The organism is Bacillus sp. FAU20 (genome assembly GCF_056033865.1).
The window spans coordinates 800880-916222 of record NZ_JBVYHY010000003.1; the positions used below are offsets into that span (position 1 = coordinate 800880).

General features: G+C 36.4%; 120 protein-coding genes and 3 pseudogenes (2 of these 123 cut by a window edge). 111 read left to right on the forward strand and 12 right to left on the reverse strand.

The window, feature by feature from the left end:
• The 14 genes from gmk to spoVM all read left to right on the forward strand — a co-directional run.
• Positions 1-274: the 3' portion of a guanylate kinase gene (gene gmk, locus AC0OM3_RS04645; RefSeq protein WP_001257741.1), read on the forward strand. It extends 344 nt beyond the left edge of the window; 274 of the gene's 618 nt are visible here — the last part of the coding sequence; its start codon lies off the left edge, out of view; it ends in the stop codon at positions 272-274.
• A 2-nt stretch (positions 275-276) separates the two neighbouring features.
• The gene (gene rpoZ, locus AC0OM3_RS04650; protein WP_000933960.1) at positions 277-489 is read left to right on the forward strand and encodes a DNA-directed RNA polymerase subunit omega; all 213 of its coding nucleotides are present in this window, start codon (positions 277-279) and stop codon (positions 487-489) included.
• 172 nt (positions 490-661) lie between these two features.
• Positions 662-1867, forward strand: coding sequence for a bifunctional phosphopantothenoylcysteine decarboxylase/phosphopantothenate--cysteine ligase CoaBC (gene coaBC, locus AC0OM3_RS04655; protein ID WP_000911760.1), 1206 nt, complete (start codon positions 662-664; stop codon positions 1865-1867).
• The gene (gene priA, locus AC0OM3_RS04660) at positions 1864-4269 is read left to right on the forward strand and encodes a primosomal protein N' (RefSeq protein ID WP_000666710.1); all 2406 of its coding nucleotides are present in this window, start codon (positions 1864-1866) and stop codon (positions 4267-4269) included. Before coaBC ends, priA begins: the two co-directional genes overlap by 4 nt.
• An 11-nt stretch (positions 4270-4280) precedes the next feature.
• Complete coding sequence (gene def / locus AC0OM3_RS04665; RefSeq protein ID WP_000279463.1) at positions 4281-4751, forward strand: peptide deformylase; 471 nt, start codon at positions 4281-4283, stop codon at positions 4749-4751.
• A 23-nt stretch (positions 4752-4774) separates the two neighbouring features.
• Positions 4775-5719 (forward strand): methionyl-tRNA formyltransferase, encoded by a 945-nt coding sequence (gene fmt, locus AC0OM3_RS04670; protein WP_000598806.1) that lies wholly within the window; start codon positions 4775-4777, stop codon positions 5717-5719.
• Positions 5716-7050 (forward strand): 16S rRNA (cytosine(967)-C(5))-methyltransferase RsmB, encoded by a 1335-nt coding sequence (gene rsmB, locus AC0OM3_RS04675; RefSeq protein ID WP_001249684.1) that lies wholly within the window; start codon positions 5716-5718, stop codon positions 7048-7050. The genes fmt and rsmB overlap by 4 nt, the downstream gene beginning before the upstream one ends.
• Positions 7051-7054: 4 nt before the next feature.
• Positions 7055-8143: a dual-specificity RNA methyltransferase RlmN gene (gene rlmN, locus AC0OM3_RS04680; protein ID WP_000450541.1), complete on the forward strand. Its 1089-nt coding sequence runs from the start codon at positions 7055-7057 to the stop codon at positions 8141-8143.
• Positions 8144-8147: 4 nt separating this feature from the next.
• On the forward strand, positions 8148-8900 hold the full coding sequence (locus tag AC0OM3_RS04685; protein WP_474211126.1) for a Stp1/IreP family PP2C-type Ser/Thr phosphatase: 753 nt from the start codon (positions 8148-8150) through the stop codon (positions 8898-8900).
• An 8-nt stretch (positions 8901-8908) separates the two neighbouring features.
• On the forward strand, positions 8909-10882 hold the full coding sequence (gene pknB / locus AC0OM3_RS04690) for a Stk1 family PASTA domain-containing Ser/Thr kinase (RefSeq protein ID WP_000904754.1): 1974 nt from the start codon (positions 8909-8911) through the stop codon (positions 10880-10882).
• Positions 10883-11141: 259 nt separating this feature from the next.
• Positions 11142-12023, forward strand: coding sequence for a ribosome small subunit-dependent GTPase A (rsgA, locus tag AC0OM3_RS04695; RefSeq protein WP_001113932.1), 882 nt, complete (start codon positions 11142-11144; stop codon positions 12021-12023).
• Between the two features lie 2 nt (positions 12024-12025).
• The gene (gene rpe / locus AC0OM3_RS04700) at positions 12026-12670 is read left to right on the forward strand and encodes a ribulose-phosphate 3-epimerase (protein WP_000589974.1); all 645 of its coding nucleotides are present in this window, start codon (positions 12026-12028) and stop codon (positions 12668-12670) included.
• Positions 12671-12739: 69 nt separating this feature from the next.
• Positions 12740-13420 (forward strand): thiamine diphosphokinase, encoded by a 681-nt coding sequence (locus tag AC0OM3_RS04705; protein ID WP_000752664.1) that lies wholly within the window; start codon positions 12740-12742, stop codon positions 13418-13420.
• Positions 13421-13486: 66 nt separating this feature from the next.
• On the forward strand, positions 13487-13567 hold the full coding sequence (spoVM, locus tag AC0OM3_RS04710) for a stage V sporulation protein SpoVM (RefSeq protein WP_001213599.1): 81 nt from the start codon (positions 13487-13489) through the stop codon (positions 13565-13567).
• 73 nt (positions 13568-13640) lie between these two features.
• Here the strand turns inward: spoVM and rpmB are convergent, their stop codons facing one another.
• Positions 13641-13829 (reverse strand): 50S ribosomal protein L28, encoded by a 189-nt coding sequence (gene rpmB, locus AC0OM3_RS04715; protein ID WP_000124776.1) that lies wholly within the window; start codon positions 13827-13829, stop codon positions 13641-13643.
• Between the two features lie 376 nt (positions 13830-14205).
• On the opposite strand from rpmB, the gene AC0OM3_RS04720 reads away from it, so the two are divergent.
• From AC0OM3_RS04720 to dpaB, 56 genes and pseudogenes are all read left to right on the forward strand, one after another.
• Positions 14206-14568: an Asp23/Gls24 family envelope stress response protein gene (locus AC0OM3_RS04720; protein ID WP_000021109.1), complete on the forward strand. Its 363-nt coding sequence runs from the start codon at positions 14206-14208 to the stop codon at positions 14566-14568.
• Positions 14569-14590: 22 nt separating this feature from the next.
• A complete protein-coding gene (locus AC0OM3_RS04725; RefSeq protein ID WP_000027129.1) occupies positions 14591-16267 on the forward strand; it encodes a DAK2 domain-containing protein in 1677 nt (558 codons plus the stop codon).
• 290 nt (positions 16268-16557) lie between these two features.
• Entirely contained in the window at positions 16558-18606 is a 2049-nt protein-coding gene (gene recG / locus AC0OM3_RS04730) for an ATP-dependent DNA helicase RecG (protein WP_001000812.1), read from the forward strand.
• Positions 18607-18694: 88 nt separating this feature from the next.
• Entirely contained in the window at positions 18695-19288 is a 594-nt protein-coding gene (fapR, locus tag AC0OM3_RS04735; RefSeq protein ID WP_000747349.1) for a transcription factor FapR, read from the forward strand.
• Positions 19285-20277: a phosphate acyltransferase PlsX gene (gene plsX / locus AC0OM3_RS04740; protein WP_000684100.1), complete on the forward strand. Its 993-nt coding sequence runs from the start codon at positions 19285-19287 to the stop codon at positions 20275-20277. Before fapR ends, plsX begins: the two co-directional genes overlap by 4 nt.
• A 14-nt stretch (positions 20278-20291) precedes the next feature.
• Complete coding sequence (gene fabD / locus AC0OM3_RS04745; RefSeq protein ID WP_000515904.1) at positions 20292-21236, forward strand: ACP S-malonyltransferase; 945 nt, start codon at positions 20292-20294, stop codon at positions 21234-21236.
• Positions 21236-21976, forward strand: coding sequence for a 3-oxoacyl-[acyl-carrier-protein] reductase (gene fabG / locus AC0OM3_RS04750; RefSeq protein WP_000911771.1), 741 nt, complete (start codon positions 21236-21238; stop codon positions 21974-21976). The genes fabD and fabG overlap by 1 nt, the downstream gene beginning before the upstream one ends.
• Positions 21977-22045: 69 nt before the next feature.
• Positions 22046-22279, forward strand: a complete 234-nt coding sequence (gene acpP, locus AC0OM3_RS04755; RefSeq protein WP_000786062.1) for an acyl carrier protein — start codon at positions 22046-22048, stop codon at positions 22277-22279.
• 75 nt (positions 22280-22354) lie between these two features.
• On the forward strand, positions 22355-23077 hold the full coding sequence (gene rncS / locus AC0OM3_RS04760; protein WP_474211221.1) for a ribonuclease III: 723 nt from the start codon (positions 22355-22357) through the stop codon (positions 23075-23077).
• A 146-nt stretch (positions 23078-23223) separates the two neighbouring features.
• Positions 23224-26793: a chromosome segregation protein SMC gene (gene smc / locus AC0OM3_RS04765; RefSeq protein WP_000478969.1), complete on the forward strand. Its 3570-nt coding sequence runs from the start codon at positions 23224-23226 to the stop codon at positions 26791-26793.
• A gap of 15 nt (positions 26794-26808) precedes the next feature.
• The gene (ftsY, locus tag AC0OM3_RS04770; protein ID WP_000007655.1) at positions 26809-27798 is read left to right on the forward strand and encodes a signal recognition particle-docking protein FtsY; all 990 of its coding nucleotides are present in this window, start codon (positions 26809-26811) and stop codon (positions 27796-27798) included.
• A gap of 133 nt (positions 27799-27931) precedes the next feature.
• A complete protein-coding gene (locus tag AC0OM3_RS04775) occupies positions 27932-28264 on the forward strand; it encodes a putative DNA-binding protein (RefSeq protein WP_000891062.1) in 333 nt (110 codons plus the stop codon).
• A 12-nt stretch (positions 28265-28276) separates the two neighbouring features.
• Positions 28277-29626 (forward strand): signal recognition particle protein, encoded by a 1350-nt coding sequence (ffh, locus tag AC0OM3_RS04780; RefSeq protein WP_000863460.1) that lies wholly within the window; start codon positions 28277-28279, stop codon positions 29624-29626.
• Positions 29627-29727: 101 nt separating this feature from the next.
• Positions 29728-30000 (forward strand): 30S ribosomal protein S16, encoded by a 273-nt coding sequence (gene rpsP / locus AC0OM3_RS04785; protein ID WP_000268750.1) that lies wholly within the window; start codon positions 29728-29730, stop codon positions 29998-30000.
• 14 nt (positions 30001-30014) lie between these two features.
• On the forward strand, positions 30015-30242 hold the full coding sequence (locus tag AC0OM3_RS04790; RefSeq protein ID WP_000737401.1) for a KH domain-containing protein: 228 nt from the start codon (positions 30015-30017) through the stop codon (positions 30240-30242).
• Positions 30243-30362: 120 nt separating this feature from the next.
• Complete coding sequence (gene rimM / locus AC0OM3_RS04795) at positions 30363-30878, forward strand: ribosome maturation factor RimM (RefSeq protein WP_000170278.1); 516 nt, start codon at positions 30363-30365, stop codon at positions 30876-30878.
• Entirely contained in the window at positions 30878-31612 is a 735-nt protein-coding gene (gene trmD / locus AC0OM3_RS04800) for a tRNA (guanosine(37)-N1)-methyltransferase TrmD (protein ID WP_000686903.1), read from the forward strand. Before rimM ends, trmD begins: the two co-directional genes overlap by 1 nt.
• A gap of 146 nt (positions 31613-31758) precedes the next feature.
• Positions 31759-32103 (forward strand): 50S ribosomal protein L19, encoded by a 345-nt coding sequence (rplS, locus tag AC0OM3_RS04805; RefSeq protein ID WP_001186516.1) that lies wholly within the window; start codon positions 31759-31761, stop codon positions 32101-32103.
• Positions 32104-32204: 101 nt separating this feature from the next.
• On the forward strand, positions 32205-32756 hold the full coding sequence (gene lepB / locus AC0OM3_RS04810) for a signal peptidase I (protein ID WP_474211127.1): 552 nt from the start codon (positions 32205-32207) through the stop codon (positions 32754-32756).
• 20 nt (positions 32757-32776) lie between these two features.
• Positions 32777-33667 (forward strand): ribosome biogenesis GTPase YlqF, encoded by an 891-nt coding sequence (ylqF, locus tag AC0OM3_RS04815; RefSeq protein ID WP_000236702.1) that lies wholly within the window; start codon positions 32777-32779, stop codon positions 33665-33667.
• A 56-nt stretch (positions 33668-33723) separates the two neighbouring features.
• Positions 33724-34497 (forward strand): ribonuclease HII, encoded by a 774-nt coding sequence (locus tag AC0OM3_RS04820; protein WP_001194261.1) that lies wholly within the window; start codon positions 33724-33726, stop codon positions 34495-34497.
• 194 nt (positions 34498-34691) lie between these two features.
• Positions 34692-35852: an ADP-forming succinate--CoA ligase subunit beta gene (sucC, locus tag AC0OM3_RS04825; RefSeq protein ID WP_001020791.1), complete on the forward strand. Its 1161-nt coding sequence runs from the start codon at positions 34692-34694 to the stop codon at positions 35850-35852.
• 19 nt (positions 35853-35871) lie between these two features.
• Entirely contained in the window at positions 35872-36774 is a 903-nt protein-coding gene (gene sucD / locus AC0OM3_RS04830) for a succinate--CoA ligase subunit alpha (RefSeq protein WP_000115178.1), read from the forward strand.
• Between the two features lie 87 nt (positions 36775-36861).
• On the forward strand, positions 36862-37731 hold the full coding sequence (gene dprA, locus AC0OM3_RS04835) for a DNA-processing protein DprA (protein WP_000818040.1): 870 nt from the start codon (positions 36862-36864) through the stop codon (positions 37729-37731).
• Positions 37732-37875: 144 nt separating this feature from the next.
• The gene (gene topA / locus AC0OM3_RS04840) at positions 37876-39954 is read left to right on the forward strand and encodes a type I DNA topoisomerase (RefSeq protein ID WP_001286963.1); all 2079 of its coding nucleotides are present in this window, start codon (positions 37876-37878) and stop codon (positions 39952-39954) included.
• A gap of 48 nt (positions 39955-40002) precedes the next feature.
• Positions 40003-41307: an FADH(2)-oxidizing methylenetetrahydrofolate--tRNA-(uracil(54)-C(5))-methyltransferase TrmFO gene (gene trmFO / locus AC0OM3_RS04845; protein ID WP_000213002.1), complete on the forward strand. Its 1305-nt coding sequence runs from the start codon at positions 40003-40005 to the stop codon at positions 41305-41307.
• A 65-nt stretch (positions 41308-41372) separates the two neighbouring features.
• Positions 41373-42272, forward strand: a complete 900-nt coding sequence (xerC, locus tag AC0OM3_RS04850; protein ID WP_474211128.1) for a tyrosine recombinase XerC — start codon at positions 41373-41375, stop codon at positions 42270-42272.
• Between the two features lie 42 nt (positions 42273-42314).
• On the forward strand, positions 42315-42857 hold the full coding sequence (hslV, locus tag AC0OM3_RS04855) for an ATP-dependent protease proteolytic subunit HslV (protein WP_000526272.1): 543 nt from the start codon (positions 42315-42317) through the stop codon (positions 42855-42857).
• Positions 42858-42879: 22 nt separating this feature from the next.
• Positions 42880-44271 carry an ATP-dependent protease ATPase subunit HslU gene (gene hslU, locus AC0OM3_RS04860; protein ID WP_000550078.1) on the forward strand — a complete coding sequence of 464 codons (1392 nt, stop codon included), beginning with the start codon at positions 42880-42882 and terminating at the stop codon, positions 44269-44271.
• A gap of 77 nt (positions 44272-44348) precedes the next feature.
• Complete coding sequence (gene codY, locus AC0OM3_RS04865) at positions 44349-45128, forward strand: GTP-sensing pleiotropic transcriptional regulator CodY (RefSeq protein WP_000421290.1); 780 nt, start codon at positions 44349-44351, stop codon at positions 45126-45128.
• A gap of 347 nt (positions 45129-45475) precedes the next feature.
• Positions 45476-46177, forward strand: coding sequence for a 30S ribosomal protein S2 (gene rpsB / locus AC0OM3_RS04870; protein ID WP_000111485.1), 702 nt, complete (start codon positions 45476-45478; stop codon positions 46175-46177).
• Between the two features lie 103 nt (positions 46178-46280).
• Positions 46281-47168, forward strand: a complete 888-nt coding sequence (gene tsf / locus AC0OM3_RS04875) for a translation elongation factor Ts (RefSeq protein WP_001018578.1) — start codon at positions 46281-46283, stop codon at positions 47166-47168.
• A 66-nt stretch (positions 47169-47234) separates the two neighbouring features.
• Entirely contained in the window at positions 47235-47957 is a 723-nt protein-coding gene (gene pyrH / locus AC0OM3_RS04880) for a UMP kinase (protein ID WP_000042668.1), read from the forward strand.
• Positions 47958-47959: 2 nt separating this feature from the next.
• Positions 47960-48517, forward strand: coding sequence for a ribosome recycling factor (gene frr / locus AC0OM3_RS04885; protein WP_000531501.1), 558 nt, complete (start codon positions 47960-47962; stop codon positions 48515-48517).
• 85 nt (positions 48518-48602) lie between these two features.
• Positions 48603-49379: an isoprenyl transferase gene (gene uppS, locus AC0OM3_RS04890; RefSeq protein ID WP_000971296.1), complete on the forward strand. Its 777-nt coding sequence runs from the start codon at positions 48603-48605 to the stop codon at positions 49377-49379.
• A 17-nt stretch (positions 49380-49396) separates the two neighbouring features.
• Positions 49397-50188, forward strand: coding sequence for a phosphatidate cytidylyltransferase (gene cdsA, locus AC0OM3_RS04895; protein WP_000813592.1), 792 nt, complete (start codon positions 49397-49399; stop codon positions 50186-50188).
• A gap of 23 nt (positions 50189-50211) precedes the next feature.
• A complete protein-coding gene (gene dxr, locus AC0OM3_RS04900) occupies positions 50212-51354 on the forward strand; it encodes a 1-deoxy-D-xylulose-5-phosphate reductoisomerase (RefSeq protein WP_000790373.1) in 1143 nt (380 codons plus the stop codon).
• Between the two features lie 17 nt (positions 51355-51371).
• Positions 51372-52628 carry an RIP metalloprotease RseP gene (rseP, locus tag AC0OM3_RS04905; protein ID WP_001090243.1) on the forward strand — a complete coding sequence of 419 codons (1257 nt, stop codon included), beginning with the start codon at positions 51372-51374 and terminating at the stop codon, positions 52626-52628.
• A 109-nt stretch (positions 52629-52737) separates the two neighbouring features.
• Positions 52738-54438: a proline--tRNA ligase gene (locus AC0OM3_RS04910; RefSeq protein ID WP_046946444.1), complete on the forward strand. Its 1701-nt coding sequence runs from the start codon at positions 52738-52740 to the stop codon at positions 54436-54438.
• A 124-nt stretch (positions 54439-54562) separates the two neighbouring features.
• Positions 54563-58864, forward strand: a complete 4302-nt coding sequence (locus tag AC0OM3_RS04915) for a PolC-type DNA polymerase III (protein WP_000060003.1) — start codon at positions 54563-54565, stop codon at positions 58862-58864.
• A gap of 336 nt (positions 58865-59200) precedes the next feature.
• The gene (gene rimP / locus AC0OM3_RS04920; protein ID WP_000359096.1) at positions 59201-59671 is read left to right on the forward strand and encodes a ribosome maturation factor RimP; all 471 of its coding nucleotides are present in this window, start codon (positions 59201-59203) and stop codon (positions 59669-59671) included.
• Positions 59672-59688: 17 nt separating this feature from the next.
• On the forward strand, positions 59689-60795 hold the full coding sequence (gene nusA / locus AC0OM3_RS04925) for a transcription termination factor NusA (RefSeq protein WP_000102604.1): 1107 nt from the start codon (positions 59689-59691) through the stop codon (positions 60793-60795).
• Between the two features lie 11 nt (positions 60796-60806).
• On the forward strand, positions 60807-61079 hold the full coding sequence (rnpM, locus tag AC0OM3_RS04930) for an RNase P modulator RnpM (protein WP_000071127.1): 273 nt from the start codon (positions 60807-60809) through the stop codon (positions 61077-61079).
• Entirely contained in the window at positions 61080-61391 is a 312-nt protein-coding gene (locus AC0OM3_RS04935) for a YlxQ family RNA-binding protein (protein ID WP_001286524.1), read from the forward strand. It abuts the gene before it with no gap.
• A gap of 4 nt (positions 61392-61395) precedes the next feature.
• A complete protein-coding gene (gene infB / locus AC0OM3_RS04940; RefSeq protein ID WP_000036343.1) occupies positions 61396-63456 on the forward strand; it encodes a translation initiation factor IF-2 in 2061 nt (686 codons plus the stop codon).
• Positions 63453-63734: a DUF503 domain-containing protein gene (locus tag AC0OM3_RS04945; protein ID WP_000582363.1), complete on the forward strand. Its 282-nt coding sequence runs from the start codon at positions 63453-63455 to the stop codon at positions 63732-63734. The genes infB and AC0OM3_RS04945 overlap by 4 nt, the downstream gene beginning before the upstream one ends.
• A 15-nt stretch (positions 63735-63749) precedes the next feature.
• Positions 63750-64106 carry a 30S ribosome-binding factor RbfA gene (rbfA, locus tag AC0OM3_RS04950; RefSeq protein ID WP_000776437.1) on the forward strand — a complete coding sequence of 119 codons (357 nt, stop codon included), beginning with the start codon at positions 63750-63752 and terminating at the stop codon, positions 64104-64106.
• A gap of 86 nt (positions 64107-64192) precedes the next feature.
• Complete coding sequence (gene truB / locus AC0OM3_RS04955) at positions 64193-65116, forward strand: tRNA pseudouridine(55) synthase TruB (RefSeq protein ID WP_474211130.1); 924 nt, start codon at positions 64193-64195, stop codon at positions 65114-65116.
• Between the two features lie 43 nt (positions 65117-65159).
• Positions 65160-66131 (forward strand): bifunctional riboflavin kinase/FAD synthetase, encoded by a 972-nt coding sequence (gene ribF / locus AC0OM3_RS04960; protein WP_000766706.1) that lies wholly within the window; start codon positions 65160-65162, stop codon positions 66129-66131.
• A 100-nt stretch (positions 66132-66231) separates the two neighbouring features.
• Entirely contained in the window at positions 66232-66501 is a 270-nt protein-coding gene (gene rpsO / locus AC0OM3_RS04965) for a 30S ribosomal protein S15 (RefSeq protein ID WP_001229392.1), read from the forward strand.
• Between the two features lie 160 nt (positions 66502-66661).
• Positions 66662-68800, forward strand: a complete 2139-nt coding sequence (gene pnp, locus AC0OM3_RS04970; protein WP_000076737.1) for a polyribonucleotide nucleotidyltransferase — start codon at positions 66662-66664, stop codon at positions 68798-68800.
• A gap of 153 nt (positions 68801-68953) precedes the next feature.
• A complete protein-coding gene (locus AC0OM3_RS04975; protein ID WP_046946446.1) occupies positions 68954-69853 on the forward strand; it encodes a polysaccharide deacetylase family protein in 900 nt (299 codons plus the stop codon).
• A gap of 86 nt (positions 69854-69939) precedes the next feature.
• Positions 69940-71181: a M16 family metallopeptidase gene (locus AC0OM3_RS04980; RefSeq protein WP_000593000.1), complete on the forward strand. Its 1242-nt coding sequence runs from the start codon at positions 69940-69942 to the stop codon at positions 71179-71181.
• Between the two features lie 135 nt (positions 71182-71316).
• Positions 71317-71568: a YlmC/YmxH family sporulation protein gene (locus tag AC0OM3_RS04985; RefSeq protein WP_001239758.1), complete on the forward strand. Its 252-nt coding sequence runs from the start codon at positions 71317-71319 to the stop codon at positions 71566-71568.
• A 170-nt stretch (positions 71569-71738) separates the two neighbouring features.
• Positions 71739-72641 carry a dipicolinic acid synthetase subunit A gene (dpaA, locus tag AC0OM3_RS04990; protein WP_000954738.1) on the forward strand — a complete coding sequence of 301 codons (903 nt, stop codon included), beginning with the start codon at positions 71739-71741 and terminating at the stop codon, positions 72639-72641.
• Positions 72638-73063: pseudogene (dpaB, locus tag AC0OM3_RS04995) on the forward strand (dipicolinate synthase subunit B); the annotation flags it as partial. The gene dpaA and the pseudogene dpaB, both read left to right, overlap by 4 nt.
• Before the next feature lie 32 nt (positions 73064-73095).
• On the opposite strand, the gene AC0OM3_RS05000 reads toward dpaB, so the two are convergent.
• The 6 genes and pseudogenes from AC0OM3_RS05000 to AC0OM3_RS05025 form a co-directional block, all read right to left on the reverse strand.
• A complete protein-coding gene (locus tag AC0OM3_RS05000) occupies positions 73096-74643 on the reverse strand; it encodes a recombinase family protein (protein ID WP_098977946.1) in 1548 nt (515 codons plus the stop codon).
• A gap of 142 nt (positions 74644-74785) precedes the next feature.
• Positions 74786-75535 carry a hypothetical protein gene (locus tag AC0OM3_RS05005; RefSeq protein ID WP_076774729.1) on the reverse strand — a complete coding sequence of 250 codons (750 nt, stop codon included), beginning with the start codon at positions 75533-75535 and terminating at the stop codon, positions 74786-74788.
• A gap of 75 nt (positions 75536-75610) precedes the next feature.
• Positions 75611-75772: pseudogene (locus AC0OM3_RS05010) on the reverse strand (ImmA/IrrE family metallo-endopeptidase); the annotation flags it as partial.
• A 61-nt stretch (positions 75773-75833) separates the two neighbouring features.
• The gene (locus tag AC0OM3_RS05015; RefSeq protein WP_095021585.1) at positions 75834-76406 is read right to left on the reverse strand and encodes a hypothetical protein; all 573 of its coding nucleotides are present in this window, start codon (positions 76404-76406) and stop codon (positions 75834-75836) included.
• A gap of 40 nt (positions 76407-76446) precedes the next feature.
• Entirely contained in the window at positions 76447-76881 is a 435-nt protein-coding gene (locus AC0OM3_RS05020) for an ImmA/IrrE family metallo-endopeptidase (RefSeq protein WP_095021586.1), read from the reverse strand.
• Between the two features lie 12 nt (positions 76882-76893).
• Positions 76894-77328, reverse strand: coding sequence for a helix-turn-helix domain-containing protein (locus AC0OM3_RS05025; RefSeq protein WP_063548461.1), 435 nt, complete (start codon positions 77326-77328; stop codon positions 76894-76896).
• A 155-nt stretch (positions 77329-77483) separates the two neighbouring features.
• Here AC0OM3_RS05025 and AC0OM3_RS05030 point away from each other — a divergent pair, with 155 nt between their 5' ends.
• The 11 genes from AC0OM3_RS05030 to AC0OM3_RS05080 all read left to right on the forward strand — a co-directional run bounded on the left by AC0OM3_RS05030 (position 77484) and on the right by AC0OM3_RS05080 (position 82948).
• Positions 77484-77672: a helix-turn-helix transcriptional regulator gene (locus AC0OM3_RS05030; RefSeq protein WP_076774734.1), complete on the forward strand. Its 189-nt coding sequence runs from the start codon at positions 77484-77486 to the stop codon at positions 77670-77672.
• A gap of 52 nt (positions 77673-77724) precedes the next feature.
• Positions 77725-77973, forward strand: a complete 249-nt coding sequence (locus AC0OM3_RS05035; RefSeq protein ID WP_098598934.1) for a hypothetical protein — start codon at positions 77725-77727, stop codon at positions 77971-77973.
• Positions 77974-78063: 90 nt separating this feature from the next.
• A complete protein-coding gene (locus AC0OM3_RS05040; protein ID WP_000537277.1) occupies positions 78064-78651 on the forward strand; it encodes a hypothetical protein in 588 nt (195 codons plus the stop codon).
• Between the two features lie 13 nt (positions 78652-78664).
• Complete coding sequence (locus AC0OM3_RS05045) at positions 78665-78886, forward strand: hypothetical protein (protein WP_000215318.1); 222 nt, start codon at positions 78665-78667, stop codon at positions 78884-78886.
• Between the two features lie 180 nt (positions 78887-79066).
• Positions 79067-79351 carry a hypothetical protein gene (locus tag AC0OM3_RS05050; protein ID WP_043937853.1) on the forward strand — a complete coding sequence of 95 codons (285 nt, stop codon included), beginning with the start codon at positions 79067-79069 and terminating at the stop codon, positions 79349-79351.
• A gap of 279 nt (positions 79352-79630) precedes the next feature.
• Positions 79631-80575 carry a DnaD domain-containing protein gene (locus AC0OM3_RS05055; RefSeq protein WP_474211132.1) on the forward strand — a complete coding sequence of 315 codons (945 nt, stop codon included), beginning with the start codon at positions 79631-79633 and terminating at the stop codon, positions 80573-80575.
• Entirely contained in the window at positions 80572-81894 is a 1323-nt protein-coding gene (gene dnaB, locus AC0OM3_RS05060; RefSeq protein WP_474211133.1) for a replicative DNA helicase, read from the forward strand. The genes AC0OM3_RS05055 and dnaB overlap by 4 nt, the downstream gene beginning before the upstream one ends.
• A 7-nt stretch (positions 81895-81901) precedes the next feature.
• A complete protein-coding gene (locus tag AC0OM3_RS05065) occupies positions 81902-82090 on the forward strand; it encodes a hypothetical protein (RefSeq protein WP_060488440.1) in 189 nt (62 codons plus the stop codon).
• The gene (locus AC0OM3_RS05070; protein ID WP_474211134.1) at positions 82065-82427 is read left to right on the forward strand and encodes a cell division protein SepF; all 363 of its coding nucleotides are present in this window, start codon (positions 82065-82067) and stop codon (positions 82425-82427) included. Before AC0OM3_RS05065 ends, AC0OM3_RS05070 begins: the two co-directional genes overlap by 26 nt.
• Positions 82428-82499: 72 nt before the next feature.
• Entirely contained in the window at positions 82500-82691 is a 192-nt protein-coding gene (locus AC0OM3_RS05075) for a DUF3954 domain-containing protein (RefSeq protein WP_000512858.1), read from the forward strand.
• Between the two features lie 35 nt (positions 82692-82726).
• Positions 82727-82948 (forward strand): hypothetical protein, encoded by a 222-nt coding sequence (locus tag AC0OM3_RS05080; RefSeq protein ID WP_474211136.1) that lies wholly within the window; start codon positions 82727-82729, stop codon positions 82946-82948.
• Between the two features lie 141 nt (positions 82949-83089).
• Here the strand turns inward: AC0OM3_RS05080 and AC0OM3_RS05085 are convergent, their stop codons facing one another.
• Both AC0OM3_RS05085 and AC0OM3_RS05090 read right to left on the reverse strand, forming a co-directional pair.
• Positions 83090-83467, reverse strand: a complete 378-nt coding sequence (locus AC0OM3_RS05085) for a YxeA family protein (RefSeq protein ID WP_474211137.1) — start codon at positions 83465-83467, stop codon at positions 83090-83092.
• 208 nt (positions 83468-83675) lie between these two features.
• The gene (locus AC0OM3_RS05090; protein WP_474211139.1) at positions 83676-84035 is read right to left on the reverse strand and encodes an FtsB family cell division protein; all 360 of its coding nucleotides are present in this window, start codon (positions 84033-84035) and stop codon (positions 83676-83678) included.
• Positions 84036-84300: 265 nt separating this feature from the next.
• Here AC0OM3_RS05090 and AC0OM3_RS05095 point away from each other — a divergent pair, with 265 nt between their 5' ends.
• From AC0OM3_RS05095 to AC0OM3_RS05110, 4 genes are all read left to right on the forward strand, one after another.
• Entirely contained in the window at positions 84301-84612 is a 312-nt protein-coding gene (locus tag AC0OM3_RS05095) for a hypothetical protein (RefSeq protein WP_474211140.1), read from the forward strand.
• Positions 84613-86131: 1519 nt separating this feature from the next.
• Positions 86132-86278, forward strand: a complete 147-nt coding sequence (locus tag AC0OM3_RS05100) for a hypothetical protein (protein ID WP_474211227.1) — start codon at positions 86132-86134, stop codon at positions 86276-86278.
• Positions 86279-86306: 28 nt separating this feature from the next.
• Complete coding sequence (locus AC0OM3_RS05105) at positions 86307-86789, forward strand: ArpU family phage packaging/lysis transcriptional regulator (protein WP_474211141.1); 483 nt, start codon at positions 86307-86309, stop codon at positions 86787-86789.
• A complete protein-coding gene (locus AC0OM3_RS05110; protein ID WP_001012164.1) occupies positions 86789-87331 on the forward strand; it encodes a site-specific integrase in 543 nt (180 codons plus the stop codon). Before AC0OM3_RS05105 ends, AC0OM3_RS05110 begins: the two co-directional genes overlap by 1 nt.
• A 362-nt stretch (positions 87332-87693) precedes the next feature.
• Here AC0OM3_RS05110 and AC0OM3_RS05115 read toward each other — a convergent pair whose 3' ends face one another.
• Positions 87694-88002 carry a WGxxGxxG family protein gene (locus AC0OM3_RS05115; RefSeq protein WP_000726422.1) on the reverse strand — a complete coding sequence of 103 codons (309 nt, stop codon included), beginning with the start codon at positions 88000-88002 and terminating at the stop codon, positions 87694-87696.
• A gap of 345 nt (positions 88003-88347) precedes the next feature.
• Here AC0OM3_RS05115 and AC0OM3_RS05120 point away from each other — a divergent pair, with 345 nt between their 5' ends.
• The 23 genes from AC0OM3_RS05120 to AC0OM3_RS05230 all read left to right on the forward strand — a co-directional run bounded on the left by AC0OM3_RS05120 (position 88348) and on the right by AC0OM3_RS05230 (position 110583).
• On the forward strand, positions 88348-88863 hold the full coding sequence (locus tag AC0OM3_RS05120; RefSeq protein ID WP_000512145.1) for a DUF3231 family protein: 516 nt from the start codon (positions 88348-88350) through the stop codon (positions 88861-88863).
• Between the two features lie 564 nt (positions 88864-89427).
• Entirely contained in the window at positions 89428-89598 is a 171-nt protein-coding gene (locus AC0OM3_RS05125; protein ID WP_001293573.1) for a hypothetical protein, read from the forward strand.
• A gap of 56 nt (positions 89599-89654) precedes the next feature.
• Complete coding sequence (locus tag AC0OM3_RS05130; protein ID WP_000376830.1) at positions 89655-89918, forward strand: hypothetical protein; 264 nt, start codon at positions 89655-89657, stop codon at positions 89916-89918.
• Positions 89905-90240: an HNH endonuclease gene (locus AC0OM3_RS05135; RefSeq protein WP_046946470.1), complete on the forward strand. Its 336-nt coding sequence runs from the start codon at positions 89905-89907 to the stop codon at positions 90238-90240. The genes AC0OM3_RS05130 and AC0OM3_RS05135 overlap by 14 nt, the downstream gene beginning before the upstream one ends.
• 123 nt (positions 90241-90363) lie before the next feature.
• The gene (locus AC0OM3_RS05140; protein ID WP_000301142.1) at positions 90364-90675 is read left to right on the forward strand and encodes a P27 family phage terminase small subunit; all 312 of its coding nucleotides are present in this window, start codon (positions 90364-90366) and stop codon (positions 90673-90675) included.
• Positions 90672-92339 carry a terminase TerL endonuclease subunit gene (locus AC0OM3_RS05145; RefSeq protein ID WP_474211143.1) on the forward strand — a complete coding sequence of 556 codons (1668 nt, stop codon included), beginning with the start codon at positions 90672-90674 and terminating at the stop codon, positions 92337-92339. The genes AC0OM3_RS05140 and AC0OM3_RS05145 overlap by 4 nt, the downstream gene beginning before the upstream one ends.
• A gap of 8 nt (positions 92340-92347) precedes the next feature.
• Positions 92348-93493, forward strand: a complete 1146-nt coding sequence (locus AC0OM3_RS05150; protein ID WP_474211145.1) for a phage portal protein — start codon at positions 92348-92350, stop codon at positions 93491-93493.
• Positions 93493-94236 (forward strand): head maturation protease, ClpP-related, encoded by a 744-nt coding sequence (locus AC0OM3_RS05155; protein ID WP_474211146.1) that lies wholly within the window; start codon positions 93493-93495, stop codon positions 94234-94236. The genes AC0OM3_RS05150 and AC0OM3_RS05155 overlap by 1 nt, the downstream gene beginning before the upstream one ends.
• A gap of 3 nt (positions 94237-94239) precedes the next feature.
• Entirely contained in the window at positions 94240-95391 is a 1152-nt protein-coding gene (locus tag AC0OM3_RS05160; protein ID WP_044798067.1) for a phage major capsid protein, read from the forward strand.
• Between the two features lie 5 nt (positions 95392-95396).
• On the forward strand, positions 95397-95690 hold the full coding sequence (locus AC0OM3_RS05165; protein ID WP_000450783.1) for a hypothetical protein: 294 nt from the start codon (positions 95397-95399) through the stop codon (positions 95688-95690).
• 1 nt (position 95691) lies between these two features.
• The gene (locus AC0OM3_RS05170) at positions 95692-96045 is read left to right on the forward strand and encodes a phage head closure protein (RefSeq protein ID WP_001247293.1); all 354 of its coding nucleotides are present in this window, start codon (positions 95692-95694) and stop codon (positions 96043-96045) included.
• 1 nt (position 96046) lies between these two features.
• Positions 96047-96391 carry an HK97 gp10 family phage protein gene (locus AC0OM3_RS05175; protein ID WP_474211147.1) on the forward strand — a complete coding sequence of 115 codons (345 nt, stop codon included), beginning with the start codon at positions 96047-96049 and terminating at the stop codon, positions 96389-96391.
• Positions 96388-96723 (forward strand): hypothetical protein, encoded by a 336-nt coding sequence (locus tag AC0OM3_RS05180; protein WP_000176452.1) that lies wholly within the window; start codon positions 96388-96390, stop codon positions 96721-96723. Before AC0OM3_RS05175 ends, AC0OM3_RS05180 begins: the two co-directional genes overlap by 4 nt.
• A complete protein-coding gene (locus tag AC0OM3_RS05185; RefSeq protein ID WP_001004907.1) occupies positions 96724-97311 on the forward strand; it encodes a major tail protein in 588 nt (195 codons plus the stop codon). It begins immediately after the preceding gene.
• A 4-nt stretch (positions 97312-97315) separates the two neighbouring features.
• Positions 97316-97678 carry a hypothetical protein gene (locus AC0OM3_RS05190; RefSeq protein ID WP_000415912.1) on the forward strand — a complete coding sequence of 121 codons (363 nt, stop codon included), beginning with the start codon at positions 97316-97318 and terminating at the stop codon, positions 97676-97678.
• Between the two features lie 53 nt (positions 97679-97731).
• Positions 97732-97893, forward strand: a complete 162-nt coding sequence (locus AC0OM3_RS05195; protein WP_000477703.1) for a hypothetical protein — start codon at positions 97732-97734, stop codon at positions 97891-97893.
• Between the two features lie 17 nt (positions 97894-97910).
• Positions 97911-101537, forward strand: coding sequence for a phage tail tape measure protein (locus AC0OM3_RS05200; protein WP_474211149.1), 3627 nt, complete (start codon positions 97911-97913; stop codon positions 101535-101537).
• Between the two features lie 41 nt (positions 101538-101578).
• Positions 101579-103054: a distal tail protein Dit gene (locus AC0OM3_RS05205; RefSeq protein ID WP_474211151.1), complete on the forward strand. Its 1476-nt coding sequence runs from the start codon at positions 101579-101581 to the stop codon at positions 103052-103054.
• A complete protein-coding gene (locus tag AC0OM3_RS05210) occupies positions 103051-107370 on the forward strand; it encodes a phage tail spike protein (RefSeq protein WP_474211152.1) in 4320 nt (1439 codons plus the stop codon). The genes AC0OM3_RS05205 and AC0OM3_RS05210 overlap by 4 nt, the downstream gene beginning before the upstream one ends.
• Before the next feature lie 21 nt (positions 107371-107391).
• Complete coding sequence (locus AC0OM3_RS05215) at positions 107392-107769, forward strand: hypothetical protein (RefSeq protein WP_458901851.1); 378 nt, start codon at positions 107392-107394, stop codon at positions 107767-107769.
• A 118-nt stretch (positions 107770-107887) separates the two neighbouring features.
• Positions 107888-109261 (forward strand): outer membrane protein assembly factor BamB family protein, encoded by a 1374-nt coding sequence (locus AC0OM3_RS05220; protein ID WP_474211153.1) that lies wholly within the window; start codon positions 107888-107890, stop codon positions 109259-109261.
• Positions 109262-109348: 87 nt separating this feature from the next.
• Positions 109349-109774 (forward strand): phage holin family protein, encoded by a 426-nt coding sequence (locus tag AC0OM3_RS05225; RefSeq protein ID WP_065703361.1) that lies wholly within the window; start codon positions 109349-109351, stop codon positions 109772-109774.
• Positions 109774-110583, forward strand: a complete 810-nt coding sequence (locus AC0OM3_RS05230; protein WP_474211154.1) for a GH25 family lysozyme — start codon at positions 109774-109776, stop codon at positions 110581-110583. The genes AC0OM3_RS05225 and AC0OM3_RS05230 overlap by 1 nt, the downstream gene beginning before the upstream one ends.
• A 493-nt stretch (positions 110584-111076) precedes the next feature.
• Here the strand turns inward: AC0OM3_RS05230 and AC0OM3_RS05235 are convergent, their stop codons facing one another.
• Together AC0OM3_RS05235 and AC0OM3_RS05240 are read right to left on the reverse strand one after the other, a co-directional pair.
• A complete protein-coding gene (locus AC0OM3_RS05235; RefSeq protein WP_048558696.1) occupies positions 111077-111565 on the reverse strand; it encodes a hypothetical protein in 489 nt (162 codons plus the stop codon).
• Between the two features lie 14 nt (positions 111566-111579).
• On the reverse strand, positions 111580-113298 hold the full coding sequence (locus AC0OM3_RS05240) for a zincin-like metallopeptidase toxin domain-containing protein (protein WP_474211155.1): 1719 nt from the start codon (positions 113296-113298) through the stop codon (positions 111580-111582).
• 237 nt (positions 113299-113535) lie between these two features.
• On the opposite strand from AC0OM3_RS05240, the pseudogene spoVFB reads away from it, so the two are divergent.
• The 3 genes and pseudogenes from spoVFB to dapG all read left to right on the forward strand — a co-directional run.
• Positions 113536-113724 (forward strand): annotated as a pseudogene (spoVFB, locus tag AC0OM3_RS05245) (dipicolinate synthase subunit B); the annotation flags it as partial.
• A gap of 150 nt (positions 113725-113874) precedes the next feature.
• Positions 113875-114921, forward strand: a complete 1047-nt coding sequence (gene asd / locus AC0OM3_RS05250) for an aspartate-semialdehyde dehydrogenase (RefSeq protein WP_000414846.1) — start codon at positions 113875-113877, stop codon at positions 114919-114921.
• A 23-nt stretch (positions 114922-114944) separates the two neighbouring features.
• Positions 114945-115343, forward strand: partial view of an aspartate kinase gene (gene dapG, locus AC0OM3_RS05255; protein ID WP_474211156.1) — the 5' end (the start) only. It continues 834 nt past the right edge of the window; the window shows 399 of its 1233 coding nt (coding positions 1-399); its start codon is at positions 114945-114947; its stop codon lies beyond the right edge, outside the window.

The window sequence follows — 115343 nt, forward strand, 5'->3', positions numbered from 1 at the left end:
TTTCCCAGAAGGTGTATTTATTTTCTTAGCACCTCCAAGTTTATCTGAACTAAAGAGCCGTATTGTCGGACGTGGTACAGAGACTGAAGATGTTATTGAAAATCGTTTAACTGTAGCGAAAGAAGAAATCGAGATGATGGACGCTTACGACTATGTAGTAGAAAACGATCAAGTTGAATTAGCTTGTGATAGAATTAAAGCCATTGTGGTTGGCGAACATTGCCGCCGCGAAAGGGTAGCAAAATATTATAAAGAAATGACGGAGGGTCTATAATTATGTTAAATCCATCAATTGACTCATTACTACAAAAAATCGATTCTAAGTACACATTAGTAACAGTAGCTGCAAAACGCGCACGTGAAATGCAACTTGCTAATAACTGTGTTGTAGAAAAACCTGTTTCTCATAAATGTGTAGGTAAAGCATTAGAAGAAATCGATGCAGAAGCATTAAGCTACGTACCAAGTGAAGATAAAGTAGCTGAATAAGCCTTTGCCTTCGACAAAATAAAACATAGACTTTATAATTTTCTATGTAACGGTAACAACCTATTTACAAGTAGGTTGTTATTTTTTTACGAAAGGAATGAAATATTGGTACTGACGAGCTGAGAATTCTATTTCAGTATTATAAGTTTGAAAAAGAAAGAGGACGAGTCATATGCTAAAAGGGAAAAAGATACTTCTATGTGTAACAGGAGGCATTGCGGTTTTTAAAGCAGCTGCGTTAACAAGTAAATTGACACAATCTGGCGCGATTGTAAAAGTAATGATGAGTGAGTCGGCAATGAAGTTTGTTACGCCTCTTACATTCCAAGCGCTTTCTCGCCATGATGTATATACGGATACATTTGATGAGAAAGACTCAGCTGTTATCGCTCATATTGATTTAGCAGATTGGGCGGATGTTGTACTTGTCGCACCTGCTACTGCCAATTGTATTGGAAAGTTAGCTAGTGGTATTGCAGATGATATGATTACAACTACTTTGTTAGCTACTACAGCTCCGGTATGGATTGCGCCTGCTATGAATGTGCATATGTATGAAAATAAAATTGTTCAAAAAAATATGATGACATTGAAAACGCTAGGATATACATTTATTGAGCCTGGGGAAGGCTTTTTAGCATGTGGATATGTAGCGAAGGGACGACTAGAAGAACCTGAAGCAATTATTGCACGTTTAGAGGAAGCTTTCTCAGAACACAAACCATTGCAGGGAAAAAGAATATTAATAACTGCTGGCCCGACACGTGAAAAGGTTGATCCAGTTCGCTTTATGACGAATTTTTCTTCTGGAAAAATGGGGTATGCGATTGCGGAAGTGGCAGCGAATTTAGGCGCTGATGTTATACTCATTTCAGGACCGACAGCATTAAATCCACCGTTACATGTAACGACAGTGCAAGTGGAATCTGCACAAGATATGTTAGAAGCAGTTCTTCAACATTATCAAAACGTAGACGTTGTCATTAAAACAGCAGCAGTTGCAGATTATCGGCCGAAATATGTTCATGATAATAAAATGAAAAAGCAAAATGGTGATGCTGTCATTGAACTCGAAAGAACGGTGGATATTTTAAAAACGTTAGGTCAGAAAAAGAATAAACAGTTACTTATCGGTTTTGCTGCTGAAACGACAAATGTAGAGGAATATGCAACGAAAAAATTACGTGAGAAGAATGCAGATATGATTGTCGCGAATGATGTAAAAGCACAAGGAGCAGGATTTGGCACGGATACGAATATTGTAACAATGTATAGAAAAGATGGAAAAGTTATTGAGTTGCCACTTTTAATGAAAAAAGAGGTAGCTCGTGAAATATTGAAGCAAATTGAAATGATGTTAGAAGATGATCGTTTATGAAATTTGCAAGTGTAATTGTTGATGTACCTGCCCGTCAGACAGATCGACCATTTGATTACATTATCCCTAAAAAATGGGAAGATATTGTACAGACAGGAATGCGTGTAGTAGTTCCGTTTGGGCCAAGGAAATTGCAAGGTTTTATTATTGGGATTAAAGATTCGGTGGATGTAGAAAGTAAGAAGTTAAAGACAATCCATGAAATATTAGATGTAACACCGGTTTTAAATGATGAATTATTAAAGCTTGGATATTGGCTTACAAGTGAAACGTTATGCTACATGATTTCAGCTTTTCAAGTGATGCTTCCAACTGCGATAAAAGCAACATATAAAAAACGTCTACAACTTTGTAAACAGGCAGAACTAGCACCTGAAATACTATATTTATTTCAGGATAAAGAAGCAATTGATTTTGAAGTAATCGAGCAACAGCCACATTTATACCGGACTATTCAACAAGAAATTAAAAATGGTACGGTTGAAGTCGTTTATCAAGTGAAAGATAAGGTACAAAAGAAGAAGCAAAGAGTCGTACAACCGGAGTTGCCAGAAGATAAATTAGAATTAGCAGCATTTGAACTAAAAAGTAAAAAACAACAAGATGTACTTTATTATTTTGTGGAAAATTATAAAAGTGCACCGTTGAAAGTAATTACAGAAGAGTTACAAATAACAGATGCTCCAATAAAAGCACTTGTTAAAAAGGGATTCATTTCAGAAAAGTATGTGGAAGTATACCGAAATCCGTATGACGATGATGATTTTGAACAAACGAAACCATTTCCACTTACGGAGGAACAAAAACAAGTTATTACACCGATTTTATCATCAATTACAAATGAAACTTATAATCCATTTTTACTATATGGTGTTACAGGAAGTGGAAAGACAGAAGTATATTTACAATCTATAGCAGCAGTGCTAGAGAAAGGAAAAGAAGCTATCGTTCTTGTTCCTGAAATTGCACTAACGCCCCAAATGGTGGATCGTTTTAAAGGTAGGTTTGGCTCGCAAGTTGCAGTTCTTCATAGTGCGTTGTCTGTTGGAGAAAAGTATGACGAGTGGCGTAAGATTTTAAGAAAAGAAGTGAAAGTTGTAGTTGGTGCGCGTTCAGCTGTTTTTGCGCCTTTTGAGAATTTAGGGATTATTATTATTGATGAAGAGCATGAATCAAGCTACAAACAAGAAGATAATCCGAGGTATCATGCAAGAGATGTAGCTGTCTGGAGAGGGCAATATCATAAATGTCCTATCGTTCTCGGTAGTGCGACACCAACACTTGAATCGTTTGCAAGGGCGAAAAAGGGTGTTTATGAACTATTAACAATGGAAAAACGTATGAATGAACAAGCTTTACCAACGGTAGAGATTGTTGACATGCGAGAAGAACTTCGTGACGGGAATCGATCAATGTTTTCTAAGGCGCTGCATGAAAAAATAGCAGATCGATTAGAAAAGAAAGAACAAATGGTACTCTTTTTAAATAGAAGAGGTCATTCAACATTTGTAATGTGCCGTGATTGTGGATATGTTGTCCAATGTCCGCATTGTGATATTTCATTGACATATCATAAAATGAATCATCGTTTAAAATGTCATTACTGTAGTTACGAAGAGAATATGCCAACTGAGTGTCCAGCTTGTCAAAGTACATACATTCGTTTCTTTGGTACAGGTACACAAAAGGTAGAAGAAGAAATTACAAAACTATTTCCAGAGGCACGAGTCATTCGAATGGATGTAGATACGACAAGTCGAAAAGGAATGCATGAAAAATTATTAAAGGCGTTCGGGGAAGAAAAAGCAGATATATTACTCGGAACACAAATGATTGCTAAAGGATTAGATTTTCCGAAAGTAACGCTCGTTGGGGTTTTAACTGCAGATACGATGCTTCACTTACCTGATTTTCGGGCGAGTGAAAAGACATACCAGTTATTGACTCAAGTAAGCGGACGAGCGGGTAGACATGAATTGCCAGGGGAAGTTGTGATTCAAACGTATACGCCAGAACATTACAGTATAGAGTTAGCGAAGAACCAACAATATGATGTGTTTTTTGATCAAGAAATGCAAATGAGACGAACAAGACAATATCCCCCATATTACTATGTTGTACTCGTAACTGTATCTCATCCTGAATTATTAAAAGCGGTACAAGTGACGGAAAAAATTGCCTCGTATTTACGAACGCATTGCTCACAGCAAACAATGGTGCTAGGACCAGTTGCTTCAGCAATTCCAAGGATAAAAGATAGATATCGTTATCAATGCATGATAAAATACAAACGGGAACCAAACTTAAAGAACGTGCTCAAAATGGTAAATGAACATTATCAAGCAGAAATGCAAAAAGAGCTACAAATCTCAATTGATTTTAATCCAACAATGTTAATGTAGCGGAGGGAAATATGGCAGTTTTAGAAATAGTAAAGCATCCAAATGAAGTGTTAGAAACACCATGCGAAAGAGTAATTAACTTTGATAAAAAGTTAGTGAAATTGTTGAAAGATATGCATGAAACAATGTTAATTGCGGACGGAGTCGGTTTAGCTGCGCCTCAAGTAGGTGTAAGCTTGCAAGTAGCGATTGTTGATGTCGATGATGATACTGGGAAAATCGAGTTAATCAATCCATCAATATTAGAAAAACGTGGTGAACAAGTAGGTCCCGAAGGCTGTTTAAGCTTCCCGGGACTTTATGGTGAAGTAGAACGTGCCGATTATATTAAAGTAAGAGCGCAAAATCGCCGTGGGAAAGTATTCTTATTAGAAGCGGAAGGATTTTTAGCGCGTGCAATTCAACATGAAATCGATCATTTACACGGTGTTTTATTTACATCGAAAGTGACAAGATATTATGAAGAAAACGAACTAGAATAGGTGTTAAAAGGAGCGGTTTTTAAATGATAAAAGTAGTATTTATGGGAACACCGGACTTTTCAGTGCCGGTGCTTCGTCGTCTTATTGAAGATGGCTATGAGGTAGTAGGTGTTGTGACGCAACCTGATCGTCCAGTAGGTAGAAAAAAAGTATTAACCCCTACACCTGTTAAAGTTGAAGCGGAAAAACATGGTATCCCTGTGTTACAGCCGTTAAAAATTCGTGAAAAAGATGAATATGAAAAAGTATTGGCGTTAGAGCCAGATTTAATTGTAACAGCTGCATTTGGTCAGATTGTACCAAATGAAATTTTAGAAGCACCGAAGTATGGATGTATTAATGTCCACGCTTCTTTACTTCCTGAACTTCGTGGTGGTGCACCAATTCATTATGCAATTATGGAAGGTAAAGAAAAAACAGGTATTACAATTATGTATATGGTAGAAAAATTGGATGCTGGTGATATCTTAACGCAAGTGGAAGTGGAAATTGAAGAGCGTGAAACGACAGGCTCATTATTTGATAAATTAAGTGAAGCAGGAGCACACCTTCTATCTAAAACAGTGCCTTTATTAATTCAAGGTAAGTTAGAACCGATTAAACAAAACGAAGAAGAAGTAACGTTTGCGTACAATATAAAACGTGAGCAAGAGAAAATTGATTGGACAAAAACAGGTGAAGAAGTATACAATCACATTCGCGGATTGAATCCATGGCCAGTTGCTTATACAACTTTAGCAGGACAAGTTGTTAAAGTATGGTGGGGAGAAAAAGTACCTGTAACGAAATCAGCTGAAGCAGGTACGATTGTTGCAATCGAAGAAGATGGTTTTGTTGTAGCAACAGGTAATGAAACAGGTGTTAAAATTACCGAATTGCAACCTTCTGGTAAAAAGCGTATGAGTTGTTCACAATTTTTACGTGGAACAAAACCTGAAATTGGAACGAAGTTAGGAGAAAATGCATGAGACAAAATGTTCGTGAATTAGCTCTTGATGGTTTAATTCAAGTAGAAAAAAGTGGTGCATACAGTAACTTACTTTTAAATAATCTAATTGAAAAGAGTACAATTGATAGAAAAGATATTGGTTTATTAACTGAAATTGTATATGGAACGATTCAACGTCGTGACACATTAGATTATTATTTACAGCCTTTTTTAAAAAAGAAGGTTGAGGCGTGGGTAAGAGTATTGCTTCGCTTATCTTTATATCAAATGATTTATTTAGACCGAGTGCCAGAAAGAGCGGCTATTCATGAAGCGGTTGAGATTGCAAAGCGTCGCGGGCATAAGGGGATTGCTGGTATGGTGAACGGTGTATTACGTTCGATTCAGAGAGAAGGTGTACCTTCTGTAGATGAAATCAAGGATCCAGTAGAACGTCTTGCAATTACAACAAGTCATCCAGTTTGGCTTGTCCAAGAGTGGACTTCAGAATATGGTTTAGAAACTGCAGAAAAAATGTGCGAAGTAAACATGTTACCACCTGTACCAACAGCACGTGTGAATGTTGATAAGGTAACGGTAGAAGAAGCGATTGAGTTGTTGGCAAGTGAAGGTATAGAAGCAAAACGTGGTGACTTGTCAGATGATGCAATTCAGATTGAAAGAGGTAATGTAGCACATACAGAAGCATTTAAAAAAGGATTTCTTTCTATTCAAGATGAAAGTTCTATGCTTGTAGCACGTGCTTTAGAACCGAATACGGGAGATGCAGTTCTTGATAGTTGTGCTGCTCCAGGCGGAAAAACAACGCATATCGCCGAACGATTAAAGGGAACTGGTAAGGTCATGTCCCTTGATTTACATGCACACAAAGTACGTTTAATTAAACAGCAAGCAGAGCGACTGGGTCTAGAAAATGTCGAAACTAAAGCGCTAGATGCTAGAAAAGTGCAAGAGCACTTTGCAAATGAAACGTTTGATAAAATATTGGTAGATGCACCGTGTTCTGGATTTGGTGTAATTAGACGTAAACCTGATATTAAGTTAGGAAAAGATAAAGGCGATAGTGAAAGATTATCGACGATTCAAATTGCAATACTAGAAAAAATAGCACCATTATTAAAGCAAGGCGGTCGTCTTGTTTATAGTACGTGTACAATTGAGAAAATAGAAAATGAACAAGTAATAGAGAAGTTTTTACAAGAACATCCTGAATTTGAATGGGATACTACGCTAAAAGAGCGTATGCCAGAAAAATTAACTCCGTATATTGATGAAGGTCAAGTACAAATTTTGCCGCATTATTTTGCAACGGATGGCTTTTATATTGCTTGTTTAAGGAAGAAGGTGTAGCATCATGGAAACGACTGTAAGAAAACAAAAGAAAAATTTAGAAACGAAGAAACCATCAATTTACTCTTTACAACTTCATGAAATGCAAGATTGGTTAAAGGAACAAGGAGAACCGAAGTTCCGTGCTGGACAAATTTTTGACTGGTTATATAAAAAACGTGTAAAAAATTATGAGGATATGTCAAACCTTTCTAAAGGATTGCGTGATAAATTGTCGAATTCCTTTGATATTACTACTTTAAACACGTTAGTAAAACAAACGTCTTCGGATGGAACAATTAAATTCTTATTCCAATTATATGACGGATATTCTATTGAAACGGTATTAATGCGACACGAATATGGAAATTCCATTTGTGTAACAACGCAAGTTGGTTGTCGTATTGGGTGTACGTTCTGTGCTTCGACACTTGGTGGATTAAAGCGAAACCTAGAAGCTGGAGAAATTGTAGCGCAAGTAGTAGAAGTTCAGCGTGCGCTTGATGAAACAGAAGAACGTGTAAGTTCTCTTGTTGTTATGGGAATTGGAGAACCATTTGATAACTACGATAATTTAATGGGATTCTTACGCATCATTAACCATGAAAAAGGACTTCATATTGGTGCGAGACATATGACTGTTTCGACGAGTGGAATTATCCCGAAAATTTATAAGTTTGCTGAAGAAGATCTACAAATTAATTTTGCGATTTCATTGCATGCTCCAAACTCAGAATTACGTTCAAAATTAATGCCGATTAACCGTGCTTATAAATTACCAGATTTAATGGAAGCTATTAAATACTATGTAAATAGAACAGGGCGTCGTATTACTTTTGAATATGGATTATTTGGAGGAGAAAATGACCAAGTAGAGCATGCTGAAGAGCTTGCTGCGCTCTTAAAAGGTGTAAAATGTCATGTGAACTTGATTCCGGTAAACTACGTACCTGAACGTGATTATGTACGTACGCCACGTGAACAAATTTTCTTGTTCGAGAAAACGTTAAAAGATCGTGGAGTGAATGTAACGATTCGCCGTGAACAAGGTCATGATATTGATGCAGCCTGCGGTCAGTTGCGTGCGAAGGAGCGCAAAGAAGAGACGAGGTGACGAGATGAAAGCCGTATTTCTATCGGATAAAGGAAAAGTTCGTCAACATAATGAAGATAGTGCAGGAGTTTTTCACAATTTAGATGGAAATGTATTAGCGGTAGTAGCAGATGGAATGGGAGGTCATCGAGCTGGTGATGTAGCTAGCTCGATGGCCATTCAATTATTCCATGATTATTGGAAGCAAACACATAATATGAATGAGCCGAAAAAAGTAGAACAATGGTTACATACTAGTGTTGGGATTATTAATGAGCGTATATATGAATACGCTCAGCAAAATGCGGAATGTAATGGTATGGGAACAACGCTTATAATAGCTGTTTGTACACCAAACTTTGTGACAATAGGGCATATAGGAGATAGTCGTTGCTATATGGTATCAGAAGGAGAAATGACTCTAGTAACGGAAGATCATTCACTTGTAAATGAGCTTGTGAAACATGGTGAAATTTCGAAGGAAGACGCAGAGTATCATCCGAAAAAGAATGTGTTATTAAGAGCATTAGGAACAGAAGAAAAAGTTGGGTTAGATGTTAAAACGTTGGTGATTGAGGAAGATGATCAATTACTTCTTTGCTCTGATGGGTTATCAAACAAAGTTTCTATTGATGATATGCGACAAATTTTACAGTTAAATGAACAGCTTGAAGGTAAAGGGCAGCAACTCATTCAATTGGCAAATGATCGCGGTGGAGAAGATAATATCACACTTGTTCTTATTGATTATGCGGGTTCGACAAACGAAAGTAGGTGAAGTGCAACGTGCTGATTGGAAAACGCTTAAATGACCGTTATAAGCTGCTGAAAATGATTGGTGGTGGCGGAATGGCCAATGTATATTTAGCTCATGATGATATACTTGGCCGAGATGTAGCGGTAAAAATATTAAGACTCGACTACTCAAATAACGAAGAGTTTATTAAACGTTTCCATCGAGAAGCGCAGTCTGTTACAACGTTGTCGCATCCAAATATTGTGAATATGTATGATGTCGGAGAAGAAGATGGTATATACTATCTTGTCATGGAATATGTACCAGGGCAAACATTGAAGCAATACATAATTGAGCGAGGGATGTTACCTATAGGAGAAGCTCTTGATATTATGGAGCAGTTAACATCCGCTATGGCACATGCCCATCATTTTGAAATTGTGCATCGTGATATAAAGCCGCACAATATTTTAATTCGAGCTGATGGAATAATAAAAGTAACAGATTTTGGAATTGCGACAGCTACAAGTGCGACAACAATTACACATACAAATTCAGTGCTCGGTTCAGTCCATTATTTATCACCAGAACAGGCACGTGGCGGGATAGCAAATAAACAATCAGATATCTATTCTCTGGGGATAGTTATGTTTGAATTGTTAACAGGAAGACAACCGTTTTCTGGCGAATCTGCTGTTGCTATAGCTTTAAAACATTTACAAAGTGAAATCCCATCACCAAAAAGATGGAATGAAAATATTCCGCAAAGTGTTGAAAATATTATATTAAAAGCAACTGCAAAAGATCCGTTCCATCGATATCAATCTGCCAATGCGATGAAGCGAGATATTGAAACTGCGCTATATCCAGAGAGGATAAATGAGCAACCATTTTACATACCAGAAGATATGGAAGCGACGAAAGCGATTCCGATTATTCAACAAGAACAATTATTTGAAAATGTAAGTGATGAAACAATTGTTTTAAAAGGGAGTAAGGTGGAAGAACCGGTAAGAGCAGAAGCAGCTAAGTTAGATAAGAAGAAAAAACGGAGTAACAAGTGGCTTAAAGTTTTAATTTCAACATTTTTATTTTTAGCAATAGGAATAACATTAGCGCTTACGGTTATTCCAGGATTATTTATTCCGAAAGATGTGAAAGTTCCTGATGTGGCTGGTATGAAATACACGACAGCTGTAAATACATTAGTAGAAAAGGGCTTTGAGGTGACGGAGCCTAATATTGTATATACAGATGATGTTGAAGTTGGGGATGTAATAAAAACGGACCCTGTAGCAGGAAGAGTCGTAAAAGAAAACGCTAAAATTACTATCTATCAATCAGGTGGAAAAAAGAAAAGTAAGATGGCGAATTTCACAGGGCAAAACTTTGAGAGTGTAAAAGCTGAGTTAGAAGAAAAATATAAACAAGTTACAGTAAATTATATTGAAAATGATAAGCCGAAAGGTGAAATTGTAGAGCAAATTCCGACGCCTGATCAAATGGTTATAGAAGCGGAGCAAGAACTGAAAATCTGGGTAAGTAAAGGTCCTTATCAAATTAGACCAGGTGACTTTTCGGGGTGGACTGAAAATAGTGTAACTGGTTATTTGAATGAGAGAAAACTAACGTCAGATATAAAACGAGAGTATTCAGATACAGTCGAAAAAGGACTTGTAATTTCGCAATTTCCAAAACCAGGTACACCATTAAAAGAGGGAGATAAAGTAACTATTATTATCTCTGATGGTCAAAAACCTAAAGTGACTAAAACGGTAAAAGTGGACAATATCTCTATCCTATATGAGCCTGCTGTAACAGGTGAAAAAAAACCGCAAACAATAGAAATTTATAAAGAAGACATGCAGCAAAAAATGGATAGACCGGTTGAAACGAGAACAATTACTGAATCAGCGACTATTTCTTTAGAATTTGTAATTCAAGAAGGTTCAAAGGGACACTATAAAATTGTACGAGATGGAATAACGATTATTGATAAAGAAGTACCATATCCAACTCAATAATAGTGAAAGTCTACTTATTATTATTATTATTATTATTGCCTGTTATGCTGTCTACAAAGTGGACGGTATAGCAGGCAAAAATATATGATTCAAAAAGCTAGTAAAGTGATGCAGCTGTAAATATTTTTTTGCATTTAATGGGAAATTTAATGTATATTAGCGAAAGTATATATGGTAGGTTTTGAAATCTTTATTTGGAAAAATTAAATCCATTCATTTTTAAATTCAGCATCACCTTATACAAAAAAAGGAGAATTCTATGCCAGAAGGAAAAATTATAAAAGCTTTAAGTGGGTTTTATTACGTGCAGCATGAAGAAGGGGTTACGCAATGTCGTGGGCGAGGTGTATTTAGAAAAAATAAAATTACACCACTTGTAGGAGACCAAGTTGTTTTTCAGGCAGATAATCCAACTGAAGGTTATGTGCTTGAAGTGTTTGATCGGAAAAATGAACTTGTTAGACCTCCTATTGCTAATGTCGATCAAGCGATCCTTGTGTTCTCTGCAGTAGAACCAGATTTTAACCCTGGACTGTTAGATCGATTTTTAGTGCTGATTGAATATCATAACATTAAGCCAATTATTTGTATTAGCAAGATGGATTTAGTAGATGAAAAGATGAAAGCAACTGTTGAAGCTTATGCGAATGATTATCGTGAGATGGGTTATGATGTTTTATTTACTTCTATTAATACGTCAGAAAGTATTGATATATTAAAACCATACTTAGAAAATTGTGTTTCTGTCGTTGCGGGTCAATCTGGTGTCGGGAAATCTTCAATGCTTAATGTGCTACGTCCAGAATTAGAGCTGAAAACAAATGATATTTCCTCCCATTTAGGACGCGGGAAGCATACGACAAGACACGTAGAATTAATTGCAATTGGGAGTGGGCTAGTAGCAGATACACCGGGTTTTAGTTCACTAGATTTCATTGATATAGAAGTAGAAGATCTTACATATTGTTTTCCAGAGTTGAAAGAAGCGAGCCAATACTGTAAATTTAGAGGGTGTACACATCTTTCTGAACCGAAATGTGCGGTGAAAGCTGCGGTTGAAGAAGGGAAGATTACAGAATATCGCTATAAGAACTATAAACAATTCGTAGAAGAAATTAGAGAGAGAAAGCCGAGGTATTAGTTATGATTAAAATTGCACCATCGATTTTATCAGCAGATTTTTCAAAATTAGGGGAAGAGATTAAAGATGTAGAAAAGGGCGGAGCGGATTACATTCACGTTGACGTAATGGATGGACATTTCGTACCAAATATTACGATTGGACCGTTAATTGTAGAAGCAATCCGTCCGATTACATCATTACCATTAGATGTACATTTAATGATTGAAAATCCTGATAACTATATCCCGACTTTCGCACAAGCGGGAGCGGATATTATTACTGTTCACGTAGAGGCGTGTCCGCATCTACATCGTACAATTCAGTTAATTAAATCTCATGGCATTAAAGCAGGTGTTGTATTAAATCCACATACGCCAGTTTCAGTGATTGAGCATGTATTAGAAGATATAGATATGGTATTACTTATGACAGTAAACCCTGGATTTGGTGGACAGAAGTTTATCCATTCTGTATTACCGAAAATTAAACAAGTTGCAGACATGGTGAAAGAGCGCAATCTAGAAGTAGAAATTGAAGTTGATGGTGGTGTAAATGCTGAAACAGCAAGACTTTGTGTGGAAGCGGGAGCAAATGTACTTGTAGCTGGGTCAGCAGTATACAATCAAAAAGACCGCGGTGAAGCAATTCGCGTAATTCGTGGGTAGTGATGAACTTTTATCCTAGTAAGGTATTTATAGGATAGGGTAAAAATACGTAAAAAGGCAATCTACCGAATGGCAGATTGCCTTTTTACAATGGAAGGGGAAGAAAAAATGATTATTCATATTTTGGCAGGAGGACCTTCGGAATATTGCGCAGATTTTGCTCGATATGAGAATGAGGAAGTAGTATGGGCAGCGGTTGATAGGGGAGTATACCGTCTATTAAAGAAAGGGATTACACCGGCTGTTGCGTTTGGAGATTACGATTCAGTTACTGAAGAAGAATTAGTATGGATGGGACAGCAAACGAACGAATTACATATTGTTCCGCGAGAAAAAGATCAAACGGATTTAGAAATTGCAATCAACTGGGCATTAGAACAGAAGCCGGCACTAATTCGTATTTTTGGTGCTACCGGTGGAAGGCTTGATCACGGTTTGGCAAATATACAGATGCTTTTAAAAGGATTAGAAGTAGAGATAGAAATGTGTATTGTGGACAATAAAAATGAAATAACAGTTAAAAAAGTGGGTACACATATAATTGAAGAAAATAAAAATTTTCCTTATGTATCTTTTGTACCAGTTACTGAAATAGTGGAAGGGATTACATTGTTTGGTTTTAAGTACCCTCTTACTAATAAAACAATAGAGTGGGGATCAACACTTTGTATTAGTAACGAACTCGTTGAGGAAAAAGGTACTTTTTCATTTACTTCTGGCATATTAATGTTGATAAGAAGCACTGATTGAAGAAACAATTTTGCTCCTTACATCATATAGTGACCAAGTGGAGTAATGGGGATTAGGAGGGAAACCATGAGATTTTATACAATTAAGTTACCTAAATTTCTTGGTGGAATAGTTCGTGCAATGTTAAATACCTTTAAAAAAGATTAAAAAAAGCACCTATCACCGGTGCTTTTTCCATTGTTATAGTAAAAAAAGAGCCTATTGGCTCTTTTTTTTATTATTAAACACGTTCGATTTTGCCAGATTTTAATGCTCTAGCAGAAACGTAAACACGTTGAACTTTTCCGTCGATGCGTACGCGAACTTTTTGAAGGTTAGCGCCCCACTTACGTTTTGTAGCGTTCATTGCGTGAGAACGAGAGTTACCAGAACGAGCTTTTCTTCCAGTAATAGCACAAACACGAGCCATTTATATTTCCCTCCCTTGATACCTTACCATACGTAATTTTTCAATGTTAGTCTTTTATGCGATGCTAAAAACACTACTATAATTTAACACAACTAAAAAGAGAATGCAACACCGTAGAAAAAAGAAATCAAGAAAATTTACTTGACACTATATGTCAATGAAGAAAAGTTGAAATCCATAAAAATTGCTTGACATATTATAGTGGTACATGTTGTATAATAACAATGGACTATTTTGCTCATCATAAAAAAGTGTAATTTAAAACATAAAATATGAGAGTGAAAAGAAAGAACGATGGAATTTTCTTTAAAAAGATTATATGATAGTAACTAAAGTAGTCTAGCTCACTTTCACCATTTATGAAGGGGGAAACGAGATGTCAATTGAAATTAAAACGAAGTACGGTCAAATTGATATTAGTACAGATGTAATTGCAACAATTGCTGGAGGTGCCGCGGTAGATTGCTACGGTATCGTAGGTATGGCATCAAAAAATCAGTTAAAAGATGGATTAACAGACATTTTACGAAAAGAAAACTTTACTAGAGGTGTTATTGTTCGTAAAGATGAAGATGAAGTACATATTGATATGTATATTATTGTGAGCTATGGTACGAAAATTTCAGAAGTGGCACATAATGTGCAGACGAAAGTGAAATATACATTAGATCAAACTGTAGGACTAGCAGTAGATTCTGTAAACATCTACGTACAAGGAGTTAAAGTAATAAACTTGTAATGTGCATTAAGGAGGAAAATCTGTGTCAATTCAAAAAATTGATGGAAAACGTTTATCACAAATGATCATGCAAGGAGCGAATAATTTAACAAACAATGTTCAGCTTGTTGATGCATTAAACGTATTTCCAGTTCCAGATGGCGATACCGGTACAAACATGAACTTATCTATGACTTCAGGTGCGCGTGAAGTGAAAGCAAACCCTTCACAGCATGCTGGTAAAGTCGGCGTAAGTTTAGCCAAAGGATTATTAATGGGAGCTCGTGGTAACTCTGGAGTTATTTTATCTCAGTTGTTCCGTGGTTTCTCTAAATCCATTGAACAAAAAGAAGAATTAACAACAGTTGATTTTGCTGCAGCACTAGAAGCTGGAGTAGAGGCGGCTTATAAAGCGGTTATGAAACCGATTGAAGGAACGATTTTAACGGTTGCAAGAGAAACGGGTAAATATGCAGTAACAGTTGCGAAAAAACAGCGCGACTTTGTTTTGTTTATGGAAGACGTTGTGAAAGAAGCAAACGCATCGTTAAATCGTACGCCAGATTTATTACCTGTATTAAAACAAGTTGGCGTTGTAGATAGCGGTGGTAAAGGTCTTGTAGTGGTATACGAAGGATTTTTAGCTGACTTAAAAGGAGAAACGATTTCTTCTGATGCACCGACGCAACCATCTATGAATGAAATGGTACGCGCAGAACATCACCGTAGTGTACAAAGCCAATTGAGTACAGAAGATATTAAGTATGGATATTGTACGGAGTTCATGGTGAAATTAGAGGCTGAAAAGGTGAAAGAGCATAATTTCTCTGAACAAAAATTCCGTGAAGATATTAGTGTATATGGTGATTCTCTACTAGTTGTGTCTGATGATGAAATTGTAAAAGTTCATATCCATGCAGAACATCCTGGAGACGCTATGAACTACGGACAAAAATACGGTAGTTTAATTAAGATTAAAGTAGAAAATATGCGTGAACAGCATACTGCTTTATTAGATGAACCTACTATGGTTCCTGAACAACCAGCTCAATCGAAAGAAAAACAACCATATGGTATCGTAACTGTAGCTATGGGGTCTGGTATTAAAACTTTATTTGAGAGCATCGGTGCAACGAAAGTTATCGAAGGTGGTCAAACGATGAATCCAAGTACGGAGGATATCGTGAAGGCAATTGAAGAAGCAAATGCTGAAAAAATCATTATTTTACCGAATAACGGAAATATTGTAATGGCAGCAGAACAAGCGGCATCAGTTGTAGATCAAGAAGTTATTGTTGTTCGTTCGAAAACAGTTCCTCAAGGTATGGCAGCAATGTTAGCATTTAACCCAGTTGGAACGTTAGAAGAGAATGAAGAAAATATGCAAGAAGCTTTATCTCATGTGAAAACAGGTCAAATTACGTATGCTGTACGTGATACGGAAATTGATGGTGTAGCAATTCAAAAAGATGACTTCATGTGTATTGCAGATGGGAAAATTGTATCTACAAATGCTGAAAAAGTAGGAGCTGCGAAGCAATTACTAGAAGCGCTTATTGATGAAGATTCTGAAATCGTAACGATTCTACAAGGTGAGGATGCAACTGACGAAGAAGTAGCAGAGTTAGTTGAATTTGTAGAAGAGAAATTTGAAGATGCAGAAGTAGAAGTGCATGCTGGAAACCAACCAGTGTATTCTTTCATCTTCTCTGTAGAATAAGATAAGATTCGTTTTGAAAATAAATGGATTACTTACTTGCTAATGGATAAGAAGTAGTAATATGAAGTTTATTACTAGTTTTTATTCAAAAGGCTAGCATATTGAAGAGAGAAAAGAGCCTTGCTGCTAATAGTGAGGCTCTTTTTTACTTGTTTTATATAAGGGATTTGAGTAGTTTCTCTTAGAATGCCTATGATAGAATATATAAGGTGAAAGAGAGCGATTACAGATGCTAATTGGTACTCAAATAAAATGCAATAAAGAAAATAATGTGACGGGGTGTGAGAATCTTGAATGATGTTGTACAAGTTCCTGTTACGGATGTAAAGGGGATCGGAGGAGAAACATCTGAGTTACTACATGAGATGGGTATTTATACAGTTTCTCATCTATTAGAACATTTTCCGTACCGTTATGAAGATTATGCGATGAAAGATCTTGCTGAAGTAAAGCATGATGAACGTGTAACGGTTGAAGGAAAGATTCATAGTGCTCCTTTGCTGCAATATTATGGTAAGAAGAAATCGCGTTTAACAGTTCGTGTTCTCGTCGGTCGTTATTTAATTACGGCGGTATGTTTTAATAGGCCTTACTATAAGCAAAAATTAAAGTTAGATGAAACGGTAACGATTACTGGTAAATGGGATCAACATCGTCAAACAATTGCTGTATCAGAACTTCATTTTGGGCCGGTTGTACGTCAACAAGAAGTGGAACCTGTTTATTCAGTAAAGGGGAAACTTACAGTAAAACAGATGCGTCGTTTTATTGCTCAAGCGTTAAAGGAATATGGAGATTCTATAGTCGAAGTGTTACCGGATGGTTTGTTAGGGCGATATAAATTATTACCAAGATATGAAGCGCTTAGGGCATTGCATTTTCCGGTAGGACAGGAAGATTTGAAGCAAGCGCGTCGCCGTTTTGTATATGAAGAATTTTTCTTATTTCAGCTGAAAATGCAAACGCTCCGGAAAATGGAGAGGGAAAATTCAAAAGGGACCAAGAAAGAGATTCCGTCAGTAGAATTACAAGAATTTATCGATGCACTGCCGTTTCCATTAACGGGTGCACAGCGCCGAGTTGTAGATGAAATTTTGAAAGATATGACATCTCCTTATCGGATGAACCGACTATTGCAAGGTGACGTTGGTTCTGGGAAAACGGTTGTTGCTGCGATTGGCCTTTATGCATCGAAATTAGCTCATTATCAAGGTGCTTTAATGGTTCCTACAGAAATTTTAGCTGAGCAACATTATCAGTCGCTTGCTGAAACGTTTTCGCATTTTGGTATTAAGGTGGAACTGTTAACAAGTTCTGTTAAAGGTGCGAGACGTCGAGAAATTTTAGCGAAGTTAGAACAAGGAGAAATAGATATTCTTGTTGGAACGCATGCCTTAATTCAAGATGAAGTTATATTTCATAGGTTGGGTCTCGTTATTACAGATGAACAGCATCGATTTGGTGTAGCGCAGCGCCGAGTTTTACGGGAGAAAGGTGAAAGTCCAGATGTATTATTTATGACAGCGACACCAATTCCGCGTACGCTTGCGATTACTGCATTTGGAGAGATGGATGTTTCGATAATCGATGAGATGCCAGCAGGTAGAAAGGTGATTGAAACATATTGGGCAAAACATGATATGTTAGATCGCGTTCTCGGTTTTGTTGAAAAGGAGATAAAAAAAGGAAGACAGGCATACGTTATTTGTCCTCTAATTGAAGAATCTGAGAAACTTGATGTGCAAAATGCTATCGACTTACATAGTATGCTGACGCATCATTACCAAGGGAAATGCCAAGTTGGATTGATGCATGGGAGATTATCGTCTCAGGAAAAAGAAGAGATAATGGGACAGTTTAGTGAAAATAAAGTGCAAATTCTTGTATCGACAACAGTTGTTGAAGTAGGTGTGAACGTACCGAATGCGACTGTAATGGTTATTTATGATGCAGAACGTTTCGGTTTATCGCAGCTTCATCAGCTTAGAGGGCGTGTCGGCCGTGGTAGTGAACAATCATATTGTTTATTAATAGCAGACCCTAAATCAGAAACAGGGAAAGAAAGAATGCGCATAATGACTGAAACAAATGATGGATTTGTATTGTCAGAAAAAGATTTAGAATTACGAGGTCCTGGAGATTTCTTTGGGAGTAAGCAAAGTGGCTTACCAGAATTTAAGGTTGCTGACATGGTACATGATTATCGAGCGTTAGAAACAGCAAGGCAAGATGCGGCGATACTAGTAGATTCAGAAGCGTTTTGGCACAATGATCAGTACGCTGCCTTGCGTACGTATCTTGATGGGACAGGTGTGTTCCAAGGAGAGAAGCTCGATTAAAGGGAGTCAACAAAAGTTTTTGTTGCATTCTACTTTTAATGATTATATACTACTGTTAGTACCTAGTCATAAAAATGGATGGTGCGGTATGAAAAAAAGAAGAAGTAAAAAAGAAAGACAAGAGTTATTACAACAAACAATCGAATCAAATCCTTTTATTACGGATGAAGATTTAGCGGAAAAATTTCAAGTGAGTATACAAACAGTACGACTTGATCGTATGGAATTGTCTATTCCTGAATTAAGAGAGAGAATTAAACATGTAGCTACAAAGCAACATGAAGAAGATGTGAAATCTTTACCGTTAGAAGAGGTTGTTGGAGAAATTATTGATATTGAATTAGATAGACATGCAATCTCTATCTTTGAAGTAAAGGTAGAACATGTATTTAAAAGAAATCAAATTGCCCGTGGGCATCATCTGTTTGCGCAAGCAAACTCACTAGCTGTTGCGGTTATTGATGAAGAATTAGCTTTAACTGCAAAGTCTACCATTCGATACATTCGCCCTGTAAAATTAGGGGAGCGTGTTGTTGCAAAAGCGCGCGTTGAAGATGTAGAGAATGATAAGGGACGGACGGTTGTCAAAGTGCGTAGCTTCGTTGGAGAAGAACTTGTTTTTACAGGCACTTTTGAAATGTATCGATCTAGTAATTATAGTGAGGAAGGTAACAACTTATGAAAATCGCAATAGATGCAATGGGCGGAGATCACGCTCCAAAGGCTGTAGTATTAGGGGCAATGAAAGCTATTAAGGAATATTCTGATTTACATATTACGTTAGTAGGGAAAGAAGAGGAAATTCGTCAATACTTAACGAGTGATGAACGAATTACTATTCTTCATACAGACGAAAAAATAGAATCAACGGAGGAACCGGTAAGAGCGGTTCGTCGAAAAAAACAAGCTTCAATGGTGCTTGCGGCACAACAAGTAAAGGATGGAGAAGCAGACGCTTGTATATCCGCAGGTAGTACAGGAGCTTTAATGGCAGCTGGATTATTTGTAGTCGGTCGTATGGAAGGAATTGAGCGACCAGCTTTATCGCCTACAATGCCAACTGTAGATGGAAAAGGTTTTGTTATGTTAGATGTTGGAGCAAATGTTGATGCAAAACCAATTCATTTATATCAATATGCAGTAATGGGATCTGTTTATGCTGAGAAGGTAAGAGGAATTGAAAATCCTCGCGTTGGACTATTAAACGTTGGAACAGAGGATGGAAAAGGAAACGAGCTTTCAAAGCAAGTGTTTGCAATGCTTAAAGATGCGCCAATTAATTTCGTTGGGAACGTTGAATCAAGAGATTTATTGCAAGGTGTAGCAGATGTTGTTGTATGTGATGGTTTTACAGGGAATGTAGCGTTGAAATCATTAGAGGGAACAGCACTTGCGCTATTCTCTATGTTGAAAGAACAACTAATGAGTTCGTTTACGAGTAAATTAGCAGCGGCGGTATTAAAACCAAAACTTATGGTATTAAAAGATAAAATGGATTATTCGGAGTATGGAGGAGCTGCATTATTTGGATTGAAAGCACCTGTCATTAAGGCTCACGGTTCTTCTAATGACCAGTCGATATTTAGTGCGATTCGTCAAACGAGAGAAATGGTAGCGAAAGAAGTAATTCCTACGATTTCAAGCGTAATGGAGAAAGAGTCACTCCAATAAGAGGAGGATTTGAAATGGGAAAAATAGCATTTCTTTTTCCGGGCCAAGGTTCACAGGCAGTTGGAATGGGTAAACAATTAGCAGAGAATAATAAAGAGGTTGCAAAAGTGTTTGCAAAAGCAGATGAGGTGTTGCAAGATTCACTTTCAGAAGTGATTTTTGAAGGACCGCAGGAAAAGCTTACATTAACAACAAATGCGCAGCCTGCATTATTAACAACGAGTTTTGCTATTTTGACAGCTTTGAAAGAGTATGACATTACACCTGACTTTGTCGCTGGTCATAGTTTAGGCGAATATAGCGCTCTTGTAGCAGCTGGTGCATTAACTTTTGAAGATGCTGTATATGCTGTAAGGAAACGCGGGGAATATATGGAAGAAGCTGTTCCGGGTGGGGAAGGCGCAATGGCAGCTATATTAGGTGCTGATCCACATATGCTGAAACAAGTTACAGAAGAAGTAACAAGTGAAGGATATGCAGTGCAAATCGCTAATATGAATAGTACGAAGCAAATTGTAATTTCTGGAACGAAGCAAGGCGTAGAGGTTGCCTCTCAAAGAGCGAAAGAAAATGGTGCAAAGAGAGCGATTCCACTAAAAGTAAGTGGGCCATTCCATTCTTCACTTATGAAGCCGGCAGCTGAGAAGTTCCAAAGTGTTTTAAATGAAATTACAATTCATGACACGAATATTCCTGTTATTGCAAATGTTACGGCGGAAGTTATTACACGTGGTGCAGACATTCAAGAAAAGTTAATCGAACAGCTTTATTCGCCTGTATTATGGTACCCGTCTATTGAATATATGGTGAACCAGGGAGTAGATATATTTATTGAAATTGGACCTGGAAAAGTACTTGCTGGACTTATGAAGTCAATTGATTCATCAGTAAAAGCATATGCGATATACGATGAAGAGACATTAAAAGATACCATTTCAAATTTGAGAGGAGAAAACTGATGTTAAAAGGGAAGGTAGCATTAGTAACTGGCGCTTCACGTGGAATTGGTCGCGCGATTGCGATCGATTTAGCGAAACAAGGGGCAAATGTAGTAGTAAATTATGCTGGTAATGAACAAAAAGCAAATGAAGTAGTAGATGAAATTAAAAAATTAGGTTCTGATGCAATTGCGGTAAGAGCAGATGTTGCAAATGCTGATGATGTTACAGATATGGTGAAACAAACAGTAGATACATTTGGACAAGTTGATATTCTTGTAAATAATGCTGGTGTAACGAAAGATAATTTATTAATGCGTATGAAAGAAGAAGAATGGGATACAGTTATTAATACAAACTTAAAAGGTGTATTCTTATGTACAAAAGCAGTATCTCGTTATATGATGCGTCAACGTCATGGTAGAATTATAAATATCGCTTCTGTTGTTGGTGTTATAGGAAACCCAGGACAAGCTAACTATGTTGCTGCTAAAGCGGGTGTTATTGGATTAACAAAAACATCTGCAAAAGAGTTAGCAAGTCGAAATATTACAGTGAATGCAATTGCGCCGGGCTTTATTGCGACTGATATGACGGATGTACTAGATGAGAATATTAAAGCCGAAATGTTAAAAGTTATTCCAGCTGCTCAATTTGGTGAAGCGAAAGATATAGCGAATGCTGTAACGTTTTTTGCTTCTGATCAAAGCAAATATGTTACAGGTCAAACGTTAAATGTTGATGGCGGTATGGTAATGTAATAAAAGAATTGATTTCACCTAGTTTTTTTGGTCAATATTTAATATAATATTTGAGGGGAGGTGAATGGAATGGCAGATGTTTTAGAGCGCGTAACAAAAATCATCGTTGATCGTTTAGGAGTAGAAGAGACTGAGGTAGTACCAGCTGCAAGCTTCAAGGAAGATTTAGGAGCAGACTCCCTAGATGTAGTAGAACTTGTAATGCAATTAGAAGATGAATTCGAAATGGAAATTTCTGATGAAGATGCTGAAAAGATTGCTACTGTTGGCGATGCTGTGACTTACATAGAGAGTCATCTATAATGCTTAAGTGAAGTCCCGTTTTTTAGCGGGGCTTTCTCGGCTTATATCTGGAGGGACCTATGCCGTACCGAAAATATAGAGAAAAAAAAATACGAAACAAAATATCGTGAAGCATTTAAAGTGTTTCAAGAAAAGATAGGTATTACGTTTACGGATGAAAAATTATTGATTCAAGCATTTACGCATTCATCGTATGTGAATGAGCATCGAAAAAAACCGCATGAAGATAATGAGCGTCTTGAATTTCTTGGAGATGCAGTATTGGAACTGACTGTATCGCAGTATCTGTTTCAAAAATATCCGACAATGAGCGAAGGAGAGTTAACAAAACTACGTGCAGCTATTGTATGTGAGCCATCTCTTGTTCGTTTTGCGAACGAATTGTCATTTGGTAGCCTTGTTTTATTAGGAAAAGGTGAAGAAATGACAGGTGGACGTGAACGACCAGCTTTATTAGCGGATGTCTTTGAAGCGTTTATTGGTGCCCTTTATCTTGATCAAGGGCTAGAAACAGTTTGGGAATTCTTAAAAGAAATTGTATATCCGAAAATTAATGAGGGTGCTTTTTCTCATGTGATGGATTATAAGAGTCAGTTGCAAGAATTGATTCAGCGTGATGGCAGTGGCAATGTTGAGTATCAAATTTTGCAAGAAAAAGGACCAGCTCACAATCGAGAATTTGTGTCACGTGTTACGTTAAATAACGTAGCTTTAGGTCTTGGTAGTGGTAAGTCAAAAAAAGAAGCAGAGCAACAAGCTGCTGCAGAAGCATTGAAAAAATTAAAAGAACAACTATAAGGAATCCCCCTTTGAATGAGGGGGATTCCTTGTGCATAGAATGAAACTTTCTTTTTGTTTGTAAAGAAAAAGAAGGTAAATCCGTATAATACTTGTTTTTGTATAGAGAACATTTATAAAGACGGAGAATAGGAGGAAGGCCTTTCGTGTTTTTAAAAAGATTAGAAATAGCAGGGTTTAAGTCTTTTGCTGAGCGTGTATCTGTTGATTTTGTCCCAGGTGTAACTTCTGTAGTAGGACCTAATGGAAGCGGGAAAAGTAATATTACTGATGCAATTCGCTGGGTACTTGGTGAACAATCTGCAAAATCATTACGTGGTGCAAAGATGGAGGATATTATTTTTGCAGGCAGTGATACGAGGAGAGCGGTTAATGTTGCTGAAGTAACAATAACTTTAAATAATGAAGATCAACGTTTACCAATTGAATACAATGAGGTGTGTGTAACACGTCGTGTATCTCGTTCAGGTGATAGTGATTTTTATATTAATAAACAATCATGTAGATTGAAAGATATTATTGATTTATTTATGGACTCTGGTATGGGAAGAGAAGCTTTTTCGATTATTAGCCAGGGGAAAGTTGAAGAGATTTTAAGTAGTAAGTCAGAAGAGCGTCGAGGTGTATTTGAAGAAGCGGCAGGCGTACTAAAATACAAACTTCGCAAAAAGAAAGCTGAAGGTAAATTAGCAGAGACACAAGAAAACTTAAATCGTGTACAAGATATAATTCATGAATTAAGTAGTCAAGTAGAACCTTTAGAAAGACAAGCTTCTATTGCGAAAGATTATCTTGAGAATAAAGAAGAATTAGAGAAAGTAGAAGCTGCGCTTATTGTCCATGAAATTGAAGAATTGCATGAGAAATGGGAAGCGCTTCGAAATCAGTTTGGGCATAATAAAAACGAAGAAGCTAAAATGTCAACGAATTTACAAAAAAGTGAAGAAGAGCTTGAGGAATTACGAGGACAATTACAAGCGGTAGATGAGTCTGTAGACTCGTTACAAGAAGTACTTCTTCTTTCTAGTAAAGAGCTAGAAAAACTTGAAGGACAGCGCGAGTTGTTAAAAGAGAGAAAGCAAAATGCTACGACGCATTGTGCGCAACTTGAGCAGTTAATTGTTGAATTAACAGAGAAAGCTAAAAGTTACGATGGTGAGATTGATTCAAGTACAGAAGCTTTAATGCAATTTGTGAATGAAGTAAAAGAGTTGGAGCAAAAATTGCATGATAATGAGCAATTACTTGCTACTTTTGCTGACAATTTAGAGGAACAGATTGAGAATTTAAAAGGTGACTATATTGAGCTTTTAAATCAACAAGCTAGTCATCGTAATGAATTATCTATGATTGAAGAACAATCTAAACAACAAAACTCTAAAAATGAACGCCTTGATGAAGAAAATGCGAAATATGTAGAAATGCGTATGGAAATTACAGCGAAAAAGACGAAACTTGTAGAAAGTTACGAACAAGCGAAAGAAAAAGTAGCTGGCATTCTCTCAAACATACAGAAGACAGAGGCGGCGCTTGGGAAATGTAAGACGCAGTATAGTGAAAATGAAACAAAACTGTATCAAGCATATCAATTTGTGCAACAGGCACGTTCTCGAAAAGAAATGCTTGAAGAAATGCAAGAAGATTATTCTGGATTCTATCAAGGTGTACGTGAAGTATTGAAAGCTAGAGAAAATAGGTTGCAAGGTATCGAGGGGGCTGTTGCGGAACTGTTAACGGTACCGAAAGAATACGAAGTTGCAATGGAAATCGCTCTAGGTGCAGCGATGCAGCATATTGTTGTACAAACAGAGGAGCATGCTCGTAATGCGATTGCATTTTTAAAGCAAAATAAACATGGACGTGCAACGTTTTTACCGCAAGCTGTTATTAAAAGCAGATCATTATCATTTGAGCAATTACGCATTGCAAATCAACACCCATCGTTTGTAGGTGTGGCGGCAGAACTTGTGCAGTACAATAATAAATATGAAAATGTAGTTTCAAATTTATTAGGTACTGTTATTGTTGCAAAAGATTTACGCGGGGCGAATGAGTTGGCGAAACAACTACAATACCGTTATCGCATTGTAACAATCGAAGGTGATGTAGTGAACCCTGGCGGTTCTATGACAGGTGGAGCGGTAAAACAGGCGAAATCTTCTTTATTAGGACGTCAACGTGAGCTAGAAGAGTGGACGAACAAGTTAACTGATATGGAAGAAAAAACGACGAAGTTAGAAAACTTTGTTAAAGCAGTAAAGCAAGAAATTCAAGAAAAAGAAGTACAAATACGTGAACTGAGACAAAGTGTAGAGGTAGAGCGTGTAGAAGAACAGAAATTAAGAGAAGAAATTAGTCGCTTAGAATTAGAAGAACATCGTATTAATGATCGTTTATCAATTTATGATTTAGAGATTGAAGGGTTCTTACAAGATCAAGTGAAAATGCAAGGGCGTAAAGAAGAGCTAGAAAAGATTTTAGCGACCCTTCAAGTGGAGATTACGGAATTAGATAGTAACATTGCAGCTTTAACGAAACAAAAAAGTGAGCAGCATTCTTCGAAAGAAAAAGTTCAAAAAGAAATGACAGAGTTAAAAGTGTTAGCAGCTGAAAAGCAACAACGCTTATCTAACCAAAAAGAAAAAGTTGAACGATTGACGAAGGAAAAAGAAGAAACAGATGCAACGCTTGTTAAAACGAAAGAGGACTTAGCATTCTTAAAACAAGAAATGACATCGAACTCAAGTGGTGAAGAGCAAATTACGAATATGATTGAGAAGAAAGCATACGATCGTAATCAAACTTCAGAGTTAATTCGCTCTCGTCGTGAACAACGTGTATCGTTACAAGAGAGAGTAGAACAGTTAGAGCGTAATCTGAAAGAGACCACAGGTAAACATAAATACATTCTTGAGATGTTGAAAGATCAAGAGGTGAAAATTAACCGACTTGATGTAGAGTTAGAAAATAGATTACAACATTTACGTGAAACATATACAATTTCATTTGAAGCGGCAAAACTAAAATATACAATGACAATGCCTGCAGAAGATGCGCGTAAGAAAGTAAAATTAATCAAATTATCCATAGAAGAGTTAGGTACAGTGAACCTAGGGGCAATTGATGAATATGAACGTGTAGCGGAGCGTCATACATTCTTACTAGAGCAGAGAGACGACCTAGAAGAAGCGAAAGCGACATTGCACCAGCTTATTACCGAAATGGATGAAGAAATGAAAAAACGCTTTTCTACTACGTTTGAAGGCATTAGAATGGAGTTTCAATCGGTATTCTCTGAATTATTTGGAGGCGGTAGAGCGGATTTAGTAATGACTAATCCAGAGGATTTACTAAATACGGGTATTGATATTGTAGCACAACCGCCAGGGAAGAAACTGCAGAACTTAGGTTTACTTTCAGGTGGAGAGCGTGCTTTAACAGCAATTGCGCTTTTATTTGGTATTTTAAAAGTACGCCCAGTACCGTTCTGTGTACTAGATGAGGTAGAGGCAGCCCTTGATGAGGCGAATGTAGCTCGTTTTGCACAGTATTTAAAGAAATTCAGTGATGAGACGCAGTTTATTGTAATTACACATAGAAAAGGTACAATGGAAGAGTCTGATGTGTTGTACGGTGTAACAATGCAAGAATCGGGGGTATCTAAACTTGTTTCGGTTCGTTTAGACGCCGGAGAAGAACTTATTGCAAGTGAATAGGAAGGATGGGAAAGTATGAGTTTTTTTAAAAAACTAAAAGAAAAAATTTCAAAACAAACGGATACAGTTACAGAGAAATTTAAACAAGGATTAGAAAAAACGAGAAATTCATTTGCGGATAAAGTGAATGATTTAGTGTATCGTTACCGTAAAGTGGACGAAGATTTCTTCGAAGAGTTAGAAGAAATCTTAATCGGTGCAGACGTTGGCGTTGCGACGGTAATGGAATTAATTGACCAATTGAAAGAAGAAGTACAACGTCGTAACATTCAAGATCCAAAAGAAGTACAAGCTGTTATTTCAGAAAAACTAGTAGGAATTTACAAAGGTGACAGCGATTTTAGTAACGAAATTAATATGCAAGAGGACCAATTAACGGTTGTTTTATTTGTTGGTGTTAATGGTGTAGGAAAAACGACGACAATTGGTAAACTGGCGCATAAGTTTAAATCAGAAGGTAAGTCAGTCCTATTGGCGGCAGGAGACACATTCCGTGCTGGAGCGATTGAACAATTAGAAGTATGGGGCGATCGCGTTGGTGTAGAAGTGATTAAACAAGGATCTGGATCTGATCCAGCGGCGGTTATGTATGACGCTGTACAAGCAGCGAAAGCACGTAAGGTAGATGTATTACTATGTGACACAGCAGGACGCTTGCAAAATAAAGTGAACTTAATGAAAGAGTTAGAGAAGGTAAAGCGTGTAATTGAGCGTGAAGTACCAGGTGCTCCTCATGAAGTATTGCTTGTTATTGATGCAACAACAGGACAAAACGGTTTAAGCCAAGCGAAAACATTTCGTGAAGCAACGAATGTAACTGGTATTGTTTTAACGAAGTTAGATGGAACTGCTAAAGGTGGTATTGTATTAGCGATTCGTAACGAAATGGATGTACCGGTGAAGTTTGTTGGATTAGGAGAGCAGATGGATGACTTGCAGCAGTTTGATCCAGAACAATATGTGTATGGTTTATTTGCGAACTTAGTAGAAACAGAAGAAGTATAAGCGAAAGAAGCGGTATTTCCGCTTCTTTTTCTACAAAAAATATATGATGTTAAGAAAAAAACTTGACACTCTTTTGGACTACATGTAAACTAATTCATGTAAAGGGAAATCACTTAACAAAGGATGATCCAACATGCTCGAAAAAACAACGAGAATGAACTATTTATTTGATTTTTATCAATCGTTGTTAACGCAAAAACAAAGAAGTTATATGTCGCTTTATTATCTAGATGATTTATCTCTTGGTGAAATTGCGGAAGAATTTGATGTAAGTCGCCAAGCCGTGTATGATAACATTAAACGGACTGAAGCGATGCTTGAAGAATATGAAGAAAAATTAGTATTACTTCAAAAGTTTCAAGAGCGACAGCGACTTGTTGCAAAGCTAAAACAGCTAATCAGCGAAGAAGAGCATGTGAATGAAGAAATGAAACAAGTTGTTGAAGCTATCGAAAAATTAGATTAGGAGGGCGGCAATATGGCATTTGAAGGATTAGCCGACCGACTTCAACAGACAATGCAAAAAATCCGCGGCAAAGGAAAAGTTTCTGAAGCCGATGTGAAAGAAATGATGAGAGAAGTTCGTCTAGCTCTTTTAGAAGCGGATGTTAACTTTAAAGTAGTAAAAGATTTTGTGAAGCGTGTGTCTGAACGTGCTGTCGGACAAGATGTAATGAAAAGTTTGACACCTGGACAACAAGTAATTAAAGTTGTACAGGAAGAACTTACAGAACTTATGGGCGGAGAGCAAAGCAAAATTGCTGTTGCTAATAAGCCACCGACTGTTATTATGATGGTTGGTCTGCAAGGTGCGGGTAAAACAACGACGACAGGTAAGCTTGCGAATTTGCTTCGTAAAAAGCATAATCGTAAACCGATGCTTGTTGCAGCGGATATTTACCGTCCAGCAGCGATTAAACAGCTTGAAACATTAGGGAAGCAATTGGACATGCCTGTATTTTCTTTAGGAGATCAAGTAAGTCCTGTTGAAATTGCGAAACAAGCGATTGCAAAAGCAAAAGAAGATCATCACGATTATGTTTTAATCGATACAGCGGGTCGCCTGCATATTGATGAAGAATTAATGGATGAATTAGCGAAAGTGAAAGAAGTTGCGAAACCGGATGAAATTTTCCTTGTTGTCGATGCGATGACCGGGCAAGACGCGGTAAATGTTGCACAAAGTTTCCATGAACAGTTAGGTTTAACAGGTGTTGTATTAACGAAATTAGATGGTGATACGCGCGGTGGTGCTGCATTATCTATTAAGGCTGTAACAAACACGCCGATTAAATTTGCTGGTATGGGTGAAAAACTAGATGCAATTGAAGCGTTCCATCCAGAGCGTATGGCATCCCGTATTTTAGGGATGGGCGATGTCTTAACGTTAATTGAAAAAGCGCAAGCTACAGTTGATGAAGAGAAAGCAAAAGAACTTGAGCAAAAAATGCGTACGCTTTCGTTTACGCTTGACGATTTCCTAGAACAACTTGGACAAGTGCGCCAACTTGGGCCGCTTGATGAATTGTTAGGAATGCTTCCTGGTGCAAATAAAATTAAAGGGCTGAAAAATGCGCAAGTTGATGAAAAACAAATTGGGCATATTGAGGCAATTATTCGTTCTATGACTAAATTAGAACGAGAACAACCGGAAATAATCAATGCTAGTCGCAAAAAGCGCATTGCCAAAGGTAGCGGTACAACTGTACAAGAAATCAATCGTCTAATTAAGCAATTCGATGACATGAAAAAAATGATGAAGACGATGACGGGAATGCAAAAAGGTAAGAAAAAAGGACTAGGTGGATTGAAGTTTCCATTCATGTAAGGAAAAAAAGATGGCTCTGTTAAGAAAAAATACTTTACAAAGCAATAGTCTTTTTGCTAATATAATTATCTGTGTGAAATAAATTCGGAGGTGCTTTATAAATGGCAGTTAAAATTCGTTTAAAACGTATGGGAGCTAAAAAAACTCCTTTCTATCGTGTAGTTGTTGCAGATTCTCGTTCTCCTCGTGACGGACGTTTCATTGAGGAAATCGGAACTTACAATCCAGTTGCTCAACCAGCTGAAGTTAAGATCAACGAAGAAGCAGCATTAAAATGGTTAGGAAATGGTGCTAAACCATCTGATACAGTTCGTAACTTATTCTCTAACCAAGGTATCATGGAGAAATTCCACTTATCTAAACAAGGTAAGTAATTGAGGCAATGACTATGAAGAAGTTAGTCGAGACGATTGTCAAGCCTCTTGTCGATTATCCTGAAGATGTAAAAGTTACACAGGAACTTTGCAACGGAGAGATAAAGTATCGATTAACTGTACATCCTGAGGATGTTGGAAAAGTCATTGGAAAGCAAGGGAGAGTTGCGAAGGCGATTCGAATGCTCTTGTATTCAGTGGGACATCATAATGATGAAAAAGTAACACTGGAAATTCAATAAACGTAAAAAGGGCGAGGAGTTATTCCTCTCCCTTTTTTAACATTTAAATAGAGATTGCATGTTCCATCTGTGAAATGGAGATGCTTAATTTATATAGAAACCAGGGGTGACATACTATTTATGACAAAATGGTTTAACGTAGGGAAAATTGTAAATACTCATGGCGTAAGAGGAGAAATCCGTGTTATTTCTCGTACTGATTTTCCAGAAGAGCGATATAAAGTAGGAAATACGCTATACATATCGAATGAGAAAGGCACAGACTATCTTCCGGTGAAGGTAACTTCTCATCGCCAACATAAGACATTCGATTTATTAACATTTGAAGGATATAACAATGTAGATGAAGTAGAGAAGTTTAAAGGTTCTTTAATAAAAGTACCAGAAGAGCAGTTAGGCGAACTTGCTGAAGGTGAATACTACTATCATGAAATTATTGGTTGCAGTGTTGTAACGGAAGAAGGAGAAGCGCTAGGGACAATCAAAGAGATTCTATCTCCTGGTGCAAATGATGTTTGGGTAATTAAACGCCCGAAGGGTCAAGATCTTTTAATTCCTTATATCGATGACGTTGTACTTCAAGTTAATATTGAAAATAAATTAGTAACCATTCATGTAATGGAAGGGCTGCTATAATGAAAATTGATATTTTAACGTTGTTCCCAGACATGTTTACCGGTGTATTTGGATCTTCTATATTAAAGAAGGCGCAAGAAAAAGAAGCGGTAAACCTTCGTGTTGTTAACTTTCGTGATTATACAACAAGTAAGCATAATAGCGTAGACGATTATCCTTACGGCGGAGGAGCTGGTATGGTGCTTACTCCTCAGCCTATTTTTGATGCTGTAGAAGATTTGACGAAAGAGACAGAGCGTAAGCCGAGAGTTGTCTTAATGTGTCCGCAGGGCGAAAGATTTACGCAGAAGAAAGCGGAAGAGCTTGCAGGGGAAGAACATTTAATCTTCGTATGTGGGCATTATGAAGGATATGACGAACGAATTCGTGAGCATCTTGTAACGGATGAGATTTCTATTGGTGACTATGTATTAACGGGCGGAGAATTAGCCTCTATGGTTATTACTGATAGTGTGGTACGTCTCTTGCCGGGTGTGCTAGGAAATCATGCTTCACAAGTAGAGGATTCGTTTAGTACAGGTTTATTAGAGCATCCTCATTATACACGTCCAGCTGATTTTCGTGGTATGAAGGTACCGGATGTATTAATGTCAGGGAATCATAAAAACATTGATGAATGGCGACATAAGGAATCTTTGCGCCGAACGTATACGCGTAGACCTGATTTATTAGATGAGAGAGAGTTATCTAAACAAGAGAAAAAATGGCTTGAGGAAATAAAGCGAGAGCAGTAATAACTTCATATATTTGCTATTGCAACAGGCTTAGTAATATGCTATTATAACATTTGTGCTACTGAAATCAGTAGCCGTATTAACGATGTTCCGCTGTAATTTATTAAGACTTTATAAGAGCATCTGTTTAAAGGAGAGAATTTAATATGCAACAATTAATCGCAGAAATTACAAAAGGCCAATTAAAAACTGACCTTCCTTCATTCCGTCCTGGTGACACTTTACGTGTACACGTAAAAGTTGTTGAGGGAACTCGTGAAAGAATTCAGCTTTTCGAAGGTGTTGTAATTAAACGTCGTGGTGGCGGAATCAGTGAAACATTCACAGTTCGTAAGATTTCTTACGGTGTAGGTGTTGAGCGTACATTCCCAGTTCACACGCCAAGAATCGCGAAAATCGAAGTACTTCGCCGTGGTAAAGTACGTCGTGCTAAGTTATACTACTTACGTAACCTTCGCGGTAAAAAAGCACGTATTAAAGAAATTCGATAAGACATGTATGGGAGCTTGTAAATGCACAAGCTCCCTTTTTCCAATCTATATGAAATTTTGGTATAATACGAGCAGTTTACATAACCGTGGAGGGGAAATGCATGAAAAAAGAGAAGAGTTCACTTTGGGAATGGATTAAAGCAATTTTGATTGCTGTTGTATTAGCTGGTGTTATTAGACAGTTTTTCTTTGCGCCAATTCTCGTAGACGGGGTATCGATGGCACCTACTTTACATGATCGTGATCGAATGATTGTGAATAAAATTGGTTATCACATTGGAGATCCAAAACGCTTTGATATTATCGTATTTCGAGCAACAGAAGATAAAGATTACATTAAGCGTATTATAGGCCTGCCAGGCGATGAAATAGAGTATCGTAATGATAAACTGTATGTTAACGGAAAGGCTTATGAGGAGCCGTATTTAGACAAGCAGAAAAAGCAAATTGCTGACGGACCGCTTACATATGATTTTAATCTTGAAGAAATGACAGGCAAGAAAACCGTTCAAAAAGATCAATTATTTGTTTTAGGTGATAATCGTCGTTTTAGTAAAGATAGCCGTTCAATCGGTACGATTTCAATGGATCAAGTAATTGGTAAAGCTAATATGTTATATTGGCCGTTAGAAGACGCACGTATTGTGAAATAAATGAAAAAGAAGGTGGCAACATGGTAATTCAATGGTTTCCAGGGCATATGGCGAAGGCTAGACGCCAAGTAACGGAGAAATTAAAATTAATTGATGTTGTAATTGAACTTGTAGATGCTCGATTACCATTATCATCTCGAAACCCAATGATTGATGAAATCATTACACATAAGCCAAGGCTTGTTGTTTTAAATAAAGCGGATATGGCGGATGATCGTTTAACAAAACAATGGATCGCATATTTTAAAGAAAAAGGCCATATGGCAATTTCGATTAACGCGCAAGCTGGACAAGGTATGAAGGAAATTGCAGCAGCTTGTAAAGTGCTTGTTAAAGAAAAATTTGATAAAATGGTTGCAAAAGGTATTAGACCGAGAGCGATTCGTGCATTAATTGTAGGTATACCAAATGTTGGTAAATCTACATTGATTAATAAATTGGCAAAGAAAAATATTGCTAAAACAGGAGATCGTCCAGGTGTGACAACAGCTCAACAATGGATTAAAGTTGGGAAGGAAATGGAATTGTTAGATACACCAGGTATTCTGTGGCCTAAATTTGAAGATCAATTAGTGGGTCTTCGTTTAGCGACAACGGGTGCAATTAAAGATTCAATTTTAAATTTACAAGATGTAGCTGTTTACGCATTACGTTTTATGGAGAAACATTATCCAGAACGCTTGAAAGAACGCTATAATTTAAATGAGATTCCAGAAGATATCGTGGAATTATTCGATGCAATTGGAAAAAATAGAGGCTGCTTAATGGGCGGCGGAATGATTGATTATGATAAGACATCTGAGCTTGTGCTTCGTGAGCTTCGTGGTGGCAAACTTGGAAAAATGACGTTTGAAACACCGGAAGAGTTTGCAGAGCAAGTAGAAGATGTGGAAAAAATAGAAGAAGTATAAGACGTGCGTTTGTGCGTCTTTTCTTTTTGGATATGTTTAAAAAGGAGCTTGTATAAATGCAAACTATGACGATAAAAGAAGCGGAAAATGTATTGAAAGAAATTATGAATGAAGAAGATGATCGCTTTCAACTGTTAATGAAAGATGATCGAAAAGGTGTTCAAAAGCTCGTTTTGAAGTGGTATAAACAAAAAGAGTTAGAACAGAAAGAAAAAGAGAAGTTTTTTGAAATGTCCAAGTATGAAAATGCTTTGCGTGAAAAAGGGGTCACATATATTGCGGGTATTGATGAAGTAGGGCGCGGGCCATTGGCTGGGCCTGTTGTGACGGCAGCTGTCATTCTTCCTGAGGATTTTTATATTCCAGGGTTAAATGACTCGAAAAAGTTGAGTGAAGCGAAACGTGAGCGTTTTTATGATGAAATAAAAGTACAAGCAATTGCAATTGGAGTAGGAATTGTATCACCGCAAGTTATTGATGACATTAATATTTACCAAGCAACGAAACAAGCGATGTTAGATGCAGTTGCAAATTTATCTTGTACACCCCAACATTTATTAATTGATGCGATGAAGCTTCCTACACCAATTCCGCAAACATCAATTATTAAAGGTGATGCGAAAAGTGTTTCGATTTCAGCAGCATCCATTATCGCAAAAGTAACGAGAGATCGTATGATGAAAGAACTGGGAGAGAAGTATCCTGAATATGGATTTGAGCAACATATGGGATATGGCACAAAGCAACATTTAGAGGCAATTGAAGTGCATGGAGTACTAGATGAACACCGCAAGTCATTCGCACCAATTAAAGATATGATTCAAAAATAAGCTGTAAATATACAGCTTATTTTTTTATTTTGGCATATAAACATTACTATTTTCGAAAAAGAATAAAGCGATTTCAGTTTTCTGACACTTTATTGTAGACAGCGTGCCAATCATCTTATACAATGGCAATGTAATGTTTTTTAAACATTAAAAAACTTTTCGAGTAAAACAGGAAAACAGGGGAGGATGGGACCATGAATATCCATGAGTACCAAGGTAAGGCAGTCCTTAGAAGCTATGGGGTTAGCGTTCCGAACGGGAAGGTTGCATTTACAGTAGAAGAAGCTGTAGAAGCAGCGAAAGAATTAGGAACAGATGTATGTGTAGTGAAAGCACAAATTCACGCTGGTGGACGCGGCAAAGCTGGCGGAGTAAAAGTTGCAAAAAATTTAGATGAAGTTCGTACATATGCAGAAAGCATTTTAGGAACTACACTTGTGACACATCAAACAGGTCCTGAAGGTAAGGAAGTAAAACGCTTACTTATCGAAGAAGGTTGCGATATTAAAAAAGAATATTATGTAGGTCTAGTTTTAGATCGTGCAACTTCTCAAGTTGTTTTAATGGCGTCTGAAGAAGGCGGAACAGAAATTGAAGAAGTAGCAGAAAAAACACCTGAAAAAATCTTTAAAGAATATATTGATCCAGCAGTAGGCTTACAAGGTTTCCAAGCGCGCCGAATCGCATTTAACATCAATATTCCAAAAGAGCTTGTAGGACAAGCTGTGAAGTTTATGATGGGCTTATATCGTGCGTTTATCGAAAAAGATTGCTCTATCGCTGAGATTAACCCACTTGTTACAACAGGTGAAGGTAAAGTTATGGCATTAGATGCAAAATTAAACTTTGATTCTAATGCATTATATCGCCATAAAGACATTTTAGAGCTTCGTGATCTTGATGAAGAGGATTCAAAAGAAATTGAAGCTTCAAAATACGACTTAAACTACATTCCTTTAGATGGAAATATCGGTTGTATGGTTAATGGTGCAGGTTTAGCGATGGCTACAATGGATATCATTAAACATTACCACGGTGACCCAGCTAACTTCTTAGATGTTGGTGGCGGTGCAACTGCAGAAAAAGTTACAGAAGCATTCAAAATTATCCTTTCTGACAAAAATGTAAAAGGTATCTTCGTTAACATTTTTGGTGGCATTATGAAGTGTGATGTTATTGCAGAAGGTGTTATTGAAGCAACGAAACAAGTAGGTCTTGAGTTACCTTTAGTTGTACGTCTTGAAGGTACAAACGTAGAACTAGGTAAGAAAATTTTAAATGAGTCTGGCTTAAATATTGTTGCAGCAGAATCTATGGCAGACGGTGCACAAAAAATTGTTTCACTAGTGGGCTAATAGAAAGCGGGGGAGAAAAATGAGCGTATTAGTTAATAAAGATACAAAAGTTATTGTTCAAGGTATTACAGGTTCTCAAGGTTTATTCCATACAAAACAAATGATTGAATACGGTACGAAAATTGTCGGTGGTGTAACACCAGGTAAGGGCGGCACTGATATTGAAGGTGTACCAGTATTTGATACAGTAGAAGATGCAGTGAAAGCAACAGGCGCAAACGCTTCAGTTGTATACGTTCCACCCGCTTTTGCGGCAGATGCAATTATGGAAGCTGTTGATGCAGAAATTGATTTAGTAGTATGTATTACTGAAGGGATTCCTGTATTAGATATGGTAAACGTAAAGAGGTATATGGCGGGTAAACATACACGTTTACTTGGACCAAACTGCCCAGGTGTAATCACACCGGATGAATGTAAGATTGGTATTATGCCAGGATATATTCATAAAAAAGGTCATGTTGGTATCGTATCTCGCTCTGGTACATTAACGTATGAAGCTGTACATCAGTTAACACAAGAAGGTATTGGCCAATCTACTGCTGTAGGTATCGGCGGAGACCCTGTTAACGGTACAGACTTTATTGATGCTTTAAAAGCATTTAATGAAGATGAAGAAACACATGCTGTAATTATGATTGGTGAAATCGGCGGTACAGCAGAAGAAGAGGCAGCTGAATGGGTAAAAGCTAATATGACAAAACCTGTTGTAGGGTTCATTGGTGGTCAAACAGCGCCTGCTGGCAAACGTATGGGCCATGCTGGTGCAATCATTTCTGGCGGTAAAGGGACTGCTGCTGAAAAGATTAAAACAATGGAAGCTTGTGGCATTAAAGTAGCTGAAACTCCAGCAGTTATGGGAGAAACGCTAATCTCTGTTTTAAAAGAAAAAGGTTTATTTGAGACTTGTAAAAACTATTAATCTGTTGAAAGACACCTTCTTACTTGAGGGTGTCTTTTTAGACTTTTTCTGTTTACATAATAAAAATTATGGGTAAGGAGAATCAAGATGAAAAGAGAGAGATTATTACATCTTCATTACTTGCTAGCAGATTATTGGAAAGCGATGGAGAGGCTACTATATGTCGATCCAGAATTAGAGAACATATATAATTTTAACGAAAAACAAATGGAATACTACACTGGAATATCCTCGAAAAAATCTGCAGAACTAGTAAAATTTCTTCAAAGTTCAAGTCTTCCGCAATATATATCGTATTTAGAGAAAAATCGTATTTTTTATATAACGATATGGGATGAAAATTATCCACAATTATTACATGAAATACAAGACCCCCCCTTCGTTTTATATGGAAAAGGAGAGGAAAATTTCCTGAATAAAGTAAATAAATTAGCGGTTGTTGGAACGAGAGAACCATCATTATATGGTCATGAGAGTTTGAAGTTTATTTTACACCCTTTATTAGAAAGAGAGTGGCTTATTGTCAGTGGGTTTGCAAAAGGGATAGATACAATGTCTCATGAGATTACAGTAAGGCATCATTGCCCGACTATTGCGGTATTAGGGCACGGATTGTCTTTTATGTATCCGAAAGAAAATAGACATTTATATGAAATGTGGAAGGAATATATATTGTTATTGACAGAGTATCCGCCGCACTATGCACCGAAAAAATGGTATTTTCCAAAAAGGAACCGGATTATTAGTGGCATAAGTAAAGGTGTTTTAGTTGTAGAAGCGAAATCAAGAAGTGGAACACTTATTACTGCAGACCTTGCGTTAGAGCAAAATAGGGAGGTGTTTGCGCTTCCTGGACCTATATTTATAGAGGGGGCATCGGGAACGAATCATCTTATTCAACAAGGAGCAAAACTAGTAAGAAATGCAGAAGATATCTTGGAAGAGATTTTAAATTAACCTTATATTTTTATGTTTTTATTAAACAATTATTGACAAATGGTAGATTGGCACTGTATGGTATATTCATTCTTGATTGACAAAAACAAGAGAAATCAATAAGATTAATGAAGACTTGAATCCACCTCTTAAGGAGGCACTAGCATGTCAGATTACCTCGTAATCGTGGAGTCGCCTTCTAAGGCGAAGACCATTGAGAAATATTTAGGGAAAAAATACAAAGTTGTCGCGTCTATGGGACATGTTCGCGATTTGCCAAAAAGTCAAATGGGGATAGAAGTAAAGAACAACTTCACCCCGAAGTATATTACCATTCGTGGTAAAGGTCCCGTCTTAAAAGATTTAAAATCAGCGGCCAAAAAAGCAAAGAAAGTCTATCTCGCGGCCGATCCAGACCGCGAAGGGGAAGCAATTGCTTGGCATTTAGCGAATACGTTAAATGTGGACGTTGAATCAGATTGTCGAGTTGTGTTTAATGAGATTACGAAAGATGCAATCAAAGAATCATTTAAACATCCTCGTGCAATTAATATGGATTTAGTGGATGCACAACAAGCAAGACGTATACTTGATCGTCTTGTTGGTTACAATATTAGTCCTTTATTATGGAAGAAAGTAAAAAAAGGATTAAGTGCAGGACGTGTACAATCTGTAGCAGTTCGTTTAATCATCGAGCGTGAAAGGGAAATTCAAAACTTTGAACCTGAAGAATTCTGGACAATTAAAACAGAATTTGTAAAAGGAAAAGACACATTTGAAGCAAGCTTTTACGGTGTAGATGGTGAAAAAGTTCAATTAACAAATGAAACGCAAGTGAATGAAATAATTGAACAGATGAAAGACAATGCGTTTTCAGTTGAAAATGTAACGCGCAAAGAGCGAAAACGTAATCCTGCATTACCGTTTACAACATCTTCCTTGCAACAAGAAGCAGCACGTAAGTTAAACATGCGAGCAAAGAAAACGATGATGCTTGCACAGCAATTGTATGAAGGGATAGATCTTGGAAAACAAGGAACTGTAGGTCTTATTACGTATATGAGAACTGATTCAACACGTATCTCAGAAACAGCTCAAACAGAGGCTCGTACTTATATCACTGAAGCGTATGGTACGGAATACATAGGAACAGAAAAGAAGAAAGAAACGAAAAAGTCAAATGCACAAGATGCGCATGAGGCAATTCGTCCTACTTCGGTAATGAGAAAGCCAGAGGAACTAAAAAGTTTCTTAGGTCGTGATCAACTTCGATTATATAAATTGATTTGGGAGCGATTTGTTGCAAGTCAAATGGCGTCTGCTATAATGGATACTGTGACAGCGAGACTCATTAATAACAATGTTCAGTTCCGTGCAAGTGGATCGGTTGTAAAGTTCCCAGGATTTATGAAAGTGTATGTAGAGTCAAAAGATGATGGTGCTGAAGAAAAGGATAAGATGTTGCCGCCTTTAGAAGTAGGGGAAACTGTATTTTCAAAGGATTTAGAACCAAAGCAACATTTTACACAACCTCCTCCGCGCTATACAGAGGCTCGTCTAGTAAGAACACTTGAAGAACTTGGAATTGGAAGACCGTCGACATATGTACCTACACTTGAAACGATTCAAAAGCGTGGGTATGTAGGCTTAGATAATAAACGCTTCGTTCCGACTGAACTTGGTGAAATAGTAATTGAACTTATTTTAGAGTTTTTCCCAGAAATTATTAACATTGAATTTACTGCCAATATGGAGCAAAGCCTTGATGAAGTAGAAGAAGGAAATGCGAATTGGGTAAAAATTGTTGATGATTTCTACGTAGGTTTTGAACCGCGTTTAGAAAAAGCGGAAAAAGAAATGCGTGAAGTGGAAATTAAAGATGAACCAGCTGGGGAAGATTGTGAATTATGTAATCACCCAATGGTCTTTAAAATGGGTAAATACGGGAAATTTATGGCTTGCTCGAATTTCCCAGATTGTCGTAATACAAAGCCGATTGTGAAAGAAATCGGTGTTACTTGTCCAAAGTGTGATAAGGGTCAAATTATTGAACGCCGTAGTAATAAAAAGAAACGTCTTTTCTATGGGTGCGGTACGTATCCGGAATGCGACTTTGTATCTTGGGATAAGCCAATTGGTCGTAAGTGTCCGAAGTGCGAAGGCATGCTTGTAGAGAAAAAGTTGAAAAAAGGCGTGCAAGTACAATGTATTTCGTGCGATTATGAAGAAGAACAACAAATGTGAGCGTAACTGCTCACATTTTTTTCGGGAAGAAAAGGAAAGGTGATATAAATGACAACACAAGTAGTAAACGTCATTGGCGCAGGTCTTGCAGGAAGTGAAGCAGCTTACCAAATTGCAAAACGTGGTGTCCAAGTTAGATTATATGAAATGAGACCGGTAAGGCAAACGCCAGCTCATCACACAGATAAATTCGCTGAATTAGTATGTAGTAACTCACTTCGTGCAAACACTTTAACAAATGCAGTTGGAGTTATTAAAGAGGAAATGCGCTTAATGGATTCTGTAATTATTCGTGCGGCGGATGAGTGCTCTGTACCAGCTGGAGGTGCTTTAGCTGTAGACCGTCATGAGTTCGCAGCTAAAGTAACGGAATACGTAAAGAACCATCCAAATGTAACTGTAATGAATGAAGAAATTACAGATATTCCAGAGGGACCGACAATTATTGCTACAGGTCCATTAACATCTCCTGATCTTTCTGCAAAATTGAAAGAATTAACAGGAGAAGATTATTTCTACTTCTATGATGCTGCAGCCCCAATCGTAGAAAAAGACAGCATTGACATGAATAAAGTATATTTAAAATCGCGCTATGACAAAGGGGAAGCTGCATATTTAAATTGCCCAATGACAGAAGAAGAGTTTGATCGTTTTTATGAGGCTCTGATTGCTGCTGAGACAGTGCCTTTAAAGGAGTTTGAAAAAGAAATTTTCTTTGAAGGTTGTATGCCAGTAGAAGTTATGGCAAGTAGAGGGAGACAGACGTTAGTATTTGGACCTATGAAACCTGTTGGATTGGAAGATCCAAAAACAGGGAAAACGCCATATGCTGTTGTTCAGTTACGTCAAGATGATGCAGCGGGAACTTTATACAATATCGTAGGTTTCCAAACACATTTAAAGTGGGGACCACAAAAAGAAGTGCTACAGTTAATTCCGGGATTGGAAAATGCAGAGATTGTACGTTATGGTGTAATGCATCGTAATACGTTTATTAATTCACCCAATTTGCTTCGTCCAACATATCAATATAAACAACGTGATGATTTATTCTTCGCTGGTCAAATGACTGGAGTAGAGGGATATGTTGAATCAGCAGCATCAGGATTATTAGCAGGGATTAATGCTGCGCGTCTTGTGCAAGGTGAAGAACCAGTTGTATTACCACCAGTAACTGCAATGGGTAGCATGGCAAATTACATTACGGCAACGAACGCTAAAAACTTCCAACCGATGAATGCGAACTTCGGTCTATTTGCACCGTTAGAGAAGAAGATTAAAAAGAAAGCAGAACGAAATGAAGCGTACGCAGCACGCGCTTTAGAAACGATTCGAAATTTTGTAAATATTTAGTTAAATTTCTTGCAAAGGCTACTAAGTTGTGATACGATTTAGTAGCCTTTATTGAGGTGAGTTGTGTGAATGTGAAGAAATTGTTACAATTATTCGTTGGATATTTACAAATTGAAAGAAATTATTCAAAATATACAATTGCAAGTTATCAAAATGATTTAGAACATTTTGTGCAATTTATGGAACGAGAAGGCATATCCTCTTTTTTAGACGTTACATACGCGGATGTTCGTTTGTACTTAACGACGTTGCACGATGAAAAGTTAGCCCGTAAATCTGTCGCAAGAAAAGTATCAAGCTTACGAAGTTTATATCGTTTTTTGATGCGTGAAGGTTATCGAAAGGATAATCCGTTTGCACTTGCGTCACTCCCCAAAAAAGAATTGTCAATCCCAAAGTTTTTATATGCTGAAGAGTTAGAGGAATTATTCGAAGTTTCTGACACGGAAACGCCATTAGGTCAAAGGAATCAAGCTTTATTAGAGTTGATGTATGCGACTGGGATCCGTGTGAGTGAATGTGTCAATTTACAACTTACCGATATTGACTTTGCGGTGGGAACAATTTTAGTAATGGGAAAAGGAAAAAAACAAAGGTATATTCCATTTGGAAGCTATGCGCAAGATTCTTTAATTACTTATATAGAGAATGGGAGAAAACAGTTAGTTAATAAGACTGACGAAGACTCTCATAGGGTATTTTTAAATGCGAAAGGTACACCGCTAACAAGTCGTGGAGTTCGTTATGTTTTAAATGAAATCATTAAAAAGGCTTCACTGACAATGCGGATAAGTCCCCATATGTTAAGGCATACATTTGCTACACATATGCTAGATGAAGGGGCAGATTTACGTACTGTACAGGAGCTATTAGGCCATGAGAATTTGTCGACGACACAAATTTATACGCATGTCTCTAAAGAAAGATTGCGTTCTGTTTACATGAAGCATCACCCGCGGGCATAAATTGCTTTAAAAGCTATAAAAACAAATAAAGGAGTTTTTTCTATGGGAAATTTCCACGCTACAACGATATTTGCAGTTCATCATAATGGAGAATGTGCAATGGCTGGAGATGGCCAAGTGACGATGGGAAATGCTGTTGTAATGAAACATACAGCTCGTAAAGTTCGTAAGCTTTTCCAAGGTAAAGTTTTAGCTGGTTTCGCAGGATCAGTTGCTGACGCATTTACTCTTTTTGAAATGTTTGAAGGGAAATTAGAAGAGTATAATGGCAACTTGCAACGTGCTGCTGTTGAAATGGCAAAACAATGGCGTGGCGATAAAATGTTACGTCAGCTAGAAGCGATGCTCATTGTCATGGATAAAACAACTATGCTCCTTGTTTCAGGTACAGGAGAAGTGATTGAACCGGATGATGGTATTTTAGCAATTGGATCTGGTGGGAATTATGCACTTTCTGCAGGTCGTGCTTTAAAGCAATATGCAAGTGAACACTTAACAGCGAAGCAAATTGCGAAAGCGAGTTTAGAGATTGCTGGCGATATTTGTGTTTATACGAATCACAACATAATTGTTGAAGAATTGTAGAATCGTAAGGGAGGCATTTTATATGCATTTACATTTTACTCCGCGCCAAATTGTGGAAAAATTAGATCAATACATCATCGGTCAAAAAGACGCAAAGAAAGCGGTTGCTGTAGCGTTGAGAAATCGATATCGTCGCAGTAAATTAGCTGAAAATTTACGTGACGAAATTGCACCTAAAAACATCTTAATGATTGGACCGACAGGTGTTGGGAAAACAGAGGTAGCACGACGAATGGCGAAACTCGTTGGAGCACCTTTTATTAAGGTTGAGGCTACAAAATTCACAGAAGTTGGATATGTGGGTAGAGATGTAGAGTCGATGGTACGTGACCTGGTGGAAACATCGGTTCGTATTGTAAAAGAAGAAATGGTAGTGAAAGTTCAAGATAAAGCAGAAGAGCAAGCGAATCAACGTCTTGTTGAAATTTTAGTGCCGAGTCCGGAGAAGCAATCTGGATTTAAAAATCCATTAGAGATGCTTTTTGGAGGCGCTCAAAATTCGAATCAAACGTCTGATACACAAGAAGATGTTGAAATCGAAAAGAAACGTCAAGATGTGGAGAGAAAGCTTGCTGCAGGGCTTCTTGAAGAAGAAATTGTATCGATTGAAGTGACTGAACAACAGTCTTCCATGTTTGATATGTTACAAGGAACTGGCATGGAACAAATGGGAATGAATTTCCAAGATGCGCTAGGAAGTTTTATGCCGAAAAAAACGAAAAAACGTAAACTTTCTGTAAAAGAAGCAAGAAAACTCTTGACAAATGAAGAGGCACAGCGCTTAATTGATATGGATGAAGTTACACAAGAGGCTGTTTATCGTGCTGAACAGCTCGGGATTATTTTTATTGATGAAATTGACAAAATTGCTGGTAAGCAGTCGAATAGCGTAGATGTATCACGTGAAGGTGTGCAACGTGACATTTTGCCAATTGTAGAAGGATCGAATGTTGCGACAAAATACGGATCAGTAAAAACGGATTATATTTTATTCGTTGCAGCTGGAGCGTTCCATATGTCTAAACCGTCGGATTTAATTCCGGAATTGCAAGGGAGATTTCCGATTCGAGTAGAATTAACAAAATTATCGACAGACGATTTTGTTAAAATATTAATCGAGCCTGACAATGCGTTAATTAAACAATATATGGCATTATTAGCGACTGAAGGTATAGAAATTGAATTTTCAGACGAAGCTATTCGTAAGATTGCTGAGATTGCTTATCAAGTTAATCAGGATACAGATAATATTGGAGCAAGAAGACTTCATACGATTATGGAGAAGCTCCTTGAAGATTTATCGTTTGAAGCATCTGAAATTACGTTAGAGAAAATAACGATAACACCTCAATACGTTGAGGAGAAATTAGCAACAATTGCTAAAAATAAAGATGTGAGCCAGTTTATTTTGTAATAGTGTCATCAGGTGACTCGCCCTAGTTTCCAAGTGATGAAAAAATATGTGAGTAACATGTAGGAGGAACTTTTGAAATGGAATTATTAGCAAAAACGAGAAAATTAAATGCGTTATTACAGAGCGCAGCAGGGAAGCCTGTAAACTTTAGAGAAATGTCTGACACAATGTGTGAAGTAATCGAAGCAAACGTATTCGTAGTTAGCCGTCGTGGTAAATTACTAGGTTATGCAATTCACCAACAAATCGAAAACGAACGCATGAAGCAAATGCTTGCAGAACGTCAATTCCCAGAAGAATATACACAAAGCTTATTCAACATTACAGAAACATCTTCAAACTTAGATGTGAACAGTGCTTACACAGCATTCCCAGTAGAAAACAGAGAATTATTTGGTCAAGGTTTAACTACAATCGTACCAATCGTTGGTGGCGGTGAGCGTCTAGGTACATTAGTATTAGCTCGTCTTGGTCAAGAGTTCTTAGATGATGATTTAATCCTTGCTGAGTACAGCTCAACTGTTGTAGGTATGGAAATCTTGCGTGAAAAAGCAGAAGAAATTGAAGAGGAAGCACGTAGTAAAGCTGTTGTTCAAATGGCGATCAGCTCATTATCTTACAGTGAGTTAGAAGCAATTGAGCACATCTTCGAAGAATTAAATGGAACAGAAGGTTTACTTGTTGCAAGTAAAATTGCTGATCGCGTAGGAATTACTCGTTCTGTAATCGTAAATGCACTACGTAAATTAGAAAGTGCTGGTGTTATTGAGTCTCGTTCTTTAGGTATGAAAGGAACATACATTAAAGTGCTAAACGACAAGTTTCTACAGGAACTTGCTAAATTAAAAACAAACTAATTTATAAAAAACTCTCCTCGATTGAGGAGAGTTTTTTTGTGCAATGTATAGATGGTGCTTGTGAAAAGTGTCATAAGCGTGTTTTCTGGGAAAACTATTAATTGTATTTACTTTTTTGCTTAAAAGAAATGAAGGTTGGTAATACTAGAATTCGAGTATGAACAAAGAAAGTTTTACATTGTTCGCATTTTCGACTTGATTGAAATATTTCAGTATGATATAGTAAGCAGTGGTGTCAGTACAAAGTACACACGTTTACTGATTTAAGTGTTGGTGCTACGTTTGTAGTTTCGCTTAGAGATGAAGTAAACGGAGGATATCAAAAACCATTTAGGAGGAACTATATTATGTCAGTAATTTCTATGAAGCAATTGCTTGAAGCTGGTGTTCATTTCGGACATCAAACTCGTCGTTGGAACCCAAAAATGAAGCGTTACATTTTCACAGAGCGTAACGGTATCTACATCATCGACTTACAAAAAACTGTGAAAAAAGTTGAGGAAGCTTACAGAACGATGCGCGACATCGCTGCTGAAGGCGGAGACATCTTATTCGTAGGTACTAAAAAACAAGCACAAGAAGCTATTAAAGAAGAAGCAACTCGTGCTGGTATGTACTTCGTTAACCAACGTTGGTTAGGCGGAACTTTAACAAACTTCCAAACAATCCAAAAGCGTATCAAGCGTCTTAAAGACATCGAAAGAATGCAAGAAGATGGTACTTTCGAAGTACTTCCTAAGAAAGAAGTTGTTCAACTTAAAAAAGAGTTAGAGCGTCTTGAGAAATTCTTAGGCGGTATTAAAGATATGAAAGGTCTTCCAAGTGCATTATTCGTAGTAGACCCTCGTAAAGAGCGTATTGCAGTTGCTGAAGCACGCAAATTACACATTCCAATCATCGGTATCGTTGATACAAACTGTGATCCAGACGAAATCGATCACGTTATCCCAGCAAACGATGATGCAATTCGTGCTGTAAAACTTCTTACATCTAAAATGGCAGACGCGATCCTTGAAGCAAAACAAGGTGAAGAAACTGTTACTGCGTAACAAAGTTGGAAAGGTGATAAGGGGTTCGGCCTTTTATCACCTTTTTTAAGGTATAAACACCTTTATAAAAGGTATAAATACATATTTTAGGAGGATGAAAAGTATGGCAATCACTGCTCAAATGGTAAAAGAATTACGTGAAAAAACTGGCGCAGGTATGATGGACTGCAAAAAAGCTTTAACAGAAACTAACGGCGACATGGAGAAGGCAATTGACTTCTTACGTGAAAAAGGTATTGCGAAAGCTGCTAAAAAAGCAGACCGCATTGCTGCTGAAGGTTTAACTTTCATCGAAACAAACGGTAATGACGCTTTAATCTTAGAATTAAACTCTGAAACTGATTTCGTTGCGAAAAACGAAGGTTTCCAAACACTAATTAAAGAATTAGCTGCTCACTTATTAACTAACAAACCAGCTAACGTTGAAGAAGCTATGGCTCAAACAATGGAAAACGGTAAAAAAGTTGAAGAGCACATCAACGAAGCAATCGCTAAAATTGGTGAAAAACTTACACTACGTCGTTTCGAAATCGTATCAAAAACTGATGCAGATGCATTCGGCGCTTACCTACACATGGGTGGACGTATTGGTGTATTAACAGTTCTTGAAGGTTCTACTGATGAAGCTGCTGCTAAAGATGTTGCAATGCACATCGCTGCGGTTAACCCTAAATACATCGACCGCGATGCTGTAACAGCTGAAGAAGTTGAGCATGAGCGTCAAGTATTAACACAACAAGCATTAAACGAAGGCAAGCCTGAGAAAATCGTTGCGAAAATGGTTGAAGGCCGTTTAGGCAAATTCTTCGAAGAGATTTGCTTACTTGACCAAGCATTCGTTAAAAACCCTGATATGAAAGTTCGTCAGTTCGTTGAGTCTAAAGGCGGAACATTAAAAGGATTCGTTCGCTACGCTGTTGGTGAAGGTATCGAAAAACGCGAAGACAACTTTGCTGAAGAAGTAATGAACCAAGTAAAAGGTAGTAACTAATACAGATTAGGGAACACATTGTGTTCCCTTTTTTAAAATAAAGATGTAAGCAATTGGAGGTTCATTATGAGTAAACCGAAATATAATCGTGTCGTTTTAAAGCTAAGTGGAGAAGCTTTAGCTGGAGAGCAAGGATTTGGAATTAACCCAACTGTTATTAAGTCAGTTGCGGAACAAGTAAAAGAAATTGCAGAACTTGATGTAGAGGTTGCTGTTGTTGTTGGTGGCGGTAACATTTGGCGTGGGAAAATTGGAAGTGAAATGGGCATGGATCGTGCAGGGGCAGATTACATGGGCATGTTAGCGACAGTTATGAATTCATTAGCTCTTCAAGATAGCTTGGAGAATATCGGAATTCAAACTCGTGTACAAACTTCAATTGAGATGCGTCAAGTTGCAGAACCTTACATTCGTCGTAAAGCAGTTCGTCACTTAGAGAAAAAACGTGTTGTTATCTTTGCAGCAGGTACAGGTAACCCATACTTCTCTACAGATACAACAGCAGCATTACGTGCGGCAGAAATTGAAGCAGATGTAATTTTAATGGCGAAAAACAATGTGGATGGTGTATATAATGCGGATCCATCTATTGATCCAACAGCTACGAAATACGAAACGCTTACTTACTTAGACGTATTAAAAGAAGGTTTAGGTGTAATGGATTCTACAGCTTCTTCTCTATGTATGGATAATGATATTCCATTAATTGTATTCTCAGTTATGGAAAAAGGTAATATTAAACGTGCCGTTTTAGGCGAAAATATCGGAACAGTGGTAAGGGGGAAATAAATATGGGACAACAAGTATTGAAGTCTTCAAATGAAAAAATGGAAAAAGCAGTTGCTGCTTATTCTCGTGAATTAGCAACAGTTCGTGCTGGCCGTGCAAACGCGTCTGTATTAGATAAGGTACAAGTTGATTACTATGGTGCACCAACACCAGTTGTGCAATTAGCGAACATTACAGTTCCAGAAGCGCGTTTACTAGTAATTCAACCTTATGATAAAACTTCTATCGGTGATATTGAAAAAGCAATTTTAAAAGCAGATTTAGGCTTAAACCCTTCTAATGATGGAACTGTAATTCGTATTGCATTCCCTGCATTAACAGAAGAGCGTCGTCGTGATCTTGTAAAAGTTGTGAAAAAATATGCTGAAGAAGCAAAAGTTGCTGTTCGTAACGTACGTCGTGACGGAAATGATGATCTTAAGAAGCTTGAAAAAGCTGGCGAGATTACAGAAGATGATTTAAGAGGATATACTGAAGATATCCAAAAAGAAACAGATAAATATATTGCAAAAGTTGACGAAATCGCAAAAAACAAAGAAAAAGAAATCATGGAAGTGTAATAGCGATAACTTCGCAAATATGACCCTCTTCTTAAGGGGGTCTTTTTACACTTTTAGGCATACGTCTGCTTGCTGGAGGGTATGAATGATGTTTAAAAACTTTCCTTTTTTTAAAGGTAAAAAGGACACATCGTTTGATCATCTCGTTGAAGAAGTGAAAAAAGGATATATCCCAGAACATATTGCCATCATTATGGATGGGAATGGAAGATGGGCAAAGAGGAGAGCAATGCCTCGTATTGCGGGACATCATGAAGGTATGCAAGTTGTAAAGAAAATTACAAAATTTGCAAGTAAACTTAATGTGAAAGTGTTAACTCTCTATGCTTTTTCAACTGAGAACTGGAAAAGACCGAAAAAGGAAGTTGATTATTTAATGAAGCTTCCAGAAGAATTTCTAGGTACATTTTTACCAGAATTGATTGAAGAAAACGTACAAGTCCGAGTAATAGGGCAAAAAGATCGTCTTCCTACGCATACACGCAGAGCGATGGAGAAAGCCATGGAAGATACGAAAGAGAATACGGGATTAATTCTTAATTTCGCGTTAAACTATGGGAGTCGAGATGAAATCGTTTCTGCTGTGCAACATATGATGAAAGATAATGAGGAAGGAAAAATTCGTTCTGAAGAGGTAAGTGAAGAAATGCTTTCCTCCTACTTAATGACGAGTTCTTTACCTGATCCAGAGTTGTTAATCCGAACAAGCGGAGAGCTACGTATTAGTAATTTCATGTTGTGGCAAATTGCATATTCGGAGTTTTGGTTTACAGACGTGTATTGGCCAGACTTCAAAGAAGAACATTTGCTAAATGCGATTACTGACTTTCAACATAGAGGGCGCAGATTCGGAGGCGTGTAGAAAGAGAGGGTTTGGTAGTGAAACAGAGAATTATTACTGGAGTGGTTGCTGCCGCGCTATTCATTCCCATCGTAATATACGGTGGCGTGCCTTTTACGGTTTTAGTGTATGCACTTGCTTCTATAGGTTTATATGAATTAATTCGTATGAATAAGCTTACGCTTATTTCAGTACCGACAGTTTTAGCTGCAGTATTATTGTGGATTCTTTTAATTCCAAGTAGTGCATCAGAACTGTTTACATGGATTGGATTAGGTAAATTGGAAATCACATTTGTGATTGTTTTATTACTTTTATCATATACAGTCCTTTCTAAGAATACATTTACTTTTGATAATGCTTCATTTTTACTGATGGCAACGACATATGTGGCAATGGGATTCTTATATTTAAATGAAACGAGAATATTAGGAATTAAATATGTATTTTGCGCATTATTTGTTATATGGGCTACTGATTCAGGCGCATATTTCGTAGGAAAAGCATTGGGCAAGAGAAAATTGTGGCCAGAAATTAGTCCAAATAAAACGATTGAAGGTTCATTAGGTGGCATCGTTTGTGGAATTATTGTGGCACTTGTTTACAATGTGTTCTTCCCAGTCGAATCGAATGTAGTAATTTTAATTGTGCTGACAATTATCATTTCTATTTTTGGACAAATTGGTGATTTGGTACAATCTGCATTTAAACGTCATTATGGCGTAAAAGATTCAGGTACAATTTTACCTGGGCATGGTGGTATATTAGACCGAACAGATAGTTGGTTATTCGTTTTACCAATTCTCTACTTCTTATTACAATACAATTAATAAATGAACGAGGGGTTGGAGTCATGAAAAACATTAGTTTATTAGGTGCAAGCGGATCAATTGGTACACAAACTTTAGATGTATTACGCTCGCACCCAGACCAATTCCGTCTCGTTGCTTTTTCTGTAGGGAAAAATATTGACTACGCAGTAAAGGTAATTCAAGAATTTTCTCCGCAAATCGTCTCTGTGCAAAGAGAGGAAGATGTTTTAAAATTACAATCTGTTTCTGGTAATACAAAAATTGTATATGGTAGTGAAGGACTTTTAGAAGTAGCATTACATCCAGATGCGGAGATTGTAGTAAATGCTGTTGTAGGTAGCGTAGGGTTGTTACCAACACTTCGTGCAATCGAGGCGAAAAAAACAATTGGAATTGCAAATAAAGAAACGTTAGTAACTGCAGGACATCTTGTAATGGAAGCAGCACGAAAACATAATGTTTCGTTACTTCCAGTAGATAGTGAACATTCGGCTATTTTTCAATGCTTGAATGGTGAAAATGAAAAAAGAATTTCTCGTCTTATTATAACGGCTTCTGGTGGAAGTTTCCGTGATAAAACGAGGGATGAATTGCATCATGTGACCGTAGAAGATGCGCTTCGACATCCAAACTGGTCAATGGGTTCGAAAATTACAATTGATTCTGCTACAATGATGAATAAGGGACTAGAAGTAATTGAAGCACATTGGCTTTTTGGTATCCCTTATGAGCAAATCGATGTTGTTTTACATAAAGAAAGTATTATCCATTCTATGGTTGAATTTGAAGATCGTAGTGTAATGGCGCAGCTTGGTTCACCTGATATGCGAGTACCAATTCAATACGCACTTACATATCCTGATAGATTGCCTCTTTCAGACACAAAACAGTTAAACTTATGGGAAATAGGGACGTTGCATTTTGAGAAAATGGACCAAGAACGATTCCGTTGTTTACGTTTTGCGTATGAAGCTGGAAAAGCAGGTGGAAGTATGCCAGCTGTAATGAACGCAGCGAATGAAGTAGCTGTTGAAGCCTTTTTACAAAAGAGAATTGGTTTCTTAACAGTGGAAGACCTCATTGAAAAAGCAATGAACCATCACAATGTCATTGCACGACCGAGCTTAGAGGAAATTTTGGAAATTGATGCGGCCACAAGACGGTTTGTGATGGAACAAATTTAGCAAAGGTGGTTATGGAATTGAATACAGCGATTGCCTTTATATTAATTTTCGGTGCACTCGTATTTTTCCATGAGCTAGGGCATCTATATTTCGCAAAAAGAGCAGGTATTTTATGCCGCGAGTTTGCGATTGGTTTTGGTCCGAAAATATTCTCATTTGAAAAGAATGAAACGGTGTATACGATTCGATTACTGCCCCTTGGTGGCTATGTAAGAATGGCTGGCGAGGATGCGGACACAGTTGAGTTAAAGCCTGGGAAAAAGGTTGGCCTTGTATTAAATGAAAAAGACGAAGTTGTGAAATTAGTTTTTGATGGATATGAAAAGTATCCAAATGTTCGTGTTATTGAAGTCGAACAAGCTGATTTGGAGCATAATTTAACAATTTCGGGCTATGAAGAGTACGAGGAAGAGCTTCAAACGTTCCGAGTGAATGAAAAGGCTCGTATTATTACTGCGGGGGAAGAAATTCAAATTGCTCCGTATAATAGACAATTTGGCTCGAAAAAACTAGGGCAACGCGCTTTAACAATCTTTGCGGGTCCTGCAATGAACTTCATTTTAGCATTTGTTATTTTTGTGATTCTTGGATTTGTACAAGGGGTTCCTATTGACAAACCAATGGTCGGAAAAGTGATGGATAACAGTGCAGCACAGCAAGCTGGATTGAAAGAGAATGATACAATTCAAGCTATTGATGGGAAAAACACAAGTACATGGAAAGATGTTGTTACTATTGTACGTGAAAACCCAAATAAAGAAATTACGTTACAAGTAAAGCGTGATAATGAACAGTTTAATGTGAAAGTAACGCCAACACTCGATAAAGAAGGAAAAGACGAAGTTGGTAGAATCGGTGTTTATTCTCCTGTAGAGAAAACAGTAATGGGTTCTATTAAATCAGGATTTGAACAAACGTACCAATGGACGAAACTAATTTTTGAATCTCTTGTTAAATTAGTAACTGGTCAATTTTCTATTAATGAGTTGTCAGGTCCAGTAGGAATTTATAATCTAACAGATCAAGTTGTAGATTATGGGTTTACGCGTGTACTAAGTTTAGCTGCAGTTCTAAGCATTAATCTTGGTTTATTTAATTTATTACCAGTTCCTGCTTTAGATGGTGGCCGTTTATTCTTCTTCTTAATTGAAGCGTTACGAGGGAAACCAATTGACCGCCAAAAAGAAGGAATGGTTCACTTTATTGGTTTTGCATTATTAATGTTACTTATGTTAGTTGTAACTTGGAATGACATTCGTAAGTTTTTCTTGTAAAATAAAGTGAAACTTATAATGAAATAGAGCTCGTAGAATAAAATCCCTCACCTAACTCGAGGTGAGGGGTTTTACTGCGTGTAAGAGTAAAATGAAGAGGTGCAAATAAATGAAACAAAGTATGGTATTCAGTCCTACATTACGTGAAGTTCCAGCTGATGCTGAAATTAAGAGTCATCAGCTATTACTTCGTGCAGGTTTTATGCGTCAAAATGCTTCTGGTATTTATAGCTTTCTACCATTTGGATTAAAAGTATTACACAAAGTAGAACGTATCGTTCGAGAAGAAATGGAGCGCGCAGGAGCTGTAGAATTATTAATGCCAGCTATGCAAGCTGCAGAATTATGGCAAGAATCAGGTCGCTGGTATTCTTACGGATCTGAATTAATGCGTATGAAAGATCGTAACGCTCGTGAATTCGCATTAGGAGCGACACATGAGGAAGTAATTACGGACCTTGTGCGTGATGAAGTGAAATCATATAAAAAATTACCGTTAACATTATACCAAATTCAAACAAAATTCCGTGATGAGCAAAGACCTCGTTTCGGCTTATTACGTGGAAGAGAGTTTCTAATGAAAGATGCATACTCTTTCCATGCTACACAAGAGAGCTTAGATGAAGTATACGATCGCTTATATAAAGCATACTCTAACATTTTTGCTCGCTGTGGCTTGAATTTCCGTGCAGTTATTGCTGATTCTGGAGCAATGGGCGGAAAAGATACACATGAATTTATGGTATTATCTGAAGTTGGTGAAGATACAATTGCATACTCTGACACATCTGATTATGCAGCAAACATCGAAATGGCTCCTGTTGTAGCTACGTATACGAAGAGTGACGAAGCCGAAAAAGCACTTAAAAAAGTAGCAACACCAGACCAAAAAGCAATTGAAGAAGTAGCTGCATTCTTAAACATTGCAGCTGACAAGTGCATTAAGTCTATGGTATTTAAAGTAGATGAGAAATTAGTAGTTGTACTTGTTCGTGGTGATCACGAAGTAAACGATGTGAAAGTGAAAAATGTATACGGCGCTTCAGTTGTTGAGCTTGCTTCTCATGAAGAAGTAAAAGCATTATTAAATTGTGAAGTTGGTTCATTAGGACCGATTAATGTAACAGGTGATATCGAAATTATTGCTGATCATGCTGTAGCATCAATTGTTAACGGATGTTCAGGAGCGAATGAAGAAGGATTCCATTATGTAAATGTAAATCCAGAACGTGACTTTAAAGTAAATCAATATACAGATTTACGCTTCATTCAAGAAGGAGACCAATCTCCAGATGGAAACGGAACAATTCTTTTCGCACGCGGAATTGAAGTTGGTCATGTATTCAAATTAGGAACTCGTTATAGTGAAGCAATGAACGCAACATTCCTAGATGAAAACGGAAAAACACAACCACTTATTATGGGTTGTTACGGTATCGGTGTATCTCGTACAGTTGCAGCAATTGCAGAGCAGTTTAACGATGAGAACGGCTTAGTTTGGCCAAAAGCTGTAGCACCGTTCCATGTGCATGTAATTCCAGTAAATATGAAATCTGATGCACAACGTGAAATGGGTGAAAATATCTACAACTCATTACAAGAACAAGGCTATGAAGTGTTATTAGACGATCGTGCAGAACGTGCAGGTGTTAAATTTGCAGATGCAGATTTATTCGGTCTTCCAGTTCGTGTTACAGTCGGTAAAAAAGCAGACGAAGGTATTGTAGAAGTGAAAGTACGTGCTACAGGTGAGTCTGAAGAAGTAAAAGTAGAAGAACTTCAAACATATATTGCAAATATTTTAAAATAAGAAGAGGTACCTCGTAATGGGGTACCTTCTCTTTCTTTGTAAACGTATTTTGTAAAAGAAGAAGTGAGAAATCTTTCTTTGTGGTACGTTTCAATTTATAATAGCAAATGGAAGGAGAGTGCTTATGTCTTTAACAAATGAACAACAAGAGCGATTTCAAATTTTGCTCCAGCAGTTGCAAATACCAGACGACCTTATAAATCAATATTTACAAGGCGGTGGTATTGAAAGGCTCGTTATTGATAAAGCGAATAAAAGTTGGCATTTTGATTTACAAGTGCCACGTATTTTGCCTACAGAATTATATGAATTGCTAGAAACAAAGCTTAAGCAATCATTTTCTCATATTGCAAGAACAACATTTGCATTAGAAACAGAGAATAAACAATTTACAGAAGAAGAAGTGAGGGCGTATTGGCCGCTTTGTACGGAACGAATTACATTTTCACCTATGTTCGCATACTTAAAGAAGCAGCTTCCACAGGTGAATGGAGTGAAGTTGCTAATAAATGTGAATAACGAGCTGGAGTCTACTGCTTTAAAGAAAAACGTTGCGAAACCAGTAGGGGATCAATACGAAGTTTTTGGATTCCCGCGTTTTCAGTTAGACACACATATACAGCAAAATACAGAAGAAATGCAAAAGTTTCGTGAACAAACGCAGCAAGAAGACCGCGAGCGTGTTATACAAGCTATGGAAGAAATGGCGAAGAAGCAAGCTGAAGAAAGCAGCGTTGTGTATGAAGGACCGATTACACTCGGGTATCTTATTAAGCCAGATGAAGAGATTACACCAATGCGAGAAATTCAAGATGAAGAAAGAAGAAAAACGGTTCAAGGATATGTCTTCCATGTAGAAACAAAAGAGCTTCGTAGTGGACGTACGTTATTAACTTTAAAAATAACGGATTATACGGATTCTATTATGATCAAAATGTTCTCGCGTGACAAAGAAGATATTCCAATGCTGCAATCCTTGAAAAAAGGAATGTGGGTGAAAGCGCGTGGTTCTGTTCAAAACGATACATTTGTTCGAGATTTAGTAATGATTGCAAATGATATTAATGAAATAACAGGACCGTCTCGTAAAGATAAAGCGCCAGAAGGCGAAAAACGAGTAGAGCTGCATCTCCATACTCCGATGAGTCAAATGGACGCTGTCACTCCAGTTTCTAAGCTTGTTGCTCAAGCTGGTAAATGGGGACATGAGGCTATTGCGGTGACAGACCATGCCGTGGCTCAGTCTTTCCCAGAGGCGTATTCTGCGGGGAAAAAGGCTGGAGTTAAAGTTATATATGGTGTAGAAGCAAATCTAGTTAATGATGGTGTACCGATAGCGTATAATGAAGCGCATCGTTTACTTGCAGAGGAAACGTATGTTGTTTTCGACGTTGAGACGACAGGTTTATCAGCTGTATACGATACAGTCATTGAGTTGGCTGCCGTAAAAGTAAAGGGTGGCGAAATTATTGATCGCTTTGAATCTTTCGCAAATCCACATCAACCATTATCAGCGACGATTATTGAATTGACAGGTATTACAGATGATATGTTAACTGATGCACCTGAAGTGGACGAAGTGTTTAAAAAGTTTGAGGAATGGATGGGCGATCATACACTTGTTGCCCATAACGCGAGCTTCGATATGGGCTTTATTAACGTAGGTTTTAAAAAGGCTGGGTTAGAAAAAACGAATAACCCCGTTATTGATACGTTAGAACTTGCACGATTCTTATTCCCAGAAATGAAAAATCATCGATTAAATACGATGTGTAAAAAACTTGATATTGAATTAACACAACATCACCGTGCGATTTATGATACAGAAGCGACGGGATATTTACTTGTGAAAATGTTGAAAGACGTAATTGAAAAGGGATTTGAATATCACGATCAATTAAATGATAGCATGGGACAAGGGGATGCGTATAAGCGTGGCCGTCCAAGTCATATGACGTTACTTGCCACATCAGATGTTGGATTGAAAAATTTATATAAACTTGTTTCATATTCTCACCTTAATTACTTTTACCGTGTACCACGTGTGCCGAGGTCACTATTAAAAAAATACCGTGAAGGAATTTTAGTAGGAACGGCTTGTGATAAAGGTGAAGTGTTCGAGGCAATGATGCAAAAGGCACCTGAAGAGGTAGAAGAAATTGCCCAGTTCTATGACTACATTGAAGTAATGCCTCCAGAGGTGTTACGTCATTTAGTAGAACGTGAGCTTGTTCGAGACGAAGGTCAATTAAAAACAATCATTTCTAACTTAGTAAAACTAGGTGAGACGTTAGATAAACCAGTTGTTGCTACAGGAAACGTGCATTATTTAGACCCTGAGGATGCAATGTATCGTAAAATTTTAGTCAGTTCGCAGGGCGGAGCCAATCCGTTAAATCGACATTCATTACCGCCAGTACATTTCCGTACAACTGATGAAATGTTAGAATGTTTTTCATTCTTAGGTGAAGACAAAGCGAAAGAAGTTGTTGTAACAAATACACAAAAGATTGCGTCATTAATTGGTGATGTGCATCCAGTAAAAGACGATCTATACACACCGAAAATTGAAGGTGCTGATGATGAAACGCGTGATATGAGTTATAAAATGGCGCGTAGCATTTATGGTGAAGAGCTACCGGAAATTGTAGAAGCACGTTTAGAAAAAGAATTAAAAAGTATTATTGGGCATGGATTCGCCGTAATTTATTTAATTTCACATAAGCTTGTGAAAAAATCGTTAGTAGACGGATATCTAGTAGGTTCGCGTGGATCGGTAGGGTCATCATTTGTTGCAACGATGATGGAAATTACAGAAGTAAACCCATTACCACCACACTATGTATGTCCGAAGTGTAAGCAATCAGAATTCTTTAATGATGGTTCTGTAGGTTCTGGTTTTGACTTACCAGATAAAGAATGTCCTGCTTGTAATATTCCGTATGTAAAAGATGGACATGACATTCCGTTCGAAACGTTCCTTGGATTTAAAGGAGATAAGGTACCCGATATCGATTTGAACTTCTCCGGGGAGTACCAACCACGTGCCCATAACTATACGAAAGTACTGTTCGGTGAAGACTATGTATATCGTGCAGGAACGATTGGTACAGTTGCGGAAAAAACTGCTTACGGATATGTAAAAGGTTATGCAAATGATCATAACTTAACGATTCGAAATGCAGAGATTGATCGCTTAGTAGCAGGATGTACCGGTGTAAAACGTACAACTGGACAGCATCCAGGCGGTATTATCGTTGTGCCAGATTACATGGATATCTTTGATTTCTCACCAATACAGTATCCAGCAGATTCAATTGGTGCTGAATGGAGAACAACGCATTTTGATTTCCACTCGATTCATGATAATTTATTGAAACTTGATATACTCGGACACGATGATCCGACCGTTATTCGTATGTTACAAGATTTAAGTGGTATTGATCCGAAAACAATCCCAACGGATGATCCAGAAGTAATGAAAATTTTCTCAGGTCCAGAATCGCTAGGCGTAACGGAAGAACAAATTAACTGTAAAACAGGTACACTTGGTATACCAGAATTCGGTACGAAATTCGTAAGACAGATGTTAGAAGAGACAAAACCAACGACATTCTCAGAGTTAGTCCAAATTTCTGGACTATCACATGGTACGGACGTATGGCTTGGTAATGCAAACGAGTTAATTTATAACGGTACATGTACGCTGAGCGAAGTTATCGGTTGTCGTGATGACATCATGGTATATTTAATCTATCAAGGTCTAGATCCATCATTAGCCTTCAAAATCATGGAGTCGGTACGTAAAGGTAAAGGTGTACCGGAAGAATGGGAAGACGACATGAAAAGTAATAATGTACCAGGTTGGTATATTGATTCATGTAAGAAAATCAAGTATATGTTCCCTAAAGCCCATGCGGCTGCTTACGTGCTTATGGCTGTACGTATCGCATACTTTAAAGTACATTTTGCACTGTTATTCTATGCGGCATATTTTACAGTTCGAGCAGATGACTTTGACGTAGAAGCAATGGCGAAAGGTTCAGCATCTATACGTGCAAGAATTGATGAAATTGCGCAAAAAGGTTTAGATGCAGCGCCGAAAGAGAAGAGTTTATTAACGGTATTAGAAATGACACTTGAAATGTGTGAGCGTGGATACTCATTCCAAAAGGTTGATTTGTATCGTTCGCATGCAACAGACTTTATTATTGATGGAGACTCATTAATCCCTCCATTTAATGCGGTACCTGGTCTTGGTACAAACGCAGCTTTAAGTATTGTAGAAGCACGCAAAAATGGAGACTTCTTATCAAAAGAGGACTTGCAGCAGCGTAGTAAGGTTTCGAAAACAATTATTGAGTATTTAGATAGTCAAGGTTGTTTAGGAGATTTACCGGATCAAAACCAGTTATCACTGTTCTAGTAGGTAGGAAAAGTCTTTGCAAATCAACATTTCCTATGATATACTATTAACCGAGATAACCATGTCATGTATATTGTGTAAAGAAAAGAGTGGGGAAACCCACTCTTTCGTGTTACTATCTATGTTTTCTCTACGTAGATAGGTAAAAGATTTCTGTCGTATATACATATTTTGTTACAAGTTTTACTTCTTAAATTTGGTAATACTAAGACAGATAATCCCTGCTGAACAGCAGGGGCTTTTGTTAGCTAACGAGAAAGAATAAGATAGACCGTTTTTAAAGTGGCGGGGTCTTCTTCTTTTAAATGGTACATGACGGCAGGAAGGAGGCTGTTTATGGATAAGAAAGTCACAGAAGTTGTAGAAGCATTTGCGCAGCCGATCGTTGAAGAGTTAAATCTTGAACTTGTAGATGTAGAGTATGTGAAAGAAGGACAAGACTGGTTCTTACGCGTATTTATCGATTCTGAAAAGGGAGTCGACATTGAAGAATGCGGTGCGGTAAGTGAACGTTTAAGCGAAGCTTTAGATAAAGAGGATCCAATTCCTCATCTTTACTTTTTGGATGTATCATCTCCTGGAGCGGAACGCCCATTAAAGAAAGAAAAAGACTTCCAGCAAGCGGTAGGAAAACAAGTGGCAATTAAAACATATGAGCCGATTGATGGTGAAAAGATGTTTGAAGGAAAACTGCTTTCTTACGATGGTACAACAATAACATTATTATTAACAATTAAAACACGTAAAAAAGAAATCCAAATTTCGATGGATAAAGTCGCAAATGCGCGACTTGCTGTTACGTTTTAGTTAGAAGGGGGATCTTCATGAGCACTGAGTTATTAGATGCTTTGCTCGTATTAGAATCTGAAAAAGGCATTAGCAAAGACATTATTATTGATGCGATTGAAGCAGCTTTAATCTCTGCTTATAAGCGCAATTTTAATCAAGCACAAAACGTTCGTGTGAGCTTTAACCCAGAAGTGGGAACAATTCAAGTTTTAGCACGTAAAGACGTAGTAGACAATGTGTTTGATCCACGTCTTGAAATTTCTGTAGAGGAAGCAAGACAAATTAATCCAAACTACCAAGATGGTGACGTACTAGAAATTGAAGTAACACCAAAAGACTTTGGTCGTATTGCAGCACAAACTGCAAAACAAGTTGTCACACAACGAGTGCGTGAAGCAGAGCGCGGTGTTATTTACTCTGAGTTTAGTGACCGTGAAGAAGATATTATGGTAGGTATTGTACAACGTCAAGATGCTCGTTTCATCTATGTAAGCTTAGGGAAAGTAGAAGCTTTATTACCTGTAAGTGAGCAAATGCCTAATGAGCAATACAAACCACATGATCGTATTCGCGTATTCATTACGAAAGTAGAAAAAACGACAAAAGGACCACAAATTTACGTATCACGTACACATCCTGGTCTTTTAAAACGTTTATTCGAAATGGAAGTTCCTGAAATCTATGATGGAACTGTAGAAATTCGTTCTGTAGCACGTGAAGCTGGCGATCGCTCTAAGATCTCTGTATATGCAGAGAACACTGATGTTGATCCAGTTGGTTCTTGTGTAGGACCAAAAGGGCAACGTGTACAACGCATTGTAGACGAATTAAAAGGTGAAAAAATTGACATCGTCCGCTGGTCAAATGATCCAGTTGAATATGTTGCAAATGCATTAAGCCCATCACAAGTTGTTAAAGTACTTGTAGATGAAGAAGAAAAAGCGACAACAGTAGTTGTTCCAGACCACCAATTATCATTAGCTATCGGTAAGCGTGGACAAAATGCACGTCTTGCAGCTAAATTAACAGGCTGGAAAATTGATATTAAGAGTGAGTCTGATGCGAAACAACTTGGTATTGTAACAGAAGAAGATAGCGTAATCGCATTTGGATTCGATTCAGTGGAAGACGAAATCGAATAGAGGTGATGAGTATGAGCAATCGAAAAGTTCCGTTACGAAAATGTGTTGCAACGCAAGAAATGAAATCAAAACGAGAGCTCGTTCGCATTGTTCGTTCCAAAGAGGGAGAAGTGTCCATTGATTTAACTGGGAAAAAATCAGGACGAGGTGCTTACTTGTCGAAGGACAAGGAGAGCATTCTTCAAGCTCAAAAGAAAAATGTTTTGGAACATCATCTAAAAGCGAAAATCGACGGTTCTTTATATGAAGAGCTTCTTGAGCTTGTTGAGAAGGAGTCGAAATAAGTGTCCGATTGGAAATCGTTTTTAGGACTAGCAAACCGGGCTCGGAAAATTATTTCGGGTGAAGAACTCGTTTTAAAAGAAGTACGAAGTGGCAAAGCAAAACTTGTATTGCTATCTGAAGATGCGTCAGTAAATACTACAAAACGCATCACAGATAAAACTACGTACTACAACGTACCAATGAGAAAGGTCGAAAATCGACAACAATTAGGGCATGCGATTGGGAGAGATGAGCGAGTCGTTGTAGCTGTGTTAGATGTAGGCTTTGCGAAAAAGCTGCGTAGCATGCTCGATACAAATTACCGGGGGTGAAGGTATGAGTAAAATTCGAGTGCATGAATATGCAAAAAAACATAATATCTCAAGTAAAGATCTTATGACAAAACTAAAAGAAATGAATATCGAGGTTTCGAATCATATGACAATGTTAGACGATGAAGTAGTAAATAAATTAGATAATGAATATCAAACTGAAAAACCTTCTGTTGCAGATGAGTTTGAAGTAGAAGAAAAAGTTGTTCGCAGTAAAAAGAACAGCAATAAGAAAAAGAAAAAAGGCAAAGGAAACGAAGACAAACGTCAAGAGAACTTTGCTGGTAGACAACAAACTCAAATTGTAGAAACACCAGATAAAATTACTTTCTCTGGAAGCCTTACAGTAGGAGATCTTGCTAAAAAATTAAGCAAAGAGCCATCTGAAATTATTAAGAAGCTCTTCATGCTTGGAATTATGGCAACAATTAACCAAGACTTGGATAAAGATACAATTGAGTTAATTGCTAACGACTACGGTATTGAAGTAGAAGAAGAAGTAATTGTAAGCGAGACTGAGTTTGAAACATTCATTGATGAGCAAGATGATGAAGAGAACTTAAAAGAACGTCCAGCTGTAGTTACAATCATGGGACACGTTGACCATGGTAAAACAACATTACTGGATTCTATTCGTAACTCAAAAGTAACTGCAGGCGAAGCGGGTGGAATTACTCAGCATATCGGTGCATATCAAGTTGAAGTAAACGATAAGAAGATTACATTCTTAGATACACCTGGTCACGCAGCATTTACAACGATGCGTGCTCGTGGGGCACAAGTAACGGATATTACAATCCTTGTTGTTGCAGCGGATGACGGTGTTATGCCACAAACGGTTGAAGCAATTAACCATGCGAAGGCAGCAGGAGTACCAATTATTGTTGCTGTGAATAAAATGGATAAACCAGCTGCAAACCCTGATCGCGTAATGCAAGAACTAACTGAATATGAATTAGTTCCAGAAGCTTGGGGCGGAGATACTATTTTCGTACCAATTTCTGCAATTCAAGGCGAAGGCATTGACAACTTACTAGAAATGATCCTTCTTGTAAGTGAAGTAGAAGAATATAAAGCAAATCCAAACCGCTATGCAACTGGTACAGTAATCGAAGCACAGCTTGATAAAGGTAAAGGAACTATCGCGACATTACTTGTTCAAAATGGTACGCTTCGAGTTGGAGATCCAATCGTTGTTGGAACTTCATTCGGACGTGTTCGTGCAATGGTAAGTGATATTGGTCGTCGTGTAAAAGTTGCTGGTCCATCAACTCCTGTTGAAATTACTGGTTTAAACGAAGTACCACAGGCTGGAGATCGTTTCATGGCATTTGCTGATGAGAAGAAAGCTCGTCAAATTGGTGAATCACGTGCACAAGAAGCGTTAGTTGCACAACGTGGTGAGAAATCTAAATTAAGCCTTGAAGATTTATTCCAACAAATCCAAGAGGGCGATGTAAAAGAAATTAACTTAATCGTAAAAGCAGACGTACAAGGTTCTGTTGAAGCGATGGCAGCATCACTTCGTAAAATTGATGTTGAAGGCGTAAAAGTTAAAATCATTCACACTGGTGTAGGTGCGATTACAGAATCTGATATCATTTTAGCTTCTGCATCTAATGCAATTGTAATTGGATTTAACGTACGTCCAGATGTGAACGCGAAGCGTACAGCTGAATTAGAGAACGTTGATATTCGTTTACACCGTATTATTTATAAAGTAATCGAAGAGATTGAAGCAGCTATGCAAGGTATGCTTGATCCAGAATTCGAAGAAAAAGTAATCGGTCAAGCAGAAGTTCGTCAAACGTTTAAAGTAACAAAAGTTGGAACAATCGCAGGTTGTTACGTAACAGACGGTAAAATTACGCGTGATAGTGGCGTACGTATTATCCGTGACGGCGTAGTAATTTTCGAAGGACAACTTGATACGTTAAAACGTTTCAAAGACGACGTAAAAGAAGTTGCACAAAACTATGAGTGTGGTATTACAATTGAGAGATATAATGATCTTAAAGAAGGGGACATCATTGAAGCGTACATTATGGAAGAAGTGAAGCGATGATTATCGCTTCACTCTCATTCGAGTGTATGATTTACGATGTGCATTCTTTAAAAGAGAAACGTGCAATTTTACAACGTGTGTTAACTCGTGTAAAACAGCGCTATAATGTAGCTGTTTCTGAAGTTGGGCACCAAGATGTATGGCAACGTACAGAAATTGCAATTGTTTCCGTATCCTCAAATCGTGTTATCTGTGAGAAAGAAATGAATCGTGTACTTGAGTACATCGATTCATTTCCTGAAATTGAACGTACAATAACACATTTGGAATGGTATTGAATGAGGTGAAGAGTTATGAAATTACGTGCGAACCGTGTGGGCGAGCAAATGAAAAAAGAATTAGGCGACATTATCAGTCGTAAAATTAAAGACCCACGTATTGGATTTGTTACAGTAACTGATGTACAAGTGAGTGGTGATTTACAAATTGCTAAAGTATATATTTCTGTTTTAGGAGATGAAGAACAGAAAGAAAATACTTTAAAAGGTTTAGCGAAGGCAAAAGGCTTTATTCGTTCAGAAATTGGCCAACGTATTCGTCTTCGTAAAACACCAGAAATTACCTTTGAGTTTGATGAGTCTATCGGATATGGTCATCGAATTGATACACTTTTACATGAAATTAATAAAGACGGTAAACGTGAAGAATAATGGATAGACATTTGTCTATCCATTTTTTCAATGCAAAATAAGTTTTGGATATTTACTACGAGAGAATTATGATGAGGTGAACATATATGGAAGGTGTAGTATTATTACATAAGCCAAAAGGCATGACATCACATGATTGTGTATTTAAATTAAGAAAGATATTGCGAGAAAAGAGAATTGGTCATACGGGAACATTAGACCCTGATGTAACAGGAGTATTACCAATTTGCGTTGGAAGAGCAACGAAAATTGCACAATTTTTAACAAGTGAAACGAAAACATATGAAGGTGAAGTAACATTAGGGTTTTCAACGACAACCGAAGATGCTTCTGGTGAGGTTGTTGAAACGAAAAATGTAGATCGTACTATTACTCGTAAGGAAGTAGAGAAAGTCCTTGCGGAATTAACAGGCACGATTGAACAAATGCCACCAATGTTCTCGGCTGTAAAAGTAAACGGGAAAAAATTATACGAATATGCAAGAGCAGGACAAGAGGTAGAACGTCCAGTTCGTACAATTACAATTCATGAATTCGTATTACTTGATGATCGTGAAGTTTTTGAAGGAGAAAATATTTCATTCCGTTTCCGTGTAACGTGTAGTAAAGGAACATATGTAAGAACGTTAGCTGTAATGATAGGGGAGAAACTTGGTTTCCCATCACATATGTCTCACCTTGTAAGAACGGCATCTGGTGAATTTTTATTAGAAGATTGCATATCATTTGAAGAAATTGAAGAAAACGTGCAAAATGAAACAGTAGAGTCTATCTTCATTTCAATTGATGAAGCATTAAGCAAGTTTCCAAAAATGGTTGTAGATGAAAAGCAAGCAGAGAAAATAAAGAATGGTATGTTCTTAAAGAATGAATTAGAAATAACAGCACCGTTTATTACAGTGTTTGATAAAAATGATCGTTGCTTAGCAATTTATGAACATCATCCGAAACATCCTGGCATGTTAAAGCCGATGAAAGTACTTGTGAATAATCAAGAACTAAAGCTATAATGAATTATTGGAAGGATTATTACAGAAAAAGGTGAATTCAAGCGTGAAACTTATTCATTTAACTCATCCACATGAACAAAATAAATTAGAATTACCACCTACTGTAATGGCATTAGGATTTTTTGATGGCATTCATTTAGGACATCAATGTGTAATTCGAACTGCGAAAAAAATAGCGGACGAACGAGGATATAAAAGTGCAGTTATGACATTTCATCCTCATCCATCTGTTGTTTTAGGGAAAAAGGATGCGCATGTGGAGTATATTACACCAATGCGCGATAAAGAAAAAATAGTCGAAAGCTTAGGAATCGATATATTATATGTGATTAAATTTGATGAATCATTTGCAGGGTTATTACCGCAACAATTTGTAGATGATTATATTATTGGTTTAAATGTAAAGCATGTAGTAGCAGGGTTTGATTATTCATATGGACGTTTAGGAAAAGGAAAGATGGAGACTTTACCATTTCATGCAAGAGGGGAGTTTACACAGACTGTGATTGAAAAAGTTGAATTTCAAGAAGAGAAAGTAAGTTCTACAGCATTACGAAAGTTAATTCGAAATGGCGAAATGGAGCAAATTCCATCTATTTTAGGTAGAGCCTATACTGTAGCGGGAACAGTTATACACGGCGACAAACGTGGGCGTCAAATTGGTTTCCCAACAGCTAATGTAGGTTTAAGTGATGAGTATTTATTGCCACCTGTAGGTGTTTATGCAGTGAGATTAAAAGTTCACGATGAATGGTACGATGGTGTATGTAATATTGGATATAAACCGACTTTTAAAGAAGATGAGCGTCAATTATCAATTGAAGTGCACTTATTTGAATTTAACAAAGATATATACGATCAAAATGTTACAGTAGAGTGGCATATGCGTATAAGAGCAGAAAAGAAATTCAACGGTATTGATGAGTTAGTTGAACAAATCGCAAAAGATAAGAAGACAGCACAAGAATATTTTATGAGCGAAAAGAATATACTTGCTTTTTCAAATGAAAAGTAGTATTCTATGTTATGTACTTTATGACAACCATTGCTTGGCATTGCGACTCACCGACGCTTGCTAGGTAATTGGGGGTTTAATTAATAGGAGGTGAAATAGGATGGCTTTAACACAAGAACGTAAAAATGAAATCATTGCACAATTTAGAACTCATGAGACTGATACTGGTTCTCCAGAGGTTCAAATTGCTGTCCTAACGGAGCAAATTAACACTCTAAACGAGCACTTACGTACTCACAAGAAAGATCATCATTCACGTCGTGGTCTATTAAAGATGGTTGGTAAACGTCGTAACTTACTAACTTACCTTCGTAATAGCGATATCACACGTTACCGTGAATTAATCACAAAGCTTGGCTTACGTCGATAGTCAAAGAAGCGGGAATATTCCCGCTTTTTTGTTAGGTAAAAATATATCTTCTACGCTTTATAGCTTACTTAATTTTAGGCAATACTAGAGGTAGAATATTGTGATATACTATCCATTTACATAGAAGAATTGAATACTTTAAATTGAGAGGGGTACTTAAATGAGTCAAGAAAAGCAAGTCTTCTCGATAGATTTAGCTGGTCGCCAGCTAACAGTTGAAACTGGTCAGCTTGCAAAACAAGCGAACGGAGCAGTATTAGTAAGATATGGCGATACAGCGGTTCTATCTACAGCAACTGCATCAAAAGAAGCAAAAAATGTAGATTTCTTCCCACTTACAGTAAACTATGAAGAGCGTTTATATGCAGTCGGAAAAATTCCTGGCGGTTTCATTAAACGTGAAGGTCGTCCAAGTGAAAAAGCAATTTTGGCAAGTCGTTTAATCGACCGTCCAATCCGTCCACTTTTCGCAGATGGTTTCCGTAACGAAGTACAAGTTGTCAGCATCGTAATGAGTGTTGATCAAGATTGTTCTTCTGAAATGGCAGCTATGCTTGGTTCTTCATTAGCGTTATCGATTTCAGATATTCCATTTGAAGGTCCAATCGCGGGTGCAACAGTTGGTCGTATTAACGGCGAATTCGTTATCAACCCAACAGTAGAACAGCAAGAACAAAGTGATATTCACCTTGTTGTAGCTGGTACGAAAGATGCAATTAACATGGTTGAAGCAGGAGCAGATCAAGTGCCTGAGGAAACAATGTTAGAAGCAATTATGTTTGGTCATGACGAAATTAAACGTCTAATTGCATTCCAAGAAGAGATTGTACAAGCTGTAGGTAAAGAGAAATCAGAAGTGAAACTTTATGAAGTTGACGCTGATCTTAACCAAGCTGTACGTGAAATGGCTGAAGAAGATATGCATTCAGCAATTCAAGTACATGAGAAACATGCACGTGAAGATGCAATTAACGAAGTGAAAAAGCGTGTTATTGAGCATTACGAAGCGCAGGAAGCTGACGCTGATACATTAGGACAAGTAAATGAGATTTTATATAAAATTGTAAAAGAAGAAGTACGTCGTCTTATTACAGTTGAAAAAATCCGCCCAGATGGCCGTAAAGGTGACGAAATCCGTCCATTAGCATCAGAGGTTGGCATTTTATCTCGTACACACGGTTCTGGTTTGTTCACTCGTGGACAAACACAAGCATTAAGTATTTGTACATTAGGTGCATTAGGCGATGTGCAAATTTTAGATGGTCTTGGTGTAGAAGAATCAAAACGCTTTATGCACCATTACAATTTCCCATCATTTAGTGTTGGTGAAACAAGACCAATGCGTGGACCAGGTCGTCGTGAAATCGGTCACGGTGCACTAGGAGAACGCGCACTTGAGCCTGTAATTCCATCTGAAAAAGATTTCCCATACACAGTACGTCTTGTATCTGAAGTTTTAGAATCAAATGGTTCTACTTCACAAGCAAGTATTTGTGGTAGTACTTTAGCAATGATGGATGCTGGTGTTCCACTTAAAGCTCCAGTTGCAGGTATTGCAATGGGTCTAGTTAAAACTGGTGAGCATTACACAATTTTATCTGATATTCAAGGTATGGAAGATCATTTAGGTGATATGGACTTTAAAGTAGCAGGTACAGCACAAGGTGTAACTGCACTACAAATGGACATTAAAATCGATGGTCTATCTCGTGAAATTTTAGAAGAGGCATTACAACAAGCGAAAGTTGGTCGTGTGCACATTCTAAATCATATGTTATCTGTTATTCCAGAGCCACGCACTGAATTATCAGCGTACGCTCCAAAGATTATTACAATGACAATTAATCCAGATAAAATCCGTGACGTTATCGGACCGAGCGGTAAACAAATCAATAAAATTATTGAAGAAACTGGCGTTAAAATTGACATCGAGCAAGATGGCACAGTATTCATTTCTTCAATAAACCAAGAAATGAACGACAAAGCTAAGAAAATTATCGAAGATATCGTTCGCGAAGTACAAGTAGGTGAAATCTACGAAGGAAAAGTGAAACGTGTTGAGAAATTCGGTGCTTTCGTTGAATTATTCAGCGGTAAAGATGGATTAGTTCACATTTCTGAACTTGCACTTGAGCGTGTAGGTAAAGTAGAAGACGTTGTGAAAATCGGTGATGTAATTACAGTTAAAGTTATCGAGATTGACAAGCAAGGTCGCGTAAATCTATCTAGAAAAGTATTGCTAAAAGAAGAGCAAGAAAAAGAAGCTGCTAAAGAAGAAAACAAACAAGAGCAGCAATAAGTAAAAGCCAGTTTAACTGGCTTTTTTTGTTATGTAAAAAACATGTTGTTCAATATATTTTTATGTCGGTATAGGTATAGTTTTCATTATAACGCTCAAATTAACAAAGATAAGAAGAAAATGTTTTTATATAGTTAATTTGGGAGGGTTTATATGAAAGTTCGTATATTGGCATACATATGTATATTTTCTTTATATGTCAGTTTAGGCTCTTATTCTGTTTTTGCACAAGATAACTTGCACGAAGAAATTCAAAAGCACGCAAAACAGTATGAGATTGCACCTCAAAATGCGATGATTGATAAAATATGGAAAGCAACACCTGGATATAATGGAAGACAAGTGGATATGGAAGCATCGTATAATAATATGAAGAAGCTAAAGAAATTTGATCAAAAATATCTTGAATTCAAAGAAGTCTCACCAAGTGTTCATTTAGAAGATTTATCACCAGCTCCAATTTATAGAGGGCATCCAAATAAAAAGATGGTAGGATTAACAATAAATGTGGCATGGGGAAATGAGTATTTGCCTCGCATATTAGAGATATTGAAAAAGCATGATGTGAAGGCCACTTTCTTTTTAGAAGGACGTTGGGTGAAAGAAAATTTGCGGTTTGCAAAAATGATTGTCGATGCAAAACAAGAAGTTGGAAATCACTCGTACACACACCCTAATATGAAAATGCTATCGTCTGATGAAATACGAGATCAGTTACAAAGAACAAATCGAATGATTGAAGCAGCTACGAATCAAAAGGTGAGATGGTTTGCACCGCCGAGTGGAAGTTTTCGAGATGAAGTCGTGAAAATTGCAGATGATTTCCAAATGGGAACGATCATGTGGACTGTTGATACAATCGATTGGAAGCGCCCTGAGCCAGATGTACTATTGCAGAGAGTAATGAGAAAAATACATCCTGGTGCTATCGTATTAATGCATCCTACTTCGTCAACAACAGAAGCATTAGATACAATGATTACAAAATTAAAGGAACAAGGATATAAAGTAGGGAATATAACAGAATTACTGGATGAAAAACGTGTGGATTAAATACATTTGCATGACATTCATCCTTAAACTTGTTATCATTAAATAATAGCACTTATTTAGAGAAACTGGCAGTAGGAGGAAAGTTTTTGATTAAAAAATATACTTGTAAAAATGGTGTAAGAATAGTTATGGAGAATATACCAACTGTAAGATCGGTTGCGATTGGTATTTGGATCCATGCAGGATCAAGAAATGAAAATGAAAAAAATAACGGGATTTCTCACTTTTTAGAGCATATGTTCTTTAAAGGGACGGAAACACGTAGTGCACGCGAAATTGCAGAATCATTTGATAGCATTGGTGGGCAAGTGAATGCTTTTACTTCAAAAGAATACACTTGTTACTATGCAAAAGTGCTAGATGAGCATGCTAAATATGCTTTAGATGTATTAGCAGACATGTTCTTTAATTCAACATTTGATGAAGAAGAACTGAAAAAAGAAAAGAATGTTGTATGTGAAGAAATTAAAATGTACGAAGATGCTCCAGATGATATTGTGCATGATATGTTAACGAAAGCAACATATGAAACGCATCCGCTTGGATATCCTATTTTAGGAACAGAAGAAACGCTTAATACGTTTACAGGTGATACACTACGCCAATATATTAAGGATCATTACACACCTGAAAATGTAGTTGTTTCAGTTGCAGGAAATATTGATGAAGCCTTCTTACAAACGGTAGAGCAATATTTCGGTAGTTATGAAGGAACAACAAACCGTGAACAAGTACATAGCCCAATTTTCCATTTTAATAAGGTAGCACGTAAAAAGGAAACAGAACAAGCTCATTTATGTTTAGGATATAAAGGCTTACAAATGGGACACGAAGATATTTATAACTTAATCGTATTAAATAACGTGTTAGGCGGTAGTATGAGTAGCCGTTTATTCCAAGAAGTACGTGAGCAACGTGGGTTAGCGTACTCAGTATTTTCTTACCATTCTTCTTATGAAGATACAGGTATGTTAACACTGTATGGTGGAACAGGTAGCCAACAATTAGATACACTGTATGAAACAATGCAAGAAACATTAGAAACATTGAAAAATACAGGTATTACAGAAAAAGAGCTTATTAATAGTAAAGAGCAACTAAAAGGAAACTTAATGTTAAGTTTAGAAAGTACGAATAGCCGTATGAGCCGTAACGGTAAAAATGAATTGCTTCTTCGTAAACATCGTTCACTTGATGAGATTATTGAAAGTGTAAACACTGTAACAAAAGAAAATGTGGACGGATTAATTCGCAATATGTTTACTGACGAGTTCTCTGCGGCACTTATTAGTCCAGACGGAAAACTTCCAAGAGGAATAAAACTATAATCAACTTTTACAATGTACCTGAAAATAACCTTCTCTCTTTTTAAAAGAGAGAAGGTTATTTTTTTTATACATATAGAATAGGTACTAATTATAGACAATGCAAATGAAAAATTCAGTAGGGGGAGTGGAGTGTGTATGCGATTAAGTGAATTAAGTGGTAAAGAGGTTGTAGATATAGAAAAAGCGGAAAAAATGGGAGTCTTAGGTTATATGGATTTAGAGATTAATGAGAAAGACGGGCAAATACAAACACTTATAATACCTGTAGGGAAGTGGGGAGGCTTTAAAAAGGAACCACAAGAAGTAAGGGTGGCATGGAGTCAAATAAAGAAAGTCGGACATGATATGCTTCTTTGTGATAGTATAGATCATTCAAATTCGGAGTGAAGGATGGCCATTTTGGTCATCTTTTTTTGTATCTACATAGAAACCTGATAAATCATATGTGCATTTGGATTTTCAATCACCATAAACTCGTACATTACATATGATGTGGAGGAAAAAGAAAAAGTAGGCACTTTTCTTATAAATGACAGAAAAAGAAGGTGAATTAGGGAATGTTGACTGAGATGCATATTGCTGTCATAGGAGGAGATGCAAGGCAGCTAGAAGTAATTCGTAAGCTAGTTGAATTGGATGCGAAACTTTCTTTGATAGGTTTTGATCAGTTAGATCATGGTTTCACAGGGGCAGCAAAAGAAAGTATACAAAATTTAGATTTCACTTCTGTAGACGCAATTATTTTGCCGGTTGCAGGTACAAATGCCAAAGGAGAAGTAGATACTATTTTTTCAAATGAAAAAGTTTCAATAACGAAAGAACAAATTGAAAATACACCAGAACACTTTACTATATATTCAGGTATTGGTACACCTTACTTGGAAAATCTCGTATCTACTACGAACCGAAAACTTGTTAAATTATTTGATCGTGATGATGTAGCAATATACAATTCTATTCCAACGGTAGAAGGTACATTAATGATGGTAATTCAACATACCGACTATACAATTCATGGGTCCAATGTAATGGTTCTAGGATTTGGTAGAACAGGAATGAGTGTTGCGAGAGCATTTCAATCATTAGGAGCCCATGTCAAAGTTGGAGCAAGACGATCTGAACATATTGCACGTATTACAGAAATGATGTTTTCTCCTTTTCATATGCAAGACATAGAGAAAGAAGTAGGAAATGTCGATATTGTAATTAATACGATTCCGCACCTCGTTGTAACAGCGAATGTTATTGCAAAAATGCCAGCTCATACGCTAGTGATTGATTTAGCTTCTAAACCAGGCGGTACCGACTTTAGATATGCGGAAAAAAGAGGAGTCAAAGCATTGCTAGCACCTGGATTACCAGGTATTGTTGCCCCAAAAACGGCTGGGCAAATTTTAGCAAATGTTCTTTCTCAGTTATTAGCAGCAGATGCAATCGCAAAGGAGGAGGAAAAGAAATGAGTTTGAAGGGGAAACGAATTGGTTTCGGATTTACAGGTTCACATTGTACGTACGAAGAAGTAATGCCTCATTTAGAAAAATTAATTGCTGAAGGAGCAGAAGTACGTCCTGTTGTTTCATACACTGTTCAATCAACAAATACTAGATTTGGAGAAGGAGCAGAGTGGATTAAGAAGATTGAAGAAATAACAGGTTTTAAAGCAATTAATTCAATTGTTGGAGCAGAGCCACTTGGACCTAAAATTCCATTAGACTGCATGGTAATCGCTCCTTTAACAGGAAATTCTATGAGTAAATTTGCAAATGCAATGACAGACTCTCCAGTACTAATGGCAGCAAAAGCGACGCTAAGAAATGGCAAGCCTGTCGTATTGGCAGTTTCGACGAATGATGCTTTAGGATTAAATGGGGTAAATCTAATTACACCAACAAGGTGACGACAAAGCATAAACGCTTATATGTCGCCATCTTGAGGGAGCTTAGGGTAAAGCACAAGTTCGAAATCATCGAGCCTTTGCCACTTTTCCTTTTTATAAACAGCCTTTTCTAAAACCGACTTTAGGAGGCTGTTTTTCTTTTTGGGATCATCTGTTTTAAAGTACAGATCAAGAACATGCTCTACTTGAGGTATTGTATCTTTCTTGACTTTTTCCTTCTTAATTTCTGTTTTAATTTCTTTCTTTAAGTTTTCCATAGTGGAAGTAATTTCAGTTATACGGTCAGAAACTACATTCGAGCGTTCTAAAAACATATCGACTGTGTAAACGCCACGTTCTAATAAATCATGTAAATTATTTTTTTGTTTTTGGACATCCACTAATTCTTTTTCAAGCTTGCGTAATGCAGCTTCATTCATTTGAATGACTTGTGTTTCTTTTAATTTGTCATCTTGCTTATGTTTTTCAAAATCAGCTTTATAATTGATGTACCATTCTTTTAATGCCTCGAGTAAACGCTTCTCAATTAATTCAGTGTAACTTGATTTGTTTTCACAGCCCCGGTGTTTACAATCCATCGTTTCTTTTCGGTTCTTCGGATAACGTTGGACCATGCTATAACCACATTTACTACATTTAATAATGCCAGCTAGAGGATTTTTAATTCCGTTCGTATTGTAAGGAACGTGATATCTTGAGTTTAATTTTTCTTGTACTTGTTCAAACAAACTTTCAGGTATGATTGGCTCGTGTTTACCATCGGCAATAATCCAATCCGATTTATCTTGTCGTGCACAACTTCTTTTTACAGCATCAGGTCGTTTTACTTCTTTTCGCTTTTGCCATGTTACTTTTCCGATGTACACATTGTTTTTTAATATATCTAAGATGCTGTAGGGGTTCCATTCATTACCTAGCTTACTTTTGTAGCCAAGGTCATTTAACTTGCTTCTAATTGCATTTGCTCCCATATCCTCATTTGCATACCAATCAAATATCATTCTAACGACAGAGGCTTCTTCTGAATTAATTGTTAAAGTACGTTCTCGCTTATTTAAACGATGGATATTATATCCGAATGGTGCATGTGTACCAAGGTAATTTCCAGCCTCTACACTAGCGACACGACCACGTTGCATACGACGTGTAATAATCTTTAACTCCTTACGAGCCATAAACGCTTCAAATTCGCTATATTCTTCATCCCACTCATCATTAAGGTCATAAGTCTTTCTAGGTGTCATAATCTTCGTATTCGAGCGTTTAAACGTCTCTAAAATGATTCCTTGCTCTTTCATACCACCACGACCTAAACGGTCCATATCCATACAAAGAACAACATCATATTTGTTATCTTCAATTTCTTCAAGCAGTGCTAACATTTCAGGTCGTTTCACTAAACTCTCACCAGAAACGATTTCCTCACGAACAGCTAAAACATTTAAGTTCATTTCCTTGGCAATTTTTAGCAGGGTAGTGCGGTGCTTTGCTAAAGTTTCGCCTTCGCCTCGGGCTTCAGCTTCAAGATCAGCGCGGGATTTTCTTAGATAAATTGCGGTTTTCATAGGTAGACCTCCTTGTTAGTATCCATTATATAAAAAATAAAGTTGTAAAGAAGTAAATAGTTAATAAAAAAGCCCTTTAATTGGGCTTTTTCAATTTCGATGTTACTTTTATTTTGAGCTTTAGAGTTGTATTGTTTTAATTTTAAGGAATTAAAGTATATTTTTGATAAACTTTAGCTGAAAAATCACATACATAAAAGACCTCTTCTTGTGATTGTTTTTCTAAAAAACAAACTGTTCTTTTTTCATCCAGCATGTAACCGTGAATTATTTTTTCGCTTCGGAATATATCTTCACTTACTAGATTAATTAAATATGAAGTGGGAAATTCTTTAGTGATTTTTGTTAGAGTAACGGTGTAAAAATACATTAGAATTACAGGGAAAGTATTAATAATTAATATTGAACTTAAATTGATAGATTTGAGTACAAATTCGTAATAGAAAAAAAAGTAAAAAATTATACTTGTGATTAAGTTTAATAATATTAAAATAAAAACTATTCTTATAAAAGAATTGTGGTGCTTAAATTTTTTTATAAGAAAGCGGGAAACAATAAGTGAAATGAGTGAAATTATAAATAGCCATGTACTCCAAAAGTAAGTTTTATGTAGAGAATTTGAATTGTCATAATCAAAAGAATTCGGAAATTTACTACCGAAAGTGTGGGCTAATAGATTATAAACAAATAAGGCATAGACAACAGCAATTATAAATTGCCACACTTGTAAACTTTTATTAGTGCTTTTGTCTAAGAATAATTTATCGATATGAGTAAGACTTTTAATTTTAATAAACTTATTTCCTAAGAAGTATAATAAGGATGCAATACAAGTTACTAAAGTAACAAGCGCAGGTCCTGAATTTAAAATAGTATTTTTAATAAATTCCATCTGTTAATTCCTACCTTTTAAGTAATATTTATATTTTGTAATTCCTAACTTATAAAGTTGTATTTTAAATTCACATTAATAGGTCTTTAAACGAGCAAAATCCCCTGGAATTCCATAATTTTCAGCTATCTCTTGAATTGATAGATTAGTATTTTGGTGTTCAGAAATCATTTCATCAGATAGTAGGAGTTCGAATGCAAATGTATTTGCTTTGGGGTGTAATAGAGCATGCCCTAATTAAAAAGCTTTAGATTACGATTAAAATTCTTCTACAATTGCCTTACCTTGTTCAAGTTGTTTAATTCCTAACTTTGTTGCACCTTGCTATTTTATCTTGATAATCAAGTGCCTGTTTTTTTGCGATCGGATTATCATCCATTTTTTCTAATTGAGATAACGCAGAACGTGCTGTATCACAATCCATTTTTTCAATTTCTTGTCTCTCGAATCGTTCACGGCGAGAGGCTGCCGCCCTATCGAAAGCTTCCTCTTTCTCTTTTGGATCAGCGGCTTGAAGTTTTCTTATTTGCTCCTCCTTGAATCGCTCCGATTCGGGTCCTTCTATTTTTGGTGCTGATTGATTACTGGAATCATTTTCGTCGAGTTGTTTTTGTTTTTCTTGATTCTGATGTTGCTCTGCTTTGGCTGCTTGTTCTTTCTTCGCTTTTTCTTCCGCTTGGCGTTGGACTTCAGCTTCTTGACGTTGTTGTTCTTCTTGTTTTACTTTTTCTTCTACCTGACGTTGTTCTTCTACATTCTTTGTTTCTTCTTGTGCGTGTTGTTCGTCTTCTTTAACTGGATTGTTAGTATCACAACCAACTAGTCCAATAGATAAAAAGAGCGCTGTAAATGGTACTAGGTACTTTTTCATTATTAATCCTCCATAAGTTAATAGAATTACGTCTGCTTTCTTAATAAACGTAAGTTTTTAAACGGGCGAATCCTCCAGGAATCCCATGAGCCTCCGCAATTTCTTGAATAGATAAACGAGTATCTTTATAAGCAGAAATCATTTCATCGGTAAGTAACAATTCTACAGCAAATGTATTTGCTTCGATTTCTAAGCGATCCACTGAAAAGAAGGTTTGGTTACGCAAGAAGGGGGTATTTGCTTTAGGATGAAGTACAGCATGACCTAATTCATGTGCACAAACAAATTGTTGAGTGGTTTCGTTAATTCGATTATTAATATGAATGAATTTAAAGCGTTTATAAGTGTTGTAAAAACCAAGAGTATTCCCAAGGTCTTCAAACAACACTATAATATCTTTTCGTTTAGCAATTTCAAAGGGGTTTGTTGTGCCGTGTTTTTTTACGATTTTTATTACGTAGTCTTTAATTTTCATTTCTCGCTCCGTTCAATCTTTTTTATACTTGTTTGGAGTGAATTTTTGTTTTGCTAATTGTTTTGCCATGCGCATAGAGTTTTCTAGAGAAATGCGAATCATTTCTTTTGTATGTTCGTCTATTGGTTCTCCATCAAACATTAAAGCATCTTCGCTATTTTCTAAGTCCTTTAAAGTCTTTTCCAAGTCACGAGCGATATCACGAGTATCTTTTTTGTTTAAATCAGGAAGTGTATTAGATACTCTTGATTCATCTTCTCTTCCTAATAAATAATCTGTTGTTACTCCTAAAACATTCGCTAAATCTTTTAGCATTTCGTTTGAGGGAGTGCTATGACCATTCTCATAGTTACTAATGGTGCCTTTAGTGGTATTTACTTTATCGGCTAATCCTTGCTGAGTGAGCTTACGCGTTTTACGCATCTCTTTTAATCTTTGTCTCAACATTTTTAGCACCTCCCGTTAATAAAAAGTACAAAGATATTGTACCTTATAAAGATGGATTGTAAAACTTTGTACAAGATAATTGTACAAATATATTGACGTACAAGAATCTTATACATATAATAAAAGTACAAAATACTTATACAAGGAGCGAGACAGTGAACAAAAATATCAAATTAATTAGAGCTAGGAAAAAAAGTAAGTTAACGCAACAAGATCTTGCAAAAAAAATGCAAGTTACAAAATCTACAATAAGTAATTGGGAAAATGGTTATAGTAATCCAAATCTTGAAAAGGCTATTAGATTAGCCGCTATTCTTGGTAGTGATGTAAAGGATTTAATTTGATGTACAAGAGTACAAGAATCTTATACTTAATAAATGGAAAGCAGGTGAGAAAATGCCATCAACTAACATGGCAGTACCAACAGAACGGTCGCATAAACATATAAAAAGCACTTCAAGAGGTGACACCATGAGCCAACAAGAAGAATATGCGGCGACTTATGAATTTGGAAAAACGAAAGTCCATGTTGTGGCTCCTGAGCCAAAATCGCAAAAGGATATTGATAAAATCCGCCAAGCATATTACAAGGCTGGTTGGGCCATCATCAAAGAGATACAAGTAAAAGCAAACGTTGAGGAATAGTTCCTCTCTTTTTATACGAAAAGTAGACAAGTTACATATGTACTAAGTTCATTGTAACCATTTGAAAACTAAATATGGAGGCGAACAGATATGGGAACAAGCATATACTGCAATTCAGCGATAGGGGAATTATTACAGAATGCTAGAGAATGTTGTGACAATGTTCAGCTGAAAACGAAGAAAGGGCTATCTAAGTACCTTGGTATTACACATGAACGATTAACCCGTATTGAATCTGGCCTTTCTAAACCAGAATTTGAACTTGCGATGGATTGGTGCCATGCAACAGGAGCAAAGTTGAATCAACAAGCGATTAAACATATTTATGGTGTTGGGTTGCCGCCTACAGATCCACGCTTAACTCAAGATGTAAATCTACAATTGATGAACTACATTAAACAGGCTGAAGAGGGGATTGCGGCAGCTAAAGAAATTATGAATCTACAAGTTACAACAAGGTCATGGAAGCATGATGAAAAAAAGAAACATGAATACGCAGTTCATGCAAAAGAAATCTTCGATACAATCCAAGCTACTCAGTGTGTAGTACAAGCTCTTGAGCAAGTTCATTTTGGCATTATGGAACAAATACAAAGAAGTTGGTTACAAAAGGCTATGGCGGAAAACGTTATTATTCAATCGGTGGATAGCTTAATGAATTTAACAAAGGTGCTGTAAAGGAGGAAGGAACATGACAGTAGATTACAAGAAACCGAGTCTAAGAGAATATAAGGAATTAATTCGTTATGATGCAAAACTAACTGGTGAAATTAAAATAGCAGAATTACTTAATGAGGATGTAAAAACAGTTGAGTTAAAGCAAGAGAAGAAATTATTGGGGATTCGAATCAAAATTATTGAAGCATCATTTATTTTGAAACATAAATGGGTAAATAAAAAAGCTACCGCCTAGACAACAGTAGCTCTGAAAAATATCGTAAAGCAATTATAACATTATATAAATCATTTGGACAAGCCGCTGTGCTTGTCGTTATGACCAGAAAGGAATTATTCCTCCCTTACCTCTACAATGTTCCTTTCTGGTTGTAACGATGCGTACAGCATCAATTTAATTAGAAAGGAGATGTAATTCATGAACGATAAAAACAATCGTCTTCATGATCTTGTTCTTCCTGGGGATTTTTCATTTGCGAATAAACTTCGTAACTGTATGAGTGAATGTATTTATAACATGTTTAATGCAGAATCAACTGAAGAATCAAATCACTGGGAAGAAGAGCTAGAGCGATGTATAAGGGAATTTAAAATGCTTCGTGATACAAAAGAGGAACATGAGGCATCGATGAGTTATCGTGTAGTGATTAAAGATTTAAGAGCAAGAGGAGTTAACGCCTCATTAGTAACACGTAGAAAATAAAAAGATCTATCACTTGGCAGAGTGATAGACAAACGGTCTTGCAAAAGATCTTGGAATTAATTATATCAAATTAGCATTCGTATAACAACGGAGTGTGCTACATGCTTTTAGACAAATCGTTACAGAGAGTGTTGCTGAACCCTAAAGTGTTTCAACAAGCAACATCAGAGCAACACCTAATTTACTTAATAAGACAATATCTCAAAATAGGATATAAGAATTATCGCTTATTACGTGTAGAGGACGGATTCGCGATATGTAAACGGGAGGATGAATAATATGGCAGTTTATAGACCAGTACACGTTTCATTTTGGCAGGATTCATTTGTTTTAGATCTTACACCGGAGGAGAAGTATTTTTACTTATATTTGATGACAAACAGTAAGACGTCTCAATCAGGAATCTATGAGCTTCCACTTCGTATCATTGAAACTGATACAGGATATAATCGTGAAACTGTTATGAAGCTATTAGAACGTTTTGCTGAATACGGAAAAATTAATTACAACAAAAAAACAAAAGAGTTGTTCTTAATCAACTGGTTAAAATTCAATCCAATTAAAAATGTAAACATTGAAAAGTGTGTCTTAAAAGAGATTCAATCTGTGAAGGACCAGGATTTTTTAGTTGATTTCTATGAAACTTGTTTGCAATTAGAAAAAGAGCAAGATTTTAAAATTCCTCGTATTAAGGAGTATTTATCAGCCCGTTTGGAGGGGCTGATAAGGGGCTTCCAAGACCCTAGTAAGGAAGAAGAAAAAGAAAAAGAAAAAGAACAACAACAAGAAGAACGCGCAGGCGCGGAAGAAGTTGTTGAGGTTAATCCAATTTCTTTTTACGAGCAAAACTTCGGATTCATTACACCTTTTATCGCAGATGGTATTTATGCTTGGATAGATGATTTAAATGCAGAGTTAGTTATTAAGGCTATGGAGATTGCTTTAGAGAAGAATACGAGAAACATGTCTTACGTAAATACGATTTTAAGAGATTGGCATCTTAAAGGCTTTAAAACAGTAACTGATGTTGAGACAGCTGATAAAGCATTTCGTGCTCAGCGATTAACGAAAGCTCAGCAACAGACACAAACACCTTATCAACAAAAAGGCTTATCGGAATCTACTAAAAACGTAATACAGCAGCAACAAGCATGGGAGCAGAACATTCCAACAGAAGAAGAACTTGCAGTACTTAACCAACAGAATGCGTGGTTGGCCAAATGAGTAACGATATGATTCGCAATGTTGAAGCTGAACAAAGTGTTTTAGGTAGCATAATCCAAGAAGGCGATCTAATTAAAGATTGTCAGCTAAAGGTAAAACAGTTTTCTTTACCAACGTACCAAGTGATTTTCAAGGCAATGAGAGAATTAGAGGATGCTGAGGTTCCGATAGATCTTGTTGCTCTCATTGGAAAATTCGATGAAAGCTTTATGCATCAAATTGGCGGAATCGAATTCTTTGTAAACCTGACGGAAGTTGTAACAACAACTAAGAACTTCTCATATCACGAAGGTTTAGTGATTGAAGCTTGGAAGATGAGACATGCTCAGGAAGTTGCTGGTAATTTATATAACCGCCTTCAGCAAGATAGGGACATGAGTGCTATTAGTACATCAATTGATGAATTAAGCGCCATTGAAGAAACGGGTTACTCAGATGAATTTAACTTGAAAGATACGCTTGTTGATTTGTATAAGAACATGCAAATTGATGTAGGAGATTTAACCGGTATACCAACTGGTTATGACGACCTGAACAGAATGACAGCAGGGTTACAAGAAGGTGATTTAATTATTGTTGGGGCCCGACCTTCAATGGGGAAAACAGCATTCGTATTAAACGTTGCTTTTCATGCAGCAAGCGCTCATACAGCAACAGGAATCTTCTCGCTCGAGATGGGGGAGGAACAGCTACTTAAGAGGATGATTTCAAGTACTGGAAATATTGACGCTACGAAATTAAAGAATCCTAAGAAGCTATGTAATTTAAAGGATTGGGAAAAGATTAGTCAAGCGATGGGGTTGATTAATGATTTGCCATTAGAAATTTATGATAAAGCAAATGTAACGATGCAAGAGATTTATGCAAAGGCTAGGAAATTAAAGCGTAAGTACCCTGATAAAAAGGTTTTAATTGCAATTGATTACTTGCAGCTTATTGTAGGGGATCCAAAGCATAGAGGGAACCGCATGCAAGAAATCGGTGAGATTAGTCGTAAGTTAAAACTGATGGCAAGAGAATTAAATGTATGTGTAGTTGCATTATCACAGTTAAGTCGTGCTGTTGAGAGTAGGCAAGATAAGAGACCATTGCTATCAGATTTACGTGAAAATGGTCAAATTGAGCAAGATGCGGATTTAATAGCATTCTTATATCGTGAGGATTACTATGACCGCGAAACAGAAAATAAAAACATAACAGAAATTATTTTAGCGAAACAGAGGAACGGTCCAGTTGGTGTTGTTGAACTAGCATTTATTAAAGAATTTAGTAAGTTTGTAAATTTAGAGAGAAAGTTCAATCATCAACAGGAGGCTTAATTTAATCATGTTGTTACGTCAGGAAGTAGAACGTAGAAAACTAATAATCATTCGTAAATTATTGGGGTTAGGATTAACTGAAATTAACGGACAAACATTGGATCAACTAACGTTAACGCAGCTTGAAGGGATTTTAATTGCAAGCTTGCAGGTATTGGAGGGCGAAAACAATGCCAAAGCAATTAACAATTTTTGATGTAGAACCAGTTGTATCATTTGATTCTAAGAAAGCTCATATTCACCGTTTGAATTCAAAATTAAGGTATACAGATGTGGTTGTACAAATACCACGTCAAGCCAAAGCGATTGATGAATTAAAACCGACGACAGCTCCTGATGAGCGTTTTGAGTTATTTGAAGATTACACGATTGGAATTTGGCGTTACAAACGAGCGGAGGATAAACAATTTGCATGGGAAGAGGCAGAAAAAATATGTAAGCAAGCAAGGGATGAAAAAAAGCCGATTCCAATACGGCTCCATTTGTCACTTGAACAAGCATTTGTTCCAGAAAATGTTGTGCAATATCTATAGACAAATAAAAAAAGCTGAGATCACTCTCAACTTACTTCGACAAAGTAATTATAACATATGGGAGTGATCTTGGTGGGAATTAGAAAAGAAAATCTTGTTGAAATGACAGCTGAAATAGATTTGAAAACAAACGGAATATATGTTGTTAAAAATGGTCAAGTTCAACTAATAGAACCACCTCAAGGTGGATTTGGTGAACAATCATTTGTATATCAAAGTGGAAAAGTAATTCGTATGGAAGAACGAAAAACACAGTTACTTTAATCAAATTTGAATTTTATAGAAAAGTAGGTGGAGAAATGGCTAAATACGAAAAGCCTAGATGTGATTGTGGCAGTCCACTAGCTTTTAGAGGTTATATATACGCTGTTACAGGAGTAACGCAAAAAGGTCTTCCTAGTATGTATAGACCTTTACCAATTAAAGGTTTAGACAAAGGTGAAGATTTGTTTTGTTGGGATTGTAGAAAAAGCTATGAAATAGGGAAAGACCAAAAAGGAAGAATAGTAAGGGTAAATTGAACAAAAGCGTTATTTTGTTGAAAAGTAAATTGTTAAAGGGTGAAAGATCCAGGCCTTTGCATGGATGATGGAAGGTGAAAAAATCAACATAAAAGACACTCTATCATGTATAAGGGAGTATCTTTTATGTTGATTGGGTAGCTATTCAATATGTAATTTTTCTTTTACTTTTAAAGGTAAATCGTCTTTTTGAACTTCTTCGTAGGATTTTATCTCTCTATGATTTATCTCTGTATTGTTTTTATCTTTTTGATCGACATAAAGGCGTATGAAGGCATTTTCTTTAAGGGGTTTATTTTCGGGTTTTACACTTCCAAACGTAACTGTTTTTTCTACCCCATCCTGATTATAAGTAGATAAAGTATAGAATCGTTGGTTCTTTTTTATCTCACCATTGTTTGTAATTTGTACATAGTATTGTTCGGTTCCCATTCTATTTATAGTAGGTGATCTTTCACATCCAATAGCAAAACTAGAAAACAGTGCGAATAATACAGATATAACTAATGATTTTTTCATATAACTCTCTCCTTGTTTGTGTATATAGAAAATTATAGTAAAGAGTTTATAGTGAAAAAATTGATTTTAGTGACATTAATATTACAAAACTGTAAGGAGTAGCTCATTAAGGGTTTTTAATAAAATAGTTATTTAATAGAATTTTGATAAAAAGCGATGATCATTAAATCGCTCCATGATTAATGACCATCGCTTATGTATTGAAAAGTTATTCAGTTATTTGAAATATAGTTTCATCAGGTCTGGAGAATCCATACAATTTTCTTGCGAACTTTAAAATACCTTCTTCGCTCTCTGTTAAAGTTTTAATATCGTTTTCAAAATAACGTCCTATAAGTTCTAATTCAGACAACTTTTTCTTTTCTTTATTAAGTGTAATTTGTTTTTCTTGAATCATTTGTTCTTGCTTATAAATGCAGATTTGAATGGAAATAACCATAGGTAGTATAAAAGCAAGTGCTAATAAAAGACGACGTCTTAGCTTTTTATTTGTTTGTTGATTCTTGTTAGGATTAATTTGTTTTTTTGAGATTGATTGTTGTGGTGGTAAATTTGGGACACTCCCCATTTTAAAGCCTCCATTACTTATGTATAGAATTTAAATTGTTTAAAAGTATTATATATGCTAAATAGATAATTTTGAACCTATTTGGATAAAGAGAGGTTTTATGAACTTTAAATAAAATCCTTATTTGAAAATTAAAGAGCGCCTTCCAAGGCGCTCTCAGACCAAAACTAATATTGAAAAAGGATACCCAAGATATTGTATGTATGTTCTTACTAAGTGTGCAGTTTTAAAACAAAATCGTTATTTGAGAGAAAGGTGAGACGGGATGATAAAGATAAGTAAATTTGAAGAATTTGAAGAGAAATTACGTCGGCACAATAAACGAATGGAAGAAGATGAAGAATATAGAGCGGCTACAAAATTACTTACATTTCCTGCTGGTCAGAAGCTTGAATTAGTGATTGAGGTAACGGATGAATATTATAGTCATAATTTACACAATTTGCTTAGAGGGAATATAGAAGGTGCTGAATTGCTGGGGTTTAAGGTGACTGAGCTTGTAATTAACCCAGTAGAAAGAGAGAAGAGCGCGGTAAGAAAATTCTTAAGGCAGGCAGCACATGATTATAAATTATAATCAAAACGCTATTTTGTACTGAGTAAATGTTGATGTTTATTAAAATGATAAAGCAGCTAGCTCAATGAACTAACTGCTTTATCGTCCAACAAGAACAATACCCACAATACATTGTAACTTAAGGTTACAACTATAGTATGAGTAGAAGTGAAAATGTTATGCAAGAAAGTTAAATAAAAACTTCATTTTAAAAAACAAAGCAGCTAGCCGAAATAGCTAACTGCTTCGTTGTACAATTTTAGAAGTTACAATCGATACGGATATATGTTGTAACAAAAAGTTACAACTATAGTATAAACAAATATCAAAATATTATGCAGGTAAGAAAACTAAACAAAAATTTCATTTTGTAGAAATAAGGAAACTAAAAAAGAGCACCATGCATAAGTGCTCTTTAAGGAGGTAACACTTTGAGCTGGGTCTAGGTTAGAAGTATATGGTGTAAAAAAAGAAATAAGACCAGAATTTTATTATTAACTCAATATAAAAGAGCAGCTAGCAAAAGCTAACTGCTCAGCCCTCAGAGAAAGGGGAAAAGAAAATTACAGAGGTCACTGTTAATTCAAGCTGTATCAGCCCATTTATAGTATTGGACAGAATTTAGAATTTTATTCGGACAAACTAAAAAAGAGCAGTTATCATAGCTAACTGCTCTCACAAACCCTGCAACAATGGACTACTTTGGGGAAAAAGCAGCTTGTACTTAGTATTAACGGAATATTGGATTTTATTCGAGGGAATGAAAATTTGAATTACTTATAAATTCCTAATACCTAAAAGAGCAGCTAGCAAAAGCTAACTGCTCTGTGAATAAGAAGAACATAATGATCATTCGTATTCAACCTTGGTGTATCTATATTGTAAACATGTTTTAGAAATTTATTCAATATAAGAGCAGCTAACAAAAGTTAACTGCTCAAGTAGATACAACTTGGGTAAGAAGCAAGTTGTATTGTGATTAGTATTGTTAGAATATCGAATTTTATTTGTTTTAATAAAAAGCAGCTAGCAAATGCTAGCTGCTTGGCTGGTTCTCCGTGGGGATCGGAGAAAGGTTAGGGATTCATTAAATGAGTTCTGGCTATTGCCTGCCTATCTACATTATTGACAGAATGTTTATTAAATAATCATAGTGGTAATTTATTATTTGTTTTAATTTAAGGCTGGGTCCAAAAAAGTGACATACCAACAAAATATAAAATTATTAAAAGGAAAATTGCTATGAAAATAACTAAAAAAATCTTTTTCATCAGTAGACCTCCTTTATGAAGAATATTAACACCTATCCAGAATTTGAACAAAATAATCCTTTTAAAGTGAGGGTGGGAGAATGAAAGCTTTGAAGAAACAGCTTTATGCAAGCGGGTATTTTAAAGTGAAAGAAAACAGAATATAGTCCGGCTAGAAAACTAGAGGACACCAATTCATTAAAGCAGCCATTAAAGCTGTTTTAGGAATAGGTGTCCTTTTTATTTTGAAAAGGGAGGTGGGGAAATGAAGGCATTAAGAGATCAGCTACGTGAATGGAAAAAGCAATCAAAACAAGCAAAGAAAAAAACAAGAAAAAAAAAGAAAAGAAAAATTAAGTACTCGTGACATTGAAGATTTAATGGGAATTCGTGGTCCTCGCTATGAACGTAGACGCGGAGCTTTAAGACAAAAGTAATTAAAAAATTAAAAAGGAGTGGTCTTACATGACTAAACAATTATCTTTCTTACCAAAAGTTGATAGAGCAGCGACACAAGAGGAATTAGAAGGTGTGTTGGAAAGCGTACGTATACATAGACAATTTGGGATGATGCGTAAAGAAATGAAAGTCACTCCTTCTTATGAAATACGTGAACATGGTCCTACACATGCAGTTGTTAAGCCGTTAGAAGATGTTGCTATAGCAAATATTCAACAAAGCAAACGAGAAGAGTGGCTTGAAAGAATGTCAATACGTATTGATCAGTTTCTAAATCGATTAGGAAACGGACGTGCAGGAAGCATTCAAAGAGATATTATTTATAAACGGTATTTAGAAGAAGAGGACGTATGTGATTACATGGTTTATAACGAAATAGGGATGTCTGAGCGTACTTATCGACGTTGGAAGTCTAAAGCGTTTTATAAACTTGCTTTTGCACTTGGATTAGAAGTTTACGAGACAGAAGAAACGGGAGGTAATGAATAATGAATTTCGTTCAACCAATACGTGATCCAGAGCAAATACAGCAGCTTAAAGAGTATTTTAAGGAAAAGAGCTTACGTAATTATATTCTCTTCATTATGGGTATTAATACAGGTCTTAGAATCTCAGATATTTTGAAACTGAAGGTAGGAGATGTTAAGGGCAGTCATATATCTATGAGGGAAAAGAAAACAGGGAAGCAGAAACGAATACAAATTACTGCATCTCTTAAAAGAGAACTTAAATGGTTTATTGAAGAAAGAGAAGACAATGAATATTTATTACAAAGTAGACAAGGTAGGAATCGTCCAATTGGTCGTAGCATGGCATATAAGATATTAAGCGGAGCAGCCGCAGAGTTTGGGTTAGATGAAATAGGAACGCATACACTGAGAAAGACGTACGGGTATCACATGTACATGCAAACGAAAAATATAGCATTACTCATGGAGATATTCAATCACTCGTCAGAGAAGGTCACACTACGTTATATAGGGGTAAACCAAGATGCAATGGATAAAGCAATGACTAGGTTTAAAATCTAAGCATTGCTTTTTCTTTTTAAAACTATACAGTTACTCATAAATTTCATACTGTGTAACTCAAAAGAGAAAGTGGAATAAAATCAATGATAGCAAGGGATTTGGCTAAGGGGTCAGTTACACACAATATAAGATATGGGTAAGTGAAGCAACGGCATAAAACAAAAGCACAGTTTATCAAATGGACGTAAAGCTTCATTATCATCAAGTTAAGAAATTCATTGTTTCCAATTAATAGTATCCATTTTTATGTAGTTGTTATTGATTTTGAAAAAATAAAAAATCGCCTCATTAAAGGCGATTCATAGTTTATTCATTTTGCATTCTTTTGATAAGTAAGTATCTTTTAAATACAATGTTCTATATTAACGTCTTTCTGGTTCTTTTTCTTTTCTTCTAAGACCAAATAAACCTGCTAGTCCTAATAAACCAAGCCACGCCCAATTATTATTATCATCACGATCATTGTTCAAATCATTTGTTGTATTCACATTTCGAGTTCTAGTATCATTATTAACTCTATTCATGTTATTGTCATTAACTCGAGTTGTAATATTATTATTATTATTAACTCTATCCATATTATTTCCATCGTATTCAGCATGAACATTGGTACCAAAAACCATAATAGTTAGTAATAGAGCACTTAAAATAGATGAGAATTTTTTCTTCATAGTTTTCCCTCCTTTCATATTCAGTAATGTCTCCAGTTTCTTTAGACAATATTCGTTTGAAAATATATAAAACCATTTGAATTGAAATTATGATAAACATCTTTAATTTTTATTATTAAAAGTACTTATAATAATGGATTAAGTTAATTGAAATGTATTTATTATTTATAAGAATAAATTTTTAGTAACGGTACATTCTATGAGGGAAAATTACTATATTTAGGTAAGGTGTTCCGTATGAGTTATAAGAACTTATTTTCTTTAATCCAGAACATGGTTAGGAAAATTTTTTCTATAGTAAGTATTGTTGCTAAAAGTTTAATTTCTTTAAGGAGGAATATTTTTATGGGGATTTTAAGTGGAAATCCACAAAATGAACCAATGCACTACGGGGAAGTCTTTGGGATTTGGAGTTATCTTGCAGGAGCACAAGGCACAATTGCTGGATATCAAGTTCTTATTAACCACACAGGAGATGAGGACTTAAAGAAATTTTTAGAAAACCTTGTAGAGAATGATATCCAATCAGAGGTTGAAGAATTAAAAAACTTATTAAAATTAAATGGAGTTGCATTACCACCAGCACCTCCAGAAAGACCAGTTGCATCTATTGAAACGATTCCTCCTGGTGCTCGTATTAATGATGCGGAAATTGCAGCTAAAGTTTCTATGGATCTTGCCGCTGGGCTAGTAGCATGTAGTCAAGCTATGGGACAATCTCTTCGAGAAGATGTTGGAATGATGTTTGGTCAATTTCATATGAAAAAAGCACAAGCTGGAGCTATATTGCTTCGTCTGAATAAGAAAAAAGGTTGGATTATTCCACCTCCATTACATGTTCTACAATCAGATCAAGCATAATAACAAAAATAAAATTTAATCTATTCTTTATGGCTGTTGCAGTGAGGTAGTCTAAGGAAATAAAGGTTATTAGCGAATTAAAATAAGTGGCAGAGTCATGACCGCTTTTTGGCAGTAAATGTGCCGATTGTTTTGGGATTAGCATGTTATATTTGTATTGTGAGTAGTGGCGGAAAATAACGCTCACAAGATTCCTGATAATTGAAAATGGATCGTCATGACCGGTGGCGGTGGTTGTAGATTGGATGAACAATTGTTTCTTGTTTTTACATTCAATTGCAATTCACATTATGTAGATGGAGAAGGGCTTTTGCTCTTCTTCCAGTTACTTAATATTGTGGGAGTGAATGAATGTAACGGTATTAAGTGATTGAAACAAGAATAAATACCGTATTTATATAGTAATAACAAAAGATTTTGACGAAAGAGCAACTGGTGCACGGTTGCTCTTTCATTATGCAAAAATTGCATGAGTAATGTCAGGATTAAAAGAATAGCATATTATCTTTCTCGATGTACATATTAAGTAAAGTATTTAATATCATACATAAAAGGCGGGGTAATATGAGTGAAAATAAGAAAAGTAAAGAATTGAATAAGGTGAAGAAGTATTATTTTAATGAGGATAATCAGCCAGTAGCTGGCATAGAGTTAACTTTGCCGCCTGATATAGGAAGTATGTTAGACCCGAAATCAGAAGATGATGATGAAAGTAGAGAAAGTAATAATGAATAAGTTTAATCTAAGCATCCATTCGGGTGCTTTTTATTTTGGTTAAGGAGTGAGGGGAATTGGATAGCTTTTTAAATGGTAGAATCGCTGCACTTGGTCTTATACCCATCGATAAGAAAGCATACATCAAATACTTTAAGCCTAATGAGAAGGCGTATAAGAAGGTTGGGATTGATGTTAATCGATTTAAGTATTATAAGCTGTATGAACAGAAGCCGATGTTTTACTCTGTAGAATATCTCACGCAAACACCAATAAAAGATTTATTGGAAAGAGATAGAGGAAATCAAACACGCTGGGTAAAGACAGATGAAAGAATATAAAACCAAACAAGAGAAGCGTAAGTTCTATGACAGTGGCGAGTGGAAGAGTATACGCGAGCAAGTAAAGAAGCGTGACAACTATGAATGTCAGGAATGTAAACGGAATGGTCGTGTTCAAACAGACAATAATGAATACAGTGAGAGTGCCAAGCGTAAAAAGATACAACTCGTTGTCCATCATATAAAAGAACTAGAACATCATCCAGAACTTGCGTTAGAAATAAACAATTTAGAAACAGTATGTGTGGATTGCCACAATAAAGAACACGGTAGAACATTCAAAAAGAAACAGAATAAATGGGAACACGATGAAAAGTGGTAAAAATGATTCGAAAACAGTCCCCCCCTTAAAATATTTCATCAAAAAATGCTCTAAGGGGCACCGGAGGAGGGGGTTAACTGTCAGTTTTTTTTCGATTTTACGCACGTAAGGGGGGGTGGGTAGATGGCTGTTAGTATTGTGAGGTTAAAAGAACAGCTTATGAATAGTATTGATATTACAGATTTAGTCGAAGTTGAAAAGGTAGAAAGATATATTGATCTTGTAAAAGCATTTAGAAAAATAAATAAAACTATTAATAAAGAAGGCGAGTCCGTAACGATAAAAAACGGTTCTCAAGTTTTTGTTAAAGCCCACCCTCTTATAAGTGAGAGGAATAAAATTAACAGTTCATTAATTGCTTTGGGAAGAGATATAAAACTTTCTCCTAAAGTTGGTGCTTCTAATTCGGGTTACAGTCCAAGTGATTTAGTATGATTAGGCAAAAATATGTAGATGAATACATTGAACTTTATAGAAGTGGTAAAGTAAAGTTCAACACTGAAAGAGAACTGTTAATTGAATACCTGGAAAAATACGTTTTAAATAGAGACGACTTGTATTTTGATGATGAAATGATCGAGAAGTGTATCCGCTTTGGTGAAAAGTGGTACTTTCCATTACAGTCATTTCAAAAATTCTTAATAGCATTCGTCTTTTTATTTTATAAGAAAAATGGCCGTGTATTTTATCGTAAATTCTTGTGGATGCTTGGCCGTGGCGGCGGTAAAAATGGTTTAATGACAGTTATTCTTCACTTTTTAATAAGCGAATTACATGGCATTCCTGAATATAACATTTCCGTTGTTGCAAACAGTGAAGAGCAAGCAAAAACAAGCCCAGATGAAATTCATAAATGTATTAAAAGAAATGAAGTTTTACAAAGAGCTTTTAAAACAACATTAACACAAACCATTTCGAAATCGACTGGAAGTGTAGTGAAGTTTAGAACATCAAACGGAGACACAAAAGATGGTCTTCGCGATGGCGCTGTAATGTTTGATGAAGTCCATCAATATGAAAGCAATAAAGATGTCCGTGTTCACATCAGTGGTTTGGGAAAAAAGAAAAATCCGCGTGAGTTTTACATTGGTACAGATGGATATGTAAGAGATGGATTCTTAGATAAATTAAAAGAAAAGGCAATGAAAGTTTTAAAGGGTGAAGCCCGTCCGAATGCGCTGTTCCCTTTCATCTGTAAATTAAATGATGAAAAAGAAGTTGATGAAATCGATAATTGGGAAATGGCGAATCCAATGTTATCTCAGCCGTTAAGTGAGTATGCTGAAGGCTTACTTGAAACAATAAAAGAAGAGTATGAGGATTTAGAGGAGGATCCAAGTAACCGAGAAGAGTTCATGACAAAGCGAATGAACTTACCTGTTACAAATTTAGAAAGGTCCGTTGCAAAATGGTCAGAAATTCTTGCTACAAATCGTCCTTTTCCTGATTTATATGCTCAAGAATGCATAGGGGCGTTAGACTTTGCAAGTATTCGGGACTTTGCAGCATGTGGTCTTTTATTTAGACAAAATGGGGAATACATTTTTAAAACTCATTCCTTCGTACGAAAAGAATTTGTTGATATCTATTACGGATATTCTAAAAAAGCAGGCGAGTTCAAGAAACAAAAATTCGCTCCAATTAAAGAGTGGGAAGAGCAAGGATTACTAACAGTTGTTGATGAACCGACTATTAATCCTCAACACATTGTTGATTGGTTTGTAGAAATGCGAGAACAATATGGGATTAAAAAAATTATAGCGGATAACTTCCGTATGGAAGCAATAAGACCACTATTAGTAGCAGAAGGATTTGAAATAGAAGTTATACGAAACCCAAAAGCAATTCATAGTTTGTTAGCTCCACGTATTGAAATGGCATTTGCGAATAAACAAATTGTTTTTGATGATAATCCGCTAATGCGTTGGTATACACAAAATGTATTGGTTGTTATCAAAGCTGATGGAAATAAAATATATGAAAAGAAAGAGCCCGTTCGTAGAAAAACAGACGGGTTTCAGTGTTTTGTTCATGCTCTTTATCGGGCGGATGAGATACAAGAAGCTACTGATTTTGTTATAGGCAATATTAAATTCTAATAAAGGGGGTGATAACCATTGGATGGTTAGGTTCAGTATTTAAAAGAAATAAAGAACTAGAATTCATGTTGGATCTGGACATAATAACTGATACTGCAAACAGGCTTCATATGAAACGATTGGCAATTGATACATGCGTTTCATTTTTAGGAAGAACGATTAGTCAATCTGAATTTAGAATAAGAAATGGTAAAGCATTTAAGAAGAATGAGCTTTATTATCGATTAAACGTAAGACCAAACAAGAATATGACCGCAAGTACCTTTTGGGAACGGTTTGTTCGAAAACTTATTTATGATAATGAGTGTTTAGTTATACAAGCAGATGATGGTGATTTACTTATTGCAGATGGATTTCAACATAATGAGTACGCTGTGTTTGAAGATACTTTTACGGATGTAAGGGTAAAAGATTATACGTTTAAGAGAAGTTTTAAGCAAAGCGAAGTTATTCATTTGAAGTATCGAAATGATAAATTAACCCCACTTATTGATGGATTATTTGCAGATTATGGGGATTTGTTCGGCAGAATATTAAACTCTCAAAAACGTAAAAATCAAGTTCGTGGAACAGTTGATATGGATATGATTGGTGCTAAAACTGAGGAACAAATAGCAAAGTTACAAGAGTTTATAGACAACATGTATAAGTCAATTGGTTCAAAAGATATAGCTATTGTTCCACAGCAAAAAGGTATTAATTATAACGAGATATACAATGGTGTTGCAAATGGCCCTAGTGTGGAAGAAATCAATAAAGTAACAAATGGTTTCTTAAATCAAGTAGCTATGGCAATCGGTATTCCTATAGCTTTGATATATGGAGAAATGGCTGATGTAGAAAAGCAAACGAAAAATTATATGCTTTTCACAGTACGACCATTATTAAAAAAACTATCTGATGAAGCGAACGTTAAATTCTTTGAAATGAGTGAATATCTTTTGGGACAAAAAATTGAGGTTAAAGCTGTTTCCTACCAAAGTATATTTGAGCTTGCGACAAGTATTGATAAGCTCATTTCTTCAAGTGCATTTACAGGAAATGAAATTCGTTCAGAAGTAGATTATGAAGAGTCAGGTGATCCAAACCTAAATGTCCATCATATTACGAAGAACTATACAAAATTAAATGAATCTGAAGGGGGTGAGAAATGATGGAACATGTGAATATGAGTAAGCTTTTGAATTTAAAACGAGACATTCGTTTTGAAGCTAAAGGTGAAAATGAATATAAATTAACTGTTTATGGATCAATTGGTGGGTGGTTTAGTGAAAATAATGCTGAAGCAGTAAGAAGAAAAATTCAAGATGTTAAAGCAGAAAAAATTCACGTTCATATTAATTCGGGTGGAGGTTCCGCATTCGATGGTGTAGCAATTTGTAATCAGTTAAAGCAGCATAGTGCAGAAATTATAGTTCATATTGATGGTTGGGCAGCTAGTGCCGCATCTGTAATTGCAATGGCAGGAGACAGAATTATTATGCCTAGTAATACTATGATGATGATTCACCAAGCAAGTACCTTTGAATATGGAAACGCAGATCTTTTTGAAAAAACAGCAAGAGATTTACGAAAGATTGATTCAGCTTTAGCAGGATCTTATAAGAAACGTTTTGTTGGAACAGATGAAGAATTAAAACAACTTTTAAAAGATGAAACTTGGCTAACAGCAGAGGAAGCAGTGGCTCTTGGTTTAGCTGATGAAATTGCAGATGAAATTGAAATTGATGATACGCAAGAGGATGAAGAGGAGGAAGTTGTAGAAAATTTAAAAGAAAGTTTAGTAGCTAAGTATACGAAACAACAAAATAATCAAAATCCAAAAGAGTTTATTCAAGAGCCTGTTCATACAAAACAGAATTTGAGTACGCTCTTTTTAACATTAGGAGGAAAATAAAATATGGTTATCAAGTTTAATAATTTTGAAGAAAAGAAACTAGCATTTGCAAAAGCTACACAGGAAGGTACAGCAGAAGAGCAATCAGTAGCATTGAACTCCATGATTGAAGCACTTGCTACAGATGTAAGAACAGATATTTTAAATCAAGTGAATGAATCAATGGTAGATCGTTCTATTATGCAATCTCGCGGTGCTAATGTATTAACAAGTGAAGAAATGAAGTTCTTTAATGCAGTTGTGGAAGAAGGCGGCTTTAAGTCTACTGAAACTTTACCTAAGACAACCCAAGAACGTATTTTTGATGATTTAGTTGAAGATCATCCTTTCCTAAAACATATCGGTCTTGAAAATCTGGGTGCAGTAACAGAATTTATTTATGGAGATCCAGAAGGCGCAGCGGTATGGGGACCATTATTTGATGGTATTAAAGGTCAATTAAATGCTACATTCCGTAAAGATAGCATTTCCCAACTTAAATTGACGGCATTTATTCCATTAGCAAATGACATGTTGAAACTTGGGCCTGTATGGGTAGAACGTTATGTTCGTACAATGATTACAGAAGCGATGAAAGTAGGTTTAGAACGTGGATTTGTAGCTGGTACAGGTAAAAATGAACCTATTGGGTTATTAAAAGATCCAAGTGGAAGTGTTGTGAATGGAGTATATCCAGATAAAAAGCCAGTAGGCACTTTAACGTTCGAGCCAGGCCGCAAAACAATCAATGAATTAAAAGGTGTTGTTAAACTACTAGCTAAAAAGTTAAATGCTGATGGTTCAGACGCAGATCGACCAAAAAATATTGCTGGTAAAGTAGTTATGGTAACTAATCCGTTTGATACTTTTGATATTCAAGCAAACGCGACAATTCAAAATGCGGCTGGAGTATATGTAACTAGTTTGCCATTTAATCCAATTCTTACAGAGTCAGTGTTTGTACCTCAAGGAAAAGTATTATTCTTTGTTAAAGGTCAATATGTTGCAGCAATGGGTGGAACAGAGCCAATCAAGAAGTATGAAGAAACATTAGCTTTAGAAGATGCAACTGTTTATATTGCTAAACAATATGCTACAGGTAAACCGAAGGATAAATACACTTCACAAGTTTACACATTAAAGCTTGAAGAAGTAACACCACCGACTGAAGGGTGATGTAAATGGAAACAGTAATTTCAGACGAAATAATACAGCAGTTCAAAGATAGGATGCACTTGGGTGATGATGAAGACGATAACCTAAAGCGCATCCTTTTTGCATCCAATGAAGCTTTATTAAAAGTATGTGGATTGTATGACATAAACAAAGATGAGACGTTCAAAGAATTAGTTTTTGAACGTTCTCGTTATGCTTATAATGATGCACTTGAGTATTTTACTAAAAACTTTTTAACCGAAATTAATAGTTTTGGTATTGCAAAAGCATTAGAAGAAATCAAATTGGACGGTGAGTAATATGCGTCCTTTTCAGTATAAAAAACCACTGAATACAGGTGACTTTAGAAATCGAATTCGCATTGAACAACCTGAAATAATAAAAGATGAATTGAATCAAGCAATTGAAACAGGTAATTGGGAAGAAGTTAAAAGTGCATGGGCAATGATAAAAACGGTGAAAGGATCTGAGTATATTGAAGCTTCAGCTTCACAGTCTACACGAATTTATCGGTTTGTAATTCCTTATACAACAGGTATTACAGAATTAATGCGAATTAATATGAAGAATCGTATCTTTGACATTATCGAACCGCCAATGAATGATGATGAAATGTATCAAACATTGACTATTATCGCAAAGGAGCATGTTTAATATGAGTAATTTTGCGAGTGATCTTGCAAGAGAATTGCAAAGATATGTAAATGTTGTGGAAGAAGAATTAACAACTGCACAAGAAGATGTAGCTGATATTGCTGTAAACAAGTTAAGACAAAATAGTCCTAAAAAAACAGGTGGTTATCGTAAAGGTTGGCGTAAGAAAAAAGTAGATAAAGCCGTTGTTATCCATAATACAAAAGGGCAATTAACGCATCTTTTAGAAAATGGCCATGCGAAAGCTAGTGGTGGCCGAGTACCGGAGAAAGTGCATATTCGTCCCGTTGAAGAGTATGTAATTGATGAATTGCCAAAACGTATTGAAAGGGCAATTGAATCATGACATTAACATTAGGAGAATTTATAAAAATTCTTGAAGCTACAGGCTATCCTGTGGCTTATTCGCATTTCATAGCAACACCAGGTAATCCAGTTCCGGCGCCACCGTATATCTGTTTTCTTGTGGATGGGTCAGCAAATTTAATGGCTGATAACAAGGTGTATCACAAGATAAATGATGTAAATATAGAGCTTTATACAACTAAGAAAGATGTAGTTGCGGAAGCCAAGCTAGAACAAGTTCTAGATGATCACGAGATTCCTTATGACTCGTATGGGACTTTTATTGAATCTGAAAATATGTATCAAAAATTTTATGAAACGAGGTTGATATAAATGAATGAAAATAAAGTAGCATTTGGTTTAAAGAATGTCCATTATGCGCTTTTCGATATTAAAGATGGTGTAGTTACATTTAATACACCAATTCCATTACCTGGTGCGGTTGAATTAACGTTTGATCCACGAGGGGATTTAATTGAATTCTACGCTGATGACATGCTTTATTACGCTGCAAGTAATAACCAAGGGTATGATGGAACGCTTTCTATTGCGACTATTCCGGAACAATTTGCAATTGATGCACTAGGAGAGGAATTAGACGAAGAAGATGGTGTGTTAAATGAGTTAGCGGATGCTAAAGGAAAATCATTTGCATTATTATTTGAATTTGATGGCGATGTACGAGCAACTCGACACGTTATGTTTAACTGTTCTGCAAGTCGTCCAACACTTGCATCTAAAACGAAAACAAATTCAGCGGAGCCAAATACAAATGAACTTAAATTTGTATCCAGCCCTATTGATATTAATGGAAAACGTATGGTTAAAACGAAAACTACTACTAAATCAAAAACAGATATTTATAATAATTGGTACAAAAAAGTGTATACAAAAGTACCTGCATTACCAAAAGGAGCGTAAGTAGATGGAAAAGACAATTACAATAGACGGAAAACAGGTTAAATTAAAAGCTAATGCAGCATCAGCCAAGCGATATAAGGCGCAATTTAGACGGGATTTATTTGCCGATATGTTTAAATTAGGAGCTATAGGTACATTCGCTTCGCAAGATGCAACAGAAGGCACTATTGATTTTTCTAACTTAGATTTCGATAAAGTAGATTTTGAAGTTTGTTACGATTTAGTTTGGTTATACGCTAAAACAGCTGATCCTGAAATTCCAGACCCGATGACTTGGTTAGAAGGGTTTGATGAGTTTCCTATTTACGATATAATGCCGGAAATTAATGAGATGGTTCAAAAAACAATGGGAGCAAAAAAAAAGTAAAGAAAATTAATGAAGAGCAAGGGACTTTCAGTGATGAAGAATTAAGCACTGAATTGTTCCTTGCTCTTTGCTATGAAGCAAAGCTTACATATTGGGACTTAGAAGTGATGACGATTGGTGATTGTTTTGATTATATCGCTGAGTATGCTGAAATGAAAAATCCAGGAAAAGAAAAAGTTCGAAAAGCAACTCAAGAAGACTTTAATGCTTTCTAAGAAAAAGGGGTGAGATAATGGCAGGAGGGAAAATTAAAGGAATTACGATTGAAATTGGAGGGAATACGCAGCCGTTACAAAATGCCTTAAAAGACGTGAATAAGCAAAGTGATTCTTTGACTAAAGAGTTAAAAGATGTTGACCGTTTATTAAAGTTTGATCCCAGTAACGTTGAGGCACTTGCTCAAAAGCAACAGTTGCTTACACAACAAATTGAAAAAACTACACAAAAGCTCGATAAATTAAAAGAAGCGGAGCAACAGGTTCAAGAGCAATTTCAAAATGGGAAAATCTCAGAAGAGCAGTATCGCGCATTTAGGCGTGAAATTGAATTTACACAAGGGTCACTTGATGGTCTGAAAAACAAGCTCGGTAATATGAAAGCCGAACAAGAAAATGTGGCAAGTTCAACACGACAATTAGAAACTTTATTTAGTGCTACAGGAAAAAGTGTTGATGATTTTGCGAGCGCATTAGGTAATCGTCTTGTAAATGCAATTAAAAGTGGATCGGCTACAAGTCGACAGTTAGAACAAGCAATTGGTCTTATTGGTCGTGAAGCTTTAGGAACTGAAGCTGATATTGAAAAATTACAACGTGCCCTCCGATCTGTGGATGCCGGAAACTCTATTCAACAAGTACAAAATGAGTTAAGAGACTTACAACAAGAAGCTGGCAGAACCGAGAAGAAGTTTGAAGGTCTAAAAGTAGGATTAGAGAATGTTATCGGTGGATTAGCAGCTGGTGGTGGAATTGCGACAGCTGTTGAAAAAGCACTTGATATTTCAAAATTGAAAACCAAAATTGATATATCTTTTGATGTCCCTGAATCCTCGAAAAAATCAGTAGAAGAAGCAATAAGAGGGGTAACAGCTTATGGAGTGGATGCTGAAGAATCACTTGCTGGTGTACGTAGGCAATGGGCTTTAAATAAAGATATTAGTGATGAAGCGAATGCATCTATCGTTAAAGGTGCAGCAACAATCGCGCAATCCTATGAAGGTATAGATTTTACAGAGTTGATTCAAGAAACCTATGAAATAGGAAATGAATTAGGAATAACGCAAGATAGTGCTCTTGGCATGGTTGATGCTTTGTTAAAAATGGGATTTCCGCCAGAACAGTTAGACATCATTGCTGAATATGGTAGCCAGCTAACCCGTGCGGGCTTTAAAGCTGAGGAAGTCCAAGCGATTATGGAAGCTGGTGTTGAAACTGGTAGTTGGAATATTGATAATCTTTTAGACGGACTGAAAGAAGGGAGGATTCAATTAACTGAATTCGCACAAGGAGCTGATAAGGCTTTAAAAGAAGCGCTTGACGGTTCTGGTATTGCGACTGAACAAATAGAAAAATGGGGAGCATCTGTCGCTAAAGGCGGAAGAGATGGCGCAGCAGCGATGGTAGAAGTAGCTAAAGCTATTGACGGAATAGAAGACCCAGTTAAGAAAAATCAGGTTGGGGTCAAAGTTCTAGCCACTATGTTTGAAGATCAAGGTCAAAATTTAACAAACACTTTAATTGAAGCTTCTAAGAAAACAAAAGATCTTCAACAAAACCAAGACAACTTAAATGAATCTGTTAAAAAATTAGATGCAAATCCAGCAGTAAAGTTCCAAAAAGCGATGGGCGATTTACAAATGGCTCTTGAACCTATACTAGGAGTAATTGCTGATGTTGTTGCTAGTATTGCTGATTGGATTTCTAATAATCCAGAATTAGCAGCGACATTAGCAGCAGTTGCAACGGCTATTGGAGTAATTTCAGGGGCACTTATGGCTATTGCACCAATTGTTGTATCGGTCATGGGGGTATTTGAAATTGGGGCCGCCGCGGCACTAGGTATAGTTGCTATTGTTCCTATTATCATAGCCGCTATAGTTGCTCTAGGAGTGGCTATTTATAAAAACTGGGATGATATTAAAAATTGGACAATAGAAGCATGGGATTCTATTAAAGAGTACTTAGTAGAGCTTTGGGACGGGATATCCCAATCCTGTAGTGAAGCATGGTCTTCATTTTTAGAAGCAATGCATGAATTTTTTGATCCGATAGGTCAATTTTTTAGTGATTTATGGGAGGGTGTAAAGCAGGCGTGTAGCGATGCATGGAATTCTACTGTTGAATTCTTTTCTGAAGCATGGTCTTCTTTCATAGAAATGATGCATAGTTTCTTTGATCCGATAGGTGAATTCTTTAGTAGTTTATGGTCTGGCATTGTTGAAACTGCTTCCTCTTGGTGGTCCTCTTTAGTTGAAACGGCGTCTGAATTGTGGGGAACATTAACGCAAGCATGGCAAGAAACATGGGATACAATTCTTACTGTTTTAGATCCAATTATTTCGGCAGTTTCTACCGTTTTAGAAGCTGGTTGGTTGTTAATACAGGCAGGTGTACAAATCGCATGGGCAGCAATCTGTCAATATATTATTCAACCAATTCAGGAAGCTTACGACTGGGTAAGTACACAAATCGGTGAAATGGTCACTTGGCTTGGTACGCAATGGGAAATTGCAAAAGCTATGGCACAAATTGCTTGGGGACTATTTAAGCAATATATTATTCAACCTGTTCTAGACACTTGGAACTTAGTAAAAGAAAAGTTCAGTGATTTAGTTTCTTGGCTAAATTCACAATGGGAGACAGTTAAATCATATACATCAGCAGCATGGGGGTTATTTAAACAATATATTATAAAACCTGTACAAGATACTTGGAATTTAGTAAAAGAAAAGTTTAGTGATTTATCCAATTGGATGTTAGGAATTTGGGCGAAAATAAAAGGCTATACACTTGAAGCATGGAAGATGGTTTACACATACATCGTTGAACCAGTTATTTCAGCTTATAATTCTGCAAAAGAGAAATTCAATGATATGTACAACACAGCACGGGAAAAATTTGAATCTGTTAAGAATGCAGCTCAAGAAAAATTTGAAGCGGCAAAACATTTTATTATAGATCCAATTAAAGATGCAGTTGACAGTATAGAAAAATTCATTGGAAAGATTAAAGGATTCTTTAGTGACTTGAAGTTGAAAATTCCAAAACCAGAAATGCCACCTCTTCCACACTTCAGCTTACAAACAAGCACGAAAAATATTTTAGGTAAAGATATTACATTTCCGTCAGGAGTTAATATTGATTGGCGTGCAAAAGGTGGTATCTTTACTAAACCAACTATCTTTGGAATGAATGGCGGAAACTTGCAAGGTGCAGGGGAAGCGGGGCGAGAAGCAGTGCTTCCGCTGAATAAAAAGACACTTGGAGATATTGGTGCAGGAATTGTGGCAGCCATGCCACGACAACAATTTGCTATGCCGGGAGAAATAAATCAACTAATGGGTGACATGAGCCGTATGATGGCTAGTTCTGTGAGTCAATTATCAGGATTAAGGAGTATCATGAGTGGTGTGTATGGAAGCATGTCAAATAGTAGACAAGCTATGGCAAGCAGCGTATCAAATCAAGTGATTAATTACGGATATGGTTCGTCTTCTAGTGGTGGGGTTATTCCAATGCTTGGTGGAGATTTAGTTATTGAAGTACCTGTTAATTTAGAAGGAAGAGACGTGGCACGCGGTACTTATCGCTATACAACCGAGTATCAAGAAAGAGAAGCAAAAAGAAACTCAGCCTTTTAGGTTTGGGTTTCTTTTATCTTATAAAGAAATGAGGTGTTGGCATGAGTTCTTTTACTTTTAACAACCAACGAAAGGAGTACATTCAAATAGAAAAGGGATGGAGTCCACCAACATGGGCACCTCTAAAACGCAATTTCTTAAAAACACCTGGATATCCTGGTGCAAGATTATTAGGAACAGAAACGGATCCTCGTCCACTTCCTGTCCCTGTAGGAATTATCGTTCCAGATGGAACAGATTTAGAAACGTTAAAAGAAGAAATAGCAGCATGGTTAATTACAGAAGAAGCAGTTGAGCTAGTATTTGATGCAACCCCTGATAGAACATATTTAGCTATAATTGATGAGGATTTTAATCCTGATGATTTCGTTACGTTAGGTAAAGGCACTTTGAAATTTATTTGTCCAATGCCTTATAAATTAGGACCTACCCGAACAGTAGAATTTCAAACAGGTGCGCTTGGGTTAACGGCAAACGTTCAAAACAAAGGAACTGTTCATTCTAATCCTATTATTGAGATTGACATTACGAAACCAAACACTTTTTTAGATGTATGGTTTGGCGGGGTATCCTTAAGTGATCGAGATTATTTTCGTATCGGTATGCCACTAAAAACTGTAGAAAAGCCTGTGGAAAGGAATCAACGTATAGTATGGGATGAAATGGCCACTACTGTTGGATGGAGTAAAGTCAGTTCAATGGAAGATGGTGAACCGATTGGTGAAATGAAATCAGATAAATACCAATTCTATTGTTCTGATTTTGGGACTGGAACGGGAAAAGGATGGCACGGTGCAGCTGTCAAAAAGAGTATACCTGGTGGTCCAGTACAAGATTTTATTATGCAAGCCTACGTTACATGTAAGAGTAAGAAAATCAATGAAATGGGCCGAGTTGAGATAGCGATATTAGACGAAAACAGTAAGGTGCTTTCAAAAATTGCTATGAATGATCTCTTTTGGCAAGCTGAACAAAATTTTGGAACGATGGTTATTGGATACGATAACAAGCCAGGGAAAACAGGGCTGATTTATGAGAGTGGTGATTATCCGAATACATGGAATCAATATTTTGGACGATTGTGGATAGCTAGAACAGGAAATGTATGGGAAGCGTATATTTCGAAATTTCTTCCTGGGACAGAAAAAGATGATTCAGAGCGTTTTGCACGGTGGACAGATGAAAATAACTATCACATGGAAAAAGCAGCTCAAATACAGATTAGCATTATGCAATGGCAGGATGTACCACCAGTAGCAGCAATGTCAGTTAGTGATTTAAAGTTTTGGAAAGTGAATTTAAATACGAAAAACACACCGCCTTATATAGTAGATGTTGGCGATAAAGTCGTAATTGATACCGAAAATAGTCATGTAACGATTGAAGGGAAGGATGCGATTAATATTAAGGACATTTTCAGTAATTTTCCTATCATTAATAAAGGTATGAATACACTAGAAATTATGCCTTATGATATCGGAACAGCAAAGGTTACATATAGGGAGCGATTTAGATGAGAACGCCAAGTGGAGTCTTACATATTATTGATTTTAAAACTAGCCAAATCGTTTCAGCTATACAACCAAAAGATTATTGGGATGATAAACGTCATTGGGAAATCAAGAATAATATCGATACGTTAGAGTTTAAAGTATTTGATAACACGAAATATGCAGCAACACTTATGCAACAAAACTTAGTATTAAAAGAAGTAAGGGATGGGCGTATTGTTCCGTATGTAATCACTGAAGTAGAAAAAGACCCTGACGATAGATCCGTAATTACTTATGCATCAGGTGCATGGATTAATCTTGCTAAAGATGACTATATTCGTCCGCAGAAATTTGAAGGTAAGACAGTAAATGAGTTTATGGATGTTGCTCTTGTAGGTACAAAATGGAAGCGTGGTAAAACGGAGTATGCTGGATTTCATTCTATGACTATTGATGAATTTATAGATCCATTGAGTTTCTTAAAAAAGATTGCTTCCCTATTTGAACTAGAAATTATATACCGTGTTGAAGTAGTTGGTTCTCGAATTGCAGGTTGGTATGTAGACATGGTGAAAAAAAGAGGAAGAGAAACAGGAAAGGAAGTCACGTTAGGTAAAGATTTAGTTGGAATTAAACGTGTTGAAAACTCACAAAACATTTGTACAGCTTTAATTGGCTTTATCAAAAAAGAAGGTGGAGAAGTTCTCACTATCTCAGATATAAATAAGGGTATTCCATATATTGTGGATAACGATGCATTTCAACGTTGGAATGAAAAAGGTAAACACAAATTTGGATTTTATACTCCAGAAACAGAAGAAGATATAACACCAGAACGCTTATTGACTCTTATGAAAACAGAGTTAGCAAAACGCGTGAATACCTCTGTCTCTTATGATGTTCAAGCACAAAGTATAGGGCGTGTATTTGGGCTGGCCCACGAGTTAATCAATGAAGGAGATACAATCCGAATTAAAGATGTTGGATTCACACCTAAGCTTTATTTAGAAGCAAGGGCAATCGCAGGTGATGAATCACATACTGATTCTTCGCAAGATAAATACGCATTTGGTGATTACCGCGAAATTGTTGACCCTAATGATGAGCTACGAAAGATTTACAATCGTATCCTTAGTTCACTAGGTAGTAAGCAAGAACTGATAGATCAGTTAGATAAATTAGTGAAAGATGCAAATGAAACAGCTAATAATGCTAAGAAAGAATCAGAAGTAGCAAAAACACTGGCTGAAAAAGTGCAAGAGAATCTTAAAAATAATGCGGTAAATATTATTGAAGCTAAAAATCAACCGACCGATAATCTTATAGTAGGTAAAACATTATGGCGAGATATTAGCAAAGGTAAACCTGGTATTTTAAAAGTGTGGGACGGTAAAGGTTGGGAGCTTCTTATTCCTGATGTGGAAACTATCAAGAAGGAAACAATGGAGCAGGTTAATAAAGATATCAAACTTACAGAAGAAGAATTAAATAAGAAAGTGGAAGAAGCTCAAAGTGAAACCACTGGACGATTCAAGGAAGTTAAAAATAGTCTTCAAGAAGTTTCGCAAACTATTAAAAATGTACAAAACTTTCAAGGTGAAATTAATAAAACTGTTTCTGAAATGAAACAAACTAACGAGGGTTTTACTAAATCTATTGAATCTTTAACAAAAAAAGACGGTGAAATCACTGGAAAATTAAATACAGTGGCAGAGACTGCTGAAGGTACAGAAAAGACAATCTCTGAGGTGCAGCAAACAACAAATGCTTTAAAGAAAACCACAACTGAAATTACAGAAAAGGCTGGTCAGATTAGTGAGAAGTTGGAGAGTGTAGAAAAGAAAGTTAATAACGATAAAGCTGGAGGACGTAATCTGTTATTAGATTCAAATGCTAAATACGAAAAAACAGATTATCTAATCAATCCATATTCTCTAACCGAAAATTTCTCTACAGGTGAAGAATATACATTTGTAATTAAAGGTAGCGTTCCGAAGGGGCAGAAGTTCGGGATTTGGCAAAATGGCGGTTCGAATAATGTTGGATATGCAACAAGTGTTTATGCGAATGGAATTACCTATGTAACTTTTAAAGCTGTAGCAGCAGCGAGTGGAAATGAAAGAAAGTTGAGTCTGTATAACTTTCCAAGTAACACTACAAAAGCCATTGTAGAATGGGTTGCTTTATATAAAGGTAATAAGCCACAGGATTGGACACCAGCTCCAGAAAATCAAGTAACGAGTGATGAATTCACTAAGAAAACAACCGAGATTGAAAAAAGTGTGGATGGTATTAAAGAAAGTATAAAAACGGTAGAAAAAACACAAACCTCTTTTAATGAACGTGTTAACACTGTAGAAAAGAATGCAGAAGGAACAACTGCAAGTGTTAAGAAATTACAGGAAACACAAACTGAGCAAGGGAAAACATTAACTCAGGCGGCCACAACGATACAGCAACACTCTGAAGCATTGAAATTAACAATGAAAAAGAAAGATGTTGAGGATTATGTAGGCGGTTTAGGTACTGTCAACGAGTTGCGTGATGCTGATTTTAAGTTAGGACAGAAATATTGGTTTTGGAATAGCGGTAATGGGGCTATTGGTTCTGTTGATACGAATTTAAAATACAAAGGTATGAATACATTTGCAATTACCGTTACTGGCCAGACTCAGGATCGTTGGTGGGGACTTACAAGCCAATTCATTGAGTGTCAGGTTAACGAAGAATTTGTTGCATCAGGTTATTTCAATACTGATGGGAAAACACCTATTGATAGTGGTGGTGCATTTATTGAAATTGAATGGTGGACGGGTGACAAAAAAACTCGCATTAAAACAGCTAGAACAAATATCAAGGTTGTAAATCATACATGGGTTCGTGCTGTATGTTCAGATAAAGCGCCAGCCAATACATCGTTTGTGAGATGGCGTTATTATGTTACAAGAAATGGGCGTTTATGGTGTGCTGCACCTATGTTACAACGTGGCACCATAGCTACAGAATTTTGGTTGCATCCGAAAGATCAAACGGATGTTGATAAAATGCTAGAAGATATAGCTAATAGAGTAGCTACCGAGAAATACAATCAGAAAGTTACAGAGTTAGAAAGAAGTATTGGCGCAAATGAAAAAGGTATTACAATCGTTTCTAGAAAACAAGAAACGTTTATAAATGAGACTTATAATGCCTATGCGAGGAAAACGGAATCTAGGTTAGAAGTTTTAGATGAAGGGATTTTAGCGCAGATTTTAAAGGACGGAATTGTCACTGCCATCAATATGTCCCCTGGGAAAATTACAATCAATGCTGCAAAACTGGATATTAATGCAGATACAATGGTCAAATGGCTAACAGCAAAAGGCATTGATACGAATCTTATTAGAATTAACGGTGACAAGATAACCATTGATAAAGATGGTGTAACTGTTAAAATGCTAGACTTCCTATTCCAAGACGAATGGGGAACAAAAACAACTGCGGTATCAAGACGAAACCTAATAGCAGATCCCGATTTTTCTAGTGTTACAAAGAAAAACATTGGACATAACGATTATTATGGGTTTGAAGGTGGATATGGTCTTACTTGGAAGTCCTGGGGAAATGTCGTAATAGAAAAGAATACACATATATTCGATTATGAGCAAATGGTGAATGCTACAAGGGTAGACATGTATAACTATCCAGAAGCAATCGTGAATAATGGCATACATCCCGGAAATGAATACACAGTATCTGCTCACTTTAGAGCATCTATGATAAATGGTGTACGTAAAACAGGGAAACCACGCTTACATGTATGTTGTGTTAAATTCCGAGACAATGTAAGTTACGATATCTGGGATGAACAAAAAATGGACTTTCCTGAGCCGTCTACATTTTATGGAGAAATCAGACGATATTCATTTACCTTTAAAGTGCCGAAAAACTATATTCCACAACAACATGCATTGATTATTAAAGTTTGTTCTGGAAGTGCTGACATGAGACAAGGGACAGCGATTTGTGTAAGTGGTGTAACGCTATACAGTGGCAAATATGCATCTATGTATAATTGGGATCGTGCAGCGGCAGAAAGAGCAGATGGCATTCAGCCGTTTAACGCACTTGCTGTAGGTGGTGTGAATAATAATATAGCTCCCGCGTCAGACGGACAAACGTTTGATATAAGTACAGAAAAGGATATAAAAGTTTTTTCTAATATAAGGGCGATGCAAGGAATTAATTTAGGCGGCGGTGGATTCCAACAATGGGGACATATTCGTTTTGTAGAAGGAAACCGAGGGTTAGGATTCTATGTCTGTAACTCAAATGGATGGCACTTTAATAGTTTAGGATAAAGAAGAAAGGAGTAATAGTATATGAATCAGAATTCAGCTGTTACACCTCCACAACGTGGGGATGTAACACCGTTTATGGGATATTTAGTAGAGTTGGAAAGATCTGAAGCTGGAATTTTTGTAAACATCCCTATTAATGTATTAAATAATGCAGGGCTTTCAAATGGCATGAATAAAGTCGAGGTATGGAGGGAACTTGATGGAACTATAAGCTTTAGAATCGCAACAAGATGCGAAATCTGTAAACGTGGAGCACGTCTATATGAACTAGATATGGGATTTGCGAAAAAGCACATTTGTATGGAGTGTTATACATCACTTACCGGTTCTTATCCACCACAAGAACCACCAAAACCAACTAATGAAAATAATACGCAAACAGAGCAGGAGCAGCAATAGCTGGTCTTTTTTTATTTTTGTTTATATTAGTTTTTAAGTATTTAAATTATTAATTATAATATATAATAAATATGATTTTATTATCGTATAATTTAATGTTTCATTTAGGAGGTATATTATGAAAAAGAAATTTATGTTAATGATGCTTCTGTTTGCATTAATGGTAGGAGTACATCCTAATTTAATGACCAAAGCCGAAACCATTAACACACAAGGGAAACAATTTGAACAAGGAAAATATGATTTAGAGGCGGAAGCTCCTTTCGGGCAGCACTGGAACAGAAACTCTCCTTATGCAGGGGCTGAAACATCTAATGTAAAATGGGAAAATAAACTCTATGATAAAGATGGAGGGAAAAATTTCAGTAATCAACCCGCAATTGGGCGTGATGGTACAATCTATATAGGAAATTACAATGGCAAATTATATGCTTTTAATAAAGATGGTTCAACAAAATGGATTAAAGATAACTTAATTACGCATTATGGTTCACCAGTTATAGCCGAAGATGGGACTATTTATGTGCCTGGCTATCAATTAACAGCTTTAAATCCAGATGGATCGATTAAATGGCAGGTTAAAATAAACGCTGTTGAAACACCAATTATAGGTAAAGACGGAACTATTTACGTACATAATAACGGTAGACATCGATTAGAAGCCTATAACCCTGATGGTACGTTGAAATGGGAATCAAATGAAATTTTTAGTGGAAGAAATCAAGTACTTTCTTCAATGCTCTCACAAAATGGAACAATTTATACTGTAGTTACAAGTGGTGAGACTAATTACCTTTATGCTCATGATCAGAATGGCAAAGAATTATGGAAAAAATATGTTTGGAGTAATGGAGGTAATACTGGATTTACTCTTGGCTTAAATGATGAAATATATATTAATGGCGGGAGTAAGTTTTATGTGTTTGATAAAAATGGGGATTTAATAAAAGAATGGAAATGGCATCCTTACAACCCTTCATATGCATTTTCTGCTCCTGCTATTAATGCTAAAGATGGAACAATTTATGTGAGTGGGGCAGATGGATTATATGCCTATAATCCAGATTATACATTGAAGTGGAAATATGTCGCTAATAGTTTTACCGGTGCACCAATAATAGATAAAAATGGTGTAGTTTATATTACTACAAATGGTATTGGCGGAGTATATGCAATAAACCCAGATGGTACACTTAAATGGAGACTCCCAAAGACATATAATATAGTAGATAACTTTTCAAATAGTTCTATGACCCTTGGTAAAGATGGAACATTATATGCTATGGCAAGTAGAGGAACTGAATATTATTCACTGATTGCTATTGGTGACTCTTATACAGACACTGTATGCACTAAAGATAGTACATATATGGAAGTGCTTAAATCGTTGGAAGCAAAGAGTAAAAATGCTAAATTAACAGATGAAGAGAAGTTGGAAGCACGTGATATTTTAAAGAAATTATCGGATGATCTTGATAAAGCAGATAAATAAACTTAATTTGATTAATAAAATTGAATGGTTTTTGAGAAAAGAGGGACAAGCGTCTCTCTTTTTTATTATAAATAAGGAGATGGAAAGATGGATCGTATTGATGTATTAATGAAAGCATTTATTGCTACATTTGGTGGCTTTTGTGGGTATTTCTTGGGAGGATGGGATGCAACGTTGAAAATCTTAGTAACGATGGCAGTTATTGATTATCTAACTGGCATGATTGCAGCAGGGTATAACGGAGAATTAAAAAGTAAAGTTGGTTTTAAAGGCATCGCCAAAAAGGTGGTGCTTTTTCTTTTGGTCGGGGCGGCAGCTCAATTAGATGCAGCGTTAGGAAGTAATAGTGCTATTCGTGAAGCGACAATTTTCTTCTTCATGGGTAATGAATTACTTTCACTTTTAGAAAATGCCGGACGAATGGGTATTCCGCTTCCGCAAGCTTTAACAAATGCAGTTGAGATTTTAGGCGGTAAACAAAAACAAGAAGATAGAAAAGGAGATGTTAAGTAATGGGACAAATTATTGATATTTCAAAATGGAATGGTGACATTAACTGGTCTATAGCAAAGCAATACATTGATTTCATCATCGCTCGTGTACAAGATGGTTCAAATTATGTAGATCCATTGTATAAAGGATATGTACAAGCCATGAAGCAACATGGTATTCCTTTTGGTAACTATGCATTCTGTCGTTTCGTTTCTGAAAATGATGCAAGAATAGAAGCTCGTGACTTCTGGAACCGTGGAGACAAGAGCGCGACAGTCTGGGTTGCAGATGTTGAAGTAAAAACAATGAATGATATGAGAGCGGGCACACAAGCATTTATTGATGAACTACGCCGATTAGGTGCTCAGAAAGTTGGTTTATACGTTGGTCATCATATGTATGCTCCGTTTGGTATGGCAAATGTAAAAGCTGACTTTGTTTGGATTCCTCGTTATGGCGGTAATAAGCCAGCTTATCCATGCGATATTTGGCAATACACAGAGACAGGTAATGTACCTGGTATCGGTAAGTGTGATTTGAACCAATTGATTGGCAGTAAACCGTTATCTTGGTTTACAGGAGAGGAACAAACTGAACAATCTGTTGCTAATGGTGGCTATCAATACGTTAAATCTGGTGGATTTGGTATTTCATTGGTTCAGGAAGTCGTAAACGCTATGAATGAGCGTGGAACAAAAGGGAAGGTTGTCTCTGATCCATTAACTGGTTTAGCGTACTTACAAACGGAAGTACTACCTAATGGCGAGCTTGATAAGATTACAGCTTGGATGGATGAAAGAAACTGGTGGTACGAGTACATTAAAAAATAAAACAAAAGAATAGTTTTATGAACTAAAATTATTATCTGGTTCTATATGTAGATAATTATATATTGATTTTCATCTTTATAAATGTTAGGGTAAATATACACCGTTTCTTATTTATCTATGAGTACTGTCTGTAGAACGAATAGAATAATTTGAAAAAGATCCCCTGATGCACTCATATGCAGAAGGGGATCTTAATTTTTATGAGATTTAAAATTTACTTTTAGATAATGCTTTAAGTACTGGCTTTATAATTAAACCTATTAAACGAAAGCCTTTAAATATAGAGCGTACAACTTTCAAGGAATGTTCCTCCTAGTTGATGTTAATAAATGTATTATTATATAAAAAATAGAGATATAAAATTTTTCTTCCAATTATCTTGTTCTTTTAAATTCTTCTTTCTCTGCCCTTAGAATCTAGAAAAATAGCATGAAAACTAATTAAAAAGACAATTATTCTATTTATAAAACTATCCACTAAATTATTACCTTAATTAATCTTTAGAATCCTCATCGCTCATAATATATTCGATATCTTCATCTGTAAATTCATTGCCTTTAAATACTGGATGCCCATTTGGATCGAGCATACCCATTACTTTTTTATCCCTATCAGACACAATTAGTGTATAGTCCTCCATAAGAAAAGGGTTTTTTGGTAAATCCACTAATATTCTCCAAGCTGGTCTTATATCATCGTTTTTTCTATTTTCTTTCTCAATTTTAAATGTATAAGCCTCATCAAAGAAAAGCTGGTTGATATCTTCATTAACTACACCATCTAATTTATTTTTCTTATGATAATGTTTAGCAATTTCTATTGCTTCCCGAGGCTTTAACATTACATCTACAGTAATTTCATTTATTTTCCTATAATGTCTTGAAAAATCTTCTTGCTTTAATTTTATATAATTTTGAAATTCTTCAGTAGACAATTGTTTAAACTCTTCATCAGACATATTTTTATACTTATCTAAAGACATATAAAATTCTCCTTTTATTTATATTTCAATCTTAATCTTTCGATATATTCTATTGAATGGTCAATAGAAGCTTTATCAAATAAATGTTTATTTTTCATTACTTGTTCAAATACATATTCTTCTCTTTCTAACCTACTAAGATTCATATATTGCTCTTTTCCTATATCTAACCACTGCTCTGCATGAAAACCCTCATGATGCATATTTATGACGGATGGTTTTTTCTTTAAATATATATCCCCATTAACAAAATCAAACGCTGCTTCTACATTGTTTGGAAGAATTGTTCCTTTTTTATCTATATTAACTTTTATACCTAATTCTCCCCATTCCTTTTTATACGCTCGAATTTCCTTTCTAGTAGCTAAAGTTTCTCCAATTTCATTGGTTTGAATATTTACTTTTCTAAAATCCAAGTCAGCTCCGCTTGTTGCCTTATTAACTTCAGCTGTACTTTCAGCAAACTGATGAGTAAATAGTTTTTCTTTAGCTTGTTTAAGAGCATTGCTATCTGAGAAAGAGTCTACAATATTTCTTCCTGTATAAGCAAATTGATTTTTTGGCATTAGAATATTATTCAACATGTCAACGCTTTGCTTATACTTATCTAAAGTTATTACGTTTTTAGTGCCGTGTATAAAATTTACACTTTCACTAAGTTTTGAGGTTTTGCCTAACGTTGAAACTTTATCTACACCTTTTGTTCCTACGAATAATTCAGCGATTGCTAATTTAACTTGCATCTCTACATTTCCATACCATTTAGCTCTGCTATTCCAATCTCCATTTACAACATCTTGATTCCACGAATCAGAAATAGCTTGTTCTACAGCAGCAAATGTTTCGTCGATGTGAGAAAGAGCATACACAGCACCCTCAACACTATCTATTGGATGTAAAATTGTGTTTAATATTCCTTTAAGTTCATCTAACACCGCTTCATTCTGCCCTTTTTTGTAATTATAATATTGCCCGATAATAGGAGTGTTTTCTATCTGTCGAATAAACTTTTCGTACAAATGATCTATCGCTTCTACGTTATTTTCAACAGTATCTTTAAATTTATCGAACAACGATTCTTCTATAATATTACTTCCTTCAGAATGACGTTTTTTTTCTTCTGTAATCGCTTGGATAGAAGTTATCCACTCCATATTCAACCCTTGCGTACTAAATGTACCACTTGCAGGACTAAAGCCTTTTCCACTTTGAACTTCCGCCAAACCCATCGCAATACTAGCGGCTAGTTGGAGTGCAGTATCATAATTATTACTAGAAGTATAATTAAATTCATATAGATGTTCTAATTTTTCTTGCAGTTTTTTCCTCATGACAGTAAAAAGATTCGCCATAGCGTCCATACCCGGGAGTGGCACAGCTTGATTGATGGCTTCTATACTTGTTTTCATTCGGTCAATTTCTCGAATTTGTTCTAGTAACTCTTGTTCAACGACATCCGTGGAAGCGACTTGTGATTGGAATTGACTTGGAAAAGCATCATTCTGACGAATTAACTCTTCACACAGATAAATGATTCCTTGCGCTAAAGGACGAAAGGTTTGAACAAAAAATGCTTTTGCACTGCTATATGTTTGCCCTTGTAACACAGTATCAGTTGCAAAAGCATCAATCGACTGAATGGCTTGTTCCATACCTTGAATGGTAGCCGTACATACAGCATTCATACTTTGTGTTTGGGCATGTACTTCCCCTAAATACATATTTAAACTCAAAAATCTCCCCCCTTTTATGCGAACAAGTAAATCATACCAATTAAAGGATATATATGTAAATATTCTACTGTAGTAAACTCAATATCAAAGTAGAACTTTTCCATTTAATTACTAAATTACCGTCTGATTCGTTTTTGGGTACCTGTGAAGAATATGGTATACAAAATAAATTTACAGGATTTGAAATGAATATATAATAGAAGAAAAAAGAAATGTTTATATTGTCGCTACCATGTTGGCGTCAACCTCATGCGCCTAATGGCAACGAAAAACATCTACTTCGTCCCATTCGGCCAAGATGCACCAGAGAAAAAACCGAACTCAATGGTAGCTCGCATGGAGCTGCTGGAAGATACAGTATTAGAAGCGCTGCAAGGGAAGCAATTGCAACCTGTGGTCGTAGAAAAATTCAGATATATGAATTAAAAAACGAAAAAAAACGGACAATTTTTGATGAAACCATCATTCTTACTGTAGAATATGATAAAATTAACGTTATTAAGATTAGAAGGGGTATTGTATACTCCTTCTGATTCTAAGTTATAGAAGGATTGGTATCTAGAAAGGGGCATAGTGATGGAAAAGCAAAAAACTTTTCATGTCGCTGTAGTTGGAGCAACCGGCGCAGTTGGTGAACAAATGTTAAATACTTTAGAGAAACGAGAATTTCCAATCGGGAAATTAACGTTACTTTCATCTAAACGATCTGCAGGTAAGAAACTTGTATTTAAAGGCGAAGAATTTACGGTTCAAGAGGCAACTCCTGAAAGCTTTGAAGGAGTAGATATCGCACTATTTAGTGCTGGTGGATCTGTATCGAAACAATTAGCCCCAGAAGCAGCAAAACGCGGTGCGATTGTTGTTGATAATACAAGTGCATTCCGTATGACAGAAAACGTGCCACTTGTTGTACCTGAAGTAAATGAAAATGACTTAAAAGAACATAATGGTATTATTGCAAATCCAAACTGTTCTACAATTCAAATGGTAGTAGCTCTTGAGCCAGTTCGTCAGCAATATGGTTTAAAACGAGTAATCGTTTCCACATATCAAGCTGTATCAGGTGCTGGTGCGGCAGCTATTGAAGAACTGCATGAACAATCACAAGCAATCTTAAATGGCGAAGAAGTTAAGGCAAATGTTCTTCCTGTATCAGGTGATAAGAAGCATTTCCCAATTGCTTTTAATGCGATTCCACAAATTGATAAATTCCAAGATAATGGATTTACATTTGAAGAAATGAAAATGATTAACGAAACGAAAAAAATTATGCATATGCCTGAATTAGAAGTAGCGGCAACATGTGTACGTTTACCAGTTGTATCAGGACACTCTGAGTCTGTTTACATCGAAGTAGAAAAAGAAGGCGTAACAGTAGCAGAATTAAAGAGCTTACTTGCAAATGCGGAAGGTATTGTTCTGCAAGATAATCCAGAAGAGCAGTTATATCCAATGCCAGCTACTGCAGTAGGTAAAAACGAAGTATTCGTTGGAAGAATCCGTAAAGATTTAAATAACGATAAAGGATTCCATCTTTGGGTCGTATCTGATAACTTATTAAAAGGCGCTGCATGGAATTCTGTTCAAATTGCAGAGCGCTTAGTAAAATTACAATTAGTGTAAACGGCTAAGAGAAGGTGCAAAATATGAAAATAATTGTTCAAAAATTTGGTGGCACATCAGTACGTGATGACAATGGACGTAAGCATGCGCTTCATCATATAAAAAAATCATTAGCTGCTGGTTATAAAGTAGTTACTGTCGTATCTGCTATGGGCCGTAAAGGTGAACCATATGCAACGGATACGTTATTAAGTCTTGTAAATCAAGAGGAATCTACTATTTCTAAACGTGAGCAAGATTTATTATTATCGTGCGGAGAGTTAATCTCTGCAATTGTTTTCTCTAATATGTTGAATGAGAACGGTATAAAAGCAGCAGCATTAAATGGTGCACAAGCTGGTTTTGTAACGAATGATGATTTTACGAATGCAAAGATTATTGAAATGAATTGCGATCGTATACATGAAGAGTTGGAAAATGTA

Coding starts and splice junctions, on each gene's coding strand:
- dxr (WP_000790373.1), top strand. CDS start 50,212: ATGAAAAACATTAGTTTATTAGGTGCAAGCGGATCAATTGGTACACAA.
- tsf (WP_001018578.1), top strand. CDS start 46,281: ATGGCAATCACTGCTCAAATGGTAAAAGAATTACGTGAAAAAACTGGC.
- AC0OM3_RS05045 (WP_000215318.1), top strand. CDS start 78,665: ATGACAGTAGATTACAAGAAACCGAGTCTAAGAGAATATAAGGAATTA.
- AC0OM3_RS05020 (WP_095021586.1), bottom strand. CDS start 76,881: ATGAAAATTAAAGACTACGTAATAAAAATCGTAAAAAAACACGGCACA.
- def (WP_000279463.1), top strand. CDS start 4,281: ATGGCAGTTTTAGAAATAGTAAAGCATCCAAATGAAGTGTTAGAAACA.
- AC0OM3_RS05040 (WP_000537277.1), top strand. CDS start 78,064: ATGGGAACAAGCATATACTGCAATTCAGCGATAGGGGAATTATTACAG.
- trmFO (WP_000213002.1), top strand. CDS start 40,003: ATGACAACACAAGTAGTAAACGTCATTGGCGCAGGTCTTGCAGGAAGT.
- rpe (WP_000589974.1), top strand. CDS start 12,026: ATGATTAAAATTGCACCATCGATTTTATCAGCAGATTTTTCAAAATTA.
- AC0OM3_RS05220 (WP_474211153.1), top strand. CDS start 107,888: ATGAAAAAGAAATTTATGTTAATGATGCTTCTGTTTGCATTAATGGTA.
- rpmB (WP_000124776.1), bottom strand. CDS start 13,829: ATGGCTCGTGTTTGTGCTATTACTGGAAGAAAAGCTCGTTCTGGTAAC.
- rpsO (WP_001229392.1), top strand. CDS start 66,232: ATGGCTTTAACACAAGAACGTAAAAATGAAATCATTGCACAATTTAGA.
- rpsB (WP_000111485.1), top strand. CDS start 45,476: ATGTCAGTAATTTCTATGAAGCAATTGCTTGAAGCTGGTGTTCATTTC.
- topA (WP_001286963.1), top strand. CDS start 37,876: ATGTCAGATTACCTCGTAATCGTGGAGTCGCCTTCTAAGGCGAAGACC.
- AC0OM3_RS04790 (WP_000737401.1), top strand. CDS start 30,015: ATGAAGAAGTTAGTCGAGACGATTGTCAAGCCTCTTGTCGATTATCCT.
- AC0OM3_RS05090 (WP_474211139.1), bottom strand. CDS start 84,035: ATGGGGAGTGTCCCAAATTTACCACCACAACAATCAATCTCAAAAAAA.
- AC0OM3_RS05210 (WP_474211152.1), top strand. CDS start 103,051: ATGAGAACGCCAAGTGGAGTCTTACATATTATTGATTTTAAAACTAGC.
- sucC (WP_001020791.1), top strand. CDS start 34,692: ATGAATATCCATGAGTACCAAGGTAAGGCAGTCCTTAGAAGCTATGGG.
- AC0OM3_RS05235 (WP_048558696.1), bottom strand. CDS start 111,565: ATGTCTTTAGATAAGTATAAAAATATGTCTGATGAAGAGTTTAAACAA.
- AC0OM3_RS04775 (WP_000891062.1), top strand. CDS start 27,932: ATGCTCGAAAAAACAACGAGAATGAACTATTTATTTGATTTTTATCAA.
- AC0OM3_RS05190 (WP_000415912.1), top strand. CDS start 97,316: ATGGAAAAGACAATTACAATAGACGGAAAACAGGTTAAATTAAAAGCT.
- fabG (WP_000911771.1), top strand. CDS start 21,236: ATGTTAAAAGGGAAGGTAGCATTAGTAACTGGCGCTTCACGTGGAATT.
- AC0OM3_RS04820 (WP_001194261.1), top strand. CDS start 33,724: ATGCAAACTATGACGATAAAAGAAGCGGAAAATGTATTGAAAGAAATT.
- fapR (WP_000747349.1), top strand. CDS start 18,695: ATGAAAAAAAGAAGAAGTAAAAAAGAAAGACAAGAGTTATTACAACAA.
- AC0OM3_RS05025 (WP_063548461.1), bottom strand. CDS start 77,328: ATGTTGAGACAAAGATTAAAAGAGATGCGTAAAACGCGTAAGCTCACT.
- AC0OM3_RS05120 (WP_000512145.1), top strand. CDS start 88,348: ATGGGGATTTTAAGTGGAAATCCACAAAATGAACCAATGCACTACGGG.
- AC0OM3_RS05135 (WP_046946470.1), top strand. CDS start 89,905: ATGAAAGAATATAAAACCAAACAAGAGAAGCGTAAGTTCTATGACAGT.
- rpoZ (WP_000933960.1), top strand. CDS start 277: ATGTTAAATCCATCAATTGACTCATTACTACAAAAAATCGATTCTAAG.
- dpaA (WP_000954738.1), top strand. CDS start 71,739: ATGTTGACTGAGATGCATATTGCTGTCATAGGAGGAGATGCAAGGCAG.
- codY (WP_000421290.1), top strand. CDS start 44,349: ATGGAATTATTAGCAAAAACGAGAAAATTAAATGCGTTATTACAGAGC.
- plsX (WP_000684100.1), top strand. CDS start 19,285: ATGAAAATCGCAATAGATGCAATGGGCGGAGATCACGCTCCAAAGGCT.
- AC0OM3_RS05110 (WP_001012164.1), top strand. CDS start 86,789: ATGAATTTCGTTCAACCAATACGTGATCCAGAGCAAATACAGCAGCTT.
- rlmN (WP_000450541.1), top strand. CDS start 7,055: ATGGAAACGACTGTAAGAAAACAAAAGAAAAATTTAGAAACGAAGAAA.
- trmD (WP_000686903.1), top strand. CDS start 30,878: ATGAAAATTGATATTTTAACGTTGTTCCCAGACATGTTTACCGGTGTA.
- dprA (WP_000818040.1), top strand. CDS start 36,862: ATGAAAAGAGAGAGATTATTACATCTTCATTACTTGCTAGCAGATTAT.
- AC0OM3_RS04720 (WP_000021109.1), top strand. CDS start 14,206: ATGTCAATTGAAATTAAAACGAAGTACGGTCAAATTGATATTAGTACA.
- ftsY (WP_000007655.1), top strand. CDS start 26,809: ATGAGTTTTTTTAAAAAACTAAAAGAAAAAATTTCAAAACAAACGGAT.
- AC0OM3_RS04685 (WP_474211126.1), top strand. CDS start 8,148: ATGAAAGCCGTATTTCTATCGGATAAAGGAAAAGTTCGTCAACATAAT.
- sucD (WP_000115178.1), top strand. CDS start 35,872: ATGAGCGTATTAGTTAATAAAGATACAAAAGTTATTGTTCAAGGTATT.
- AC0OM3_RS04945 (WP_000582363.1), top strand. CDS start 63,453: ATGATTATCGCTTCACTCTCATTCGAGTGTATGATTTACGATGTGCAT.
- AC0OM3_RS04915 (WP_000060003.1), top strand. CDS start 54,563: ATGTCTTTAACAAATGAACAACAAGAGCGATTTCAAATTTTGCTCCAG.
- rpsP (WP_000268750.1), top strand. CDS start 29,728: ATGGCAGTTAAAATTCGTTTAAAACGTATGGGAGCTAAAAAAACTCCT.
- AC0OM3_RS05170 (WP_001247293.1), top strand. CDS start 95,692: ATGCGTCCTTTTCAGTATAAAAAACCACTGAATACAGGTGACTTTAGA.
- AC0OM3_RS05050 (WP_043937853.1), top strand. CDS start 79,067: ATGAACGATAAAAACAATCGTCTTCATGATCTTGTTCTTCCTGGGGAT.
- priA (WP_000666710.1), top strand. CDS start 1,864: ATGAAATTTGCAAGTGTAATTGTTGATGTACCTGCCCGTCAGACAGAT.
- AC0OM3_RS05225 (WP_065703361.1), top strand. CDS start 109,349: ATGGATCGTATTGATGTATTAATGAAAGCATTTATTGCTACATTTGGT.
- truB (WP_474211130.1), top strand. CDS start 64,193: ATGGAAGGTGTAGTATTATTACATAAGCCAAAAGGCATGACATCACAT.
- lepB (WP_474211127.1), top strand. CDS start 32,205: ATGAAAAAAGAGAAGAGTTCACTTTGGGAATGGATTAAAGCAATTTTG.
- AC0OM3_RS05175 (WP_474211147.1), top strand. CDS start 96,047: ATGAGTAATTTTGCGAGTGATCTTGCAAGAGAATTGCAAAGATATGTA.
- infB (WP_000036343.1), top strand. CDS start 61,396: ATGAGTAAAATTCGAGTGCATGAATATGCAAAAAAACATAATATCTCA.
- AC0OM3_RS05065 (WP_060488440.1), top strand. CDS start 81,902: ATGTTGTTACGTCAGGAAGTAGAACGTAGAAAACTAATAATCATTCGT.
- AC0OM3_RS05165 (WP_000450783.1), top strand. CDS start 95,397: ATGGAAACAGTAATTTCAGACGAAATAATACAGCAGTTCAAAGATAGG.
- rnpM (WP_000071127.1), top strand. CDS start 60,807: ATGAGCAATCGAAAAGTTCCGTTACGAAAATGTGTTGCAACGCAAGAA.
- hslU (WP_000550078.1), top strand. CDS start 42,880: ATGCATTTACATTTTACTCCGCGCCAAATTGTGGAAAAATTAGATCAA.
- AC0OM3_RS05215 (WP_458901851.1), top strand. CDS start 107,392: ATGAATCAGAATTCAGCTGTTACACCTCCACAACGTGGGGATGTAACA.
- acpP (WP_000786062.1), top strand. CDS start 22,046: ATGGCAGATGTTTTAGAGCGCGTAACAAAAATCATCGTTGATCGTTTA.
- AC0OM3_RS05125 (WP_001293573.1), top strand. CDS start 89,428: ATGAGTGAAAATAAGAAAAGTAAAGAATTGAATAAGGTGAAGAAGTAT.
- AC0OM3_RS05205 (WP_474211151.1), top strand. CDS start 101,579: ATGAGTTCTTTTACTTTTAACAACCAACGAAAGGAGTACATTCAAATA.
- AC0OM3_RS05155 (WP_474211146.1), top strand. CDS start 93,493: ATGGAACATGTGAATATGAGTAAGCTTTTGAATTTAAAACGAGACATT.
- spoVM (WP_001213599.1), top strand. CDS start 13,487: ATGAGATTTTATACAATTAAGTTACCTAAATTTCTTGGTGGAATAGTT.
- AC0OM3_RS05000 (WP_098977946.1), bottom strand. CDS start 74,643: ATGAAAACCGCAATTTATCTAAGAAAATCCCGCGCTGATCTTGAAGCT.
- AC0OM3_RS05160 (WP_044798067.1), top strand. CDS start 94,240: ATGGTTATCAAGTTTAATAATTTTGAAGAAAAGAAACTAGCATTTGCA.
- rplS (WP_001186516.1), top strand. CDS start 31,759: ATGCAACAATTAATCGCAGAAATTACAAAAGGCCAATTAAAAACTGAC.
- AC0OM3_RS05230 (WP_474211154.1), top strand. CDS start 109,774: ATGGGACAAATTATTGATATTTCAAAATGGAATGGTGACATTAACTGG.
- dnaB (WP_474211133.1), top strand. CDS start 80,572: ATGAGTAACGATATGATTCGCAATGTTGAAGCTGAACAAAGTGTTTTA.
- uppS (WP_000971296.1), top strand. CDS start 48,603: ATGATGTTTAAAAACTTTCCTTTTTTTAAAGGTAAAAAGGACACATCG.
- AC0OM3_RS04975 (WP_046946446.1), top strand. CDS start 68,954: ATGAAAGTTCGTATATTGGCATACATATGTATATTTTCTTTATATGTC.
- rbfA (WP_000776437.1), top strand. CDS start 63,750: ATGAAATTACGTGCGAACCGTGTGGGCGAGCAAATGAAAAAAGAATTA.
- ffh (WP_000863460.1), top strand. CDS start 28,277: ATGGCATTTGAAGGATTAGCCGACCGACTTCAACAGACAATGCAAAAA.
- AC0OM3_RS05180 (WP_000176452.1), top strand. CDS start 96,388: ATGACATTAACATTAGGAGAATTTATAAAAATTCTTGAAGCTACAGGC.
- AC0OM3_RS05035 (WP_098598934.1), top strand. CDS start 77,725: ATGCCATCAACTAACATGGCAGTACCAACAGAACGGTCGCATAAACAT.
- AC0OM3_RS04985 (WP_001239758.1), top strand. CDS start 71,317: ATGCGATTAAGTGAATTAAGTGGTAAAGAGGTTGTAGATATAGAAAAA.
- ylqF (WP_000236702.1), top strand. CDS start 32,777: ATGGTAATTCAATGGTTTCCAGGGCATATGGCGAAGGCTAGACGCCAA.
- AC0OM3_RS05055 (WP_474211132.1), top strand. CDS start 79,631: ATGGCAGTTTATAGACCAGTACACGTTTCATTTTGGCAGGATTCATTT.
- pnp (WP_000076737.1), top strand. CDS start 66,662: ATGAGTCAAGAAAAGCAAGTCTTCTCGATAGATTTAGCTGGTCGCCAG.
- rimM (WP_000170278.1), top strand. CDS start 30,363: ATGACAAAATGGTTTAACGTAGGGAAAATTGTAAATACTCATGGCGTA.
- AC0OM3_RS05145 (WP_474211143.1), top strand. CDS start 90,672: ATGATTAGGCAAAAATATGTAGATGAATACATTGAACTTTATAGAAGT.
- coaBC (WP_000911760.1), top strand. CDS start 662: ATGCTAAAAGGGAAAAAGATACTTCTATGTGTAACAGGAGGCATTGCG.
- AC0OM3_RS05115 (WP_000726422.1), bottom strand. CDS start 88,002: ATGAAGAAAAAATTCTCATCTATTTTAAGTGCTCTATTACTAACTATT.
- rimP (WP_000359096.1), top strand. CDS start 59,201: ATGGATAAGAAAGTCACAGAAGTTGTAGAAGCATTTGCGCAGCCGATC.
- AC0OM3_RS05140 (WP_000301142.1), top strand. CDS start 90,364: ATGGCTGTTAGTATTGTGAGGTTAAAAGAACAGCTTATGAATAGTATT.
- AC0OM3_RS05185 (WP_001004907.1), top strand. CDS start 96,724: ATGAATGAAAATAAAGTAGCATTTGGTTTAAAGAATGTCCATTATGCG.
- nusA (WP_000102604.1), top strand. CDS start 59,689: ATGAGCACTGAGTTATTAGATGCTTTGCTCGTATTAGAATCTGAAAAA.
- AC0OM3_RS05105 (WP_474211141.1), top strand. CDS start 86,307: ATGACTAAACAATTATCTTTCTTACCAAAAGTTGATAGAGCAGCGACA.
- asd (WP_000414846.1), top strand. CDS start 113,875: ATGGAAAAGCAAAAAACTTTTCATGTCGCTGTAGTTGGAGCAACCGGC.
- AC0OM3_RS05015 (WP_095021585.1), bottom strand. CDS start 76,406: ATGAAAAAGTACCTAGTACCATTTACAGCGCTCTTTTTATCTATTGGA.
- AC0OM3_RS05080 (WP_474211136.1), top strand. CDS start 82,727: ATGGCTAAATACGAAAAGCCTAGATGTGATTGTGGCAGTCCACTAGCT.
- AC0OM3_RS05095 (WP_474211140.1), top strand. CDS start 84,301: ATGATAAAGATAAGTAAATTTGAAGAATTTGAAGAGAAATTACGTCGG.
- AC0OM3_RS05005 (WP_076774729.1), bottom strand. CDS start 75,535: ATGGAATTTATTAAAAATACTATTTTAAATTCAGGACCTGCGCTTGTT.
- fabD (WP_000515904.1), top strand. CDS start 20,292: ATGGGAAAAATAGCATTTCTTTTTCCGGGCCAAGGTTCACAGGCAGTT.
- AC0OM3_RS04910 (WP_046946444.1), top strand. CDS start 52,738: ATGAAACAAAGTATGGTATTCAGTCCTACATTACGTGAAGTTCCAGCT.
- AC0OM3_RS05085 (WP_474211137.1), bottom strand. CDS start 83,467: ATGAAAAAATCATTAGTTATATCTGTATTATTCGCACTGTTTTCTAGT.
- fmt (WP_000598806.1), top strand. CDS start 4,775: ATGATAAAAGTAGTATTTATGGGAACACCGGACTTTTCAGTGCCGGTG.
- pyrH (WP_000042668.1), top strand. CDS start 47,235: ATGAGTAAACCGAAATATAATCGTGTCGTTTTAAAGCTAAGTGGAGAA.
- frr (WP_000531501.1), top strand. CDS start 47,960: ATGGGACAACAAGTATTGAAGTCTTCAAATGAAAAAATGGAAAAAGCA.
- rsmB (WP_001249684.1), top strand. CDS start 5,716: ATGAGACAAAATGTTCGTGAATTAGCTCTTGATGGTTTAATTCAAGTA.
- rsgA (WP_001113932.1), top strand. CDS start 11,142: ATGCCAGAAGGAAAAATTATAAAAGCTTTAAGTGGGTTTTATTACGTG.
- AC0OM3_RS04705 (WP_000752664.1), top strand. CDS start 12,740: ATGGCAGATTGCCTTTTTACAATGGAAGGGGAAGAAAAAATGATTATT.
- AC0OM3_RS05070 (WP_474211134.1), top strand. CDS start 82,065: ATGCCAAAGCAATTAACAATTTTTGATGTAGAACCAGTTGTATCATTT.
- AC0OM3_RS05200 (WP_474211149.1), top strand. CDS start 97,911: ATGGCAGGAGGGAAAATTAAAGGAATTACGATTGAAATTGGAGGGAAT.
- hslV (WP_000526272.1), top strand. CDS start 42,315: ATGGGAAATTTCCACGCTACAACGATATTTGCAGTTCATCATAATGGA.